Raw genomic sequence first — 115,343 nt, forward strand, 5'->3', positions numbered from 1 at the left:
TGCACATTATTTAGGCTATGATGTTAGAAAATCTGTATCCGAAGGCACTAATCCGTTTTTGTCTTCTTATTTTACGGTTATAAATGGAATTAGTAAAAGAGAAGAAGTCTTTAACGATGATTCTCCTGCAATTATTATGGCGACCTCCGGCATGTTAGAAGGAGGACCATCGGTTGAGTATTTCAAGCAAATTGCTCCTAAGCCTCAAAACAAAATAATTTTTGTATCTTACCAAATAAACGGCACGCTCGGTCGCAGAGTCTTAGATGGGACCATATCTGAAGCTAGCATGATGGACAAGAATGGTAAGGTTAAAGTAATTCCAGTGAGGTGCACAAAACAAAAAATTGACGGTTTTAGTGGTCACAGTGATTTTAATCAGATATTAAACTTTGTTTCAAAAGTGAGACCCAAACGGGTACTAGTTAATCATGGGGAAAAATCTAAATCAGAGAATATTGCAGGTGTGATTTATTCTAGGATGAAGATTAGATCAAGTGTCCCTGATAATAGAGAAATCATAAAGTTAAGATAAATTTCGATAGGTTTTTTCGTGTGTATGATGTTCTTAAAGTTGAACTGATTTGGCCATAAGATACAGATGTATTAATTGTAATATTGTGTTGAGCGGAGAGGGTGCATCGCGACATTATTTAGCAAATCCTAATCATAAACTAGAAAAGTTACCACCACCACCTAAACCAGGCAAGCCAAGTACATAAAAATCTATAAGAGTAATTACTCTCTTATACTCTCTAACGCTGATACAACTTGCCATAAGCTCGTCCTGATATGTGATTGCATTTGAGGATTTTGGGTTACACCATCAAGCATACTAATTGCATTTGCAGCTCGTACTGATATACTTCCTCCTTTCTCATCCTTAAGAATGGCCAAGACCTCTCTTATCATATTTCTGATATTTCTTTGGATATTGACGTTTTTTATTAGAGAATCTAATGTAGATACTGCGTTATTTAATCTCTCTATATTTTCTTTTTGTTTTAATTCTTTCTTTGTAACTGTCAATTGAATCACACAAGTTAAATTTTACTTATTTCATATTAATAGCTTTATTTATCTGATTGTCTAAACCGGACGGGATGAAAAATTTTAATATGAATCTCATCAATAGCTGTATGTTTGAAAATGGGACTAGTCGATGAATAGGACAATCATGATTACAATATTTTGGATTGTAGGCTTTATTGGAGGGATTTCTATTTATTCACTTTTACCATCAATTATGAATTTTTTTAATTCTTTCATACCCAACTTATTTTCTAAGTATTTCTTTGAAGCTTTGATAGCAGGAATAATTGGGTCAGGGTTGAGTACCATAGCTGTACTATATTGGGTTAACAAGTCATCGAAAGAATTCTGATTCAAAATGATCCTCATTAAATATCCGCAAATTAGTTATAACTTGTATAAATGCTAATAGATGTTTTAATTGCTTTTGGGATTTCACTAGTAGCGGGTTTAATCGGTTCAATGGTTGGTATAGGAGGAGGCATAATAAATGCCCCTTATCTTAGTTATCTCAATTATATTCCCTCGCAGATATCATCAACTAGCCTTATCGCAGTTTTCTTTACCAGCATATCCTCTTCATTTCAATATATTAGAAAAGGCCTGACGGACAAAAAAATAGCAGTGATCTTGGCCTTTTCATCTATTCCTGGTACATTCATCGGTGTTTACATCTCAAATTACTTTACTTTAAGTGAGTTTAGATTCTATTTCGCGCTTATTTTAATTGCTACTTCTCTTTATTTATTATTCAGATCAAAAATACTAGGTCAGGAGAAAAGAATACCGTACCTCTCAGATAAGCACCAATACTTGGAACCCAGGAGGTTATCGATCTTGGTTATTTTTTCATTATTGGCTGGCACTTTATCGAGCAGTTTTGGCATAGGAGGTGGTATCATATTTGTGCCTTGTTTAATTATCATTCTGGGGCTTAACATGAAGACAGCTTCAGCTACTTCCCAGTTCGCTCTCATGTTTACATCTCTTGCAGGCTTAACATTATTCGTCATTGAAGGAAAACCTGACTACTTTATGGGATTCATCTTGTCAGTAGGTTCTATAATAGGAGGCACTATTGGTAGTATGCTAACTGGAAGAATGAAATCCACCATGTTGCTCAAAATATTTAGCATTTTATTACTAGTTGTATCACTGAAATTGATATATGATGGTTTAAGTTAGTGCTACAGATAATTTCGATCACAAGGTAAGAGACCTTGTATTCATCTCCTTCATACGGTATGGGTTTGGTCTAAAAATAACAACTAGTCTCTGCATAACCGGTGCATAGGTTTGTCAACTCCGAGTATAGACATTATACATTAACTATGGATACGTGATTTTTTACAATTGTATCAATCAATTAATAAATTGCTATTTTTAATACTAAATGTTTGTTGAATTGATAAATTTAGCTATAATGATATCTGGACGGGGAAGTAATATGAAAGCTATTCTTGAATCTATTAGGGGAGAAGAGGTTCACGGAATTGGTAAAATATTAGTTATTTCCAATAAACAGGATGCTTTGGGATTGAAAATTGCTGAAAAAGAATTTGGTATCAAGACCTCGACTATATTGTCAGACAAAAAAGATGGGTCGTTTGAAAGGAGGCTGGTTAATGAACTAACAAGCAATAACATTGATCCAGATACCGGTCTAATTTGCCTGGCTGGCTTTATGAAAATTTTAAGTCCATCTTTTGTGGATTTATACAAATATAGGATAATGAACGTTCATCCATCACTGCTTCCATCCTTTAAAGGTCTACGTGCACAAAAACAAGCATTGGTGGCTGGAGTAAAGATTTCGGGATGCACTGTTCATTTTGTGGATAATGGTGTGGATAGTGGACCGATAATATTACAATACCCTGTTCCAGTATATGATAACGATGATGAATTGTCATTATCAGAACGCATTCTTGTAAAAGAGCACGAAATCTATGTCAGAGCCATAAAGTTGTTTACTCTAAATCAAATTTCAGTAGTTGAAAACAGGGTTATTCAAATTTAAGGATCATTTAACCCCTTATTTTTTTATCCATATCAAGCATGAACTTGGAAATCTCTTCTTTATTCATATTCAAATATTCCTGACCCCGTTCTCTTAATCTGCTGTTAAACAACCGTAATTCTCTATGCTCTTCAAAAAAGTTATCTAGAATCAGTGTACCGTGCAAAATCGGGTTCAATAATTTATCAATATTTTGCAATAATGACTTTAAGTCACCTCTCTCAGCGGACTCTGAAGATTCATACAAGATTGCACTGATATCTTTCAATTGTTGAGTAGAAAAGAAAACCTCTTTCTTGCCTTCTAGAGGTTTTGTATGTGAGTTTCGCTTCTCAACTCCGATCTTTGATATCAATTCTTTAGTGAGCTCATATTGTTCATCCTTTCCCGTAAACGATGTCTTGACGTTTTTAATCAGTAACCCCTTATTGGCTAGTCTAGTTGTAGCATCTTGAATTTCCTCACGATCCAATCCGGTAATCCATACTATCTTACCCAAATGATCATTTCCCTGTCTGATGGATTCGAGTATTACAACCTCTATAATCCTTTTATAATCTTCCTCCATCCTGGCATTGATAAAGTCTCTGTCCTTTACTGCTTTTTTTGCATTAGCAATATCTAATTCAATGGATTTTTTTAGAGCTTCCATACCTTTCGTTGCCCTTCCATCTAACGTCAGGTAACAGGCAAAATTATACCAAGCCATGGAGTTGTTAGGATTAAAATCGATAGCCTTTTCGCAACATTCTATAGCTTTTTCGTAATTTTTTGATTTGTAATAAACCAAACCCTTCAAGTTCCAAACTTCAGGATTATTGATATCCCTATCTAATACCTGATCAAAAATGCTAATCGCCAGACTATACTGTTTTAAATGGAAATGTGAATAACCCTTCTTTATTAAAGCGTCCACGAAAAAGGGATCTATTCTAAGGGAAAGATCAAAACATCTAATAGCGTCTTCAAATTTTTCTTCAGACATCTTGTTAAGCCCCTTGTTATAAAGATTGACTTTTTTGATGTCATCTTGAGTTATTTTATAACCGCTAGCAGTACGGGAAGAATTTTCGTCCTTCTTTTCTGATAAAAGTTTCCTCCCAAAAATCTTTTCCATTATAATTAATTATACTTATCGAGAATAAATATATTTATTTTTAAAACAAAAAGATGATAACGAAGCCCACGTATCTTAAACTAGAATGTGGGAATGCTTGTATTGGTTACCTTTGCTACGATTCCAGTGAACGCAAAGTTGACTAGCAAGAACCATCCCCAGAGAAATACCTGACCTGGTACTTTACAGGGGCCTTGTTTCAGTTCAGTGTTTGTACTATTCGTAGTTTGAACAGGTGTGTCTGTTTTTACATTATCGGCAGAACAAGTCAAGTACGGTATTTCGATCGGGGATAGTGCCACCGTTTGACCAAATATAGCCGGAAAAACAAATATCCATAGCATAAAAGAAGGTATCATATATAGCATCATAGGTCTCATATTTTGCTGCTGCATCTCCATGCTCATCTTTTGCATTTGAGATTGTTTCTTTTTTAGTTCCTCAATTAACTGCTTATCTTTCTTCCTAATGGCCTCAGTGTATTTTTTTCTCCATTCTCCAGTTTCCTTCATCACAGTTTTCATTTTTTCTATATTGGTTGTCTTTCTTCTCAATAATGCCATTCCTAAATTTAACCCAATGGCGATTATAGCAGCGACAATTGCAGACGTGAACATATCGGGAAAAATTGGATGTTGAGTATAACTGGGAGTCAATCCCGGAATTTGTAATACCAACTTTTCAGACAAATTGAAAAGATCTATCAAACCAAAAGAAAATGATTTTCTGAGAGTTATTAATCTTTTTACTTGCTATTCGGTTACATTCTGTTCAAAGGAGTTATTCCTATTATGTCCATACAGCGCTTAAGAATTTCTAGGCTAGCATTCAATATTAATCCCCTGTACCACGCCAAACCTTGATCTTTTTCCTTTAGGATCGGTGATTTTTCATAAAAATTATTAAACTGTGTAGCAAGCTGGAAAAGATATTTTGAGAGTGCCTTTGGGTCTATATTATTTGCTGCCTGTTTTAGTTCAATATCATATCTACTAATGTGTTTAATCAAATCGATTTCAGCAGTAGAAAAATCCAATATCTCGGACGGGTTTTCAAAGTTAATTTGTTTATTTCGGAGGCTACCCTCGATAATCTTATTTTCAACTCGCTTACCCCGTGCGTACGCATATTGGATGTAGGAAGCAGTATCTCCCTCAAGGCTAAGTGACTCATTGATATCAAAAGTTATCATTTTTCCGAAATCAAATTTTATAAAAAAGTATCTAATTGCTGAGATGGATATCTCTTTGGATATGAATGCTATCTCTTCTGCTGAGATGTCTGGATTTCTGTTTCTCGTTTCTGCCTTTGCCCGTTGTTCAAGAATGTTTAGTGCAGCGTCTGCTTCAATGAAAATACCTTTCCTTCCGGACATGTGTAGTGAATTCTTGTCCTTTGCAGCTATACCTAGACTGTCTAAGGAACTTTGGCTTAAAATGACAGGCTCGTATCCCAGATATCTATATTTTGATGAATCCATTCCTAATTTTCCTAATATCTCGACCAACAAATTTTGAAGCCGCTCTTGTCTAGAATCGATAATTGTTATTACCTTACTTATTCTGCTAAAGTCACTTATTGATGCTTTCCCAGAATCAGAATTGGATTCAAACGGGTCATTCAGGCTTTTCTCAATATTTGTTTTGTATAAAATAGAAGAGTCCCATTGACGGGTATAAAAGACATAATCAAAGGGATTCCGCAAGTAGCCTAATTTCCAAACCGCAAAAGGAATATCCTTGGCGAAATAGGTTAAAGTCGAATCACTACGCACTAACACTTTGTCTCCTTCTTTCGCTGACTTGTACACCCAGCAACCAGCGTTTTTCCCCACTTTTTCATAGTAAATTATTTGTTTATCTCTGAGGATTGAAAAAATATCGTTCCATAGATTCGATTGGACTATTTGTGACTCAAAACATAGTAAATCATAGCGAGATTTCAATTTCCAACATGTTTTAAGTTGGTCTATGAGAACTCTGTCAACTATCGATTTGGTGAATAGTGAGGTCTCTGATTCTGGATTCTCTAATTCTTTCAGGATGATATTTCTTTTAATCTCCAAGTCAGGCCTACTTTTGTAAAGCTCGTTCGTTTTAACGTAAATTTCATTGCCACAGTAATGATCAAATTTTGTTTCTTTCTCTGATAATTTTTGATCATCTAATTTAGTGGAAAATCCAACGTGTTTAAATCCTACAATAATATCGGCTACCTGAACTCCAGAATCGTCAATGTAATTTATCACCTTGACATCTTTTCCTGCTTTTCTAAGTAATCTAAATAAACAATCCCCAATTATGGCATTTCTTAGATGACCTACGTGGAGGGCCTTATTGGGATTTACACTAGTATGTTCTATAAGTATCATTTCATTAGAATTAAAATTGTTATCATTTTCAGTTTCGGATGTTGGACTATTGATAAATTCTTTTAAGAATTCACTCACAAAGAGTTTATTGTCAATCTTAAAATTAATGAATCCTGGTCTTACGAATGAAACTGCCTCTATCAAACGTTTTTTATCTATTAATATTCTACTAGAGGGTAGAATAAAATTCACAACAAACTCCGCTATCTCATTTGGCGACTTTTTTAATTTCTTGGCTAACAAGAAGCAAATGTTTGTAGAAAAATCACCGAAATTCTTTACATGTGGTTCAGTGATTTCAAAATTGACTTCGGATTTGGTTAGGTTATAATAAGATAATACCTCTTCAAGAGATTCGTTTATTTCATTGATAACATTTTCAACAATCATTAAAATCACTAGAATGCTTTTCCTCTGATTATCAGATCAATTGCATTTATCAATCCTTCTCCTTTGGCGCCTCCAACCAGGTGAGTTGCACTATTTTGCACATCCTCCTCGGAATTTTCAAACGTAACGCTATATCTTGATTGTTTAAACATTGGGATATCGGTCCTACTATCGCCTATTGTAACCACGTCATCGACATTAATATCCAGCTTCTTCAATAAGAACGCTAGTCCTAATCCTTTATTGATTTTATTTTCATTGATATGGAATGCATAATTACTATCTATCAATGTCAAATCTAGATCATTTTCTTGAAAGATTTTATTTCCTTCATTTATATCAAACGTTCTCTCAAGGACTATTTCAGTCATTCTTTGAAAAACAGGTTTCTGTCTGACTTCTTTAATTTTTTTGGCTATTAAATTGAATCCCACCAAACATCTTACTTTATCTGCCAATAATGTATGTTCAATAGGCGAAGTAGTAATAACTCCTCCATTTTCACCTATTGCGATAGGAGTTGTTCCACCAAAGACAGACAAAGCATAAGCCTCAAGGGACGATCTGCCTGTTACATAAATTACTTTATAGCCTAATTTAACTAGATATCGAAGTTTAGCCAACGCTTCAAGATTTAGTGCTCCATTTCCGTTAAGAGTTAGGGTTCCATCTATATCAATGGCAAAGAATTTTACGGACTTCAAATGAAATCAAGGTAATAACAACGTTACATAAAAATCTAGATTTAGGGCTCTGTCAACTTATCGTCGCACCCATGTTTCCACGAAGAATGTAAAAAAGCGTCATACGGGCTATCTTATAAATAAATTCAAGTAAAAAAAATAATATGTATTTAGAACAGTATACAGTGTTTTGTTTATTTTGTGGTGAAGAGTTTGAATATAAGACAAGTTTTGCAGTAGAGCATCTAAAAAAGTATCCAACACATATAGGTTTTAGAACAGAGTTAAAAGAGAATTTGTAAGTAAATCGGTTTTATCAATAATTTAATGGCCTATACCAAAAAATCCAAGTAGCTTTTATACAGTCCTTACACACCGCGTTCATGAATCGGAAATCCGTCCAATCAATACTCATTCGTAGACTGAGATTAGGCTCAGTATGTATTAAATCGGGAGATATAAGTTGCAATTTATGACCTCAATGACTGCATCCTAAATTTACGGTAGACATAGAAGCAATCCATTTTTCATATATCTAACCTTTTCTAACAATTACCCATGAGAAGAGACTTGGACTAACTTCTCACAGGTAAGGGATACGTGAAATACCTTAACTATTTCGGTATTATTCTAGAATTTAAGTTTTAATTGAACTAAATTACAATATAAATAGCTATCAAGAAGGAGAACGTATCATAAACTCAGGATTTGGAGGGATTAACTCCAATGATACTGAGGGTGATACAAAGTCCTAGACCAGCACCTAAAAACAAAACACCTTCAAGATTAGCTCGTCCGCTAATTTATCAAGGGGGAAAGTGATTGGCGGTTGACTTATGTCTCCGTTAAATTCTGCGTTAAGCATTGTCCTTCCTTAACCGGAAGGACTATATTATTCTTTTTATTAGTAACGATGCATATTTATTGGGGGAGTAAGTTATTTTTTCCTTAAAATTATATGGTCTTCCCTATCTAAATTAACTATGTTAGTGAAAAACGGGGACAGCATTTGACTTTTGTCCTGTATTGGAGTCTGTCAATTTTTTGAACAACATCTCCAAGTTCACTTACTATTAAATCCAATTTATTTTGCAAATATAGACGATTTGTGTAAAGGTTGGTTATTTCCATTAAGATTTCCGTTCTGAATGGAATATTGACTAATATTTCTTCTAATCCATGCGTTATTAATTCATTATTCCTACCAACTAGGAAATTACCTAGAAGTAAATAACCATTTCCATTACGACTTAAATGATAACGGGAATTAAAATCATTTTGAAGTAATGTTAAATTTTCTGAGAGACTAATTTCTTCTAATCCATTTCTCAGAACTGTGGTAATTCGATCTAGCTGTAAGTTCAAAAAGGTTCTATAATCTTCATTATAATAAAATCCTTGATTGGGAAATATAGAGACTTCTATACCCATTCTCCTAACATCATTTTCAATAAATAATTGTGAATTATTCATAAACTCTAAAACTTTTTGATTATGGGATTCTATCTCTTCTATGAATTTTGGAATATGATTTAACAATTGAGGATTATCTCGTTCTAAATGATATTGCACAAAATCTGTTGGAACAAATCCTATAGTCGGATTTATCCTTATGGTCGATAACCATAAAGGTATTCCGTTACCTTCGGTTGGGATAAAGTTAAAAGATTGGTTTATAGAGAGTAAATCATTTTTTAAAATATTTCTATGTTTTTCAAGTTCATTTTTTCTTTCTTTATTGGCGTCAATAAAAAATGCTTCATTATCTGAATAATTGGCCCTATTAAAGGAAGATATTGAGTATCCATTCTTTGAATTTGGATTAATATAATATTTAAAGGAATAGTTAGTATCCAAAGCTTTTTCTATAAAACATATTATCATATTTAGCTTTGCTGTTCCTTGCCAATGTATTAATTGAAGATTGGAGATAAAAAATCTCCAATGACATAAGATAGTGACTTTTGCCAATGGCTAAAAACAGGATCTATATTTTTGACAGGACTGGGTGTTGTCATAGCCATTCTACAAACATCGAATGATTGTAATTCGTGCAGGTAGATAAAATCCCAGAGCTAACCCTCTGGGATTTGATTATATTATAGGTTAAATATTATTTAAGTCATCTGACGGTTTTTTACAACCCTTGACTGAGCGTCAATATGACGGTAAGTTGACACAGCCAGGTTTAGTAATACATATATTGAATAAACCATGACACATAGTAGAATAGTTTGAGTTTAGAAGTCGTTTTGTTGGAGGATAATAACAATATATTATTAAAAAGACGTGAGATTAAATCGATTATAAAGAATGCTACTGGGTCTATTCCACGGGAGGAAGCCGCAAACCTAATAGCGGGAAAGATTGGTGTAAACAAGAAGAATCTATTGCCTATTTCTTTAAAAAGTGAATACGGTAACCCCGATGTTTTGACTATAATGTATTATTATGATGATTTAGAAGTTGCAAAGAAACAGTTGCCTCGTTACCGAATTCTCAGAACAATGACAAAAGACGAGAGAAAAAAAATAATTGATGAAGAAAAGTCAGTTAAACTGAAAGCTAAACAGGCAGCAGCAGCAGCAGCAAAATCTAAAAAGAAGTAGAACTGCCAACACTAGGTTAAGGGGAGAAATGCAATGAGTAAAGAAAAAAAAACAGAAGTAAGCATATCAAAATTTTATAAAATTACTGACAATAAAGTTGAGAGAGCTAGAAGGGAGTGTCCACGATGTGGTAAAGGTGTTTTCATGGCTGTGCATAAAGATAGATTAACATGTGGAAAATGCAGCTATACTGAATTTCAAAAGGAACAGACAAAAAAATCAAGACAACAATGATGCATTAATTAACTAAATTTTAAAATTTCTTTTTTTATGGAATCCTCCACTATGGTATTAGCCAGAGCAGAAAATGGCAACTTTATGAAATTGTCACCGATCATGATTTTTTGGATAGGTAACTTTTTCTTAATCCATAATAATTCGGTTTTTTTATCCAGCTTTAAATCATTAAATCCGTTTGCAAATTTTTTCTTTACCAATTTCTGAAGATAAGCATCTCCTTTGAACACCTTATTAAGATCAAGAGTTTTTTCATTATCCGTAAATGAATTTTCATAAAGTGTATTGGAAATATTATCTGACGATATGTCTAAATTTATAATATTTTTTAATATATTCAAATAGTGTAAAAACTCATGGGCGAGCACAGCGTGAATAGTCCCTTTCAATCCATACATTATCAATGGAGCAGAAAGTTGGATGACTATTCTTATTCTATTTTCAGAAGTACAAAATGGAATCGTCCTTGCATACAATATGGAATATTGCTGGTACTCGATTTCCGAAGTTGCAACCAGTAGATTAGGTTCTACAAAATAAGATGGGTAATCTATGGAAGTTATCCTCTTGATCCTTTCGACACCTTCTTCGATTACATTCATCCTGTCAATGATGAGATTATGGGTGCTATCGTCCAATTTCTTTTCATTAAAATATTTCTTGATTAAAACTAATGGGTCAAAAACTTTCATCTTGGTTCATTAACTATTTGTTTAAAATAATATCATGAATGTCAAAATATATGCATTCGCATTTTGTCTTGAGAGTGTTAGAGAGACAAGGCTCGATGGGTTCGTTACCCCCTACAAATTGCTTTATAGGTATTCCATTATCCATGTCTAGTGATATTTCAAGGTTGTTCTCTCTTGCATTTATTAACTTTGCATTGTAAATATTTCTAGCAGTTTTTCTGTTCTTGACTCTAAATGTCACCTCACCCTTTAATGTCTTCACGAGATTCTCGAAATGACCAATATTACCAATCTTCTCAGTTAATTTGACAAATATAGTAACAAGTATTCTATATTGGCAATAGTAATCAATTTCCTCCTGTTTAATTTTTCTAAAATACAATTCAACATCCTTCTCAAGGACTTTCATTTCATCTAAGCCTTTGAATTTAGGATTAATCACCTTTACAATGAACGGTCTTCCGCTACCAAGGACCAAGCTATATTTATCTTCGCTACCAGTCCAGGTTATTTTCATGTCTTCTGCATTATATTCTGACCAAACCGATTTTCTAATCGAGTCTTCTATCGATTTCTCATATTTATCTGCCAATTTACAAAAGTTTTGACGATCCTTTCTACTCCAATTTTTATTTTTTTGGGTTATGCCTCTGTCTAATTTTATATATCTTCCAAGAAGATAGAATTCTCTCGCTTTGCAATTTATGCTAAAGCTCAAGTCATTTTCAATAATAACTTCAAATTTCAAAGCTGGATTCAAGTAATCCACAGAATATTTCTTGCTTTTTCTTATTTTCTCTCTAATCAATAAGTTGATTTGGGTTTTTATTCCCAAAGTACCTTTAATTTGGAACATAGAACGAATATAATCCTCATTCTCGTAAAAGAAAAAAGGAAGCCTTGTTCCTATGTCAATAGCAGGAATACCCGTGGTTGATTTAAACATATCAGAGTTCAATATTCTATCAACTATGAATGGTAACGTTACTCGAAAAAAATTCCTACAAATATAACAAACTTTTACGTCTGTTTTTATAACCTTGACAGAAACTCTATATTTCACCAAAGATATCTCATTTTTAGAAAAGTTTCGATCATAACAAAATTTACAGAGGGGTATCTCAAGCTGATTTGAGTTTAACATTTTTTTATTTTTTGAATTTTGATTCTCCATCGTTTTTAGCCAAGCCCAAATCTCCGTAACAATCCTTGCATCTGACGGCCTTTTGCTTGTTTCATCATGGTCTTGGAATTGTTATACTGTTTGATGAGGTCCTTAACATCATGTTCCATTACTCCAGAACCTCTAGCGATTCTCTTTCTTCTTGCCTCATTAATAATATCTGGATTCTTCTTTTCATGAGCAGTAAACGATTGGATAATAAATCTCCACTTCTCCATTTTCTGTTGCAGAACATCAAGATGGTCATCTTTTACAAAGTTAGAGAGCCCTGGCAAATTTTCAATTACATTTCGGAATCCCATTTTTCCCATATTTTCCATTTGGGAATAAAAGTCCTCAATTGTCATTTTGCCACTCATAAGCCTCTTTGCTTGATTTTCATCAGATTGTATTTCTAAATTCCGTGCCATTTCCAGAAGGGCCTTTATATCTCCCATCCCTAATAATCTGCCCACAAAGCTTGTGGGGGAAAATTGCTCCAAGTCGTCAATTCTTTCACCAGTTCCTATAAAAAGGACTTTTGCACCAGTTGCAGATGAAGCAGCTATGGCCCCACCCCCCTTGGCAGTACCATCTAATTTTGTAATAATGATTCCGCTAATTTTTGCATTCTCATGAAAAATTTTTGCCTGGTTATATGCTTGCTGTCCAATTGTGCCATCGATTACAAGAAACACCTGATCGGGAGTGACTATAGAATACATAATACGCATTTCCTCGAGTAACCCTTGTTCCTCTTTGTGCCGCCCTGCCGTATCAATGATTATGATATCTACTGGTTGATCCTTAAAAAAGACTAGTCCATTCTTCACTATTTCTAGTGCATCGTTGTTATCTTCCTCACCATAGACTTGAGCATTGATCTTACTACAATTCATTTTTAGTTGGGTTAATGCACCAGGTCGCCAGGTATCTGCTCCGATCACTCCTATCCTATAACCGTGTTTTGAAAGCCATCTTGCTAACTTGGCGATAACAGTAGTCTTCCCACTACCTTGTATCCCGAGCATCAAAATAGTGTTCTTTTTATCCGAATTGAAATTTATTATATTTTCATCCATTTTTTTCCTGTCGATGTTTTTAATAGTTTCACCGCTATATCCCAGCATTTTTGATAGTTCGCCGTATAGAATGGTTATAATGTGGTCTTTTTTAGACAAGCCCTTTGGAGGAGCTTCTTTTAAAGATCTTTCTTTAAGATTTTTTGTTATTTCTAATACTAATCGGACATTTACATCAGCAGCTAGCAACGCTCGCTGGAGATCCTTACATAATTCATTGATCAATTCTTCATTAATATCTGAAGCTCCAACAATTTTCTTTAAAGCCAATCTTAAATTATCTTTTAAACTATCAAGCATGGTTCTCTACTTTTTTATTAAATCAATGTCTAATATTTCAAACATTCCCCTAATTCCATCCCACGTAATGGTGTGGTCTTTAACGCTAAGTCTTTTCTTATATAGTGGACAATCTAATACTAATGTTTCAGCCTCCCCACCTTCAAACGTGATATTAAATTTATATTTAAGACTTAATTTTTTTAGAATAGAATAACTATCTCTTGTAATTTTCTTTCCAAGCCAACTCTTATCTAATCCTAGTGCCGCTACTCTAGTAATCATTATTTCAAATCCCCGGTCTAGCAACTGTTGGTAATAATAATCATTGTTTATGTTCCACAAAGGTGATATTAGTTGTATGTTTAACTTATTACATATATCCTGAAAGATGTTTAATTGAAATTTACTAGAGATGCATCCGTGTACTAATCCCTCAATGGAAAATTCGTCTACTGCAGATTTAACCAGATGGGTTAATTCCTTAACTTCATAGTCTTTCTCTGCTATATTGCAGTGGTGTTCAATAACAGGGACATCGATTACTTTAGAAACTTTGCCTAATAAATTCGTGGTAGGGTAATGGAATAATAAGCTATTATCGGTACTTGGATGCATAGTCATTATACAGCATAGGTCATGTTTTTGTAAAATACTTTTGAAGATAGCATAGGTGCTATCTTTACCTCCAGAAAATAATCCCCCAATTCTCAATGACTAACCGTATTTTCCTTCGGATATAATCTAATAGTTTTTATAATAGAACACGATTTTTAGTTTTATGCTAATGCTAAATTCTGAAATAATAGCGGGGGTGTCTATATTTCTACTGGGGTTTCTCTTCTTCATAGCTGGACTGTTAAATTCAATTTGGGCAACCATTATCATTGTGGATTACCTTATCATGGCCATCGGCATTGCGACGATAGGAGTAGGGTTTTGGACTGCGATGTATGAGAGGAAGAATAACCTTCGTCATACTGAACATCATCATTAGTACAAAAAGACATTATTCGTCTATATACAAGATTAAATTATTTTTTTGAACTTCCTGAGAGCTTAAACCAATCAAAGACCTCTCGAGTTTGTCATAGTCGGGTAAATCTCCATTTATGTTCCCTGGTAACACGAGAGATAGGTTTATGTTCGAATTTAATACATCATGAAGTTCTTGGTTGGCCGTAGTGACATATGGTCTTAATGCTCCACGAAAAACTTCTGACCTTGCACGGACCTCGCCCCCTATCTTCTTCCCAACCGGTGATTCAGGACCCACGATTACGATGTTTCCTTTAGATCCTTTAAAGAGTGATGGGTCTTCTAATGCCTGGCGCGTAGTCATTGATAATACTGATTCGGTTGTTATGAGGTGAGGGATATTAATGAATTTATTTACTAATATGTCCCATTGTTTGCGATCAAGCGAACTTAATTTATTGTCATAGTCGTAATTACCGGTAAAATGTATTACCGAATCTGTTCTGCCGTATCGTGAATTGATTGTATTGAATATTTTCTTGACCGAAGTCTCATCACCTAAGTCAATAGCGTGGTGGTGAAATCCTTCAAACATTTTGCTCACTTTTGGTGATTGTTCATCATTGGGTGTAAGGACAATCAGTTGCTTTACATTAAAATTGCCAAGCTCATTTGCAATTTTCTTGACAAAGTTCAACAATTTTTCTTCTGTGGAAGTTGTTGTGATTAAAATTGTTTTATTTTCTAGGTTCTTGTCCAGTTCAATATCTATCGTCCTTTGAACAATTGGTTTTACAGGGTAGAAAACCCTATCATTAGGAATGACCTTTCCGTTCAATAATTTGCTAATTTCATCACTTGCCAAAGTATAAACCATCTCAGCCACATCGTCCTGAGACAAGAATTCATTATCCACTATCATTTTCTTGGTATTATTCTGTACCTTTTCAGCGATTTCTTGAATTTTAGCCAATAGTTTCTTTGCCAAGTCTTGAGTCTTGGTAGGATCTAAATCCTTGTATTTTTCAGCTAAGGAAGTTGCTATTTTTTTCGATTCAATTTCGATTGTTTCAGGTTCATCACCAAGATATGGTAGTAAAGCAGCTGATATCTCTTCGATTTGCTTATGGTTCAAACCAGGGAAACCCCCTACTCTTAAAAATTCTGATGCTGCTTTAGGGTATACAGTTTTATATATTCTGTCCGAGTGAACAGGACCTGGATTTGTTGCGACAGCTTTGATACTCTTCTCAACTAGTTCCCATGCAAGACACTCGGACAATCTGTTCTTTGCTCCCTGAGCTGCTGTGTACGGTGTTCTAAACCTGTATGGCCTCTGATCATATTTATTTTCCTCTGTGAAAAAAGTGGAGATGGTAATTATCTTGCCTGTATTGCTCAATACTTCTAATGCTTTGATGCTTGTCCAAAAGGTACCAGTTAGATGAATAGAAACACAATCTTTAAATTCTTGAAAATTTGAATTGGTAAATATCTTAACCGGCCCAGAGACTCCAGCGTTATTGACAACAACATCTATTTGACCAAATTCAGTACTAATTTTATCAAACATAGAATTAATGGCTTCAAAATCGGAAACATCTACACCTGAATAATATGTGACAGATGATTCATATTTCTCGTCTATAATTATTTGTTTTAATAAATTTGATGCATCGACAAGTGGTTCTTCCCTCCTACCTAAAATTATAATATTGTAACCCGATTTAGCAAACTTTCTCGCTACAGCTTGACCAATTCCTGTTCCACTCCCAGTAACAAGTATTGTTTTGGCATCTTTGTTCATTTTTACATTTAATGAGACATAAATCTCTAATATTAATTGTTTATCGGTCAATTCATTATTGAAAGATTTATTTATATAATTTTTGGATAATGCTTCGCACTTGAAGCGTCATAATAAAACTTTATAAAATAAGTTTATTTCAGAGATACTATAGAAATGGGGAATTATGGAATTATTAGAGAATTTATTGTATTGGAGGTAATAATTAGGTGAAGATAAAATTCGGTTTGACTTTTGGTCTAAATGTAGCTAGGTTGGGGCTTGATGAATTGCAGGTAATAACTGCAGCGCAAATAGCAGATAGAACCAATTTTGATTCTGTGTGGGCCATGGATCACACAAATGTGCCTCAATGGAAAAACGCTGTAGTAAATGATGCTTGGTTGATGTTAGCAGCAATTGGGTCGGTGACTAACAACGTGGAGTTAGGGACATGCGTAACAGATGCTATTAGGAGGCACCCTTCAACTATCGCTCTGTCCACGGTGACACTGGATAGGATAACTAGAGGTAGGGGTATATTAGGGATTGGTGCTGGTGAGGCTCAGAATGTAGTTGATTTTGGCATTGAATTTAGTAAACCTGTTTCAAAATTTAAGGAGCAATTAGAAGTAATTGAAAAGCTGTTTGAATCCGATCCAGACAATCTTGTAAATTACCAGGGTAAATATTATAGCCTTGTTGAAGCTTGTTTACAAGCAAAACCTATCAGAAAACCGCGACCTCCGGTATATATCGCTGCCGGGGCCCCAAAAACGCTAGAATTATGTGCTACATATGGCGACGGTTGGATTCCTATAGGATATACTCCAGCCTTGTTTGAACATCATGCAAACGTCATTAAGGATCACGCAAAGAGATTAGGCAGGGATATATCCAATTTTGAGTTTGCCAATGATGTTGATGTTTATTTTGCTGCAGACGGAGAAGCGGCATGGGAAAAGATGAAAAAAGCAGTTAAGGTCAGCCTGTATAAGCCTGAATTATTGAAGGTTCACAACATACAACAGGATTCTGAGTTTGATTTTAGGAGATACTTCACTGAATATGCCATGAACAAACCTGAATTGATGGAACAAATGAAGAAAGCATCTTTACAAATCCCTGATGATGTGGCAAGAACTGCCATAGGAGTTGGTAGTCCAGACGATGTAATTGAGATGTTAGAACGATTTATAAAAGCAGGTACAAATCACTTCATAATTCGTTTTTGGGGTGAAGGGCTTTATCAAAATATAGAGACTTTTGGAAATAAAGTTATTCCATATTTTGCTGAAATGCAAAAATAACTTTTTTATTTCTCAGAAATAAATATCCAATGTTTTTGTTTTCGGTATTCGCTTTGATTTTTTCATGACCATCTTGCTTCCTTTCCTGACCGATTCTGCATCATATCCCATATTGACTAGATTATTGGCAAACTCTTTATCAAATCCATGGACGGTGTATATTTTGCTTGGGTTGCATTTTTTTACAACTTCCAGCAGCTCGTTATGATCGCAATGGTCACTAAAAGGAATCGCATAATCAAGATTCATCATGTGTCTATAATTTTTATTTATTCCCCATCCGCTGAAGCCTATTGTAATTGCGCCATATTTCTCTCTATAATGAAAAATTTTGGGATGCTTGCCGTTAGTCAAGGGATGTATCATTAGCCATGGTCCCTTATCCAATAACCCTAGTTTTGTTGCATCTGACAATGAGATGGAATCTTCTAAAGAAACTCCAAATTGTTTATACATTTGATTGAATTTGAAGATTTCATCATGAACGATTAGCGGCTTCCAAGCTCCAAATAGTGAGGTAAGCACCTGTGCCTTTCCTAATGAATATCCCATTAAGATGACTGGAATTCCTCTGCTGTACATTTCAGATATTAAAGAATTTACCGAATGTGTAATCTGTTCTATTGGAGGGAATATATATTCGGGTTTCCCAAAGGTTGTTTCAATAATCAAAGTTTCGGCTCGTGGGATATCTGGCTTTCTTAAAAAAGCTCTATCCCTCATAGATAAGTCACCAGTATAAAAGATTTCGTTTCCAATCAAGAGACCCTTTGATCCTAGAATATGTCCGGTATCAACCAATTTGCAATCATCCTGAGAACAAATTTCCTTCTCAAAGCGAAAGCCACGAAGGTTTGCAATAGCAACAGTTTCAGGCGAACACATAATCTTATTTCTTAAATTATATTTCTTGATGGCAGTCTTATTCAACATATGATCGATATGTGCATGTGAAATGAAAATGTAATTTTCATCCAATATTTGCCTCGGGTCTAGATATATTTTTCTTTCCCTACTTGATAGTATTATTTGATGTTTTGAGTCCGAGGTGATTTGATATTGCACTATTAGATTATCATAATGAGCTTATTTATTTAATATTGTTTCATATATTTGAGTACATTAAAATTAAATTTATATTGAATCAAAATTAAGAAATTGAATCAATTCAAGGTTATTTACGTTTTACTCGATGGGATAGGAGACCTGCCACATCCGGACTTAAATCATTTGACTCCTCTAGAAGCAGCATATACACCACATCTTGATAGGATTGCTAGAATGGGAGTTTCAGGGCAGGTTGTAAGTGTTGGAGATGGAATTGCTCCTCAATCTGATATAGCGGTTTTTAATATGCTGGGCTACAACTTTGAGGACAGTGATTATTTCGGGAGGGGTGTGGTAGAATGTATAGGTTGTGGGATTGATTTTAAGGAAGGCGATCTAGCACTAAGAGGCAATTTCGCAACTATCGACCCAAATAATAAGAAAATATTGGATAGACGAGCTGGTAGAATCGTGACCGAGGCAGATTCGGCTGCAATTTGTGATCTTATCAGAAAGAATGTTAAGATAGAGGGCATAGAGTTCTCAATAGAGCCAACCATAGGGCATAGAGTTGTCTTGCGATTCAGGATGAAGGATAGAGTATTAGGTGAGAATATTACAAATACAGATCCTGCTTATGATAAGATAAATGGCATTGGTATCGCTTTGGATACATCCAAAGGTGATCTGTACGTGGCAAGATCAAAACCGAAGAATGAAAATTCGAAGTTATCAGCCGATATCATAAATCAGTTCTCTGATCAAGTAACAAAAGTATTAGATAACTGTCCTGTAAATATACAGAGAAAGGAGAAGAATTTGTTGGCGATAAATTGTATCTTATTAAGGGACGCTGGGAATAGATATCCCCATTTACAGAGCATCAATGATAAATATAATTTAAATTTCGCGTCTGTTGTTGATATGCCTGTAGAAATCGGAATTTCACGGATACTCGGGATGAAGTTGTACAATGCTGGTTTGCCAGACGAATATGAATTGAAGGCAGCCGAATTACTAAAGATAGTTGATAAACATGATATTGTATATGTCCATATAAAAGGCCCTGATGAATTCGGCCATGATGGAGATGCCAAGGGTAAAAAAAGAAACATAGATGAAATTGATAAACGCTTCTTTAGAAAAATATTGGAAGGGAACAATACTATCAAAGGTTTAGAAATTAATTTCATAATTTCGGGCGACCACTCGACACCTTGTATTAAAAAGGCTCATACTGATGATCCAATACCTATAATTGTATCTGGCCCCCGCATAAACAAGGATGCTACCTCGAGATTCACAGAATCAAACTCTAAAAAGGGATCACTAGGTAAGATTTATGGGTACCAGGTATTAAATACTGCCCTAAAGCAATTAGAAAAGCGGGAAGGTTGATCCTAAAAGTTATGAGGTGGGTTTGAATCTCAACAACGCTCCAATTTTTCCAAGGCTTTGTATCTGTGCTCCTTCTTCTGTTTTAGAAGAAATTATGTCAAGTTTTGTCCCAGCTAGTGAAGCATATTCCTGCAAATAGTCAATGAAATCCTTTTCAGTTATTGTATAGTCCTGTCCGCTACATTTTGAACAAGGATTAGAAATTATATTTTGTTTTGTGTCAATTAGCTGGTCCCTTTCAACAATTTTCTCATATCTGAAATCACATTTCTTGCAAATTACTTCAAGATACAATAGGTCGATACTGTCGGTTGCAATTATCGAATCAGTTATTCCTGCCTTTAGGTTATTTACAACATCATTTAGACCGTAAATTCCTAAACCCTTTCCTGAAAAAACTTCGCCCATAAATTTTTTCACTATTTTCTTTTCTTCCATTGATCTGAATTCTGACATTATTCCTTGATCATTTACCTTATCTATGATCTCTCTCACACCTTCGTCCCCAGAATAAGAGGTATCGAGCGTAGCAATGATATTATTCTGCAACCTATAGTCAAGATATTCTTCTCTAACAAACGTTTCTTTTGTGGGTCCTGGGCCCCCTACGATAACACCCCTTACGGTGAACTGATCAATAAAAATTTTTTGGGCATAGTCTGCAACACGGTGATAATATTCGTTTAGTTCATTATCTCTGAGGCGCTCAAATCTTCGAGCAGATTGACCTCCTTGACGGTGTTTACCCGAAACTCCAGATGTCAAAGTTTCTATTGTTTCCCATCTATCACCAGTTAAAATTCCTAACCCTGCCTCCTGAGTGTCTATGGATATGATGGCAATGGTACGGTCGTCTTTTAGCATTTCTTTAATATGATCTATCCAAAAATGATCGTCACATCTATACAAATTTATTTGAACCGGTTTCGGAGGGACTACTGTAAATATTTCTATTTTTTCAGTTCCTAAACCCTTTCCGGTGGGAATGGCACCACAAAAAATGACCAGTCCGTTTTCAGGTGGCTCTTTGTATAATTTTAATTGTTCCATTGTTTTATTAAGTGCATCCTGAACATGATTTCTGGTCAAATCCGATTTTATGTTCGATGCGGTTCCGGCTTCATTTCTCAATTGCGCTAGGACATCAAAGATTGGTCTTTTCGGTGGTATGTATACAGTAACTAGTTCAGTACCATGACCGGTTATCCTAGATAGGTCATTTAACATTTTAGTTAGCTTATACTTTTTTACTGAATCCCATTTCTCGTCACTACTTGACTGAGGCACAAATATTGTTTGCTTTTACTTAATTTAATTATTGACAATCTAGGCAAATCTTGTGCTATAGAGAAAGATTCGAATTATCAGAAATCACATTTTGCAATATATTTCGCAATAACGTAATTTTGTCGCATCAGAAGACATATTTTTTAAATTAATTATATCAGAAATGAATGCTTTTACAAAAAAAGAATACATAATACTTATTTAAAACAATTTGGTGAACTTTTTAGGTAGAAGAATTGTCAGAATTAAGAAAAGATTATTATGTTCAAGATAAATTTGTTTTAATACCTAATAATATTGATCAAATTAACAAGAAGCCTGAAATCATTTACAATAAACAGCAATCTATCCCATCTGCTAATTCTCCAGCATGCCCATATTGCCCCGGGTCCACTGGGGATTGCAACAATCTTGTTCTATCTTTTGTCGTGAAGGAGGGCATATTGCAGAGACTTTATGATACAACGGATGAAGAGAATGAAAATTGGTCGATCCGGGTCTTTGAATGTAATAATCCCATCGTAACCGCACACTCAAATCAACAGTATTCTGATAAGCCATTTTACAGAGAGCCAGCATGCGGATATGACTTGATAATTGTTCCAACACCACAGCATGATATTGCTCTCTCAGAATTATCCATTGATCAATGGACAAATTTGTTGTTGGTACTCCAAGACAGGGTGAGATGGTTATATAGCCAGCGAGGTGTGACATACGTTGCTATATATGCCAGTCGTGGAATTTATGGGGGTAGTAAGATAAAACATCCTCATATTCACATCACCACATTTTCATCAATTCCTCCTATTATTGAAAAGGAAGCAAAGACTTTTCACCAATCTATGAACGAAAGCGGGAGCTGTCCCGCATGTAGTATGGTAGAATCGGAAATCAATGGTCCACGACAATTGTTTTCTACCAATAGTTTTATAACCTTAGTTCCTTGGGCACCAACTTATAATTACGAATTTTGGATATGTCCTAGAAAACATTCAACCTTCTTTTCAAAAGCAAGTCAGAAGGAAATAACAGATCTGGCCCTGGTGATTTGTTCATCTCTTAGAGGTATGGATAAAATACTGGGCAAAACCGATTTTAGTATCGCTTTTCATATTTCTCCTGAGAAGAAAAACAGCAGACAGTTACACTGGCATCTGGAGGTATACCCTCTAATTTCTTCCTGGTCGGGATTGGAAAGGGGTTTTGGGATTTACGTTAATATACCAAATCCTGAAGTTTCAGCTAAAATATTGGGGGAGGCATCAAGAAAGGAATTAGCCCGACTGATTGGTGTGAATTAACAGTTAATTGTAACAATATTAAAATATTGTAACTTTTAAAATAGAACACATAGAAATGTTCAAAGCCGGTGAATGGTTGTCAATTGCAGTTTTGGGACTAATTATTTTATTTATTTTCACGTCCATTGCTTTCTTTACTTTCCTGATCGGTCCTGAAGGGACAGGACCAACAACTACCGTTGATCCGTCCACTGCTTATATTCAATTTATTTTTATCTCACTAGCACCGGCGATTGGACTCTCATTTTTTACAAACGTATTATCTGAAGGATCACGATTATCATCGTTACTGATACTAGTATCTGGAATCTGCCTGGTATTTGGAATGATCTATGTAACGACCTTGATACCTATGATAACTGAAATCGAGTTGCCATCCTGGGTGGTCTATGCTCCTTGGGTATTTTCCATTTTTGGTATACTTTTGATAGCAATTGGTTACGTAAATTACAGAAAGCGGACGTTCATGTCTCCTAGAAATAATGAGATCTGATTACTAAAAAATGGCGATATATTAGTAATGGGGTATGATAAACAATCTTCCAGTAAAAGTATTAGAACTAGTAATACAAATATCTTAAGTAGATTTGATAAGCTTAAGCTAGATAAGGAGTTCCTTCCGATTAGAATTAACAACACAAACTTAGAAGCGATTTTTTCCAAGGATAATGATTTTGATAAAGCATTAGCAATTGTAATAGGCACTAAACCAGATTTTTATAAGCAAGCCCCTCTGTTGATAGAATCAATTAGGGAGGGGTTACCTTCATTTATTATTTCTACAGGACAACACTACGATGAATTATTAGGTTATGGGATAAAAGAATTTGACTTGGAAAATTCTATCGTGTGTGATCTTCAGATACGTGGGGATTTGATGGAAAAATCTAGTGACCTAATTATGAAATTTGGGTTCTTTGGTAGGTACTTAAAAAATAGGTTCTCAGGTAATCGAATTTTACCGATTGTTCATGGGGATACCCTAGTGGCAGGAATAGCTACATTGTCTTGGGTGTTTGGACTAGGACAAAAGGTGGGACAAAATGAGGCTGGGCTTAGGTCAATGAGTCCTAGCATAATCAAGGATATAAAGATGAATGTAAATCCAAGCCGATCTGCTGTAGAAAAATTTATTACCGATCAATTATCCTCATCATGGTTTCTAACAAGGGAGGAGCCTTTTCCAGAACAAATTGATACTTGGGTATGTTCTTCAGGAACAAAGTTTTTTTTTGTTCCTACTAAAATAAACAAAGAGCATTTACTCAGAGAAGGATATCCAGAAGAAGATATACATGTAGTCGGGAATTCGGTTGTAGATGCTATTGGTATCAAAAGGATGAATAAGCCTGAGAATAGCATTTTTGAATTGTTTCCCAAATTGGAATCCGGAAACTGGATAAGAATGGATATTCATCGTAGGGAAAATCTGACAAATCATAGGTTTAATGCTATCATAGGTGGATTAACTGATTTGATCAAAAATTCTGAATTTAAAGTGGTTTTGGTCTTATTGAACGCTACCAAGTCTGCGTTAAATAGATTTGATCTTTACCATACGCTTAAAGACCTGCAGAGTGCTTATCCGGAAAAGTTTATGATGACTGATTTATGGAAAGAGTACGGCCATGTTGTAGAATTCTTGGACAGTGGAAAATGTTGGGCCGAGATTACTGACTCTGGATCCTTGCAAGAAGAGTTATTGTATTTCCCAAAAGTCAGCTCCTTTACTGTTAGATTCAATACCGATCGGCCTGAAACGGTCTTTGATGCGAGAGGAAATCTTCTAATTCCTCCAATAAACCGAATGTGGTTGCCAAAAATGATAACTATGATCTATGAAAAAGGTGTGGATTATGGATTCGACTTTAAAAAGAAAAAACAGATCTACGGTAAACCTGGAGAGGTATCCAAGAAAATTGTAAAAATCATGAAAAAGGAATTTGAGAATAAAGAAAGTAATTTTTTTCCCTGGTTACATCAAAGATTCAACTATTGGCATGAGAAGGATGATTTTGACTATCTCTAGTTTAATCAAAAGCAAATAGTTATATAATTATGCATTGAAAATTTTTTGTGGCCTCCGATACGAAGTTCAAGATTAATCTAAAAGAAGGTCTTTTTGAACTTGAAGGAAACGAATCTTTTGTAGACAAACATTTAGAAAAGTTTGAAGAAATTTTCAAGGTTGCTATCAAGGAGGTCATTATTAATAATAAGGATAACCTGCTTAATTATACGACTGCACCCTCTCACTCAACAGTAGACAATACTCCAATCTCACTAGAGAACTTTTCTTCTCAAGAAGCAAGAAATGCCTCTTTGAAAGGTAAGAGCTTTCAAAATTCAGAAATGAATGATATTCAGACAGAATTACCGCTAACAAGCAAGTCTTCCAAGCATTCTATTCCAAAAATTTCTATTAACATCCCTCCACTTCCTGTAGATTTGAAACAAAATGAACAAAAAATTGGCCTTAGAGAATTTTATGCTGAGAAAAAACCAACAAATCACTATGAAAAAACAACTCTGTTCGTATTTTATCTAACCAAATATAATAAGCAGCAGGACGTCAAATTCGGGGAAATACTCTCATGTTATGAAGAAATCAACGAAAAAAAACCAAGTATTATTGACATTGTCAAAAATTCCATAAGATACAAAGGATGGCTTGAGCCTGGTATTGAAAAACTATCAACTCGATTAACAATTTCTGGTGAGAACTTTATCAAATTTGATTTACCAAAAAAATGAGTAAATTCTCAATCAATAGTCATAAGATAACGCTTAACTTGAGATAAATTAAGCTCGCCACCAGTCAAAGCCTACAAATCTAACAGATTTGTCCAATTGATCAACAATTGCCAAAATGAATTGCTTCTTGACCGTAGTCGCAAGCCTGCCTGCAAGCACGATATCGATGCTTGTAATGTGGTCATTTTGTTTCAATACCTTTACGAGAAAGGGTGCATGATCGATGCCGGGTCCATGAATATAAACCGCAAAGTCGCAACCAAATTTTATCCCTGGAGTAACAATATAGCCTTTGTCTCTCAAATTTTCAAATACCACATACTTGACCTCAAAATTTACATATTGTTTCTTACAAATTTTAAGGATCTGCTTTGAATCAACAATTGTGTCCGAATTCCTAAAAATTTTAAGCCGATTTTTATTACTTAAATAATATCCCTCAATTAGATCGAGTACTAACGGAGCATCAAATTCCGAATTTTTAGGTTTAGAAATACCCAAAGGCTTACCATAATATCCATCACCAAACAATGTCTGTGATTCCAGAATATTATGAATGAATATTCTATTTTCGATTAGTTGACCTGTAAACGTAGTTGTCAAATACTTAAAGCTAGTATTGTAAAAGAGTTAGAAGCCTGTTGACATTTATCGACCATCCCTTCGATACCTTCTATAGTATCCTTAAATAAGATCAGATCCTTTTGTGAAGTTATTTGAGCTAACGCTTTAATTGTCACTTCTCTATATTTTTTATCTAGTTCCATTTCTATTCTCTGGACTTCATTTGCTAATTCAATTGTGTTTTCAGGTTTTATTGTAAGTGTTCGTGACATTTCATTAATTTTGAATATAACGTTTATCATTATGTCAACCATGCTTTTTAACTCTAATTCAAAATTTTGTTTAATGATTCTAGGTTCGATGTTTGACAATCTAAAGGAGATCCCACTAATATAACCTGAAATTTCAGCAATAAGAAACGCAGTTCTCAAAAGGTCTTCTCTATATGTCATTAAGCTTCCAATGGCTATTACTTCTTTAGTAATTTGTTTTCTTAAAACCATTATATCGTTTTCAAGAATACTCATCTTATAAGAGGACTCTTTAATTCCGTCTTTGTTATCAAGAAAAACAGCATCCATCATGACTGCTAATTCCCTAGATAAATTCAAAATCATATTTGTCTCTTCTTGTAATACTGCTATTGTTTTCCTTTTTGTCCTAATCTCTAGCTCACCGCTATACATTTATTGGTTACAAAAGCATGTCTGTTCATATAATTCTTTATTATAAAAAATGTGGGGAGTAAATCAACTACTCCAAATCTTCAGTTTAGCTGATAGTTAGTGAAGTTTTCTTTAATTTCAATAAGATCCCTTAAAACAGAACTAGCAGTTTCTACACCTCCAGCTCCTTTTCCTATTATGGTTTGTGCACCGGAATGTTCAGATTGAAAGGTAACAGCATTGAGAGTACCATTTACACATATGGGATCATCTTTGGATATTGGAATGGGCTTCACGAAAAGCTGTTCTTTGTCGCATGCGGCAATTAATTTTAACGATTTTCCTTCTCTTGTTGCCTTAATTATTTCCTCTTGATCTATATTAGTAATTCCTGTTTTGTCAACATCTTTTAATGTTACCTTGTATCCCATTATCCAGTTAGCCATTATTACTAGCTTAGCTGCCGCGTCATCTCCGTCAATATCTAAAATAGGATTAGTTTCAGCATAACCTTTCTCCTTCGCATCTTGAAGTGCTTCACTAAAATGTAATCCAGTAGCCATTTTAGTTAAGATATAATTCGTCGTCCCATTCAGAATCCCTGTAAACGATGTAATTCTATCGCCTTTTAGACAATGCTTTGCAAAATCTAATACCGGGGTGCCTCCACCGACTGTTCCGCTAAACCTTAACATAACGTTATTATATTCAGCTAGTTCAACTAAGGAAGAAAAGGATAAGGCTAATGGTCCTTTATTTACTGTAATAACATTTTTTTTAGTCCTCAATCCTGAAATAATATGGGACAACCCTGGTTCTGCCGTAGTCAGGTTGGTAGGGGTAAGTTCTAACAAGACTTCAGCATCAATATTTTCGATATAGTTATCGGCATTGAATATTGATTCAGAATACTTTGCTACTTCTCCGTATTTTTCTTTAACATTTAAGACTCTTTCCAAATCTAATCCAGTTTGAGAATGAGCAATTCCCTTGCTGTCAATGCAAGCCACAACCCTCGGTTTTATTCCATAATTCTTATATAACAACTTTGAATTAGAAATCAATAATCTCAAAAAACTCTGGCCTACAACCCCCATTCCACACACTATTATTCTCATCAGAATTATCCTTTTATCATTATAATTCGAGAATATAATAAAATTTGTATTAGAAATTGATTCCATTAACTAGGGAAAGATTGACATGAAAATATAATCCGCCCTAATACATTAATAAATGAATTTCAAGGTTCATTAATTATGACGTTATCTGTAGACGGCATTGATAATGAAAGAGAAAAAGGAAACGAAAATAATAACACAATTAACGCAGAAAACAATCACTTTGATGTTGCAATAATCGGTTCTGGACCAGCCGGATATACGGCATCCATCTATACGTCAAGAGCAAAATTAAGGACCATAGTAATCTCAGGAAGTTTACCTGGTGGACAGTTGATGACTACTACGGAGGTTGAAAATTTTCCGGGATTTCCAAGTGGTATAAATGGACCCGAGTTGATGACTTATATGCAACAACAATCAGAGAGATTTGGAACTACCATGCTCATTGACGAGGTCACAAGAGTCGATTTTGGAACTAGACCATTTAGAATTTATACTGGCTCCTCGACTTACACTTCCGATTCCGTATTAATTAGTACAGGCGCTACACCTAGAAAATTAGGAATTAAGAGCGAACAAGAATTTTCTGGAAGGGGCCTATCTTATTGTGCGACCTGTGATGGACCTTTTTTCAAGAATCAAGATATAGTAGTTGTAGGCGGAGGAGATACTGCATTGGAAGAAGCAACATTTTTAACAAAATTTGGTAAAACAGTAAAGGTCATCCATAGACGGGCGGAACTACGTGCAAGTAAAATTCTACAAGAACGTGCCTTTGAGAATCCGAAAATCGAATTCATTTGGAATTCATCGATTATAGATGTCAAAGGTGACAAAAAAGTGTCATCCGTAGTGGTAAAGAACATCGATACCTCTGAAGAAAAAAATTTAGAGGCCGGTGGCATTTTTGTAGCAATAGGACATGAACCAAATACGACTATTTTCAAGGGGCAAGTGGACCTGGATGAAAAGGGATACATAATATTGCAGAATCGCACCAGAACAAATATCGAAGGTGTTTTCGCCGCAGGTGATGTTCATGATTTTAGATATAGACAAGCAATTACTGCTGCAGGCTTTGGTTGTATGGCGGCTCTAGACATTGAAAAATGGTTATCTGAAGCAAGAAGTAAATAGAAAAAACCTTTCTATCTTAATTTTTATACTTAAAAAAATAAAAATTAGTTAGAAATTATCTCTATCTGTTGTTATTGATATACTAGTTTTGGCAAAAAGCTATTATTTTTCAGATAGTTTTCAAATTCATCCTCTGTAAATACTGATTGCTCTTTGTACAAACTTTTAAATTTGCGACCATCGTCAGCGAAGATGCCTACAAATACCTGATCTTTGCCAGTATTTTTGCGCGCCTTATCTAACATACTAGCCAGAACAGAACCAGAAGAGGGACCAACCAGCATGTGCTCATTTGACGCGATTTGTTTTACCATTTGGAATGATTTGTCGTTTGTTGCCGTATACCAGTCGTCCACAACTTCCTCTCGTCTCAGGAAAAGTTCGGGTTTAGCAGATTCTTCAAAGTTTCTTAACCCTTGGAGAAGATGATTTCTTTGTGCTTGAATAGCAACTACATGGATTTCATCGTTCTTTTCTTTTAGGAATTTTCCGGTTCCAGTAACAGTCCCTCCAGTTCCAGCACCTGTAAAAAAATGAGTTATTTTTCCGTTTGTCTGTTCCCATATTTCAGGCCCAGTACTTTGAAAATGAGAGAGATAATTAGCATCATTTTCATACTGATTGGGCATATAATAAATGTCTGGTCTAGGTTTAGAAATTGCATAAGCTAGGGCGATGCTCTGGTCCGTGCCTGCACCCACTCGGGGACACAAATCATCCGATGTCTCATGTAGAGTTGCACCCAGTTTTCTAAGAATTTCTTTGGTTTCTTTACTCACTTTTTCAGGAATTACAATCTCCACTTTGTATCCTAAATAAGATGCAATTCCAGCTAGGGCAATGCCGGTGTTTCCTGATGTAGGTTCAATAATTATACTTTTACCTTTTCTAAGAATCTTTTTTTCCTCTGCATTTTTTATCATCCAATACGCTGCCCTATCTTTTACTGATCCAAACGGATTATACCATTCAAGTTTTGCATATATCTTCACATTCTCAGTGGAAAAGCTTTTCAAATGAACCAATGGTGTATTTCCTATTCTTTCAGTTATATTGTCAGTTGCTGGATAAGTGGTAGAAGTCGTCATGTTACTTTGCCTTTTTAATAGTAAATTCTAAATCATTATTTGATTTGTTTAAAGATAATAATTCATGACCATTTCTGTTAACCCATCTAGAAATGTCTTCTTCAGAATCTGGATCATCAGAAACTACTTTTAATAAATCACCTTTGGTCATACGTTCAATTTCAATTTTAGTTCTAAAAACTGGTTCAGGACAATAAAGGCCCCTTACGTCAATTGTTTTCATACCGGACTTTATGTTCTCGTCAGAATTAGAAGACATAGTCAAATAAAAGCATTTATTCTTAATTAAATGTTTTTGCATAATATACTAGGCATTATTTATTGATTTCAGTTTCTAATAGACTTTAATATCAAATTATGCTCAACCGGGCACTTTATTTTTTTTGCGATGGCTGTTTGCTTAACAGCGCTATTAATCGAGTTGCATTACCTGAAATTGATTTGCGTTTATAAAGTCATATTACGAAGGATGGAAATAAATAGACTATTCCTTTCAATATCTTAATATTATGTATGGACAAGGAGAATGATTTGTGTTATGCTTGTTATATTTGACGTAGAAGGTGTACTACTAAACGCAGAATATCTACCAGTTTTGGCAAGTTTGTTTGGTCCAGAAAAGGAAAAGGAAATTTGGGATATAACTAACAAAGGTATCCGTGGCGAAATTAATTGGGAAGAGGGTTTAAGAGAAAGGGTCCATGCATTAAGAGGTGTAGAATATCATCGAGCCTCCAATATCGCCCAGAATTTGGAGATAATGCCAGGTGCTAGAGAATTGTGTTCCTTTTTAAAAAGTCTTGGTTGGAAGTTAGTGGCCGTTTCTGGAGGGTTTACCATAATAACAGATAGACTATATTCAGAACTAAATATTGATAAAATATTTTCTAATGATCTTATTTTTAAGGACAACAAACTTGTTGACGTTACCATAAAAGTTACATCAGACAAATCTGCTTCAGTTAGATCGTATGTAGAAGAGAATAGATTTTCGAAGGAGGAAATCATAGTAGTGGTAGATGGTGCTAACGATTTAAAATTATTTAATTTATCTTCGTTTACGGTTGGATTTTGTGCAGTTGACGTAATCCGTGACAAGGCAGATATAGTTATTGATAAGAAAGATTTATCATTGCTGATTCCTATAATAAAAGAGAAATTTAAGATAAAGATCAATTCGTAAAGAGAAAAGAATACGTGTATCTTTTTTTTGATTAGCATCATCCCAATAAAGATTAATAAGAATATTGAAGCAAACGATGATCTTACAAAGTTGATTCTTGAATCATTGCGATTGAACAACATCCAGATTCATGATAGTGATATAATCGTAGTTGCCCAAAAAATAGTATCAAAATCTGAAAACCGATTAAGAAATTTGAGGAACATTATTCCCTCTCCAAAAGCGATTCAATTGGCTCAGTTTCACGATAAGGATCCTCGATTGATCGAATTGATCTTAAGTGAAGCCACAAAGATTTTACGAATTACGCAGAAACATTTGATTGTTGAGACTAGGCATGGGTTTGTTTGCGCTAATGCAGGAATTGATCAAAGTAATGTCTCTGAAGATTCGCAACTAGTTCTTTTATTACCTGAGAACCCTGATATTTCCGCGAGAAACATACGAAAATCGATTTACGAAGTTTCGGGGAAAAAAGTATCCGTAATCATAACCGATACCTTTGGCAGACCTTTCAGATTGGGTCAAACTAACATTGCAATCGGAGTAGCCGGAATTAATCCGTTGAAAAGTTACGTGGGGATGGATGACGAATACGGGAAAAAATTGTTGGTAACAGAAATTGCTATAGCAGATGAAATAGCGTCAGCCGCCGAACTTGTAATGGGAAAGACCTTAAAGATTCCAGCGGCTATCGTAAGAGGCCTCAGTTATGAAATGGCATCATTTAGTGACGAGTATAAAATCCGCATAAACGCATTATTGAGAAGTGAACATGACGATTTATTTAGGAACCCCAACAACATACCCCATTACTCTAAATGAATTAATCAAAGATTGCAAAATAATTTATTCCCAATTCTTTTAACTCATCCTAATGGATGATATCATTGAAGGTATATTAAATAAGAATAAAAGAATTATTGCACAATCCATTTCAAAAATCGATGACGAGGATCCATTATCAAAGGAGATATTAAAAAAAATTTATCCAAGAACTGGAAAAGCAATAACAATAGGATTTACAGGTCCTGCTGGTGCAGGCAAGAGTACCCTTATTGGAAAATTAATTTCTTATTTTAAGGATTTTGGTTTCAGGATATCTGTATTGGCTGTAGATCCTACTAGTGCTGTTTCAGGCGGGGCTATTCTTGGTGACAGAGTCCGCATGCCTACTACGATGGATGATGACGACATTTTCATGAGAAGTCTCGGTTCAAGGGGAGCATCTGGAGGAATTTCTAAATCTCTAAGAAATATAATTAGAATTTTAGATGCAGCTGGTTATGATTTAATCATAGTAGAAAGTGTGGGGGCTGGCCAACTAGAAATCGAAATTTCAAATGTCGTAAATTTAACAGTTGTAATATTTAATCCTAATACTGGAGACAATGTACAAGCTGTAAAGGCAGGATTGACCGAGATTGGAGATGTATACATTGTGAATAAGTCAGATATAGAGGGGTCCACTACATTATACCTAACTCTTCTCGATTTGATAGGTGAGTTGCCGAGAAAACCCTTAATTTTTAAAGTGTCAGCTCATTCAGGAGAAGGATTAGAGGATTTGTCAAAAAAATTAATAGATTTGATCAATACAGACGACTGGATCTCAAAAAAGAAAATAAAGGAAAGGGAGGATTTGAAAACCGAACTGAAATTGATGGTAATAGATGAAGTGAGGGAAAAGTCATTGCAGCTGCTGAACTCAAAAAATCTTCAGATAGAAAAATTAGTAGACTCCATGCTCAACAAATCAAAGGATCCTTATTCGGCGGCCGAAGAATTATCTTTATTAATATTTTCTATTAAATGATCTGGTATGAGCGAAGATAATAATTCAATCAAGACTGATTCAAATATTCCAGTAAAAAAATATTATACCTCTGGCGATATCAGGAAAGAAAATGAATCTGACCCAGGTACATATCCATATTTGAGGGGTATCTATCCTACCATGTACACGGAACGCCATTGGACAATGCGACAGTATAGCGGATTCGGTAGTGCTGAAGAGACAAATAACAGGTTTAAGTTCTTGCTAGGTCACGGTCAGACGGGACTATCTTTAGCCTTTGATTTACCTACTCAAACAGGAAGAGATTCTGATGATCCTCAGTCGGAAGGAGAAGTAGGGAGAACAGGAGTGGCAATAAGTTCTATAAATGATATGTTAACCTGTTTTAAAGATATCCCCCTTGATAAAGTAAGCACCTCCATGACAATTAATTCGACTGCTGCAACCCTACTTTCCTTGTACATTACTGTTGCAGAATCACAAGGTGTCTTGCCTTCCCAGATTAGAGGGACTACTCAAAACGACATTCTTAAAGAATATCACTCCAGAAATACATACATTTACCCACCGCGGCCATCACTAAGGCTTATTGGAGATATGATACAATACTGTTCAACTAATGTTCCTCAATTTTATCCAATAAGCATCTCCGGCTATCATATCCGTGAGGCAGGTTCCAATGCAATCCAAGAACTAGCCTTTACTTTTGCCGATGCTATTGAGTACATCAATACTTGTGTAGACAGAGGATTAGACATAGATAATTTTGCTCCTAGGCTTTCTTTTTTCTTTTGCTGTACTATGGAATTTTTAGAGGAGGTTGCTAAATTTAGGGCTGCCAGGGTTATTTATTCGAAGATTATCAAAGAAAGATATCATGCCAAAGATCCCAAATCTTCACACTTAAGATTCCATGTCCAAACTAGTGGTGAATCCTTAACTGCACAACAAGTTGATAATAATATCATCCGAGTTACAACTGAAGCATTGGCTGCGGTTTTGGGAGGCTGCCAATCTTTACATACTAATTCCAGAGATGAGGCACTAGCTTTACCTACTGAAGAGTCTGTTAAAATTGCCCTGCGTACGCAACAGGTTCTGGCCTACGAAACTGGCGTTACAAAAACAGTGGACCCATTAGCGGGATCTTATTATGTAGAATATTTGACTGAGCAAATTATAGAAGGAGTTAATTCATACCTTGACCGAATAGACAAGATGGGTGGGGCATTGGCAGCAATTGAACGAAACTTTTTCCAAGAAGAGATTAGAAAAAATGCATATTCACTTAAGAAAGAAATCGACAGCAATAAAAGAACAATTGTCGGAGTAAACAAGTTTACTGACCAACATAACGTGGAGCCAAAGTTGGCTATAGTTGACCCTCAATTGGAAATAAAGCAAATAGAGAGGTTAAAGGAATTTAAAAGGTCTAGAGATAATATTAAGGTCCAACATCAGATTTCGTCCTTGTTGACTGCTTCCGAAAAACAAGATACGAATTTGATGCCATATTTAATATCTTGTGTTAAAAACAAGGTGACCCTTGGTGAAATAAATAGCACCTTTAAAGAAATATTTGGGACATATGTTCCAAAAATCTCTTTCTAATTATTTATTTGCCATTAATCTTTACTCTCATATAGTTTCATAGATTCTTGATTGTTACTCATTATAGTATTGAATACTCTTCTACCGATTTCAGACTTTTTATCTAATTTTAATTTGGCTTTCTTTCCAATCTGGTTGCTAATCAGTAGGTCATCTTCTAAAAATAGATTGACCTTTTTTCCAATGTGCATTTCATCAACTACTAGGTAAATTCTTGATCCGGATTCGGTGATATTAAATGCTATTTCATTACCAATTAGAGGAACTTTAGCTTCAACATCAATTTTTACTCCTAAAATTTTTTCTATTTCTGAAATAGTTGTTCCTCCTCTTCCAATTATCCTGGGAATCACCTCTTTATTGACTTTAATTCTTATCTTATCAGGGGAGATTATCTGGATTTCAGCTCTGGGGTCAAACTTACCTATAACTTCTCTTATTTTGGATTCTGCTAGTTTATTAATCCTGCTACTTCTTTCTCTATCGGCTTTTTTATCGATATTTTTTAAAGGTATGATTATGTTTTCTTCCCCATACGAGTAAATTTCATATTCCGTCTCCTTTGAAAAGAAGTCTCTAATCTCAACTACAGGTCTAGCAAGATCTTGCTCCACCATTCCGGCAGGGACTTTAACCGTTAAATTCAATTCGTATATTTTTTCAATTTCGCCTCCGTGAATAAATATTACTGTGTCTATTACATGAGGTATCATTCCTAATTCTATCTTGCCAATAAAGCGTTGAATGGCATCCAATGCTTCATTTGCATGTATCACTCCTATCATTCCAATACCGGTAAGTCTCAGGTCTGCAAATAGTTCAAAATCCTTTATCCGCCTCACTTCATCAAAGATGGTAAAGTCTGGTCTTACAAGTAACAAAATGTCGGCAACTCTTTCATAACCGTTTTTAAAAGAACCATACTGGATCACATTCTCTGGAACCTGCAAATCCCTAGGTGACTCTAGGGTCTTGACGAGTTTATTATTTTGTACATAATGTTCGGCGATACTGCTTGCAAATGTGCTTTTTCCAGACCCCGGTCTACCTGCTATTAGAATTCCTTCTGCTTCTTTTGACAATCTATTTATTAAATTTGTATCCAGTTGATAGTCTTGCAAGGTCAATTTCTTGATAGGTCGGACTGCAGTAATTTCTATCTTATTTGACACGGGAGGTTGAGTTATGACAATTCTCAAATTCTTGTACATTATTACATAACATCCGTCAAACGAAATTTCTATATTTGATATTTTTTTATTATTTTCAGTAGAGAATAGGAAATTCATGATTTCATTTAGAGTTTGTTTATCCAGTTTATTCTCCGATATTTTCTCTAACGTAAAATCTCCTGGTGTGCCTTTCTTTGCCAACGGCTCTACTCCTTCTATCAAATGAACGCTCATAGATTTATCGTCAAAGTAATTTTCTATATTAAATGATGCTGAGACTGGAGAGCGAATATGAACACTTGATATTCCAGTAGCGTTGGCAGTTAAATGTTGAATATAATCGGCAGTAAATAGTGTGGCATTTTCTTTTTCAGCTATTTCTGTAATAAGGGCATCAATCCTACCATTTTTGGCTAATTTTATATCTTCTAAATTAGGTTTTTCGCCATAAATTCTCACTAAAATATTATTTTCATTACTTTTTTCTCTAATCTTACTTAGTTCTGCGAGTCCTATGAATCCATGTTCCCTTTGTTTACAAGCCTGCGACTGGAGTTCATCAATCGCAGCGCGAGGAATTATTATCTCAAAACTTTCATCAATATCTTTATTATCAATTTTCTGACTTATATCGCCGTCTATTATAATACTGGTATCTAAAACAATTTTTTTTTTCAAATTAACTATAACCAGATCAATCATCAGATTCTTAAAAAAGGTTACTAGGCGAAAGATTTCTTACATAGCTTATAATAACTAGAATTGCTTCGAACGCTGTCTTAGCAGACTATGATTAAATTATATTAATGAAATTCCATAGTACATCAGTTTAATTGAGTAAATTGGAGTTGAAAAATATAACTAAATCCTTTTCAGTAAATTCATCTTCAGGAGAAAGAAAAAGGGTTTTAGCCATAGATAATGTAAGTTTATCAATCGAAGAAGGACAGTTCGTATGTTTTGTAGGTCCGTCTGGCTGTGGTAAATCTACTTTACTTAATATTATTGCAGGTTTAGATAAGCCAACGGAAGGAAAATTGATTCTTAATGGACAGTCGGTGTTTGAAACTGGGCCTGATCGAATTATGGTCTTTCAAGAGAATGCTTTATTTCCATGGCTGACTGTTATCGATAATGTTGAATTCGGATTAAAAATGGTTGGAGTAGAAAAAGAAAAACGAAACAAAATTGCATTACACTACCTTGAAATGATGGATTTGGGTAAATTCTCAAAATCTTATACTTATCAGCTTTCAGGAGGTATGAAACAGAGGGTGGCTATAGCTCGCGCTTTAGTAATGGACCCTGACGTGCTGCTAATGGATGAACCCTTCGCTGCGCTTGACTCACAGACTCGTGATCTCCTACTGGTCGAACTTCAATTGATATGGGCTAAGACGAGAAAGACAATAATATTTGTAACTCATAATATATCGGAATCAATATGCCTCGGAGACAGGGTTGTGGTATTCACAAAGAGACCCGCTCGCGTTAAGAAGGAGATTCAAGTTGACTATAGAAGACCCAGATTAACCGAAGATTCTAATCTATTTGAGTATAATCGCCTTGTCCTTGATGAATTAAGGAGTGAAATAACACAACACAAAAGATCAATATAATTAAATTTTTGCAAAAGCTATTTTCTTCAAAACCTCTATTCCTTCATCAAAACTGTTAGGGGAGGTAATTAGGATATGATCCGTTTCCTCATAAATTTCCCTTAAGAATCCTAGAAAGTCATCTTGATACTCACTCCAGTCCAAACCTATCATAGCAGCAGCCCTTTCATTCTTGATCGAAGGTACCATAACGCAAGGGATAAGTTGGATTTGATTGGGTTTTATGAGATCTTTTAAATACCTGATCTCTTGGATTGAATTTATTGATTGTGTGATAAACCTGTGGGGCTTTGAATTTACCTTTTTCTGGAATGCTATATGGTTTGAAATCTGGTTTGGTATGGATAAATCAAGATCTATTAAATTATCAAATCCAGTTGAAGTTAAAAGCCTAACTACATCTGTTGGTTTTGAAAGAGATGATTTTGTTTCTGATTCTTCAAATGCAGGTTTGTCGCCTTGGACAAATAAAAGTCCCCTAATTTTCAATATTACAGCATCCGTTACCATCTGTATAATAGAATTCATATTCCTATCTCTTGTCCTAATACTACAACTAATATTCAACTTTGCCTCAGGCATGCTATTCATTATCATCTGAGCTGCATGAATACTTGAAAATCTGGGGACACCTAGGACAGAATCGGTTATATGGACATACTTTGTGAAAGTAGAAATAATTCTCGCCCTGTTCACAAATTTAAGTAGATCCTGACTGAGCAGTGCAATATCGATCCTATAACTATTTAGTATTTTGGGAGGATTTAACTCATAGATTATTTTCATTTTATAGTTTAGTTAAAGGAGAAAGATGACGGTAAAAAAAGGTTTTTTAGACAATAATATTATCATAGTTCGTAGTCTTGATTTCTGAAAAAGAATTCATTGAAATTATCCAGGATAAAAGCAAGACCTTATTTAATTATAAAAATATTAATTTAGGAGTAGATGAATTCAACAGAGTTCACTCAAGCGTATTAGTAATAATCCATTTTAATATTGAATATACCCCAACAGTCATATTCACAAAGAGAAGCTCAAATCTGAGGAATCATGCAGGAGAAATTTCCTTTCCGGGAGGTAGAGTTTCTGACCAAGATGGCTCTATTATAGAAACCGCAATTAGAGAGACTTTTGAAGAAATAGGTCTCCCCATTCAAAAAGAGAAAATTATTGGATGTCTCAGTCCAACAAATACCTATACAACCAAGATTGTCATCTATCCGTTCATCGTGATCCTTAATAAAATACCATTTCCCTTTGAACCTAATGAAGAAGTAGAGAAAGTAATTGAAGTACCCCTCGAAAATCTACGTGATTGTATAGCAGTCGACGAAGAGCATTCGAGCAGAGATAATGAGATGTTTAAATTTTCCGTGAATGGATATTTGATCTGGGGGGCTACCGCCAGGATATTGAAAAATCTGTTAGATTTGATATATCTTTAAAAAAACCTTTAGAGATTTAATCAATTCCACGATCAGTCAATAGACCTAAAAACTTGTTGTTAAATTCTTTTGTTGACAGCTTACCACCTATATCAATTGTCTTGATATTTTTATTGAATAATTCATCCACTGTTTTCTCTATTTTGTCTGATTGGGCCGTCAAATTACTGTCTTGGTATTTCTCACCCAACCATTCAAACATCATCTTAAGGGCAAGAATAAACGATGTGGGATTCGCCACGTTCTTGCCTGCTATATCAAAAGCAGCGCCATGAACCGGTTCAAACATTCCAAAGTCTTTCCCTATATTTGCAGCAGGAGCTAATCCAATGCTTCCGGTGATTTGTGCAGCTTCATCAGAAATAATATCTCCAAATAAATTGGTAGTTAAAATTATATCAAATCGGTTTGGATTTCTAATTAACTCCATAGCGCATGCATCCACATACATTTCCTCGAATTCAATATTGGGATATTGTTTAGCTACTTCTTTTGAAGTATCGATAAAGAGCCTATCGCTCATCCTTAACACATTGGATTTGTGAACTATTGTTACCTTCTTTTCTTTCCTAGAATTTGCAATTTCAAATGCAACTACCGCAATACGTCTGGATGCAGCCCTGCTAATCTTCCTAAGAGATATGACAGTATCATCGTCCGAATAAAATTCCCAACCCAGATATAAATCCTCAGTATTCTCCCTGACAGTAATCAAGTCAACATCGTTTGATATTGCTTGAATATTGGCATAGTTTTTAGATGGTCTTACATTAGCATACAAATCAAAATACCTCCTCAAAACGAGTACAACATCTGCAGCCGATTCTCCAACTGGAGATTTTAAACAGGCCTGAGAGTTTTTAATTCTTTCAAAGGTTTCGTCAGGCAGGGGTTTATTATACTTTAATTTAGCATTGTCACCTGCTTGTACTCTAGAAATATTAAACTTTAGAGATGTTGACTTGTCATGAATACACTCTAAAATATCATACACACAATCTGATAATTCAGGACCTATACCATCGCCATCAAGAAGTGAAATATCGTATGTAGTCATTTACATGTCTCTCAAATTCAATAATATGTTGTCATTTCGCATGCTCTCCACTTTGAATCATCTTTTTTAACATTGTTTTATTTATGGCATCTATCATAGCCTGAACAGACGCCACAACAATATCTTCTCCTGATTTCCTAGCAGAAATGATATTTCCTTCCTTATCCTCTACTTTTACGGATACTTCTGCTAATGCATCGGAGCCTCCAGTTATTGAATCTAGCTTATATTCTCTTATCCTGATGTTAGCAATACCGTGGGCGATAGTTTGTATGGCTTTCAATGCTGAATCGACTGGTCCGACACCAGTCTCCGACGCGATAAAATCTTTGCCATGTATGTTAAGTTTAACAACCGCGGTTGGAATAATATGCAGTCCAGTAACTATGTGAAAATCATTCAATTTAAAACTTTCATCGAATGTCTTGTTCTTTAAGACCTCTGAAGCTATAGATAGCAAATCAGATGTTGTTATAGATTTTCCGCTATCTGCAATTGATTTCTGCTTATCTACAATTTCCTTCAGCTGGATATCTGAAGCTGCAATTCCAAACTCGTCGAGAATTGCTTTGATTCCATGTGCACCAGCATGTTTGCCAGCTTGCATCCACCTCTTTCTACCGACTAATTCAGGGCTTATTGGTTCGTAAGTCAAAGGATTATTGATAATCCCATGTGTATGTATACCTGATTCATGCCCAAAGGCGTTCTCCCCGATTATAGCCTTATTGGGTTGCACTATAATTCCCAATGCACTAGAAACAAACTTTGAAACATCATACAATTGTTCGGTTTTGATATTATGAGGTATCTGATAGAGACATTGACATGCCATTACCAATTCTTCTAATGCCGCGTTTCCTGCTCTCTCACCTAGTCCGTTTATGGTCACATGAGCGCAAGCCGCACCTGCCTGGAATCCGGCTATGGAATTTGCAACAGCCAATCCAAAATCATTATGACAATGTACACTAACAGGTAAGCCCGTCATCTCTGCTACACTTGCAACTAGTTTTGACATATACTGCGGTGTTGAATAGCCCACCGTGTCAGGAATATCAATCCTATCGGCGCCAGCCTCTGCAACTGATTTGAATACCTTATTCAAAAATTCAAAGTCTGATCTAGTAGCATCTTCTGCTGAAAATTCCACAACTAGTCCATGTTTTTTTGCATATTCCACTGCATAAATTGCTTTTTCCAGTACCTGTTCTCTAGTCATCTTTAATTTGTACTGTAAATGTATATCCGATGTTGCAATAAATGTATGAATATACTTTAAATCACTTTTGATTGCAATATCAATGTCATTTTGGGTGGTACGTGCTAAACCACATACTTCGGCTTTTAATCCTTGATTCATTATTTTTTTTATAGCTTGCACTTCGCCTGGTGAGACTACAGGAAAACCAGCCTCAATTGTATCTACTCCCAACTCATCTAACTTCATGGCTATTTCTAATTTTTGATCAGGAGAAACTGTTACTCCAGGTGTTTGCTCACCGTCTCTCAAGGTAGTATCAAAAATTCTGATTTTCTTCTTGTGATCAGAGGTCGTCATTCACAGCTCCCCTTGGTAAAGCAGAAACACCTGTTCTGGCCACTTGGATTATACCATAACTTGAAACAAGATTCTTGAATGCATCTATCTTATCTGGAGTTCCTATTATTTCCACTGTAATAGTTTCATTACTAATGTCCATAATATTACCCCTATATATAGAAGCAAAATTTGCAATTTCTATCCTTGTAGTTGGATCTTTGGCGTTCATCTTGATCAGGGCCAACTCCCTGTATACAGCGTTCTCCTTGTTTAATACATTTATCTGTATAACATCAATTAACTTTTGTAATTGTTTAACTAATTGCTCGAATGTCTTAACGTCAGATACCGTAGTAATGGTCATCCTTGATAAATCAGGTTTTTCGGTTATACCCACAGTAATACTTTCGATATTAAAATTCCGGGACCTAAACAGATTAGTGATTCTAAAAAGGACTCCAGGTTTATTTTCGACAATGACTGAAAGAATATACATTTTGTTTTCGTTGTCATCATCAAAAATGGAGTTTCTATTTTTTTGCATACCCTGTCATGCTCCAATAATCATGTCTTTGAGCCCAGTTCCAGGAGCTACAAACGGGTATACATCTTCGTCCGGATCTATAGGAATGTCGATTACAGTAGCAATATCTGATTTAACGGCAACTTTAAGGGCCTTGTCTAATTCATCCATTGAACTCACCCTATATGCTTGAGCACCATAAGATTCTGCCAATTTGCAGTAGTCAGGACAATTCTTTTGATGTACGCCACTATACCTCCTATTATAAAATGTTCTCTGCCATTGAGCAACCATCCCTAACATTTGATTATTAAGCAAGAACACAATGACCGGTAATTCTTCTAATACTGAAACTGCAAGGGAATTTTCAGTCATATTAAATGAACCATCCCCTGCAATATCCACTACTGGTACATCATTTCTAGCTGCTTTCGCTCCTATTGAGGCTGGAAAACCAAAACCCATTGTACCTAAACCGGTAGAGCTAAAAAATGTGCCAGGAGAAATGACATCAAAGTGCAACGACGCCCACATCTGACACTGTCCGACCTCAGTTGTTACAATTCCGTCTGCAGGTAAAATCTCTCGTAACTTCTTTAATGCTTTTTTAGCTGTAATTTCTCGAGAATAATCCTTGATACTATCCTCATAATAATTAACTAATTCCCTTTTTCTACCTAACCATAATTTGGAAATTTCTTCGTTGGTTTTGAAAGTCTTTGGGATTAACTTTATTAGACTCCTTAATGAGGATTTAACGTCACCAACTACTGCGGCATTCACGGACTTGTTTTTACCAATTTCGGCTGGATCAACATCAAAATGTATAACATTAATATCCTTTCCGAATTCGTCAAATCTCCCTACAGTCCTATCAGAAAACCTAGCTCCTATTGCAAGTATGCAATCTGCCTCTAATACCATTTTATTGGCTTCTGCATGCCCATGCATACCTATCGGACCAAGTGCCAACGGATGATTTTCTGGAAATGCTCCCTTACCTTTGAAAGTGCTTACCACGGGTATGGAAAGTAGTTCGGCTAATGTTTGCAATTCAGAGAATGCACCAGAGAGGATTACTCCTCCACCAGCCATTATGATTGGCTTTTCAGCCTTAAGTATCATTTCACAGGCCTTATTTATCTCCGATAGATCTGCATCCACTATAGGGTTATATCCTCTAACTTTGATATATTCTGGAAATTCCATCTTTGTAACTTGTTGTTGCACATCTTTGGGAATATCTAATAATACTGGACCAGGTCTGCCACTTTCTGCTATGTAAAATGATTTTTTAACCATTTCGGGTATTTCGCTTGAGACTCTTGGCTGAAATGCATATTTAGTACATGGATTAGTAACGCCAATAATGTCTGTCTCCTGAAAAGCGTCTTTGCCGATCATAGGTAGAGCAACTTGACCAGTCACTGCAATAATAGGCGATGAATCTGCATATGCTGTGGCTATACCGGTAACAAGATTTGTTGCACCCGGACCTGATGTTGCGAAACATACTCCTGCCTTCCTCTTGATCCGGGCATAACCATCCGCCATATGCGCTGCGGACTGCTCATGTCGGACCAAAATATGTCTAATTTTGGAATCTACCAAAGCATCGTATATCGGCAAATTTGCTCCGCCAGGTAGGCCGAATATATACTCCACCTTTTCTTTTTCTAACGCGGTCATTAAGGCCGCGGCACCAGACATTTCACTCATGATTAATACAATTCCTATTGATAAAACCTAAAATTATAATAGTAAAAAACCTTTAACAAGAAATATTTTTCTATTTGCGATATCACAATTTGTTGTCTTAATTAATCCCATTCATTATTTATAAACAAAGTTAATTTATAAATTTTTTTTCTGACATCAAAAACATATCCTCGCTTACTGGTTGTATATTTAACATATTAAATTGACGTTGTTTAATTGCCTGATTTGTTTCTAATTTCCTTTGTCATGGGGAGCATGCTTCTATATTGATCATATGCCTCTTTGACCGTTGAATTTTCATGCACAATAGCTCTTACTGCCTTTATCATTGCTACTGGATTATCCGATTGCCAGATATTTCTGCCCATATCCACTCCTGAAGCTCCATCTTTAATTGCATCAAAGGTCAATTGTAGTGCATCCCTCTCTGCCAACTTTTTTCCGCCTGCAATAATAACAGGAACAGGACACCCTTCGACGACTTTATTAAAATCAGGGCAATGATAAGTTTTTACCACATGAGCTCCGAGTTCTGATGCAATTCGACAAGCTAAACCTAAATAACGAGAATCTCTTGCCATTTCTTTACCAACTGCCGTAACTGCCAAAACAGGGATCCCATATTTTTCACCCTCATCAACTAGTTTTGAAAGATTCTTTAAAGTTTGAAATTCATATTTACTCCCAACGAATATAGATAATGCAAGACATGATGCATTTAGTCTAATAGCCTCTTCTATAGAGGTAACTATAGACTCTTTTGAAAGGTCTTCTCCAATTATGCTGGAACCTCCTGACACTCTTAATACAACCGGTGTGTTACTTTCAGGAATTACAGATGTTCTTAGAACACCACGTGTAAGCATTAACGAATCTGCATAATTTAATAATGGACCAATGGTTTCCCTTGGCTTTTCAAGTCTCTCGGTGGGACCTAAAAAATAGCCATGGTCTACCGCCAGCATCACACAACGACCATTACCGGGCTTTATTATTCTAGAAAACCTGTTTTTCATTCCCCAATCCATTTTGAATACTTGTTGTAGTTTATCGAAACGCTATAAATATATTGATATCTATTATTCAGCTGTAATTATGATCTTCATAGCGTCTTTAGCTTGGTGAGCATGCATGAATGCCTCATAAGAATCCGTTAACGGGAACTTGTGAGTAATCAATGGTTCGAAATCTATGATATTGGATTCCATTAGAGAGATGGTTTGATGTATTTCCTTTTCAGATGCTGCATAGCTTGGTAATATCTTTAGTTCTTTTGAATATATTATATTCAAATCTACTCTTACTTCGGTATCTTTAGGAGGTACACCAAAAAGAGAAATTGTACCCCCCTTACGTGTTATTATTAAGGCTTGAATGAATGCGTTAATACTACTAGTGGAAATAATTGAAACATCTGACCCATCTTTTCCAAGAAACGCTAGTGACTTAGTTTTGAATTCACTCTCGGATATATCAGCAATATTTATGGTTTCCACATGTTTATCAATTTTCTTGGCGAAGTCTAGACGAAAACTATTTACATCGACGAGCAATATCTTTGAAGCACCAAAAAACCTTGCCAAGATCATATGCATCAAACCAGTTGGTCCGGCACCAAATATTACAATAGTATCTGCTTTCTTTAAGTTTACCTTATTTAGAGATCGCAGGCAGCATGCAATTGGCTCAATCAACGCAGCCTGATTAAAATTAACATTTTCAGGGAGTCTAATCAGTCCCCCTTTAGATAGATTCCACTGAGGTACAAGTATGTATTCGGAGAGGCCACATGGATCAATATTGCTAGATTGATATTTTTCACACATTGTGAAATCATCGTTATAACAATAATGACATGAATAACACGGTACATGATGATGAATAAACACTCTATCGCCTTTTTTGTAATCCTTAATATCAGCCCCTAATTTAGCAATCTCGCCTGCAGGTTCATGTCCAATTCTTGAAGATTTCATCCCATATTTTCCAAAAACCTTTTCTAGGTCTGATCCGCAAATACCGCATGATCTCATACGAATAAGAACTTCATTATTACCAACCTCAGGTAAATTAAGATCCCTTAATTCTACCCTATTATTTACAACCACTGCTGCCTTCATACACTATTTATGACTAGCAATGTTCAATAAAATTTTATTATTTTGAATATTTTTTTGGCTTCTTTTGAAATATTTTTTTACATCCTTCACAACAGAAATAAATTTTTTTATTATTAAAATCAAGGATCGTTGCTAGATCTTCAGTTAGTTCAATTCCACAAACAGGGTCTACTGGCACATTTAAAAAAAAAATATCTAGGTATTTATTATTTCCTAACAATTATTTCATTATTTATATTTTGGATTTATTTAATCATTAAGTCAATGTTAGTTAACCACATCTTAATTTATAACCTTAAAATTTAATGAAATTGATGTCTTGTCCGATTATTGAGATATTTTGCTACCAATGCGGAAGCAAAATTAAGCATATGATAAATATTAAACCCATAAAGGATATTCTTAGAAATACCATGAATCGATGCTCAACATGTGGCATAGAACTTAACCCTACTGATTTCACGATAGAACTAGCAAAACAATAAAGTGGTCTCACTTTAGTGTATTTAATTGACAACACACAGATAATCTTAAATTCATATCTAATTCTAACTAATATGTGTCATTTCAGAAGAAATTTTACTCGGGTTTTGCTACACCCAAGGGCACAACAGAATATATGGATTACGCTATAAAAAAGGGTGCTAATAAAGATCATTTTAGAAGTATAGAAAATCTAAAACTTTCATCTGTAGGAATGGGTACCTATCTTGGAAACCTCTCTGCACAGGACGATGACGACCTTGAAAAGTCTCTATATTACAGTATAAAAGAAGGTGGCATTAACTTAATTGATACGTCGATCAATTACAGGTCGATGCTGTCTGAGAAATGTATAGGCAGAGCCATAAACAGTTTGATTGAAGAAGAGGTCATTAATAGAGAAAGTATATTTATTTGCACCAAGAGTGGATATGTTACTAATGATGGTGATTATACCAATATAGATGTCGATACTTATTTGACCAGTATGTTTCTCAATAATAATATAATATCTCATTCCGACTTGAGTCCTTCGTATAATATTATGCATCCAGGTTATATTTCTAGATGTATTGATAAGTCGTTATGTAATATGGGAATAAATACTATTGATTTAATATATATTCATAATTCATTCGAAAGTTGGCATGATATAGTAGATAGATCTACATATCATGATATGTTGTCTCGAGTTTTCCAATTGTATGAGGAGCTGAGACAGAGAGGAAAAATTAATTTTTATGGAATGGCTACGTGGAATTGTTTTACCTCAAAAGAAAATAGTAAGGAATATCTGTCATTAAAAGAGGTCGTTGATATAGCCAAAAATGTCGGAGGTAATAACAATGGTTTCAAATTTATCCAACTACCATTTAATATGTATCTTAATCAACCCTACACATTTAGAAATCAATCTACTGAAACTTCCAATAAATTAACTCTCTTAGAAGTGGCCCAAAAATACGGAATACATGTTTTTACCAGTGTTCCTCTCTACCAAGGCAAACTTCTTCAGATAGGACTAGACAAATCTCCTCTAGATAGTCTTCCGACGGTGTCCCTTAAGCTATTACAATTTGCCCGATCGACACCGGGCATTACTGCTCCTTTAGTAGGCCAGAAGAAAAAGAGTCATACAAAAGAGAACGTTCTAATATCTAAATATGCGCCTTTAAATGAAGTTGAATATAATTCAACGATTAAATTATTGAATAAAGCTGGCCAATAAATTGAGATATCAAATTATCTACCTATCTACCTATCTACCTATCTATCTACATATTGATAACAGAAAATGATTTTTAAACTAGATATATGGTTAAGAGCCATTAGGTTCAGGTTTCTAGCCGCCTCAGCAATCGCTGTTACTACTGGACTTGCTCTGACAATATGGTATCAGCCCCAAAACCTTAGCTTGATATATTCTGCCTTAACTTATTTAGGAATTTTATGCCTTCATTCTAGTGTCGATTTGCTAAATGACTATTGGGATTTTAAGAGAGGTATAGATTTGAGGACTAAAAAAACAAAATTTAGTGGCGGCACTGGGGTTTTACCTCAAGCTTTACTAAAACCCAGTCATGTATATGCTGCAGGCATATTATTTCTTATTTTAGGATTGCTGATAGGGGGTATTTTTGTTTACTTTAAGGGGTTTGTTATCGCGATCATTCTGTTATTCGCTGTCCTGTCAATAGCTCTCTATTCAAGTAAACTGGTGAATTGGGGACTTGGGGAACTATTTGTAGGCGCTAAGGGAACTTTAATAGTGGTTGGAACGTTTTATGTACAGAACACAAGTATTACTTTAGAATCAATTGTATTAGGGATCATTATTGGTTTGTTATCTTCATTGGTTTTGTTCATAAATTCAATACCCGACATTGTTCCGGATAGACAAATGGGGCGTAAGACTTTAGCCATTATGTTGGAAAAAAGGAGCAACTTGTTCATTCTCACCTTTACAATTGGAATAATTTTAGCAGTTTATCTCTTGACGCTGTGGTTCTATTCAACTTTGATATATAGTACTTTTTCATTTATTCCTTGTATCTTGCTTATACCTTATGTAGGGCTAATGTTGTTTAGATTCAAAAATTTTCTGTACAATTTTAAACGTCTTAATGATGACTATTACATAAAAATAATGGCAAATACTGTGCTCTTTTCAAGGTTTTATGGGATTGCGCTAATTATAGGTGTCATATTTGCATTTTTACTCCAGACATAGGACAAACGAGTAAATTGATAAAGATTCTATGTTCTGACAAGGACAAATTCCAGTTTATTTCAAATCTCATAAATTCGTCGGACAAGTCATTTCTTTTTAAGCAATTCTTTTATTTTGACAGTATTGATTCAACTCAAGATTTCGCAATGGAATCATTAAAAGGTCCTGATGATTTCTATCCATCAGTAATAATCAGTGATTTTCAGACCGGAGGTAAGGGGAGGAAGGGTCCTAATTGGGCATCTCCTCTGGGGGGAATTTGGATGTCTGTGGCATTAAAGACTGATATGAAAACATGTGAATTATTTCGTATATTAATTATGGTTACTAAATTGCTTTGTGAGACCTTGGAAAGTCATACTAGATTAAAACCAATGGTCAAATGGCCAAATGATATTTTTATTAATGGAAAGAAGGTTGCAGGCGTTTTGATGGATGCCGAAGTCGAGAGTGATACCATAAAACAGGTAATTATTGGAATAGGCGTAAATTCCAACAATGACTTGGACTCTACAAGGCTAGCTATCAGATTTAAAAATACCGAACTTAACGATTATGATATTACAACAATTAAACATGAAAATCAGCATATTGAAATTTCCAATCAAGAGTTTATCCAATATTTCTTAAAACGAATTAGTGATACATTTCCAAAGATAACCTCAAGTGCATTAGCTGAGGAATTAACATTCTATTACAAGGATAAAATAATGGAATCACAGAAACATTTGAAATACAAATTTTCGAGAGAAGGCAATAAGTTTAATGGTGAAATAATAAAAATATACGATGACGGATCGTTGTTGGTGAAAAACTTAGAGTCTTCGCCTACTGATGATTTAATTCGGATTAACTCAGCTTTTGAACTAGGTTAATCATGAGCTGAGGAGATTGTATTGGATTTTGATAAATTAGAATCTGACAATTCATGATCCTATCATTCCGGGCATCTTAATGGGAGATCTGAACCCTTCTTCGATACTAATCCCTTCTCCAGTAAATACGGAAACACTTTTGAGCAAGGCTCCCTGCGGTGGGGATAAAATTATTGTCTGACCGGGGTCAATTCTTAATAAATTTTCAGTCAAATTTTTATTATTATCATATACGATATAAATATCATTTAGAGCCATCTTACCAGTGTTTTTTAAAACTACTCGGGAATTGACCAAGAGAGACTCAGGATCCTTTAATGCGTCTACATCCAGAGCATGATCCTTAAAGGGTACAGAAATCAAAACGTTGTAGAGAACGACCACGGTGACTACGGCAACTAATACAATCAGTATTAGCTCAACTTTCTTGACTTTCAATCCCATAATCCTACCAATTATATTTTATAAAAAAGTATTCTTTTTTGCTTATTAATTGAACTTAAAAATAAATGGTTAATAATTTCTAAGTTAAATAATCACAATATATAAAAATTTAAGTTGATGTTTGCAACAACACAGTAAGTAGTTATTTACCCTTTTACATAGATGGCTTTATTCAAACTATCTCACTATTCTGTCAAAATCTTGTGTCTCCTTTTGCTTATCTAACCATATTAGAATTAGATATAATTTTGGCAATTATATCTAGATTCCTTCACAGTGCAAAATTGATAAGTTTAAATATGATTTAAGTTTATTAAAAGTTACATCGACCAAACCGAAGGGGAACATGCTTAGTGTGCTGATAATATCAGTGCACTAAGCAATTATTATTTATAATCTTGGAAGGAATTTAAAGGACTTTATCATATCATTGGCGGTATTTTCAAAGGTATTATACTTATCTAAGGATGCTTTGTATGTTAAAATATAAATATTCTCATAATTGGAAAATACAATTTGTATCGCCTTACGATTTTGTAATTTACTATCTGTTGCTGTGAAAATTACCTTTACGGCCTTCTTCCCGTCTACAGTCGAAGTTTCAGATGTTTCCAATTTGAAATCTTTATGTTCCTTTTGAATTTGTGATACCAACTGTTTTGATGCAGAATCAGCAGATATGTTCTTTCCTGGCGTGGGGACTACTTTAACAACAAGACCCGCAGGACTGCTAACCGAATCTTTGTCCTTTGGCGCGATGAAAATAATTTCATTGTTCAGCTTCACAGACTTTTCCCAGTTAGACGGATAAGTAACGGTGAAATAAAATTTATTATCTGTATGAGTAAGCATTGATTGACTTTGGCTTTCGTGAAAAAAACCAAAAACAAAGATTCCATTAGTCACTAACTGATTATTTATGTGAAACATAAATACAGCAATAACTATATAAATCAAAATTATTCCCGTGGATTTTTGTATAGATCTCTGCGGAACTGTCATAATATCATACTTTTCAGGTAATTATTAAATATTCTAAAAATTATACAATTGGACTTTACTGAGGAGGTGGCGAAATTTATTTTGACCTTGAAATCGAAACCTCAATTGTAGAGACATTTCTAGGTTTATCATCTTCGGTGCCGGTTAGAACATCTGAACCTAACTTTACTTTCTCTACTCTATAACCTAATGTATTCATTCTCTTCACTATTATTTGAGCCACATCTACTGCCCTAGTGATGCTTTTCCCTCTAGCTTTAATAACAACAGTTGGCTCATTAGCGAGTTGTACCAGAGTTGCAGTCACATACGTCATTAGAGGTTTTTTTCCAATAAAAATTTCATTGCTCTTTCTATTTCCCGATTCGTATTTGCCATGAGACATTAAATATTATGCAAAATTCAATAATATAATAGTATATCAGTTCGTTAGCTCTTCCAAAATTTCAATTATTTTATCTGGATTTAACAGTGCCTTTTCTATAATGTTCTTATCAGTAATCTCATAACAATTGATTAGCTCGTTTTCATCCTTATAAAATAAATAAATTGAGTTATCATATATAATGGGGTATAACTTTTCTAGGATCATAAATTCAGGGTTTAACTTTATCTTATTTTCAAGATCAATTTCTACAGGGTTATTACTCATCTTCGTTCAAAATAAAAAAACAAAACAACAGGATAAATTCATTCTTCCAGCATATCGTTGTACATAGCGAAGAGAAAAATTGATAAGCTACTTATTTACGAACAGCAATTCGCCCACTATCTTTATAACAAAACCAATCCCACCTACAGCACCTATAGCCAACAATACTAGCCTAAGGTGAGTAAAATAGTCATCCTTGCTTGTCTTTTTTGCCAGCTTTAATGTTTGAAAGCATTCTATCGCTCTTCTTTGAACCGTATTGACTATTGATGATAACAATTGATTTCTAAAAGTCTAGAAGTTCCAATATAATTTTAATATTTCTAATTTCTAACGCCAATTTTAGTACATATATTATTTAACCATAATTTTGATTGCTCGTCTGTAACGAATAAACCGGTTCTTTATCTGTTCGTTGCATCTCTACGAAAGTCTCCGTAGCTTGAATGCCTTCTATTTTCCCAATCCTCTCTATTACAACTTTGTGCAGCTCTTCCAAAGTTCTTGTATTTACAGATAGGATTATATCAAAACGGCCTGTCACTTCTATAAGTGACCTTATTTCAGGAATTCTGGTGAGTTCATGATGAATTGGTTCTTTTAATTTTGGATCCCGATTTATACCAACTGTAGCCTTTATATTAATGCCCAATTGAGATTCATTTATTATGACTGTAAATTTTTTTATAAGTTCTCTTTTCAAAAGTCTTTTTATTCTGCTATATAAAACGGAGGAGTTTATGTTTAGTTTCTTACTAAGTTGGGGAATTGAAATACTTGCATCTTTTGTTAATTCTGACAAAATTTTCATATCTAATTCATCGAATCTTTGCAAGATTGACTCTATAGTATGATTATTGGTTACATTAATAAATGTAATTAAATAATTTGCTAGAAATCATAAATATAATTAAAAAATCTAGTGTTTTTTTTTATAATACATTAGTAAATATTATATTATTACGTCCACATCTTTTTGATATGTTTGGGATGTCAAAACTTCGATCTGGAAATTTTGTTTTTGTAGTAAAAAAAGATGAGAGTTCAAATTATGTAATAATAGGCAAAATTATTTCTGATAATGATAAAGTAATAAAAGTTAGGGGCACCTTTATAAAGCCAATTGGCCTGCTTCAAAGAATTAGGTCAGGAAGAGCTCAGGGAAAACCCGTTGAAGCCTTAAACAACCCGGAGCCCAACAATTGTATTTTCTTGATTATTGATAAATTGGATACTGGCGATTTTGAAGATAATGTTGATCCAAAGATAGACAAGGTAATCCCGATAAATGAGAATAGATTTTTTGTTCTCGATGGTTGGGTTAAAGAAAGCTTCTCAGAACTCTTTGGTAATTACTTTAATTCGACCTCGAATGAAGAAAAATCTGAAGCAAGGAGTATCTTGATTAAGAAAATGAATTCCTTAATGTCCCAAGAACTAAAGGAACATGTTTATGCAGTGGCACGGAGTTCACAAATTTTATAAAGTTTTATATTATGGACTTTGCAAATTTTCTTTTATCATGGAATATGTATATGCTGCTTTATTATTACATAAATTAAAGCAAGATGTCAATGAAGCTAATGTAAAAAATGTAATAAAATCAACTGGTGTTGAACCTGATGATGTTAGAGTTAAATCTTTGGTTGCCGCTATGAGTGAAATTAACATTGAGGATGCACTAAAGGCCGCTCCAATAGCCGCTGCTGCTCCAGCAGGCGCTCCAGCAACCCCCGCCGCCTCAGGCTCAGGTGCTGCAGCAAAAGAAGACGAGAAGAAAGACGAGAAGAAGGAAGAAGAAGCATTAGAAGGATTATCTTCTCTTTTCGGCTAAACTTTATCCATTTATTATTTTAAACTAATTAATTATATAATATTACTAACATCACTTTACATCTACCTAATTATTTTAACCATTCTAGGTTAAAACGGTACGCAGACGATTCAAATCATGATGGTACAGCAAATAGAAAAGTTTAACAAAAAAAATCAAAACATAGATGTAACAATAAATAATTTGTTTTGGATACGATTTAAAATTGATAGCTAAAATAATATAAAAAATTAGGGTTATTGATTGGAAGAAAACCCTTTGGATTCAAGCTGGTTTGCCAAATTGGAAGCAATTGCATTGGCCTTTAGTATCACCAATTCAATTGTGTCAGGCGAAGTGTATCCTGATTCGGAGGCCAAGGATAATCCATGCTGTTTTGCTTTCAATAGGATCAATGGCATTGATGCCTTCGTAAAGTATACTGCTTCTACTGCAATAGATAACGCTTCCTGGAAAGATTTTACTAATTCCTGTACGTAATCTGAAACTACAATTTTTAGGTCTTTTTCCTTAAATTCAAGCCCTTCGGAAATTGCATAATTTACTGATACTCCTGCTTCAATAGGTTTTACATCTAATTTGCTTAATAACGCAGCTAACTTTTGGGGGATAACATCGCCAGCTCTTGCTACAACAGTGTCTTTTGAAACCCAGATTGTTCCTTGATCTATTTTGGTTGGTACATTTGATTCTTTGAACTCAGATAAAACCGGGCCTGGATTGATTCCAGTATTGCCAGCAGGAATAACCAACTCGTTTGGGGCAATATCGCCGCCTTTAGCTGCCATGAAAATTTTGTTTTTATCAAAAGTTAAATTCATTTTAAATGGACTAAGGTTTGTAAACATTAGAGCGCATTGACCTTCTAGTTCCTTATTGAGGAATTCTAATCCTTTAACTTCCTTGAAAATTTGTTCAAAAGCTCTTTGAGCAACCTTATTTTTTATCGTTAAAATCTTGATTTCATTTCTAAACTTTTTCCTGATTGCCATAAGTTGAGCTGACCTTACTTTTGTCATCCTCGACAGTGCAATAACATCATAAGATTTGGCTAAGCTTTGTAAGTCTTCATACAATTTTATTTTTCTTTCTGGATACGAGGTTCTTCCTAATTTGTTGATGATGGCTGTTTGACTCATTACGATTATCCCTACCGGTTATTTGCCAAGGGTACTTGCTTTTAATGCTTTACCCATAGTGAATTTTATTATAGCGTTCCTAAAATTCTTGTCTCCTTGCGGAAGTTTCTTTTCAACTGAAGCAATAACCGCATTGGCATTTGCCGCTAGCTGCTCATCGGTCATCGACTCATCACCGATTTTTGTTGACATGTTTAATTGATTTTTGGATCGTATTCTTGTGGATGATCTTAATCTCGTAGCTATGTTTTCTATCGGGGCTCCATAGGGAACAGGTGTGGGCATTTTACCTTTTGGACCCAAAAATTGACCTAGTGATCGACCTACGGATGACATTAAAGTAGCATCTGCTAGGAAAAAATCATAAGAGCGAACCATTTTTCTGGCCTCTCTTCTGTTTGTTCCTATCCTGTCTAAAGTATCAGGTTCCATCACCTGATCTACACCAGCTCTCTTTGCTCGTAATCCCATGTCTCCAGTCGCGAGCATACAAAGTGAAGCACCTTTCTTTGTTGGATTAGGTAGCACTACTATTTCGTTGACACTAAATCCTTTTTTGACATCAATGTCTCTTAATACTAGAGTTATTTCAGCCGATTGAGCAAAATTTCTTTTTGGAGTGGCTTCTCTTGCCTTTTTTACAAGCTCCTTCAATTGATCATTGTTAAACATGAATATATAATGTAGACGCGCAAAGGCCATTTAAAATCGTTTTTACGACAATTGAATCATATGGAGATCCTTTGTCGCTCTCTTTGGAAATTAGATTAGTATTTTTCTACTTTTTCTTATCAAACCGGTACCCAAGCCGATTGCTGTCATTGTTATCTTACTACTACCAATCTTATTATCTAACAGCACCAGTCACGAATAATACTGCTGCTCCTAAGATAATGGAGATACCAAATCAAGTAACAATGATGTTGATAACTCTGTTACATTTAACCAATTTCAAAGTCTCTCATTGATTAATCAACCACCTCGTAGACACAGCATAAAAAAGGTTAGTCAAGCTTATGCAATTGACTATCACAAATTACTTATTTTGTTTATGTAATTGATTAATCTCTTATCAAGAAAATCAAATTGAAAATCAGTTAATGAGCCGCGCCTATACGTATTAAATATATCCCTCCTTAGATTTTCTAATTTGATAATGCTCTCGGTCTTGTCACCTACATCTGCATCCTGTATGGCTTTATTAGTTATCTGAATTAGTTTGTTAAACTTTCTTCTTTGTCCTCCCTTGAAAAACCATCCCAGCAGAACTGAAGACATGCCCGTTACACCTCCTATTAGGAAAATATATTGTTCAGTCGAAAGTGTAGGCCTAAAATTGGCAACAATATCGCCATATTCGCTGGACTTGAATTTTAGAGGGTTATCTGCACTATATGCAAGCCCTGACCATGAATCAAACGTGTATCCTCTTTCCGGTACTGCCGTGCAAGTTGCTTCGTTGTCGGTGGGAATAATAGTAGTATTTTGATTAAGATTTTTTATACCATTACACTCTATGAATCCGGAATTATCAGGACTAGTATCAAATCCAATTCTTACTATGCTTTCATCCTCTCTTCCGTCTATAATTGAAAGTGTATTGGAAGCAGTATTTGTAATATATACTAGATTGGCTATCGGGTCTACGCCAACAAAACTTGCAATAAGAGGGAATTTTATATTGGTTGGAATAGTCTCAGGATAGTCATCCCTTTCTATTATCGAAGAAGGATTTACAACGATCTCTTTTATTTTCTCCAAAGATGTTTCGTTTACCACGCTTACATCATTAGAAGCTATATTACTTACGTATACCTGATCTGAAACTGGGTTTATTTTCACTCCAACTGGAGATTCACCGGTCTGAATAGTTTGGATCACAGTGTCATCTGTACCATTTATGACTGATAGTGAATTTGAAGCGTAATTTGTAACATAAACAATGTTTCTTTCTTCATTAATGTCGATACCTACTGGGGCTTTGCCCACCGGAATGTTCTTAATGAAATTGTAATTATCTTCGTTCATGACGGTGATGGTAGAATTAGCAATGTTGGAAATGTACACCTTGTTTGAAAGTGGGTTAACGTTGATACCGTACGGAGTATTCACACCATCTATCGTCCTGATAACCTCATTGGTTATTCCATCAATCACCGAAATTGAATTTGAATCAATATTTGTAACATATACCCAATTACTTGATTGGTCCACCGCGACTTGAACCGGGGCTTTGCCCACCGTAGTATTATCAATAACTGAATCAGTAGAACCGTCGATGATTGTAACGTCATTAGATCCTCTGTTTGTTACATAAATTCTATTATTAAATTGGTTCATATCTATACTATAAGGAAAAATCCCAGTCTCAATTGTACTTAATAGTTTATCCGTTTTAGCATCAAACACTGAAACTGTATTGGAATACTGATTTGCGACATAGATTTTTTGGGTAATAGGATTGATAGTTATTCCTACTGGATAGCTTCCAGTATCAAATCCAGAGATGAATCTCTTGTCTTCCTCTTGGGCCATCACAAAATTGTTAGTTATCATTCTGTCTAATTCAACATTCATTGCTTCAAACAAATACAGTCTGTCAACAGCAGAAGGAGGATCAAAGTAACTTTGTAAATTGACCAAAATTAAAAAAATAAATGATATGGATATCGGTAAGCAAGACTTCACATAATGACTTTGAGCTTTGCAATTATAATTTTTTGTATCATACCTTATAATATCGTGTAAATAAGGTCAGAAATATTGTTCTAGGCAAATCATACTTAACAATTATATCTTCACTATCCTTATTAAATAAAAAGGGACCTAAAAGACGTGGTACAACTAAAATTCATCAATATATCATTAGCCGTAATCTTATGTTTTAATAGCATGTTTGTTTTTTCAATTAATCCTTTTATGTATGACTTTCCTGCAACGTCATTCGAGGTAGCGGGCCAAAACAATGAAGGCGTCTTTAGTTCCTTAAGTAGGAATTTTGAACAAACCATTGAGGAAATAAACAGTGCAGATGAAAAGAGCACCGCTACTACCCAGAGTGACTCCTCTAATACTGGGGATGAAAAAAGTAACACCGTAGATATCACTGATACAACAGCCGAATCTTCTAGTCTTGACAGTAATAATTCTACGATAACTGACGACTTGGCAAATAGAAATCAGAGTGATTTAAATAATCAAAATTAATTGATAATAGAATTTTTCTCAAAACATTGAAACTCTTGTCCTTGGTAATACTTCAAAGGAGCATAAATTAGTAATATTTAAGGAAAAAACGCATAGAGTAAGGAGTATGATATCTAACCCTCATTTTTCTGTTTAAGTATAAAGTTATTTCACAATTTCGGAAAGATAATAAACACTTTTGGTATATTGCATATACCTTTATTCAACAACGCAAGGACACCCGAATTAATTTATATTTTAAAAATCTTTATTTGCCTTTTTTAAAGAGGTTAATTAATTCTGGGAAGAAACAAAGACATGATAAATTTTATCTTTATTAGGTTTAAATTAATTTGATCATGGTCGATGAGTTAGTAAAAATAAAAGTTTGGATATTCAAAGGTATATGTAAATGGGTAAAGCTATGCTACGAGATCTGCTATTGCCTCGCCACCGGACGTTATATTTGTTATGTTGCTAACTGTACCTGTCTCCCCAATAGGTGAAAGCCCCTTTTGAGCAAGCACTTCGTTTAGTATGGTGGTATCATATATTCCTGAAAGATTTGGTCGATCTTTTCCTTTCTCTATAAATCCTAAATCATAAGCGTCATTTGCACTCTTAAAGAGAGATAATTTTAATGGATCGTAGGTGATATCTATATTAGTGTAGGCCTTATTTAATACGTTTTCTGAAATTTCTTGACCAGTAATTTTCTTCAACTGAGTATTAAATTCTTTTGCTGCTTCCGCTGTATTGTTGTTGATCCAAAGCGTTTCATTCACATGGGCTTCAATAAGCTTCTTTATAATTTCAGGATTGTCTCTAAGATAATCTGTTCTGACTATTAAATTGCCAGTTACGAATTTACCATCAGGCCATAAGGTTCTCTCGTCAAGAAACACCTTGCCGTCTGCCTCTTGAACCAGTCTTGTAGCCCATGGTTCTGGTACCCAAGCACCGTCGATTTCCTTTTTCAAAAATACTGTTAATATATCTGCATTTGCGATGGGTAACACCGTTACGTTTCCACCATTTTCAACAGTGTTAAAACCATTGTCAATCAAGTATTTTCGCAAAGCAACATCTTGCGTGTTACCTAATTGAGGGGATGCAAATTTCTTTCCTCCCAGGTCATTGACAGTTTCAATACCCGAATCATTTCTAACAACAAATGAGGCTCCACCACTAGATGCACCGGAGATTACCCTAAGATCATTGCCGCCTGTAAGTAGATATCCATTAATGGCAGGATTAGGGCCAATATAAGTGGCATCAATTCTATCAGCTAAAAGCGATTCAATCGCAGATGGTCCAGCATTAAATCGAATAGCTTCGACAGTAACATTATCCCCTAGAGTTTTCTGAAAATCATCATTATTTAATCCAATCACGGCTTGTGAGTGAGTGATATTTGGAAAGTAACCTATTCTCAAAGTCTTTTTTTCACTGACCACCGATTGTGCACCTGCAATTGAAATAGGTGCTGATATCAAAACAACTGCAATAATAATCATTGTAAAGCCCAAGATCATTGGTCGTCTTCCACTTACAAAACTTTTTGGTACTTTGAAACTTTTTCTTGCTGACTTGTAAATCATTATTTTGTTTATAATTTACATAACTTATTAGTCATTTTCATTGTGCCATTTTCCTATTTATTACGCAATTTATGCATATATTCTGCGCGTCATCGCTGGTTATATTAACGTGCTTAGCTCTCTTGATTAGTTATTATTTTCATTGTATTAAGAGTATTTCTCAAAAAATGATATTAGCCTACAGACTATTTATTGTCTTATTATAAAGCTTGCATGCACCGTTACGAAAGCTCAACAAATTATAAAGAAATTAATCTGAAAAATATGTAAATACAATATTGTAATGCTGATGGGGAAAAAAGTAAAGATATTTTTTTTGATTTCTTGATTTGGTGATTACGATATATTTTGAAATAAATGATTCCATTCATTAGTAAAGTATTTATTTACTAATAAATAGGAACCGACCATTACTAATTATCGAACGGCATTAAGTCCCTTACTTGCCAGTACTTCATTTAAAAGATCAAGATCATAAATACTTTCCAAGTCAATTTCGCTATCACTCCCTAAGTTAATGTATCCCAAGTCGCTCGCATCCTCCGCAATCTTGTTAAGCGATGCCGAGAGTGGGTCGTAGGTAAATTCTATCCTTGCTAGCGCATCTTTTAGTTGATTCAATGGATAAACTTTACCAGTAATTTTCTTTAAGCCTTCATTGAACGCGACCGTTAATTCGTCGATGTTTTCTTCATCAAGTTTGGTATCATTAGTTTTCGATAATTTTTGGTTTATCCAAAGGGTTTCATCTACATGGACTTCAAGCAACTTTTTTATGATCTCAGGATTGTCTCTAAGATAGTCGGTTCTAACCAAAATATTTGCTGTTACAAATTTACCATCCGGTGGCCAGAGGTCTCTTTCATCGACTAAGATGAATCCATTGCCTTGTTCTTTTAAAATCGCTACTACTGGTTCAGGTACCCATGCTCCATCAATCTCTTTTTTTAGGAACAATGTGATTATATCTGCAGGTTTTGCCGCCACCACTGTTACGTTTCCACCATTTTCAACAGTGTTAAAACCATTGTCAATCAAGTATTTTCGCAAAGCAACATCTTGCGTGTTACCTAATTGAGGGGATGCAAATTTCTTTCCTCCCAGGTCATTGACAGTTTCAATACCCGAATCATTTCTAACAACAAATGAGGCTCCACCACTAGATGCACCAGAGATTATTCGTAAACCTTCTCCCCCAGATACAATGTATCCATTAATAGCAGGATTAGGGCCCACATATGCTACGTCAATTTGACCCGCATATAGTGCTTCGATCGCAGAGGGACCAGCCGTAAATACGTACTCCGATAACGAGATATTACCTAAATTCTCGTCATTGTTTAGTGATTTTTGAAAATCTCCATTTTTTAAACCGATAATGGGTTGTGCATGATTTAGATTCGGAAAATATCCAATTTTTAAAGAATCCGCCTTCGGGTTTTTACTTTGATTTGTAGAAGCCGTTGAACTATTATCCTGACCTAGAAATGAGGCCCAGTTGAAGTTTAAATTAGAAGAAAGAATTACTACAATAATTATGGCAAATGAAATACTCAGTTTCGCTATTGAATTCATACTATTTTTTTGTAAATGGGATGTATTAGTAATTAGAAATAGGCAAAAAATGTATGTTGCACGTAGTTTTTACCAAGATTTAGGGAATTCAGCACAGCAAAGATGTACTCCGATTATCATTAACCCTACAATCTTACTCTATAAGGGCCCAGATGGAGGATTATATCTAAAAAATCAGTCAAGCAGCCGGGGGGGGGGGGGGGGGAAGAGGGGGTTGAAATCATTTATTTTCTATATCCTGTTCTTGTCTTAATCCCCATTTTTCTCTAACTTTATCATCTAGTTTTGCAAAGATTACCTTATCAAATATCATTCCTAGCGCGAAGATAGTAATCATAGATGCTATTATCTGATCCATCAGCTGAAACTCCCTTCCGATTAAAAGGATATGTCCTATACCTATAGATGCGGCCATTAGTATTTCCGCTCCGACCAAAGCGTGCCAAGCAAATGACCACGCTTGTTTTATTCCTATTATTAATGCAGGAGTGGCTGCTGGTATCATCATATATCTAAATAATGAAAAGCCTTTAGCTCCCATGTTTCTTGCAGCCTTTACATAAATAGGAGGTATATTTCTTATTCCACTATATGCAGACATCATGACTGAAAATACTGAACTCATTATAACAACAAATAGTATTCCAATATCATTTAGACCAATAAGCAAGATGGCAAATGGAACCCACGCAACACTGGGAAAAGACTGTAATCCTACTGCAAAAGAACTCATTGTTTTTCCAAAACCAGCAAATCTAACCATTGCAAGTCCTACACAAACCCCAATTACTATTGATGCAGCAAATCCAATCAAGAGCCTGTAAAGCGTGACTCCTATACTTATTAACAAAGTGTTATCTAAAATTAGTTCATAGAACGATTCTACCACCATTAAGGGAGATGGTAGTGATACTTTGGGCCAAATACCACTTAAATACGCTAGTTGCCATATGCCAATAAACACTGCAAGAAATAAAACAGTATTCGCAAATTCATCAAATTTAATTTTCTTTTTTAAGTGAATCTTATTTTTCTTTGAGCTTTTATTGTCCGAGGATGTAAATTCTGATTCTTCGATAGACTGTAATTCCTCTAAATTAATTTTTGCTTTATCCTTATTTTTCCGTTTATTTTCATCGTCATCATCATCGAGGGCCTTATACAAAGAAATCCTGTTTATTATTAGGTCTCCCGTATATCAATTTTCTTTATCAGGACTTTACAATTCTCTCATCTTAAATCCTATAACCGATTTATTATGAAAATCGGCTCCTTAATTATACAAATTGTCACTGGATTCTTGGAAACGTCAGCATTGTTTTTAACAAAAACTTTCACTTTTTCGTGTTCTGCTATTATTAAAAAATTATTTTGAACAAAACCGGATTCAATATTGACTGTCATTATTGAAATTTCCTAAAGCCTCAAAAAAAGGGACTAAATCAAAGTAACATGTAGCATAAGTATCGAGAGCATAAACCGGTAACGATTAAATCAGCATGCATCTTAAGTTTGACCGTATATCCTATAGCTCATATCTATTCGTCCTAGATCAAACTGTATACTTTTTTCTGATGCATTCTAAGCTATTCTTTTCTATTATCAAACCTTGCTCCCTAAATTCTTCGACCGAGGCTTGAACTGTCCAATAAGGAAGATTGGTAACATAAATCAATTAGCTTTGATAATTAAGATAGTTACTCCTAATTAAGTAGTAAAAAAATTTTGGGGCCGGAGTACCTTCAGTTCATTTCTTAACTGGTGTAATGCTAAAGCTTGCCTTAAAGAGGAAACACCTCTCCTCTTAGAATCAATGGATAATACATCATTATGTTTTATTTCACACAATTTTACTGGAAATTAGTATTTAGATATGTAAACTAAAAGACTGATTACTAATACAGGTAGGCGATCACTTCTTAGAAACCAGACTAGGTTCTTTCAATAATTTTATACTGTTTGGATCGAATTTCATCCAAAATGTGATCCTCTGAATGAAATCTTAGATTTGTTGGTCGACTACCAGTCACCATTCGAAATACGCAGATTATAAATTGGGATATTTTGATGGATATGACGGACAGATGGACCAATAGTAGTAATTCAAGAAAAATATGTAATTGTCTTATTTAGAAAGAAACATTTGGATTTGTCATTGGCACGAGTAAATCTAGGCCGGTTATAATGAATTAAGACTGTCTAATGTAAGAATATTTTTTTTTGCCAAGCACAATACTATCGAGATTAACTAATTAATCCCCATGTTCTATCTACATAACTTTTACCTTCTATTTTAGACAACGAATACAAATTCTCAAAGATAGATGATGATAAAAGGCATGATCTTATCAGTAGATTTATTAATTTCAACGATGTTCTGGTCCCTAAATTAATAGGGTAACCGGATTGAGACTTGGTAAATTATATGCTAAATACAAAGATTATATCCTGTTCAATAAAAACATCATAATTTCAGGAATTTTTGCATTCTTTGCGGGGGCAATATTTACTCAATTTTATTCAGAATTAAGTTCAGACAGTCTATCAAACTCAATCGTTACCCTACTTTTCGAATATTGTATTTACATTCCTATTTTTTCATATTTGTTCTATCTAGATAATAAATCAAGATATTACTATCCGGAAACTGGCAAAAAAAATTATGATAGGATTAAGTCAGATATTAAGAAGCTAATTACAGCGTTTGCGATTTCCGAGGCGATTTATTCAGTTTCAAAAGTAGTTTTACATTATCAATTGCTAATACTTGGTTTCATCGAACCATATCAGTCTTCAATGATAGCTTCTATCATTGCATGGATGATTTTTCTGTTGATCATTAATTTAAGTGTAAAAGCAGTCCACCTCTTTAAATCAAAATAGATCAGAGATTCTGAGAACAATAAGCTGAGACCATCTACCTCTATTCTCGCTAATTCTCTGTAATTTTGACAAATTACGGTCTATATAAAGTGACGATTATAAATTAGTCAATTGAATTTGTGACCCAAATCTATGCTAATAGTTATCAATATTACCCCTTCTATATGAGATAATGGCATGAGAATTGGTGCGGGGATAGTGTTTTTTGATGACGCTAAAGGCTTGAAGAGATGCCTACACTCAATTGCATCCGATGTTGATCTAGTTATAACTATAGATGGGAAATTTAAGGAATTTGAAGAGGACTATGACGTCAGCATTGATGGCTCCAGAGAGATTGTAGAGTCGTTTCCTAACACGAGATATTATTGTTATCCCAATATAACTGAAATTGAAAAAAGGAACAAGTATCTAGAGATTGCTGCTCAACTAGGAATTGATTTTTTGATTGTAATAGATTCAGATGAGTATGCAGTAATTGACAAAAAGACACTTAAGAGAAATTTACATTTCATAAAGGCTGCGAAGGAACTGTCTGAATCCTGTAACGAATCCATTCCAGAAGTCTATGGAATAAAGATGTTTGATGAGCAATATGAAAAACAGAACAGAATTATAGAAAGATATAACGAAAGGTTGCTCTACAAACCCGGATATCTTCGATATTCTTCAATACATAGTAATTTAATAGATATTAACAACAGGAATAGGAATTTTACCACGGCAAAATACACTGCTGAAATCGACGGCATTACACTATATAATGATGACCGCCTTAGAAGTTCAAGTTATATTAGTAAAAGCTTAAAATATCAGACTTATCTGTTCAATTCAGAAAGGATCGAACGAAAAAGAATAGTGGGATATGAAACTCTAAGATATAAATAAATAAACTAATCTTTTCTTTCGCAAATGATTTGTTTCTAGATATGTAATCTTATGTGTCCACCGGCACGAGGGAACAAGGATTTGTCTTACTAAGATGGGGGGCTTTTCCGGATTTTTTAACTCATGCATTGAATCTACCTAAAATTAATTGTTTATAGTAGAAGACTCGTGATTTTTTTTAACTTAAACCCAAAATAATTTGGTTTGTTAAGATATAAGATATAATCATAAATTCATCTAAACCTAATTCGCGGTGGTAGCTCACATCCTTTTATAGTTAAATTCATCCTCATGATATTGGATATCATATTTGGAGACAAAGCCGATCCCCCTATTTCCATTGCTCTTTTCCAACTTCGTAGGAACATTAGGATTTAGTATCGTATTGCCTTTCTTAGTATTTCTTGTGGTTGATTTTGGAGGTAATTCTGTAATTTATGGAATACTCTCATCCATATATCCAGCATTTCAGTTGATTGGGGCACCCATATTGGGGCGATGGTCTGACACTTTTGGTCGAAAGAAAGTTCTCTTAATTAGTACTGCTGGTACTTTAATTGGTTGGATCATATTTCTATTTGCCTTGTATATGCCGAAATTTGAACTAATTGATATAGATAATGCTCTTATTGGAGCTTTTACACTTTCCTTGCCCTTGGTAGTGTTATTTGCGGCCCGTGCTATAGACGGAATAACTGGTGGAAATATTTCTGTTGCCAATGCCTATGTTGCAGACTTGTCGGACGACACGACTAGAAGCAAGAATTTTGGAAAGATGGCTATTTCTTCTAACCTGGGATTCATAGTTGGTCCCGCTCTGGCAGGTATTCTAGGAGGAACCATTTATGGGAATATTTTACCAGTACCTTGTTGCTATTTTTGTTTCGTTTATCGCACTTACTGCAATCTGGATATTATTAAAAGAATCAAATAAGCTCTCAAAAGAAATCCCACCAATTCAAAAAAATAGCATTCAGAGGGCGTATTCATATGAATGTAAAGATTGCTTTAATCCTCCAAATCCTGAAAAGCTCAGGTTCAAAGACATTTTCAAATTAAAATATATACCATTATTTATGGTATTGAACTTTTTCATTTTTCTAGGGTTTAATATTTTTTATACATCGTTTCCGATTCACGCAGTATCAAGCCTAAAATGGACCATTACAGAAATGGGTATTTTCTATGCTATCTTAAGTGGACTAATGATACTGGTACAAGGTCCAATTCTAAAAAAGGCATCTCAAATATTTTCAGAAGGTAATCTGATAATTATCGGAAGCTTTGTTTTAGGCGTAAATTTTATACTATTTTTTTCGAACAGCATGATATTAATTTATTTTGCTACGATTCTTTTTGCAGTTGGCAATGGATTGATGTGGCCGTCATTCATGTCTATTCTTTCAAAATTTGCCGGAAATGTTCAACAGGGTGCGGTGCAAGGAGTTGCCAGTAGCATAGGGAGTTTGGCAAGTATTATTGGATTGATCATAGGTGGATTCCTGTATAATACTATAGGTACCCCTACTTTTTTGGTTGCTGCATCAATTATTTTTGTCGTCTTTGTGTTGTCATTTAAAATTTTGAAGATTCAAAGAACATTCAAAGTTAATTAGAATCATAATAAATGGATTTCTAATGATTCAAACACACATTAAATATTAAATTCATATTATCACACCAATTACGATGTTTTTATAGCATAATTTTAGGCGTAAAGAATGACTATATGGATCTAATTTCCGACTCAGTATTCTCCATTTAAAATTGTTTTATCAGTCCAATGGACTTGATTAACGCTCTACTAATAAATGAAAATAAAAGTGCGCAGGGGAAATGAATTCTAATGCACGCTATTCGTAGGCGCACTATTTTATTTAATTAGAACCTATGATATATGAAGATATGAAAAATTATGCCAAACAACTGTCGGGTATCTTTTGCTCTGGGCAGACCTTTGCTATAGCCAGTGAAAGTCATAAACATGGACTATTACCCACTTCCTTAAATCATTTAGATTTCACAGGAACATCTGGTTTGCTAACACCAATTATACACTTCGAGTATTTTAACACATCAAACAACAGTTTGGAGAATGATTCAAATTGAAGAATGATGAGATGTGGCCGACACTTCCAGTTGCTAGTTGGAAGGAAACTTATGAAACGTTACATATGTTGACACAGATCGTCGGCAAGATTCGACTTGCAACAACCCCAATGGAAAATCATTGGTGGAATTCTACTCTATATGTTACCCCAACCGGGTTAACCACATCGGTGATGTACTACAATGATATTCCTTTTAGATCGATTTTGATTTTAACAAACATTTCTTAAGTATTGAGCAAGCCTTTGGATATATTAAGAAAATCCCATTAGAGTCACACTCCATTGCAGATTATTATAGAGATATAATGTCAACTCTTCAATCAATGGGAATATCATTGAGTATCTGGAGTACACCAGTTGAAGTAGAAAATGGAATTCCTTTTGAAAAAGATTATATCCATTCAACATACGACGGCGAAACAGCCAATAAGTTTTGGAGAATACTTACACAGTCCTCTCGATTATTCACAGAATTTCGATCAAGGTTTTTGGGCAAGGTAAGCCCTGTTCATTTTTTTTGGGGAGCTTTTGATTTGGCTGTAACACGTTTTTCAGGACGAACGGCTCCCGCTCACCCTGGCGTTCCTAATTGTCCTCGGCATGTAATGGTAGAAGCATATTCACACGAAGTTAGTAGTTGTGGACTGTGGCCAGGAGGAGGACTGTTTGAAGGACCAATGTACTATTCATACTCATATCCTGAACCTCAAGGATTCAAGGATGCCCACGTAGAGCCTGAAGGCGCTTACTATGAAAAAAACATGGGAGAATTTATTTTGCCATATGAGACTGTTCGCACAAGCAAGTCACCAGATCAAGCGTTGCTTGCCTTTCTTCAGAGTACTTATGAAGCTGCAGCCAGAGAAGCAAAGTGGGAACGTAACATGCTGGAAAGACAATAAGAGTTTCTCTTGCTTATCCGAATTGTAGGGTTTAGAATCCTGATTAATGCTACGTTTATTTGTTCATGTGCATGAAAAAGTTGATCTTAAATATGGCTTATAGCCAGAGACATACCATTCCTGTTATTGATATTAAAGAATTGCCACCTGTAAACACTTCCTAGTTATGAAATATCCAAACACAGACTCATTCTCATTCTAGTAAATTATTTTTCCCATAACTCTTAACAATTGAGGTTACATCGTTTTTAAACCATCTACTACGTATTGAACTGCAATTGCTGCAATCAGAACTGCAAATATCCTAGTAATGATCAGTGAACCACGTCTACCTAGAATACTATATATATTTCCGGTTAGAAAGAACACAACAAAAGTTATTCCCATAACAATTGCAATTGATAATATTGTTACTATCAATCCAGACGTCTGAAAAGATAATATCACAGTAGTAATGGCGCCTGGGCCCGCCAATAAAGGAAATGCTAGTGGAACTACGCCTGATTCGTCGGAAACAGTTCCACCAAATCTCCATCCACCATGGGTTAACAATTCTATTGAGACTACAAAAAGCAATATCCCTCCTGCAATCATAAAGCTAGATATTGTAATCCCAAAGATTGATAAAATTTGCGTCCCTGCAACTGCAAAGATCATTAGTAATACACTTGCTGTAATAACTGTTGTTTTTAATATCCTATCTCGTTCGACTTTTTGCATCTTTTGAGTCATACTTGCAAATAAAGGTATAGTTCCAATCGGGTTGATTACTGCAAAAAGGGATATGGTGGCCCTTAAAAGATCATCTCCAAAAATATTCAAAAATGAAAATAAATTATGTGATGTAATAGAACCTATATCAAATATCATCATCTATATTGGAATTCTATTTGTTATTAAGATTCGCCGGCATAAAAAATCATGATCATGCTTGGTACAACTAAAATAAGATATTACTCCGCTGGAAAATTAAGTTTCCTGAGATTGTGGGATTCTAACACTTAGAAAATAATTACATAGTTCAGAGATTATTAGGCTGTTATTATTAGATCTAACAAAATCTTCACCTAAACCAACCAGGCTATTTTGGCTTGAAGGTCAAGATGGATTGACTGGTGGTCTGGTTATAGGAGTTTCTACAATTAACATTTCCAGTCTGACAATTCAAGATGAAGGATTTGATGATATTCTATTACCATAAGAGGGACAGAAATTATAGATGGGTTCGACAAAGAAGATAACAAGTATATTGTTTAATAGTTTAAAGTTTATTGATAATTCTTTATGAAAATGATGGAGGTATTGGTAATTTATTATACAAATCCTTACAGGTCCAATGACAACTTTGACATAAACTCGATTGACGTTATCAAAGAGGTATGAGGATTAGATGAATATGATCCTGTAAGTTCAAGAAGTTTCTACAGATTACAATGTTGCCAAAAAGAGTCTTGTGATAAGACAAAAATATGTAATTCCATAAACTCTCGCACAAAAGTTTGATAAAGATTATCCTTATTTTTATGTTTCTTATAAGGGTACGAAGATATACAAAAAAGAACAATATCTTTGAATTTGTTAATATTATTTAGAGTCAATCCCATTTAAGTAAACAATATGATAAATATGGCAAATCAAAATGAATATGAAATTAGTTTCTTACATGAATCAAAAAATCAGATATTATGAACCTATTTTTATATACATTACGAAATAAAAAATGGTAAATTATTTTTGATTTAGAAATTATATTGATAAAATTAATGATAACATGTATTCTTTTCAAGTTGCATTCATATGAGCATTCATTGAGGAATCAAAACACTTGTATGCACTTTACTAATTATCTTTCTCGTATTACTAAATAGTGATTCTATCCAAGAATTCAAATGAGATGATGTTAATATAACCAAGTCATAATTTATTTCATTAACTTCATTTACTATTTCATCTACTATGCTGCCTGTCTTAAATTTATATAATACCTTATTTTTACAACCAGCTCGCTCAATATTCTTTATTTTCTCTTTCATTGAATCTATTAAGTCGCCTTGAATATTTTCTACATAATTTTGTTTATCTGCTGCAGAGGAGGTAGAGTTTGGTATTGTTGAAGATGACGATGACGATGACGATGACGGTTGATCATTAGAGATATTTATTGAAGTTTCTTCTAATTGTACTGCATCATTAATTATCTGTAAAATTGTTATCTCTGCACCTGTCAATTTTGATAAATAAATAGCATAATTAATTGCCTTGTTAGATTTATCTTTTCCGTCATGAGTTACAAGGATTTTTCTAAAGGATGGAAGAACAAATTCAGAAATAGACTCTGTCGGATCTGGAAGCACCGTCGGATCTGGAAACATATATGTTATTATTAAAGTGAATTATTTAACAATATCTAAAATTGTTTTTTTATATATTAAAATATATTAAAACAGTCAGCTTCAATTAGAATTTGAAGAAAAGTCAATTGGTAAATAAGGATTCTTTTTCTTATGTTACTATAGATAAAAACACGTTTAGTTGATTCCTGTTCTACTTATTTTTGATAAGTTATACTTCACATTTTAATATGTCTAATTCTATAAAGAATCTAAACCAAGCAAGCAATCTTATTTGTACTCTACCTGCTTTTTAACCAATCATCTATCTTGGACCACAATTGTTCATGTGCTCGAGAACTTATACAAGATCCAATATGACTGGAATCAAAGTCTATAAGGAATTTTTCCAAACTTCCTATTGAATTATTTATTACTTTACTCGACTTAGAATCAACCAGATCATGCCTTTTTGCTATTAAATTTAAGAAAGGTTGTTTATGCTTGTTATGACTACATGTTGTTTATTTCTGGGTATATCTATCTGTGGGGACCCGTGTTGATGCCGGTATACAAAATGCGATTCTAAATCTGATAGGGCAGATTGAATTTAAGGATTATGTCATGTTTCATCGCACTGTCGCAATCTACCAGTCTACCGAACAAATTTTCAAAGTTCACTATTTTTACAATGGACATATCCATATACTTCAAGAGATATATTTTCCTCTTTTGCCATATTAAGAAGGCTTCAAATCCACTATTCCAGGAATATCCCACAGGTCGATTTCATTTACCACTTTAGCGGCTTTCTCTGTTTACCAGCCCTCATTCATACATTTATTATAAAATACAGTCTACATTAGATAGTAGTTGTCGATTTTCTATGGTAATCATAATAAATCAGGGATTTCATATTTGCTCTCCATATCATATGAATAAAATGTTCCTATATTGACATCATTGATCTCATAGTTGGGCGGATGGACGGCAATTGAATTTAGCTTGACTTCATACATACTTCCCATCTTATACATAAAACAAAATTACTTAATTTCAGGAATGCGAAATGGATCGATGAAGCAATCGACTTGGAATTGCAGGTTTATCCATTCCACATTCCTCCATTGGATCGTCCTGAATTGTACACGTGTAGGTACGGTGTACAAAATATATCACTATTACCATTTAATTATAATTTGTGGTGCATTTATCTAAACGCCGCCTATAGTATTACAATAATATCTCCTAAGGGCATCCTAGATAGTGTTGGTCCACTCTATTGCAGAATTACCGATCAAATGTTGCTAATCTAAGTAATAGTATTAAAGTAGTCATTATCTACTCACTTTAACTTCTATCTTAATTTTCCTTATTTGTTTTAATAATATTTTAGAAAGCTCATGACATTTAATTAAACTAACTAACTGTTACTATTACCTTACCCATTTACAGCTCTATTTGAATCGTAGAAAGTTGATGGTGTATCATCCTTTTTACCTCTTTTTAATTTTTTAAAGATATTGGTTAACCACTTAGCTAAATCCATTCTTGTCGATCTAAATTAATAGTATAGTACGCTATTTAAGGAAGATAGCTATTGTTTTGGTGTTAGTAGAGATTAATTGAGATAGTAATACTAGTTGAAATAGTCAAGGGTGATCTTAAAAGGGAGATAACAACTACTATTCAAATACATCATAAGATCTTATTCAGGGTTGAATTATGAATCCGTAGCCTTTTTACTGAATATTGTATGGTAATAAAAACATGAGTATCAAAAATTACTTCTTCTTTTGTCTTATGATTGGGGGATTAATATACCTCTTCCCATTATTCCTTATCTCTAACGGAATATAGGACTGATTATATTTAGCCTATTATATCTCCTATAGAGCTTGAACACTCGCACCAGAGGGGGAAGAGAAGAAGACAATGAGCATTTTTTATATTCTTTGCTTTATTATGTTTCTGCATATGTTTTTATTTATTGTGCCGCTTCGTTTTTTAACATCTGACTTTGTAGTGGTTATGGTATATGTGTTGCTGTTAAGGATTCTGGTGTATTGCACGCTTTCCTAGGTCAATTCAGATAAGCACTAAGAAGAGTTTATCATAATTTAACCCATGATCATATTCATATGTATTCCTCGTTATTGCTTTTGTACTATTAAAGATTATACCAAAAGAATACGTCTTATTTTACCCGCTTACCATCTTTGACTTGGTCTCTTTTTTCTAACCATGACAAGCAATGATAGTCAAGATCAAAAATAAATAAGATTTTCTTCTGTATAATTAAACCTGAATCTTGAGAAACGAAATCCGCCTCAGCCAAATCAAACAGAACAGAAGTGAAGGATGCTAACGAAGGCCGCAACCATATGATAAGCTTCTAGTTTCATGAAAACTGTAGACTAGCAAACTCATTGTTTCACTAGCAGTATGGACAAAAGCATGAGCTTGGAAACCTAAATCCTAATGTTGATGGCGTCAATAGTAGCAGATTGATAACTTTATTAGTTCTCTACTGGGTTTACAATTTCTTTAACTATGATTACTCACGCCCTGAAAATGTCATAGAAATATGTCCCTACAATAAATCTCTCAAATAATTAATAATATACACTTACTTTCGAATAATATCGGATCATAGTATCAACCTTTTAAAATAATAAACTTTGTTATAAGCAATAGAGAAATTTAATATATTTGAATTTGAAACAGGTAACTAAATTAACAGGATTGGAATCTCACCTATCAGGTCACATCATTTTATTATCATAACACTACAACTTGAATATTTTGCTATTTCAAGTGCAGTATACCTAAGATCCATTCCTTGAAGTCTGCTACCATTCCTTTTCCTTTCCCTACTATAATCAAATCAATATCCTTGTTCTTACAATATGTTAATAGTGATTTCTCAGGACGCGTATTTTCATCGATTAACTCTGTTACTACAGATAAGCCTTCTCTTTCAGCTTCCTTCTTTATATCTAACAATCTATGCTCCATTTCTTCTAATCGTTCCTTTATTTGATGATGACTCAATTTATCAGAATTTAACTTTGAATCATAAATATCTGGAATATCAAATACTGTAATTACATGAAATTCCGATTTACAATTCTTTGCGATAGCTATAGCATGGTCTACTATCTTCTTTGATTCATTGATTGTAGAAATTCCTACAAGTATTCTTCTAAAATTCATCTCTAACAATATATACAATCCGTTATAAAAAAAATCTCAGATAAGTCTCCTACATTTAAGTTTGTATATCATGATCGAGCAGTCTTTTATTATAAAATCTTAAACGTTGTATATATTGTGAAGCAGTCCAGGTATTTGAATATGGATATTTCAAACTCCTTATTTGTGGAATTAAGTTAATGGTAGTTCTTTGATTGATTAATATCATTTCAATCTAGCTTAATCCTGTTATAATATGATAGTAAAGATAAAGCGGGCCCGGTGTGCTTCAAGACGATATCAGTCCTTTGAGGTAGATTCTTTTATCTTATATTAATTCTAAATATAGTTGCCCCGGCGTAATATTTTCAACTACTAATACTCGATTTCTTTACATTAAATTTATCTTCAACAAAAACGGGTTCATCAATTCCCCAGCTCCATTTCTTTGTAGGTTTTATTCTTATATATCTAGATTGAGGATGATCCGTACGAGACATGTGACCCCCTTGGATATCAACGGCTAAATCCCGTAAATATACTAAATTTCTGCGTATTAAACCTTGATAACACTTTTTGTAATTTCTCGCAAGGATTTCCGTAAACCTCAAATCTATTTATTTGGGAAATCTCCAAGATCTTTGGAAGTATTGTTTTTGATGCAATTCCATCATTATGGGCAAGAGCAGCTTCAGAATTTGTATACGTCTCATGTACCACACACTTGGTTTCGTCGTCATTAAAATAAAACTGATATTCAAGGGTATGTGGCTCCTTAGCTTCTACAACTTTGCATAATTCCTGTATCAATTTCTTATATTCTTGTAGTTTTTCTTGGCTAACGATATATTCTGCTCTAAAGCGTATATTTTCAGAATCATGCATCTGATTTATTACCCTGTTTATCCTTTAAGGATTTTTGTATCTCATCTTCATTAAATAGAAGATTAAGGTTTAGGAATCACAATCATTTTAACCATGTCAAAAAAACATAATATCCGCCTCTAATTCTAGAGTCAATCCCCGTTGAATGAGACGTTTTACAGCTACCCATGTGGTAGTGGATTTTATATCCTTAGAGTTCAGCGTGTGCTTTACCAATAGATCCCTATACATTTATTTTAGTTGTAATAATTCTTGTTCTAACAATGTCAGACAAACTTACGTTTGCCGTTTTAGTGTCTTTAAATTTTTTGTATTACATACTTTGTTTGTTTACAAGAATTTCCAATGCCTATGTTATTATTATTATTCTCGTCTATCGATGTATTACTAGAGACTAACATAATAGAACCAGCCTTGGCCAACCAAGAGTATCCAACTATTGGTTCCGAAAGCTTAACTGATGAAATGTTTTTTCTTACTCTTTATTTACTGAGTCCTAATAAGGTAGTAAAATTACTACGGGCCTAGTAAATTTAGTAATAGATATATTACGAGTCTAATTTTTCATTTCTCTTTATACTTTAAATAATACTGTTAATAGAATGCAGAAGGAAACAAATATTCCTGAATTTCTCGTTCCTTTTACAGATGCTGAGACCGTGAGCAGGTAAGCAATTAATTTTTTATAGTAATATAGAGTTTAAGAATCAAAATTAATGATCATATAGCAAAATATCTTTGGTTTAGTCTCTTATGATTTGAGCTCATATATATCAAAAGACTGTTCTTTTTTTACTTGTTATAGGCATGAATTTATTACTTTGAATACTAAAACTTTCACAGATGACGGAAGAAATTTCTAGTATACTGGTGTGTATAGACGGTTCAAAAATCTCGATAAAAGCCGCTAGGAAGGCCTTTGACTTGGCAAAAAAATATACATCAGAAATCACTGCAATTTATGTTTCCGTTATACCTGATTCCATTAGCCGTGCTCCACAGTATGCTTGGGATGAATTGTACAAGTATAACATTGAACAGATGAACAATTGGCTAAAGGATATTATCAATGAGGCAAAAGAACATGATATTAATTTCAAAATCAAGATAAAGCAAACAGATACATCTATTGTTGAGGAGATTATTAAAATTGCAGAGATAGAGAACATTGATTTGATTGTTATAGGCAGTACAGGAAAGTCAAGGTTAGAAAGAATAGTAGTAGGTAGTGTCGCACAAGGAGTAGTTTCTAATGCGAAATGCTCTGTTTTACTTGTTAGGTAGGAAAAATTTAATTATGAAAGATTATTGAAATCTGTATTATTTTCTATTTTTGATTTCTCTTGGCCTGAGACAAACATGTCAGTCAATTCTGTTGTAGAATTAAGAGAGTTAGTATTATTCTCTAATGATGAAGTAGTTGAATTTGTATCTGGGAACATCATTGTACCATAAGATGCATTGACAGAAATAAAATAACAAGAGTAGAGAGTAATCAAAATAAAAGTGAAACCTAGAAAATATTTGATATTCATAAAAAAATTATCCATTTATACATCAATCTTCTATAGTTTTTAAAAGTATAAAAATATAAACAAATACCAAACTGGTTTATCTACAATAAAGAATTGAACCGACTATAATTTAGTAGACAAACTAGTAACAGGGATGAATATACTTTAATTTGTCAAATTGATATTATGGATATTACATTGCCAATAAATAAAAATTCTTCTACTTTTGATGATTCAAATATTTAGATAATTTCATTAAAATTCCATATAATTAGCAAAATAATTTTTTCATTGAAGTCATCTAATAAATTTAGACTATAATTTGATTTTGTCAGTTACTATTATTGGCCCTTATCTTGACAAATATTAATCAAATGTATTCGTAATGTGTTCTGTTTTATTGCTCCAACTTTACGAAATGGAATTGTTGTTAATACTAAAATTAGTAATACTATCTGCTAATATACTCATTTTCTTCCTTGTTTCAATAGCTGGTTTAATGTCATTTTGACTTCACCTGTGGCTATAAAGTCAAGAGCTATTTTCCATTTGATATTCTTTAATATTTCTCTCTCTCTATTTCTATTCAACCAATATGAAAATTTATCAAAATAACTAAATTGTTTTTACTCTTTACGCCTTACTGCTATCCGATTCACTGACCTTCTCAGCAGTTATTTCTTCGGTAATTTCTTTTGTTTCAGTTACAGGTTTCTTTTTTACCACTACTTCCTCTTTAACATATGGTATTTTAGTGACTTCAATTTCTTCTCTCTTGACAGGTATCTCTATCTCTTCATTAGATGTAACTGGATTTTGTTCGGTAGATGCTTGTTCCCCTGTAGCTTTCCTTCTTTCAATTGATATTTCTTCATGCGTTACTGGTACCTCTATTGTTTTTGTTTCAGTTATTGGCTCTTTGGTTATGGTGGCAGTGGTTTCCTCAATTCGTTTTGAAACATCTACTCTTTCTCCTATTAGAGGTACTGTAGTTGATTCCTCAGTTTCTATATCATGGGTGGATTGCAATGGATCTTCCATCTTATCTATGGTCGAATCTTCTTCTTGTGAAAGCGTTTCATCTGTGTCTTCTCCTGGATATTTACTGAAGGCTTCATCTTCAGAAACATTAAATCGCAGTACGCTTCCATCGTAACTTTCTGCCTTTTCTTTAGGTATACCGAATGCTACTACATCAATTAATCCTCTTTGAGTTATGACAAATCCATCTGTTACTTCTTGAACCTCACCAAAATCAGCATCATTTAATCCTCTTGCCTCTTTCTTTATAGTGTCATTCCAATCAATATCAGAACTCATAAAACATTCAGTATAACATGCTATAAATAGATAGATGCAAATAGTACTATAAATGGTAATATTATAGACACAAATTTTATATAAAACTTGATATACATGCTTATCATCCTCTTATTCATCAAGATTGTATTAGTCTAAAAGAAGAATTTATTTAATAAAATCAAATTACCAACTAGAGGATGATTAATAAATACGATTTGCCATTATTACTTGTTACACCTTTTTCAATATTTGATATTTTATTATTATTGTGATTTATATGCTCAAACTCTACATAGCTTAGTAAATGATGATCTAGTATGATATAGATTTTTTGTTGAAAAATCAAATCTTATTAGTAATCTTACTCTAAATTAGAATGAGACGTTTAAGAACCTAAAAGTACTATTTACAAATTCTCTTTTATAATTTATGCACATTAGGTTCGTATGATTGAAAATGTCTTATATATTATCATATATTAAATTCCAATGAACAAATTGCCTCCAACCTTACGTTCGTTTAGAGTAAATATAATATGGACAGTATTTCTGACGGTTAGTTTAATATTTTTAACAAATAGCATTCACGGTTTATTTTTATCCTCTATTGTGTCTGGACAGAAGGAATCCGTCACTATCAATAGCACTGATTTAATCAATCAAGGAGAATATCTAAACAACATTGGAAACTATACTGAAGCCTTAGCATATTTTGACAAGGTTTTAGTTATAGAGCCTAATAATACAGAGGCATTACATGGTAAAGGTTTGACCACTGATAATTTTGGTAACCATACAGATGCTGTTGATGTCTATGATAAAATCTTGGCTATTGATCCTAATAATATGGATGCTCTAACTAGTAAAGGTGTAATTTTGTATAATACAGGTAATCATACAGAAGCCATGAAAAATTTCGTAAAGGTGTTAAAATTAAATTTTAGCACGAGTGACCGTTCATTGTTTGATAAGGGTGTGTCTTACTATGGACTAGGAAACTATCAAGATGCAATAGAGTATTTTAAAAAATCACTAGAAGTTGATCCAGATAATACCCTGACATTAAATAATCTGGGTTTTGCTTTGGATATTTCTGGTAACCATACAGAAGCCATAGAATACTTTGATCTTGCTACTTCAATAAATCCTAATAATGCCAACGCCTTTTACGGTAAAGCTTTGGCTGCAGATCATCTGGGTAATCGAACTCAGGCACTTGCACTCATAGATAAGGCTCTTTCTATAAACCATAACAATACCTTCGCATTAACAGGCAAGGCTGACTATTTGTATAAACTCCGAAACTTTACAGGTGCCATATTATATGCTGATAAGGCACTAGATATAGATCCTGTTAATACCAACGCCTTGATTGTAAAAGGATTTGCGCTAGGTGTTTCTGGTAACCATTCAGAAGTCATAGAATACTTTGAACAAGCCCTTAAGAATGATCCAGAAAATATAGATGCATTGTATGGCAAAAGACTCATCCTAAATGAATTGAGTAACCATGCAGAAGTCAAGGAATACCTTGAGAATCAATCTCAATAAATTGTAATCCGTAAGGGTTCACAAAGATAAGATATGAATAAAGCTCCTTTTCTATTCCGTATACTATAACCTATAGTTGTACTTGTTATTTAATTTCTTCATATTGTGAAAATAGATGAAATTCATATAACTTAAGACATCGCTGTTTCATATAAAGCGGGCCCGGTGGGTTTAGTAAGAGATATAATACGAGTCCAAACTTTGAATTTATTATAAATTATAAATCTTCTCTACAATCAAAGAATGTTATGTAGCAGGACAACGATTTTAGATATCTAAAAATATTCCATGTGTGATGGCGATAACCATTCCATTTGAAAACATAAATCGTTAGGAATGGTTTTTACTATAGATAATTTCTTATCTATAATTTTTGGATAATTCCAAGTTAAAAGTAAAACGACTTAAATACTCAAAATTTATGAATTCAATACCTTTTCTATATACAATAACTAGTTTCTTATTGGGTTCGTGTTTTATCTCTAAATCATCAATTTGATTATCTTTTGATATCATCACATCAGGCCTAGAAGCATTTTGACCATATAACGAAAGATATTCTCTACCTGAATTTAGATACAGATTATAGTGAGCACTTTCAAAGGTAAAATAGGTATCTGGTGATTTGTCAATGAATTCTTTGAGTTTTGTTTTCATAATTGCTCAATATGATTACCAAAATATTAAGTATTTTTAATCTAGTAGAATTATCTATCAACCAAGTATGTTGACAAGATAAAAAGTGACAATATAGGGAGTAGAAATTAATATATTCTCACCTTTTATTTATTTTGAATCCTAATAAAGTAGTAAAATTACAAAGATAATCGATTTTCATTAATTATCCAAGTATCAAAATATTGATATCGTTGTTCTCTGTTATAAATATAATGAAATTGTATCTAAAGTTGATGATGGTTTTTCCGGTACTTTTTTTGACAAGTTTTAGTTACGTATTGTTAAGTGATGTTTTTTCTCAAACCCTAAACGATCAAGATACAACTCCCAATTCATGGATAAGTGAACGAGATAACCTAAATGTAACAATGAGTCTCACTCCAAAGGTTCCTACTGTTGATCAACCAACAGAACTTCAATTTGAAATAAGAGAGTTGATTTCAGGAATACCTTATAATAATTTGACCGCAAACGTAACTATAGTGGATTCAGATGGTAGACTCTTTAAATTTGCACAACAACCCGTTTCTGATGGAATCTTTTCTGTGATCTACATATTCCCAGATGATGCTTTAAATACCATTATTGTTCAGATCAAAAGAAATTCAACAGCGTTTGGTGCTGCTGCTTTTGAAGTGGATGTACCACACACAAGCCCAGGCGATTTTTGGTCTCAATTATTCCAACCACGTCCCTTCTGATAGGGAGAGGGCACCTTACATCTATCTATATATCTTCAGTCGGAAATGTTTTAGTTATTAAATTTTGGTATACAAAAAACATTTGTTACTCATATACAGGCCATAATTGTATTATATACTGCATTGTCCTGGTTCAGTCTTGAATTGTCTAATTTTTTTCCATCGTTTGTTTCAGGATATTCGTCTTTTGTATGTGCATTATTAAAAAGATGCTCACATATTGATTGTAAAACGCCTAGTTCATAATATCCTAGAACACCCCCAGGAAAAATTTTTCTAACATTTTCAAGTAGAATTATTTTAGTTAAATATTTTTAGAAATTATTTTATTTATATTTCCATTATCTAAAATATAATCAAAATGTCATTATCAAAAAATAGACGAAACTTGATGGTGCTTTCTCTAATCATGATTTCAATTATTTGTTCTGTCCTTACTTTTCCCGAATTGAATATTTTACAACTTGGTCATTTAGTATCGGCGCAAATAGCAAATTCTAATCCTATCCAAATTATTAGTACTTCCGCATATACAGATGATTTTGGTAATTTCCATATAATAGGCGAGGTAAATAATACTTCAACTCAACCACAAAACAACATTGTAATTACAGCCATACTTTCTGATACAAATAACAATACTGTAGTTGGAAACCACTCTTCTTTTTCCTCTATCGACACTTTAAGAACAGGTGAGTTATCTCCATTTGATATAGTGATACAGGACCCTCAACAAATCTTGGGAAAGTTTAACTTTATGGAATTCATTACCACTTCTCATCCTGCTACAGAAGAAAAACCTGCTAATCTTGTACTAAATGGAAGCAGTTCATTTTTAGATAATGCTGGAAATCCTCATATCACAGGTAGTATTATTAATCAAGGTCAAAGTCCAGAACAGTTCATAAACCTTGTTTCAACGTTTTATGACAATTCTAGTTTAGGAGTTATTGGAACTCAGACCTTTGGCCTAAATGTTGGAAATCTTGCTCATAACCAAATAGCACCATTTGATATCACAATTACAGACAACAAGACCAAGTCACAAGGTGCATTTTATTCTCTAAATGTAGAGTCTAATCAAAGTTCGATGAGTGTTCCCTTTAATACAAAGACATCATTTGCTTCAACTGGGGGATTCGCTACTGGTGGGGGAGACGCTACGACCAATACTTTCTCTGTAAATAATCAATCCCCATTCTCAATTAACAATAATAATGATGATAACGACGATTCCCGATCAGATGACGATGATGACAAAGACGATGATGAAAATGATGGAGACAATCAACGCGGAGAAAGGAAAACAGATGATGAGGGCAATCCATGGTTTGATGATGAAAATTGTAGTGAAGAGTCAGGCTCTTCTGGTGGTAGTTCTTCTGAATGTGAAGAAGCAGAAAGAGAAGAGGAAAGCGAAGCAGAGGACGAAGATTCTTTAGAAAAGGACCAAGGACCGGCCTCCAACTCTGACTCTGATTCTTCCGGTATTAGCACTGATGATAGTAATGATGATATCGAAGAGAGCAACGAAGATGAGGAAACAGAAAACAATTAAGACGAAGGAGTAAGAGGAAGGTAACAGAAGCGACAATAAATAATTCTTTTCATGAAATGTATACGACTAGAGTATTTTAGTAACTTGTGTGAGTGGTATAAAACTAGAGTGTCGTTGAATATCATTGTAACATAGTGAAAATGCCTCATATATTTCCAGTGAATGTGCTTGATATTCAGACTTGGCCGATTAAAATAATATCATAGTCCTATTGATGCAGATTCATTTTGTGGATTACTCACATGATTTCACTAGTTGAATGATTATTTTCCTCAGAAAATACTGTAAAAGTTTTGATCCTCTGTTCAAACTCCAAGTGAATGATAAAAAAGTTTAGCAGGTCCATTGTGTTTATAATGTTAGTGACCGATCACTGATTCCATATTTTACCCATAGCCCTGTTCATTAGCGGACATCATGATAGTATTTAAATACCATCCAATCCAAAAGTTCTAGATATTTGTAACTGATTTATTAGCATATGTCGGTATCTTTCAATAATTTATAATGGACTTTCTAACTTTATGAATTTTATGATACAAAATCTAAAAACTGTAATTTTATTTATCTGTTTTTTGGGTAAATTAAAATTCTTGCATTGCGTTAGTTATTATAACTCCAAAACCAAAGTGACTCATGGTTTCTACAAGAAACTCAATCTTTATTACAGGATTATTTCTTTTCTCTGCGCTACTTTTTTTACAGTCCGTAAGTGGGAGTTCAATTGCATCCGCCCAAATAGATACCAACAATAATAGCACTACTGTTAATAATAATCAATCAACCTTTGTTGCAGAAGATCTATTTAATACGAAAACTATGACCTTGGGAAGTAACGTGAAGCATCTTGTTATACTAGTTCCAAATGAAGGTCACCATGCTGAAGGCGAGGACAATGAAGCACGATTTCTAGATCAGCACTTTGTCCCAGAGAACGCAGTCATAAACACAGGAACCACTGTATCGTGGTTTAATGGCGATGTAGGTCATGAACGAACTATTAACGTTCTAAACACAGATGGAACTTCATTATTTAACACAGGAGAAATTCAAGATAGTCAAATGTCCGCTTCACACACTTTTACCAATCCTGGAACTTACAACTATGAGGCAGAAGGTGACCCAGGTGTAACTATGGAAGGAACAATTACGATTGTCGATAACAGTTCCTCAACAACCACTCCAAGTTTGGGTAATTTCGATACTGTGGGTGTATTCATGGCTCCTACACAGGATATAGATACTTACCTTTCAGAGATTACAAATGCAGGAATTACAGTAGAAAGTACACATGATTTTGAAGATTTGAGGGGTGGACAAAAAGGTACTGGAGATATACAAACCTTGATCATATGGTCTACTTCAGGCAAGGATTTAACCGAAACAATCTCAGCATTAAGTGAGATTTCTTTAGACTTGCCATATAGTTAAGACTACCACAATTTTTTCTTTGATGAAAATTATTCACTAGTACTCACAAATTAGACTATGCTGCTAGTTCTTATTTGGCAGGAACTTATCAGACCATAGTATTTTATATTCTTTGTACCTTAATAATAGATGCATCATTTAGGCTTTGATGTTTATATCCAGGATTGTCTGAAAAAGGCTTCCCGGATGTAATTTTGAGTTTTTCTTGCAGGACTATCTCTTTCTTTGGGATTTCTTTATTGACTTTAATTTTTTCTTTTAAGCAAGTGTGTTAATAAAAAGTTGGTTGAAAAAACATGTTTTACTAATTATAATTGCAATTACTGTTTATTTGGTGTGGACATTTGCCACCTACTTTTTTGAAGGTCGAATAAACCTACTACATAGAGATGATCCACTTGGTCGATTTGAATACTCTGTTATTGTGAACATGATCATAGGAACTGTGATAGCAATATTGGCTATCAAACCATCTATTATAGCGTCAGGTCAATTGTCGTTGAGTCAGATAGGATTTAGATCGGTAAAACATACGGTTGTGCTAGTAACAGTTGCAGGAACGATAGGGTTTCTGTTATTTGTTATTCAAGGTCCTACATCATTAAATACTATTGTAATTTCAAATGTGTTTTCTCAAACATTACCTACATCAATAGCAGAGGTAGTAGTATGCTGGGCGGTCATAGGCGCTAGCATGGAATCATTTTCAAAGAACAAGTTTGGAAAAAAACTTTCAGTTATAGTAGGCATCATCATATCAACAGTGCTCTTTGGTGTTTATCACTTTGCTCATAGTGAGCCTTTCAATCAGGTCCATATGGTTATGATATTAATGTTACCTGGACTACTGACAAGCATCGTTTATTTCGTTGGACGCAATATTTATGCTACTATAGTTTTCCATAATTTCCAGGCTTTATTTGGGGTAATGGCTTCTGTTGAAATAGAACGCATGTTAGAACTACAGTTTCCTGTTATAATGCTTGCAGTGGCCTCAGTTTTGGTATTGATAATTATGGATAGATTCATACTCCGCAAAAAAATCAGAAGCATTTTTGGATAGAAAATGGATAGGTAGACAAAAAAAAGAGAAGTTTCCTCTTCCTATTCAAAGTCGCCTTTCTTATTGTTATTACTACTACGCCATTTTCCTTCTCTACTCTGCTTCATCCCCCAAGAGGCCCAAGTGGCCGCCATTATAGCGATAAATCCTAATAAGATAACAACAACTATGGCAACGTTCTGATAAATAGTGTAATTTTCTGCATAGAAATATAACCAGATAATAATGATTATTATAGAAGCGAAAAAAGCGATGATAGATGCGGTGACCCTCCAGCCCATGCCGTCAGAGATTGAATTGGACATCTTTACTTTCACTCACTTGTATTTTCAAAAATTAATAAGGTTTTCATATTACTGGATCACGGGTTTTTGAGTGTGAAAACAGGGTGTTGAGTTTGCAATGCAAGGAATATTGGAAATAAATGCTATCTAATAAAGACATATGGTCTAATGAGTTTATACCTCTAGATATTTCGGGAAATTGCTATACCGACTTACTAAATTGAGAAACTTATATTATCGCATCTCAAATACTAACGGAATAATATCTAACATTCTCTAGTAAAGTCAAACTTAAATGGCATTATCGATTTTGACGACCGGTGGGTTTAGTAAGAGATATAATACGAGTCCAAATTTCAAACTAAGACAAATCTAACTAAATTATTATCATACTTATAATGGCTAATTAGTAAGAGTAGCATAACTACTACACGACAACATTAGTTCTCTGTTCTGAGCCTGCTTTATATTAGATCCTTTAAGTATCATGATTAATTTTCTTTAGATGCTATTCTTTTTGATAAAATTATGAGAATTGCCTATGTACAAGAAGAAATCGATATAGGAATTGAAAGCGAAGGTAATACTGATATGCATAATAGCGAAGGATCTGAACCTTCTGTCAGCGAAGATACTTCCGAATCAATTTCGTCCTCATCTTCATCTTCATCTTCATCTTCATCTTCATGTATAGATACTATTACAGGATTAGGTAGCTATGTGGATAGCATTATTTTCTCTATCATAGTCGTATCCGTTGCTGTAGCAACTTATTTTATTATGAGATTCTTCATTAATAGATATGCGGATTCATTAAACCTTGATAGAAGGCAATTAGCCGGAGTGAATTCCATAACAAAAATGACCCTTATCGTGATAACGATAATCATATTAATATTCCGTTTTTCTTCTTTAAGCGGTGTAGCAGCAGGAGCAATTAGTGTAGCTGCAGGAACTATTATCGGTTTTTCATCAAGAAACACAATCAGTAATGCTATAGCAGGTATTTTGTTATTGTCTGCTCGTCCATTCAAACTAGGCGATAGGAGTAGAACAACAGAAGATGAAAGCTCTTATTTTACTCGATCTCTGAAGTTTATTCAATTGCAGCCCATGCTTATAAATATAAAGAATAGTTATTGTGATTATTGTAATTTATGCTAATAAGTGAGATAATAACAAGACTTTTGATAATTTCATAGTGAAAGGTTTTAACCATATTTAGCATAAATATTAGATTCGTTCGACCATGTAATTACTAATGTTATGTTATTTACCTGTCTTCAGATAGCAAATAGCACTTACCATATGGAAATCTAATTCTCGTATTGAAGTTAATTAAATCTGTCTAAATCCGTTCATGTTTCTGAGGATGGTTATTATATCGAAATTCGTACGATAAATTTTATAAATTTGGGTATTATTACCTAGCTACACAAACTAATGCAAACAGTAATCCTATTAGCGGGTGGAATATTTTGGATCCTTACTTATATTTTTATAATTTCAAAAGGTTATAAAGATAAAACCTATGGTATGCCACTCTTTGCCTTATGTGCTAATATATCATGGGAGTTCATTTATTCATTCGTCTTACCACATTCTCCTCCTCAACTGTATATCAATTATCTCTGGTTTGTATTAGATGTAGTAATAGTTTTTCAGTTCTTCAAATACTATAAGAATGAGTTTCCTAACATTCAATCATTAAAGCTATATGCTGTTTTCCTAGTCGCTTTATCTTCTGCTTTTAGTATAATATTGTTAGGGGGCACCTTTCTTGGTGATGATGATGGCGTATATGCTGCCTTTGGACAAAACTTACTAATGTCTATGCTATTTGTAGTCATGTTCTTTAAACGAGGAAATACGCTGAGGGGACAATCTATTTTTATAGCTGTATTTAAAATGTTAGGGACAGCCTTAACAAGTATTCATTTTTATCTGTTTGAACCTGTTTCCCAAAGTTCATTTGTGTTACCGTTTTTGTACGTTTCCATTTTCTTATTTGACCTATTCTAGACTGTCTTGATTGTGAAGCAATATAAGAAGGACAATAAATCGCTATTTGCTGCATGACTATCGGCCTGAAGATGAACATATATCAAACGGGCCCGGTGGGTTTAGTAATAGATATATTACATGCCCTATTTGCAGGATTGAATAGACAAATGAAATCAATGATATATGCTTCATTTGTTGAGCAATATTTTATACGTTATATACTGCTTCTCTGACTATCTACTTTGCATATCTCTTCATTAACCATCCTATTAGAATTATATCTAGCGAAATACATTTGCCAAAGTCATGATTCGAAAAGAATTGACTTGTTTTTGATACTAATTTGTAATACTACCTATCTACAAATGCCTGTACTTGTTCTTCGTGAATCGGTAAATTAGCTTCATCGACCTTAATGGAAGTAGTGGGACATACTGTCACACAGGCCATACACCAAATACACGCTTTTTCTCTAATGGGATCTGGTTTGTCAGTATAATCTTTTCTGCCCTCTCTATTTTGGTCATCTCCTGTTCCTTCACTTACCGCATTTACCATTTCTATTGCTGGAACATCCTGTTCTGACCTGTACCATTGATAGACTTGAACAGGACAAGCCTCGATACATGCTCCGTCAGAAATACATGAATCCCAGTCTACCGCTACAAATGTTCCATGGATGCCCAAGGGGACGTATTCTTCTCCTCTTGTTTTGTATGCATCTTGAACTTCCTTATTGGTAGAGGATTCTGCATCTGCTCTTCCTGGTCCCCAAACCAAATGAGTATAATCCCCATCTGAAGTTGAATGTTTTCCTACTACTTTGTGATTTTTTGGAAACTCTGGATCTATTGTCATATCTTTATGTTGTTAACAAAGTTGATAAGAGTTAACCCATATAAGCACATACCAGATAAGGTTTGTCAAATTAACGTCCGATATTTTGGTTGACAGGAGTGGAAAAAATCGTCAGATAATAAAATAATAAAAGAATACAATGACAAAAGGCACCACCAAAATTTCTTAATATTTGAAAAATGGTGCTAAAGATGATGAGAATGAGAATATAGGGAGCACCAGATCTGAGAACGACCATAAGCAGTTTAATTAGATGAGATCTGCATCTAGAGAACACCGAATAGAAAATTACTAGATACGTATATATCAAATATTAATGGAAAGAAGGTTAACAAAATTTAACATTTTCTACCGATAATCCCGAGATACGTCCTGATAAGGGGATTCATTTGTCTCGACAAATGACAAAATGAATTATTCTTAAATATAAACAAGACAATACTATATGATGAACGTTAATACTACAGACGAACAATCGTCGCCCTTATCCAAGTTAACTGTGGAAAAACGGAGCGGAAATTCTGAAAAGTTCGATGAGGAAAAACTTGTAAGAGGGATTAGTAGAGCTGGTACACCATTTTTGATTGCTAAAGATATTTCTAAATCTCTTATGAATAAATTGGCGGAAAACCCTCCCATTGATAATTTCATTTACTCTAGTAAAATTAGAGAATATGTTACAGAGGAACTAAAGCAAAGAAATCAAGGTACAATAGCTGAATCATATTCAGGCTATAGTAAAAATGATGTAACCTCGATTAAGGAAGAACAACTTAAAAATAATAAATACGATTCAAAAGTTTCACAAACAACAAATACTCAATCAAAACAGTTTACAAAAGACAAGGATAACACTTCTGGAAGAGGAACAAAAACAGGACTTCAATAAGGATTAATTATTCCTTCCTACAAGAAAAACCCTTCTTTTGCTTGCTTACCTGTTTATGTGACATTCGCTTGTTTACCAGTGGATGATAATTCCTTTTTATAGGATTTCTTTAACCAGATTGGTGTAATAATTGTTGTAACCGCTACCATGATGATTATAGAAGTATAAATATCTGTAGAAAGCACTCCAGATGTTACTCCTACACCAGCGACTATAAGTCCTACTTCACCTCTTGATACCATTCCTATTCCAACTCTCATTGATTTTGTTTTATCTTTTTTGAGAAATAACATAGATGGTAATCCACATCCTAATAACTTTGTAGAAACCGCTATTGCTATGATTATCCCTGCAATAATTAATACATCCATATTAACACCTCTCAAATCCACTTGAGCACCTATTATTGCAAAAAATAATGGTGCAAAAATAAACTGCAATTTGTGAGCATATTCTTCAAGTTGCTTTATTAGCTTCGTACTAGCAACAGCCATTCCTGCAGCAAATGCGCCCACAATAGGAGAAAGACCGACATAGGCTGCGACACCCGCAATACCAAAGAAAATTGCAGTTGTGATTCCTTCAATACTGCCTCTTGACCTCCATAATTTCTCTCTATGTAATATCCTTGGAATCAGAAAAATAGCGCCAATCAATAGCACAGCAAATAGTCCTAGAATTTTTAGTATCAGTAGTGCTACGTCCAGTATTTGGGGCGAAGTATCCCCTGATTGCACCATTGTAACAACTACCGATAATATTGCAATGGCAAGAATATCGTCTACTATAGCCGCACCCAGGATAAGCCTAGCTTCCTTAGATTGCATCTTTCCGAGTTCGGTAAGGACTTGAATTGAGATTGCTATACTTGTTGCTGTTAATGCTGTAGCAATAAGTAGTATTTCAAAAGAATCAAGTCCATACATGGAAAGAACCAAAAAACCTACTGTAAAGGGTACAATGACTCCCAAAGCACCAATGGTAAACGATGCGGCGCCTCCCCTAAGAAACTCTCTTGGTGTAATTTCCAATCCTGCGATAAAGAGGATAACAATAGCTGCGAGTTCCCCTATATGCTTGACAGTTTCATCAAGAACGACTAGTGGTTGACCGTCAAATAATGGTAAGCCACCCAAAGCATAAGGACCAACGATAATACCGGCTAATAATTCTCCTAATACTACGGGTTGTTTTATCCTTTGAAATAACTCTGCAAATATTTTAGCACTAAATAATAGAATAGAAAGAGATATTATAATATGAATAAAAACTGATTCAGCAGCCATAATCTATACTGTCTATTCTTGAAATTGAATTTAATATAATAGTATAACCATGCAACTAATTATACGGTTAAACGAGTTTTATTATACTTCTATATGTGTAATTCAAAACAGACTTTTAGGGATCTCATCTAAATCATAATAATAACCCAGGATGTTATCAACAGTATGTTCTAACTGAGTATTGCTGTTTATTAAAACAAATATTGTTTTGTCCTCTTCAAATATTTTTAATATTCGTATCTTTTCATACTCCATGACAATCCATTTTAACTTACCTAAGAGGTTATCGTCTTTTTGTATCTGTTCTTCTTGTCCTATAGCAGAGACTTGTGATTTTTCTACATCGATTATTTGATTTGAACCTAAGATATGGACTAAAGAATCGACATATTTTTTATCTATGCTAGCATTTTTGGCTATATACAATTCCTTCATATCAGGCGAATTCATTGAATTTATTGAAAAAACAGCTAAAATATCATCGTCTACTTCTACCAGGTGTCTTATTTTATCATACTTAATACCTCTATTTTTGTCATCTGGGCCGTCTTTCACACTATCTCTATTTCACATAGAGAAATATATCATTTTAATATGATTGATTGAATTACGTTTTAACTCTTCCAGATCAGCATCTTAGAAACCAGTTGCTTAAAGTCAACTCTTTTTCAACATTTGTTATTATGCTAATAATGTAGGAATCAGTCAAAACTACTACCTCTATACTTAAGAATCACTTTTAACTTCTTCAAATAGACGCCAAGGATGCATAAAAAATATTCTATCGGTATATTATTAATTGCGATTTACATAGTCTTTCTTTTTACAATCCCGCCCTTAGTGTTTGAAAAAAGTGTTACTCCTATTTTAGCTGGCATCACAGTAATCATGATTGCAATCTATGTTTTGCTTGGACTAGATATTATTCATAGAACGGTTATTGCAATGTTTGGAGCTATTTTATCTATCATATTGGCTATCGTGCTAGGCTCTATGGTAGCTGAAGATAGTCTACATTTTGTAATAGAGTCTGTTGACTTTAACACTATTGGTCTATTACTTGGAATGATGATAATGGTGGCAATCTTGGGAGAAACGGGTGTATTTCACCAAGTTGGAATAAAACTTGGCAAGATTAGCAAAGGTAATGTTTGGATATTGATGTTGCTACTATGCACTTTTACATCTGTTGCATCAATGTTTGTCGATAATGTTACTACTATATTGCTCATGGTTCCAGTTACACTTTCAATTACTCGAACACTAGGAATTCATCCTATTCCATTCATAATGGCTCAGGTCCTAGTTTCAAATATTGGAGGAGCTGCCACATTAATCGGTGATCCTCCAAATATCTTAATTGGTTCTGCCGCAAGTATAGATTTTAACTCTTTTTTGATATACATGGGACCGACAGTCGCAGTAGTTTTTGGATTTTCTCTGCTATTAATCAAATTGTTTTTCAAAAAAGAACTACAGAGTGAGCAGAATCTAGAACAAAAAGAAGATATTCAAGAGCTGATGCACAGAGATGAAAATGCGATATTGATTCACCATAAGGGATTACTGATAAAATCCTTAATTGTATTAGTGGGAGTTATTATTTTATTTTCCTTGCAAACTATTACTCATTTAGAAGTATCCATCATTGCAATTGGAGGAGCTGCAGTATTGCTTATTATAAGCAGAGTCTCTTTAGAAAAAATCTTGCATGAAGTCGATTGGGCTACTCTATTATTCTTTGTAGGTTTATTTGTTATCGTAGGAGTTGCTGAACATGCTGGGCTGATAACAATACTTGCAAAATTATCAATTGATATAACAGGTGGAGATCCATGGCTTACCTTTGTTATGGTTATTTGGTTGGCAGGTATTGCAAGTGCCTTTGTAGATAACATACCATTTACAACTACAATGATACCTTTGGTTCATTCACTAAATGTAGACCCTACAATCGCAGCTTCATTTGGCGTTGATAGTGGATATCAATTTAGTCCCTTATGGTGGGCTTTAGCCTTGGGTGCTGATTTGGGTGGTAACGGGACACTGATCGGTTCAAGTGCAGGTGTAGTGGCTGCAGGACTAAGTGAAAAGTTTGGACATCAAATATCATTTACAAGATGGATACGAATTGGTTTTCCCTTCATGCTCATAACTTTAGCAATCGGGACCGTAGTTCTCTATGGATTTCTTTTGTTAATACATTAGGGCGAGAATTATTTTAATTCTTTATTTTCAATATGGATGTGAATATCTACACAATAAATTATTTCAAATTCTAATTATGTTTAACAATAAACTAAACATCCAAGGTAAGGAGCAAATAATTAATTGTATTATTAACTAGGAGTGTCATGGAACGTGTACTTATTTGAATAATCTAATAATTATTTTAGTCCGTATGGGTATGTTAAAACTAATATACTCAGGCTCTTTGGATTCATAAGAAGAAAAGTGATAGGTTGAAGATAATATCTCTAAGAATAATGCTTTCATAAAACAAATTTTTTAATATTATCAAACCAAGCAATGGTTAATACTAGAATATAAATTCAAGGAAATAAACAGTTGATGGCTTAAATTGACTTCGGAATGAAATTAGTTACGGATCATGATTAACATATTCAGTTATTAGATCTTTATTAGATCATGTAGCTGAAGTCTAAAGTGCAATAATGATAGAAAATATCATAGTAACCTATGATGGCACAGAAGTTTCGGATAAGTCTCTTGAAATAGCATGTGAAATAGCTGGACCATGTGGTACTTGTATCACATTCTTACATGTTATGGAGCATATCGAAGACCCAGACACCAAGATATTCAAAAACAATAGAGATCTTATTGAAAAAGCAAAATTAATGAATTTAAAGCCGTCAATGGAAAATACATGGTATAAACGAGCACAAGAAAAAATTAAGAAGTTAAGTGAACAAAGCATTCAATCTGACAGCAAATGCTTAACCGGGGATATCGCTGAAAATTATTGGAATACGCTCATGCTAAGAAAGTTGACATGATTGTTATGGGCAGCAGTAACAGACTAAAGGGTATTTCAATAATAAAAGCATTAGGAAGTGTTACTCGAAAGGTTTCGGAATTGGCAGACTGTCCTGTACTTATAATTCATTAAAGAGTTCATCTATTTATTAAATTCATTAGTATGCATTGTAGATTTAAAAATAGATTATCTATTGATTAGAGTTGAGGATACAAAGATAATGGAGTAAATATTTTGATATTCTTATATAAAACGAGTGGTCATTTTGTATTTAATTTATTTTGATTTCTTTCATCAATAAATTATACTGTAATTTTGTCTTAGGGTTTTATTTAGTGCGGTGTGATTGTAATTGTTGTTTTTTCTTCGATATTTTTATAAATAGATAAATTGTTGTAATTGTTTCAAATCTACCTACTATCATATTAATGATAAGAACTAACTTTGATATGGGATCCATCTCTAAGGAAGTTATGCCTGAAGATAATCCCGTTGTAGTCAATGCAGAAACAGAATCAAAAAGTGAATCCAAGAAATTTTCCTTATCCACATTAGAAATAATTATTCCAGTAATAACAGATATGCCGATAAATAAAACTATGACAAATACTGCTTCATCAAATATTTTTTCTTCTTCTTTAATTTTTGTGGCTTTGACTCCATTGTGAGGTACCTTTTGTCATAAGGTGATGCTTTGGCAGATATGGATCCACCACTAATATCCTTGTCCCGTAGTTTATCTAATAAAACACTGTTTCAATCAATTAATAAGAAAACAAAATGAAATAGTGGACATGACTAGTTTGGAATGACCCCTAAATTACGATTTAATGAAAAATTTAATTATCATAGTAAAAGATGTTTAATCATGATGAGATTTATGAATTTTATTTTATTGCTTATTATTATACTAAATGTATTAGTCTTTAGTGTTTACTTTGATACTGAAAACTTATTTGCGGAATTAGGTTAATGGTAATTCTTTGATTGATTAACATCAATCCAATATATCTTATTTGTGTTACAATAAAATAGTAAAGATAAAGCGGTCACGGTAGGTTTTTAATCTTTAGTAGATTGTATCTATTTAGTAAATAACGCAGAAAAGAAAAATAAGAAAATAGAAACAGGAATGCGCTTTGATACATCACTTGAACAGAATTAAATTAAAATAAAACATAATCAGTTCACATTGATTTTAAAAAGTGTGTATCGTACGAACCTAGAGTTTTTAATCCAAATACCGGAACGAGTAAAAAATCATTGAAACTCTTGACTCATTATTTATATCAAATTTTAAAAAACTATTTTGTTGTTTATACTCATGATCAGTTCAATTAAAAATAGATCTTGTACTTGATATATATTACATCTTTTAAGTATCGTGTACCAGTATCTTTAGATGGTATTTTTCTTTGAGCTTGATACGATTGCCCCAACTTCCTGGGCACAGGAGGAAATTGATATTGGAATCGAGAGTGATGGAGGCAGTAATACTGAAGTAATTAGTAGTGATGGAACTGAACACACATCGGGGTCGGCTGGAGACGAAACAACGGAATCGATATCCTCTTCCTCACCCTCACCGTCACCTTCTCAAACCGTAGATGCACTTACAGGGTGGGGTAGTTATGTTGATAGTATTGTTTTTTCCATTATAGTCATCTCTGCTGCTGTAGCTGCTTATTTTATCATTAGGTTTTTCATAAACAAGTCCGCTGATTCTTTAAATCTTGACAGAAGACAATTATCAGGGATTAATTCAATTACTAAAATGGTTCTCATTGTAATAACGGTTATCCTCATCATATTTCATTTTTCTTCACTAAGCGGTGTGGCAGCAGGAGCAATTAGTGTAGCAGCTGGAACAATTATTGGTTTCTCTTCAAGAAATACTATAAGTAATGCTATTGCGGGCATATTACTTTTGTCAGCTCGTCCTTTTAAATTGGGGGATAGGATAAGAACTACGGAGGACGAAAGCCTCATAGGAGATGTTGTGGAAATTTCATTGCTATACACAAAAATTAAGACGATAAGAAATGAGCTTGTAGCCATTCCAAATCAAACACTATTACAAAGACAAATAGTAAATTATAGCGGACTGGATGTCCTTTCGATTACGGTAAATGTATCATTGACTTATAATTACAACAGAAAGTCAATCGAAAAAATATTGATAGACTGTGCTAAATACACTGAAGGAATAGTAACGTCTGATAATTTTCCTAATGAGGTAGCAAAGAATTCTAGATCTTTTAACACTGCAGATAATTTTGTAACAGATCCGTTTGTTTTACTTGTAAAGTTTGGAGATTACGGTGCAGTATATGATCTCAGAGCATTTACAAATAAACCAAGGGAGTTTCTAAAAATTGCTTCTGAGATTAGAAAGCGAATATATGATTCATTCCAGAAGGATGGTATGGACTTAACCGTCCCACAAGCACAAATATCTTTACAAACTGATATAGACCATGACAACAAATTCACAGACAATAACTTAAACAACCTTCGTTAGGTTGAAAAGGAAGAAGAAAACAAAATGTTACAGAATAAAAATTTAAAGTATGATTCATTGAATGATTATATTTCAAGTGACGAAATAGAAACTAAAAAAAGGAATACAAAAATATTATTTACAAACGTGGTGCAGAAATACTTTCAGTAACGCGAATACTGAGAAACAGAATAGAAAACCCTAATGTCTCAAATTCAGAATTTCCTGTTAAAATGGTGAAGCAAATAATTCCGGAAGGCCAGCAAAAAGATTTGCAAAGTATAAAGGAATTCAAAACAAATAGTGTGTATAATTATAAATCATGATTGTATATCTGAATTGTACTTCTGTTGACAAGAATAATAATTTGATATGTTTTTTGTTCCATTTATCATATGGTATATTATATAAATTACAACATCAAACAATTATTCACGTTTATTGCTCTGAATCAGCTCAATACTTGTATTTTTTTAAAATGTAGTCTGCTTAATAAGAAAACAACATCTCTTTAAAACAATATTGCAAAATGTTTATTGCAAAGGTAACGGTAATAAATTATAATGATTTATCTTAAAAATTGAATTTATACAGGAAAAAATGAAAATATAGAGTTTTATTACTTTTCGAGTATTGTTTTTATAGGAAAAACATGAGAAGGAATAATGACGATAACAAAAGTAGCCATATTTCTGTATTGGGATTGATTCTAGGACCTATAATCTTTATCACTTTTATGTTTCTTCCCATAGAAGGTCTTACTTTTGAGGCAAAAGTTGTGTTGGCATTAACCTTATGGATGAGTACCTGGTGGATAACTGAAGCTGTCCCAATTTATGTTACTGCATTGTTACCTCTCATACTATTTCCAATTTTTAACGTTATGTCGTTTGAGAAAATGTCAAACGCCTATGCAGATAGTATTATATTTTTATTTCTAGGAGGATTTATCTTAGCAAAAGCCATAGAAAATGTAAATCTTCACAAACGCTTTGCAATGAATGTATTAAAAATTTTTGGCACTAATCCGCGATATATAATAGGGGCGTTTATGGTTATAGCCGCAATTCTAAGTGGTTGGATAAGTAATACTGCTACTACTATGTTAATGTTGCCGATAGCTTTAGCCATAATTACTCAACTTAAGAATAAAAATGATAAACATAATAAATTTGGAACCTATTTGTTGCTTTCAATGGCATACTCTGCAAGTATAGGTGGTATGGCCACATTGATAGGCACTCCTCCTAATGCGATATTTGCTTCATTGTCTGAATCACTATTGAGCATAGAAGTGAGTTTTGGAAAATGGATGTTAATAGGGTTTCCAACAAGTTTGATAATTTTAGGACTATTATGGATATACGTAATAAAAATAGGAAAAATCAGTAACTCCCCAATAGTTGAAGGAAAAAATACAATTTTAAAAAACTTGTCTGAGCTTGGCAAAATGAGTACAGATGAAAAAATTGTCGCATGCATATTTATCGGAACTGCAATAGCTTGGATAACGAGAGGTTTAATATGGAAAAATCTATTCCCTATGGTGGATGATGCCTCAATAGCACTAATCTCCGCGACGCTATTTTTTATCATCCCTTCGTTTTCTAAAAAGCTCGTCCCATATAGATACACAGAAATATAAAGAAGAAAATTATGACAAGAAAAATCCTGCTTCAAATAAAACTCGACCAGGAAATACTTTTAACAGAAGACTATTAAATTGGAAAACCGCTGTTACCATACCGTGGGGTATTTTATTGCTAATAGGTGGAGGTTTAGCTCTTGCAAATGGATTTACTGAAACTAGACTAGATGAATACATTGCAAAAAACCTGTTATTTCTAGGTGGAATGCCTTATATAATAATAATACTGATAATGCTTGTAATCACAGTTTTTGCAGGAGAAATAATAAGTAATACAGCTACAGCTGCATTATTGTTACCTATATCTGCATCTTTGGCAACTAGTCTTTCAATTGATCCTTTATTATTAATGGTTCCTATAACGGTAGCTACAAGTATTGGATTCATAATGCCTGTTGCCACTCCGCCAAATGCTATAGTGTTTTCAAGTGAATTTGTAACAACTCGAAAAATGGCCAGAGTAGGACTACCACTCGATTTAATTGGGATTGTAGGTGTTACAGTAATGACAGTTATTTTAGTACCATGGATATTTTGACTATAAAGTACATATACTTTTGTTTGAGAACAAAACTTCTGCTACTCCTCAGCTTAATAATATATTTAAAAAAGTTAAGTGATCCGCTGGTTAATATCGATCTTTAGCGAAAGGTTCTGTACTCAGAAATGGGAAAATATTTAATTTGCTTCCAGTAATATAATAAAGTCTGTATTGTTACTAACTATATCTCTAATTTCATAAAAATGCGTAATATGATGGATGGTAGAATCACACATACGGGCTGTATCCCACCGCAATACAGTTAATGGAGGAGGGATTCAGATTCGCCTCTTATTACACTCTTATTACACATAGTGTATTGACAGCAGACTGAGAATGTATGTTGTCAAAAAGCCTGGCAAATAAATAGTTGTAATAATGAAGATAGAAATAAACGTTAACACAATCAGAGAAATGATAGAAGATAAAAGTTATAGCAATTTAATGCTTAGTTGATAAACTTATTAAGAGTAAATATGCAATTTTAACTACCTATGTATGTCATTCAAATATCATAGCGTGTATTTATCCTAGGGAAATAGTAATACGGTTACAGTCATGCGATGAGTGTTTATTAGTGTTTTATTGTAACAATTACTGTAATGATTGACGTCTATTCCATATACCTTCTATTCTATTATTTCAATAACGTTACTGTAGCAGTAAGAACAACTTTCATGTAATGTTAGATACGAAAGCATGAATATGGTCGTCTATTCCATAGCCCTGATACCTTATTACTTCTCAAATAGGACAATAATCTAGGTTGGTAGCTTTCACAATTGTAGATTTACATCTTATGTAGATATATGTTTTCAAAGAACCTGTTCAGCATATGCCCTTGCAGCATAATGGTCAAAGTCCTCTACGCTCATAAGGAAACTAAATCTTTCTACAGAACCAGGCTCATACACTGTAAAGGGACCTGTAACGAACCTACTAGTTTCTCTCATTGTGATATTATCTGCATCATACAAGGTAACATCAACTTTTAAGTTCATCACATTTTCAGTAGAGTTGTTAATTACAGTTCCAGTTACAGAAGTTAACCCTGTTGCACTATCTGTTAAAGACATATTTGATAAAGATAACGCGATGACATCAGATTGAGAATTAGTTACAACTTCACCGGTTTGGCCCATAGTTAAAGAAGAGGATATCGAAAGGAAGAGGGTTGAAAATGATAAAGTAGTAAGTAAAATGATAATTCCAGATCTTTTAGAGTACATCCGAGACATATGTTAGATAGCAAGCGTAGGTTATTAAGGTTCATACCCTTCGGTATATTATGAACTGACGTTTATCAGGATAATCTGTACATTCTTTTAACTTAGAACGAATAAATTTGTCGTAGTCAATAGTAAGGAATACTGATGATGAGCCTCTTCTATCAAACAAACCTTCTTTGTAGCCTTTATTACCCGTTGTGTTATACCATTTAGTTTCTACTATCACTTCAAAAGCTCAAGTATATCGCATAAGCATGTAATCAAAATCTCTGAGGCTAATAAATTAGGAGTGCATATTTTTTCTATCATTAAACCCCAACGTAAATGCTTACACAATTTATATGATGAAAGGGACTATTCTGTTTCTGATTGGTTTTATTGAATATAAGACATAATATTTAAAATTAGCCGCATATTTGAGGAACATGAATTTAAGATTGAAGCTTGTATTGGTAAAATAACATGAAATAGTGGACATATTAATTTATGCTTCCATCTTTAATTCATTGATTATAGTTTTATAAACTACTCTACTCAACCAAATATAACTAGTACACATAAAAAGGGATTGCTTGACAGTCGACGGTCAATATTAAATAGAGAAACAGATTATATGATCGTTACTACCGTGTGAAAGATATCTCAAAAAGCTGAGTATATTGAGGATATTTCGGCTTCAAATCCTATATGCTTATAGTAATAAGCCACGATTTTAAAATAATATAACTACAGGGTTTTAATAATAACCCGTTTGGTACCCTCGAAGAGATAACAAAGCTTCTAACTACTACTGCCGTATAAATATCATGTTAGTCAGACGAGATTATGGTTACAAATAATGAAATAACTACTACAAATAGACCTAATATAATAAATTCAGAAGAGATAGATAAAGGACTACAAAGAAAAATCATGCCAGTCAGCAGGAATATTGACTTAGGATCTGAAACAGGTATTTTTCCATTTAACAAGATATTGGTCACTTATGATGACAGTGAGAAATCCGATAGGGCTATAAAATATGCAATCTATCTATCCAATATTTCAAGAGCTGAAATTGTAATTCTTCAAGTTTTGGGAAATATAGACAAATTAGAGAACTCATCCATAGATGTTTCAAATAGGAAGAAGGAGGACGCCAAAGCAAAATCAACCCTCTCTAATTTAACTAATGAATCAGAAATTAAAGATCAAAATTACTCAATCCATATAGAGGGAGAAATTGTCCAGTCCATGGAAGACAAGATCAAGGAAATTGAAAGCACTGGTTTTAAAAATAAAGTATCCTTTAAGATACGATCAGGATTCGTAGTGGATGAAATAACAAAGGAAACAATAGAATCAAAATATGACCTGCTTATTATATCATCTTCTCATATGGATTCCTGGATAAAATCGTTATTCAGCGAAACAAGAAAGATAATCAGTAATGTGGATCTTCCAGTTTTGTTGTTACATTAATGATCTGATACTCAAAATTACAAATTTAAGAAGAGAAAAATGTATTTGAATCTTTCACTAGCTTATCCACATCCTGATCTGGGTGGAAAATGACAACTACAAATCCAACAAGTTATCGGTACTTGCGTTAATTGACAAATACCTTTTGCTCGAAATTTGGAATATTCTTTTAGTCTTTATAATAGTCAAGTGAGCCTTAGTATATTTCTGCGCTTCGTCAATATGGATTTGAAAATTAGCTCATCGGCTTTGATCGAATTAGAGGGACATACTATCACACAGACCATGCACCACATACAGGCACTTTCTCTGATTGGATCAGGTTTATCGGTATAATCTTTTCGACCTCAAATTAACTATCTAAATTTATCGAATATTATTCATTATTAAGATTAAAATTTGAGAACCTGATCCATTATGTGAAGAAGATGATTGCTTTAAAAACTTATTTATATCAACCGATAATAAACAAATTTTATGAGATCTTCAATCTTGCCACATTACTTTTATAAAATTTTAGTTTTGTGTTTTACATTTGTTCTGGTTATCTCGTTTCAGGCTCCTTACTATTCGTATTCTTCTATAGACAGTTCAAACCTTGACAATTCATCGATGCAAATATCGGAAAATTCAGATAACAATTCCGCTTCATTGAATTCGAATTCATTAGTTAATTCTGCGGCAAACACAACGGATACTTTAACCCCTGATTCCGGCTCAATAAATCTGGATCTCCCTGATTCCATCTTGGATTTGTTAGGATCTGCACCACCTCTGGCTGATCAACAGAATATCACTGAAAATCTAACAAATACGAATAACACCATGGTCATGACAACCAATGAGACTCAATTATCCGGAACTGAAAACATAACGGTGATAGCCAATTTCTCCTCCAAACCTCTGGGACTGGAGACAGATTATGCGATTAGCGAAAAGCCAATTATTTTAGTTGATAATACAACTTTAAACTATGAATATATGAATGACCCAAGCGATGAAATTACAATTTCAGACATGCTATTATCATTGCGGGCTAGCATTAAAATGGACAACATTACCACTTCACTTCCATTACAACTAAGAGTATTCTCAAACCCAACCAATGTGACCGATAATGCTGACGGTTCGAGGACTTATATTAATGACCCAACACCAATTGAAAATTTGGAAATAGGAGGTGTAATATTTTCAGAAACAAGAACCATTGCGACAGTTTACTCAAACGGTACGGGTACTTTTAATTCCACCAATATAGGCTAGTTCTGTTATAATTTTATTCGGTAGATGGAACTGAATACATTCGATTTTTTTTTGTGACCCAGAGTGAATTATCTAAAATAATTGCTAGTGAGTTACAAAATATGTCAAATAAATTTAAGCCTAGATTATCAGACCTTGGAAGAAAACACCGATTAATATTTTCATCTGCTTTCATAACCAATGTAGAGAAAATTTATCAAATACTTCAGACTTGATCATAACATTCTTGTACTAAAATTTGTTCTTGCCCTTAAAACAAATAATGATGCATAAAATCTCCTGTATATTGCCTTTAGTAATATTTTCGGATTGTTTTTTTAACTTTGTTCGAATCTTAGATCTTAATGCTAAATTATTTTCAGCAAAAGTTAACAAGATCAGGGATTAAATAGTATGTTGTCTAAATTATACTACCTTATCTGGACGACGCACTGATCAACAATCTGTGATAATCCAAATAAGGTGTAATAAGGCTACAATCATGTCATAAGTTTACCTGCAGTAGTAAAACAAAAACATGAGAAGGTCTGAGGCATTCTATGAAATAGAGATGCCAAGTTCATCATCATAAGAAACAAGACCTTTATTGAAACCTTATTGCAATTTGAATAAATTGTCTTTGAGTAATGATTCGCAGATAGATCGGAAATTTGATTTTCTAAACGAATCTGGAAAATCGCCGTTACAGAAGTTCTCTATAAGAATTAAATGGGAACATACAACGGAATATTAATTCAGTCGGCTTCGAATTCATAAGGTATATGAAACTGTTAATTAATTAAGTTTTATTTTAAGAAATCAATTAATTCGTTTCTTCATACAATACTAAAGTCATTACTGGTCCAATGGACTTCAGGACGCTATCAGTTCCCTAAAGTAAATTCTGTTAGTTTAATTGATTGATTTAATGTGTTTAGAGAAATTAACATAGACCCAATAAACCAGCTAAGTTTACAAATTTGGGACTTATTTGGCTCTAAATCACTTTTACAAAGTTGTTTCTTTCGGGAATTAGTTCATCATCAATTTTAACAGTCTATGGTCATGCAAGTCCTATTAATTATGTGCCAAAACCAAATGACATAGTTGATTCAGCTGAGGCTTTACCAGATAGAGTGAGCATTACATTTACAGAAGATCCTGAACCAAGGGCCAGTAGTCTTAAAGTCATAAATTCTAATAATGAAAGAATAGATAATAATGACTTGGATGTTTCTGAATTAGACAAATCAGTTTCAATCAGTCTCGATATATCAAAAGTTCTCCATGGAATTTATACCGCCGACTGGTTAGTGTTATCAAAGAGTGATAGTCATATTACCAAAGGAACGTATGTCTTTTCGGTAGCCGAGGATAATACTACTGCTGCTAGTCAGAATCAAACTAATGATGACAAAAAACAGCAACAACCACAGCTACTACAGACAAACAATGTTACTTCCATTTCTTCTAGAATCATTACAACAGATGACAATGTGGTATTAAAATTTGATATTGTACCATTCAAGACAGGTCATAACACCTTTATCATTACTACAAATTATTTGAATGGTACAGCTGTTGAAAATATTAGGAATGTTTTTCTAGAATTTAATAATCCAGATAAGAATTTGGGTCCAATAATCGATACTATGAATAAGACAAATGTAGGAAATTATTCATCTACCCGTGCCTATTTAGGTCAGAGCGGAAACTGGGAAGTAAAAATTACTGTTCAGAGGATAGGTGAATATGACATCAATCAACAATTCAATTTTGGAATAGGCGAGTAGTATACCACATTATATTTCTAAAAAAAAGATTGGGAGTATAGTCTAAGGATTCAAATACATTAGACCAAGTTAATAAAATAGAGAGCCGGCAGATTATTTGTAGCATTAATATAAGAATTTATTTTACAGATTGATTAGTTGAGTCTAGTATCATCATATTCTTTAATCTATTAAAATCGAATCTATATTATAAGACATGTTTCAGCCATTAGTATGTTTTTTCTAGGATTCATCTCAATTAAGGACATAGTATGATAGTTTTTGAAAAATAAAAATAAAAATAAAAAAAGATTATGCTTTTATATTTTTGAAATTAACAAAGATTGTAAAAATGTTTCCCGTCACTTTTCCTTCCGGACGCAAAATTGTACCCGCTTTGATAGTAGTAGATATGCAGAATGGTTTTGTAAGCAAAGGCGGATCCTATGATAAATTAGGAATGAACACATCCAATTATAGAGAAATAATACCAAATATCAAAGAGTTAATTCAATTCTGTAGGAGCAAAGAAATTCCTATTTTTTACACCGAAGCGGTCAGAGAGGATAGCGGTATCGATCTTTTGACGAAGAGTACACAACTTTTTACCTAAGTCAAGACAAGAACGACTCAAGTTTCCGATTTGCATAAGAGGTACATGGGATGGGGTTACGATTGACGAGTTAAAGCCTCAAGACGAAGATCATACTGTTATAAAACGAAGAGATTCTGCTTTTCAAGATACAGAACTCCGGGTTTGGCTTCAGAGTGAAGGCGTTAATCTGCTGATATTTGCAGGAATCGATACGTCAATTTGTGTAGAGACATCACTAAGAGACGGATTCAACTTAGGATATGATGTCACATTGATATCTGACGCTACAGCGTCAGGAAATAAGGAGCATTACAAGACCACCTTAGAAAGAGTATCAGATTACTATGGATTAGTAATGAGTATAGAACGGTTTAAGAAGGCCATGAATGATTTGGATAAAGTAAGAAAACATGAAGTTGATTTGAGCAACATTTCTGATACAACATTAAACGCATTTCTTGAGGAATTTAATTTACTTGATCCTAGAACCTTTGCTCTATCTTCAACTTGAACCTTGAAAGTTTAAAATCATTTATTTATATAAAGTTAAGCAGCTAAAGTCGACGATCCGAGGTCGAGGCAAATGAGTTATGTGGGTTACAAAGACCTTGAGTAGCCCATTTTGATAATTTACAGAAGTATCTATGTTCCTCAAATATTCGTAAAAGTCTTTAATTACTTGTCTGTTGGTTTGATTGGTTACTTTGATATTATGTTTTTGACGGTTGTGATTAACTTAGCATGCAAAAATATACTTTTAACCTCATTCCTTATACAATCAAGGATTATGTGAATCAATGTGATTAATGGACCAGTTTAGTTTAGTAATAGATAGATTACGAGTCCCAAGTTTGCTTACTTTTTTAATTATATATATATTATTACGGAATCCGATAAACAATTTTACATAATACTTTGTTTTTTTAATAATTAGAGAATATTTTAATAGATTTATCTCAACGTTTGGAAGGATTGGGATTATTTGCAATCTTGTTCTTTTGATAGTTTGTCAGCAACTATAAGAGGTTCTGGAAGATATTGATTTGTTTTTGTTATTGATTTAACTACTTCTATCGATGTCGATAAACTGATTCTATGTCCAACACTGATATATGCCACTTTCTTCGAGATTTCATTGGACTTTAATGCATATCCAAGAATTTCACCTTTATGACTTACAAAGTTATCTGCTCGAACATTGCCGCATAACAAACTTTTTGCGACACCAATAGTAGGTAGGTTTGTAGATATGCCAATATGACATGCTAATCCACATCTTCTAGGATGAAATACCCCATGACCATCCACTAGCAAAAGTTGGAATGGTCTTGTTATCAATCTCAATGTTTTAAGTATAGGGGCAGATTCCCTTAGAATAAATAAACCCGGAATATACGGATTTTTTATCTCACTTTTGCTACTGACAGTTTCTATAATTTCAAAAGTTTCTTTACTGATTATTACTGCCGAACAGCATGCAGTTTTTTTTCTATAAGATACGTCTACACCACAAATAGATTTAACTTTGCTATCGAAATCATTACTTGTTATGACTTTTTTTGCAAATGTCTTTTGTAATTTTATTACTTCAGCGTAGGAAGTTTTGTTACTTTTGTTCAATTTTTATGTATTTGTATCATATATGATAACTCTGAGGTAGCAATTTCTTCATAAGAATTCAGAGTGCTTCGAATCCATCAGGTATATGAGAACTGTACTTTTATTTAACATTTGGTAGATCGGATATTTCAATTCAAATGTCCAAAGTAATGATTTTCAACATAATTGTTGATATATAATTCATAAGTATTTCCAGTAGAATTATTAATATAATTCCATTCTATATTTTCAATGTCCATGTTTCTAAATTTTTTCCTAATTTGAGTATCGAGATTTTTATATACTGCCTCTCCTATAATTATTTGATTTGGTTTAGCATAATTTGTCATTTTTGTGACAATATTTATCGTATAACCTAAAATATCTAAGTGTGGCTTCCTTAGAATAGGAACTATATTTTCTCCCTTGATGGGACTTTTTGAATCATCATCATTACTTTTAGTTACACCGTTATAAGCCACCGCCTTTTCTGAGCTAGTTATGCTCTCTGGTCTTAAACCATATTGGACAATTGCGTTTTCTCCTACGTCGATACCTATTCTTATACCCAACTCAGGATAACCATTTAATTCTAAAATAGTATTCATGCCTTGTTGAATAATAGTTACCATCGCATATGCACAGCCAACTGCATTAGTACAAGGAAGATATAAGTCATCTTTTTCCGTAAAAAAGAAAGATAGTATTGCATCGCCGACATACTTAAAGACATATCCCCCATAAGCCTCTATTATCAGCGACATTTCTTGTGTAAATGCCTGTATTATTGGTACTAGTCGTTTAAGGGGTAGATTCATTGAAAGATTTGTAGAGCCTACAAGATCGACATGTAATACTACAAGAGGCACAGATGTTCCGATAAATTTTTCTAAAAGTCTTTGTGTATTTTCTTGGGATACATTGAAGTCTGATTTTACTTTCAATTGATACCACATTCTTTTTTGAGCATCTTTGATTGCAGAACTGATATTAAAAACAGGATCTATTAGTAGCATGCCTAATTTAGGTACTTTGGATGCTTGAAGAACCAAATCTTCTTTTTCTTTGTCAATGACTTGCATCTTCTCTATAGCATCGATAACTTCCTTTATATCTAAATCCAATTGGAATGCAATATTTTCGATAGGAATTCCTGATTCATGTAAAGTTATAATACTCTTGTATAGATGCATATCCAGATTAGTACCTCTGTATAATTAGTTCGAATGGATTTGTGAATAATTCATAAATATTCAATTGAAATTATTTAGATCTTTTATGATATTTATTTATTATTAGACGTTTGGTAAATGAGACCTATATACTCATTAATGTTTCGAAAATTAAAATTCTTCAATCATTAGAAAAATAACAATGCGTATGACTTGGCTTTTGAATGCTGACTCTATTTATATTTAAAATTAAAACGTACTGCTATGGTTGTAACAGGTGGGTTTAATGTTAGATATAATAAGAATCTAAAATTCTAAGTGAACTTGAAGTACCAACTCATAAGTCGCTAGGTTTCTTGATCATTTGTTTAAAAGTCTGATTAGGATAGTATTACATCTACCAAACGACAAAGTAAATTCAAATTATTCATTGTCCGAACTTATTCAAAGGAGCTTGATGACTATCTGAACAAGGCCGTTATGAAATATTTTTTGCACCCAACTATCTCAATTACTTTGAAAGTAAAAGATGAAACTCGTAATAGACTAACAGATAGCGACTATTTGAATAATTAGAAATATTACTAAAAATCTCAAGTAATGATTTGGTAACCATACCCAGGAGGTAATTAATTATTAATTATGCTGATTGCTGCTCAATGTATCATAAATTAATAAAATCAAGACAGCAAATGAGGCTATTCCTGATAGATAATATCGTATTATTAATACTTTTATCATTATGGTACAGCGTGACAATAATAAAGTCATCCAATATACTAGCAGTCACTTTTGGTCTATTACTACTAACTATGATGCCAACGACGCTTAATAATTATTCGACCTCCTCCTCTTCTATAAACTCTGTTTATGCACAAGAAGATCCTGCTACTGCACCATTTGATGCAAATGATTCTATTGATTCTCAAGATATAACTCAACAACAAGACTATGCTAACTTACGCTTACCAAGTCAGGAAGGTTTTGAGGTGAGATTACTTGCCTCCAACTTTAGTGAGCCTCACAACATCATTTATGGTCCAGATAATATTCTGTGGATTACAGAGCGTGCTGCAAAGTCAATTACTTTGGTTGATCCCCTAAATGGTACCATATTAAATAATATAACTGTCCCTGGTGTTCACCAATCCCAAGGTCAAGACGGACTGATGGGGATGGTGCTTGACCCTAACTTTAGCAGTACTGGCCATCTTTATGTAGCGTACACTTATGATGCTAATAATTCAACTGGTGATGAACTTGAACGCCTTACAAAGATAACCAGATTTACTTACGATAATACCACAGGTACAATTAGCGAATCTGTTGATATTATAAGTGGACTAGTGGGAAGCGTAGATCATAACTCCGGACGTCTGGCTTTTGGTCCTGATGGTAAGTTGTACTACACAATAGGAGACCAGGGCAAAAACCAACTATCGCTGTACTGTCTGGATATTGAAGCTCAGACTCTTCCAACTGCAGCAGAAGTAAATAATCAAAATTGGACAGCCTACCAAGGAAAAGTCTTAAGAATGAATACAGATGGATCCATACCTGAAGACAATCCTGTTATAGATGGCATCCAAAGCCATATCTTTACTTATGGACATCGCAACCACCAAGGTTTGACCGTGGGTCCAGATGGTTATCTTTATGCTTCAGAACATGGTCCAAATTCAGATGATGAGGTCAACCGATTGCAAGCGGGAGGAAACTATGGATGGCCTTATATTGCAGGCTATAAAGATGATCAAGCTTATAGATTCGTTAATTGGTCATCTACTGGCGATCAGTGCCAACAACTTAATCCAAGAAATGTAACTGCTGGAATAGAAGCAGGAGTGTCAGCTACCAATGAGAGCGAATCTGATCTTCAGAACTTTGTTCCTCCAGTAGCTACATTTTTTACAGTTGCAAGTGATTATAATTTTACTGATCATAACTGTGGTCAATTAGCTTACATCTGTAATCCTACCATAGCACCATCTAGTTTACGTCTGTATGCCTCGGATACAATTCCTGGATGGAACGGAACCTTGCTTATGCCTACTTTGAAGGGCGGTAAAATTTATCAATTGATCCTTGGCGATAATAGAACAAGCCTAGCACAAGAAGCAGTTGAAATGTTCCAGTCTGAAAATCGTTATAGGGACTTGGCAATTAGTCCTGATGGAAGTACACTATATGTAATAACTGACTCGACTGGACCTGTACAGGCCATAGGAGGAGGAGCAACTACTGAACTTTGGAATCCAGGCTCTCTGCTTGAATTCAAATACGTAGAAAACAGCAATAATATGACAGGCATGCAATAGCGCATATACAATTACAACTGCAGTAACTACCTTCTTTTTTCTGAATACTTATTTTATTTTTTTTGCAAGTTTTAGATACCTGTCTAATAATACTAATAAAAGATTAGGTCTAATACCATAGAAAAAGCCATCACATGGACATTAAAAGTGCAGGTCACAGACAAACCCTTTGATAAGGATTCATCCTAGTAATGGAGAAGGGACCAGCAGAAGGTCATAATAAATGGTATGATTTTGGTAGCATAAAAATTGGTACAGCAATGTATTTGGTTTCTGTAAATGTACCAGAATCTGCTGTTCTAAGTGGAGAAACGCATGAGACATGAGTTGTATTATTGTTAAAACCTGTCAAAGCTTGAATATCATTCAATTTCTCCTAACCGGGCTTGTTTATATTCATGGAATGGATATTAAGTAAGAGAATGCACTATGAGTTCAGAAAAATCTTATCAAGACATCTGGGAATACATCATGTTACGGCCATTGCCCGTGATCCTCAAAAGAATATTGACTTTTAGATAGGTATTTTAGGATCAAGATTAGTAAAGATAACAGTAAATTTTGATGATCCTACAAACTATCATTTGTGTTATGGTGATGAGTTAGGCAGAGCAGGGAGTATTATCACATTTTCCCCGTTGGAGCATGTACAACAAGGATGGAGAGGTATAGGACAGGTTGATACGATATCTTTTTTGATCCCTGAAAATTCAGTTAATTATTGGATCAACAGATTTATAGATAAAGGAATCCTCATAGAGGACCAACAAAACGATTTAACAGTGAGCAAATTATAACATTTGTTGATCATGACGGGTTAAAACTAGAACTGGTGGCCAGTAAAGAAGCAGAAAATAAAAAAATAAATGCGTGGAAGGGTGGCTCAATACCCCTTGATCATGCTATTAGAGGTTTACATTCAATTACTCTTCTTTAGAAGGATTTGAAAAAATACTTTCTCTTTTAACTCAAAAACTAGGATTTGCTAGAATAGTAAATGAAGGTAATAGAGTTCGTTTTCAAATTAATGAAAATGTTGGCCGAGAAAAAGTTCAAACTCCCATTAATTCTACTCCATCAATCGTAGACATAATATGTCTTCCATATAGTCATCGAGGAACAAGGGGTCCAGACAACGTTCATCACGTTGCATAGCGAACAACTACAAACGAAAATCAGGCTCAAATACGTAATCGAATAGTTAATGTTGGATTGGATGTTACGCCAGTCATTGACCGCGTCTACTATAATTTGATTTATTTTCAAGATCCGGGAGATGTTTTATTTGAAATAGCAACCGATACCCCTGGCTTTCTGGTAGATCAAGAATCTGCGGGATTGGGAAATAAACTTGCCTTACCAAAATGGTTGGAACCGAAAAGGATCTACATCCAAAAGACATTGCCTTCACTTAAGACACCTTCTAACGGAAATATTGGCTCTGAAAAGCAATAAAATGATTACTCTACCTATTAACATTCATCGTCAATCTGCATAATAGTTGCAAACCATTTTACAAAGAACTAGCAGTCATAATGAGAAAACAGTTTCGCATTTTATTAATCTTGTATACGAAATTTATCATCATATTCTTTTAAAATATTTAATCGAATCGATTCATCCAAATACAAATGGAACAAGAATACTTGTCATTATGGTTACTAACACTATCGAAATAAGATTCTAATGGAATCCCGGCTCTTGCCATTCTTCCCATCGTAATATGCCCAGTTGAATAAACTATTGCATTTGGAGGAGTACCTAGAGGCATTATGAATCCAAAACTTGTTGCTATAGCTACCGGAGCCATTAACAATATAGGATCCATATCCGTTGAAACTGCAAGTGATGCTGCAATGGGTAACAATAACGCTGCCGTAGCTGTGTTACTTATCATTTCAGCGGGTTCTCTAAATGTGGCATCATCCGGGTTAAAGTTTAAACTCCTGGCTCGTTATCAGAATGACTTCCCCCTAAATATTTTAATCTATTTTCTAAATCTGTTCCCATAGGATAGATTATATCATTATTTGTATACTCATAAAGATACACCTGAAAAGTTTTACAATTGGGACAATATTGATAATATAATCTATGCCATAATTTTGCATCATCATTAAATTCAGGGTTATTATGCCTTAATTGAGGGTGGAAGTGTTCTTTACAACTGTGGCATTGCATAGGTGGTATTAGGTCGTAACATTATTAAACCGTTATGATAATGTGAATTCCATTCCCTCAATTTATTACAATAATATGAATTCATGGCTCTTATGAAAAATTTGGGTAACTTCATTGTAGTTCTACAGAGTTAATCGCAAGTCATATGAGACTTGTACTTGGTAAAACGTGGCCCCCAATCTGGAGACGAATTTAATCATCTCATAGTAGGTGGTACCTATGATGGGTAATATATTGCCGGATTCAATGATTACTTCGCATATCGATATAAAATGCGTTTTGATTCGTATGCTATTTTGGTAATTAACTTCGTCTTTTTAGTATATCCAGATATAAAGTGCATCAAATTCGGTAAAAACAATGTTAAAATATATAATAATAGTATAAAATTCAAATTTTGGGATGTTGAAATAGGAACTCTTATACAAATTGTAATGCATAGTAAACCTGAACGAAAGTGAGCGAAGGTTTCATTAAAGTTGCTGATACTAGAGACATACCACCATCACAAATGAAAGGGGTTCAAGTTAACGATGAAAGTGTATGTATTGCTAATGTTGACGGAAAATATTACGCCATAGGTAGTATTTGTACTCACGAAGGGGGCCCTCTAGCAGATGGTACTCTTGAGGGATATGAAGTCGAATGTCCTTGGCATAATTCTAAATTCGATGTAAGAACAGGAGAAGTAACAAGCCCACCAGCAAACGAACCAGAACCTGCGTATGAAGTACAAATAGAGGGTAACAACATCTTGATAAAGATACGAGGTAAAAGTAAATTACCGCCCATACCTGAGCTAGAATTATTAGAAAAAATTAAAGTGGAGGGAACCGATGTAATGTCATTTAAGTTTAGTAAACAGAATAATCCTATAGAAGAGAGCCAAGCAACACTGCTATCAGACTATACTGCAGGTCAATTTGCCTTTTTTGACATCGGTGGTGTCAATAATGATCCAAAAGGTCCGATCAGGCATTTTACCATTTCATCTTCGCCAACAGAGGATTTTATAATGTTCACAACAAGGATGAGAGATTCTCCATATAAAAAAAGACTTTCAATATTAGAGGATGGGACCAAAGTCAAGGTTAGGGGTCCTGAGGGACAATTTGTGCTACATGATGATCATTCTATACCGGCGGTGTTTCTTTCCGGAGGAATAGGTGTTACTCCTTTTAGAAGTATGATAAAGTATGCTACAGATAAACAACTATCCCTGAAAATAGTAATGTTCGATTCCAATAGAGATCCAGATAACATTCTTTTCAGAAAAGAGTTTGATGAATGGACAAAGTTAAACAAAAATCTGAAGATCATCTATACTGTTAGCGAGGACAAACATGACGAGAATCAATCAAATGTTATGAATGGTTGGAAAGGTGAATATGGAAGAATAAATAAAGCAATGATTTTAAAATACCTAGATAATTCTCTATTAAACAATTCGATATTCTACATTTGCGGTCCTCCAGGCATGTTGAATGCTATGAAATCATTATTACAGGAAGAATTAAAAATTTCTAAAGAAAAGATCAAGGTAGAAGAATTTACGGGTTATTGAAAGCAATGATGACAAAAACATCATGGTCTGATGGAATTATGAAGTTTAAAAATGATTAAATAGTAACGACAGTAATTAACTCCTTACTAGTTCTTTTTTGTACTCTTTTTGTTATAATAGATTATCTTCAAAGATGAGATTGAGATGAAAACAATTTATTATTAGTGTAGATGAGAAATGCCATTAAATCATAACTAAGAGAAATTTACCAATCTATTTCCATAGTTCGTTTCGAATTAAATAGATTTACTTTTATTTATTTGTAGTATATGCGAGAAATATGATTTTGCCAAAAAGATAAAGTAAATTAAATATTCATTGTCTTTCAGCTTGTTTCATTTAGAGGTCTTTTTATTTTTTATAATTTCGTTTGTCTTTTCTTCTCCTTCCTTAATCGCATTCTTGATTGTGTGAGGTGAGAAATCTGCATTTTCGGACATATGAGGATATGGTTCTTCACGTTTTACATAGTAAATTTCTTTAATCTCTGCTCCATGATCTTGTTTGTATATTTTATATTTTTGACGTATTCTCTTGAGCTGTTTTTCATCTATCTGCAATTTGTCAACATTATTTTCTACTATTTGATAAAGTTCTTTAATATAATCTAAATACCTTGATATTACCTTGGACATTTGTACATTATGTTCTGTTTTATCAGAAAACATAATATCTCTAGCCCTGTGATAAACCTCTGGCATATTCTTTGGCAGACTGTCTATGTTCTTTGGATAATTTTCTACAATGTATATTCTTTTATCCCTTTTCGGAGAAGCTGCTATAACCTCTCTTAATGGGGTGTTACTCAGTAGACTACCATCCCATGCAAAGACTCCATCTTTTACTTTTATCCACTGAAAGTTATATACTGGATAGGCCGATGTAGCAAGTATGTGTGTAGCAGTTATTTGCTCTTTATAGCTATCAAATGTTAAAGGGCGTGCGTTTAAAACATTTACGGCTGTCAAAATTAAGCGTGCATTAGAATTTCCTTCTGGTCTTAATTTGTTATAATTAATGTATCTTTCTAAGGTTTTTGCTATAGGCGAATGATCGTATAGAAAGGTCCATTTTTGTGGTGTAAAATATTCTGAATCCTTTAAAGCGTATTCTGGTGCCCACCTGGGAATAAACATTTTACTATTTCCAAAAATGGCAGAACTGTAAAAGGACTTTATTTGTTTTATTTTTACCTCCATTTCCATTCTATCTGAAGAATAGATTTCTTTTATTCCTGCAACCGCTGTAGCTAAAGGTGAGTGAAAGGGATAATAGTCAAACTTGGAAGATATCTGCAATGTTTTCATATACCAGTTCCAAGGAGAAAATGGGGAAAGTTTATCGATATCTATAAAGCCTTCAGATAATTCCAACCAAAAATCCTCTAAGAGCTGATCTGTGTTATTCTCTCTTTTGCTGCCAGCTATTATCGCAGCATTTATGCCACCAATGGAGGTGCCTGCAATCACATCTAGATTGATATTATTTTTCACAAGAGCTTTATAGACACCACAGCCAAAAGCACCCAGAGAACCACCACCTTGAAGAATAAGTACATTTTCAATGGTATCGTCAAACATAGTCAAATATTCTCTCCTTAGACATGTAATTACTTAGTATTACTTTTTTACTTGTCATTCTCGTTCTCACTCTACATGATGGTTGTGAATTAGTTGATCATAAAATCTGACTGATTTTATGTTTACAAATTCAAGCATACCGTACCTAGACAATTCCCTTCCAAAACCACTTTTTTTTAATCCACCAAATGGAACTCTAGGATCTGAAGCTACAACATTGTTAACAGATACCATTCCTGACTCGATAACACTCGAAAGCTTTTCTGCTCTATCTAAATCTTGAGTCCATATACTTGCTCCAAGACCATATTCTGAATCATTTGAAATTCTTATGGCTTCTGCATCATCGTTAGCTATTATAATCGGAGCTACTGGTCCAAACACCTCCTCCTGAGCTATAGACATTTTTGGTTTAATATTCTTGAGAACTGTTGGTCTGTAAAAATAACCTTTATTCCCTACCTGTTTCCCTCCAGTGAGAACTTCAGCACCTTCTTTAATTGAGGTTTTAACCTGAGAATCTATTTTCTCTAGGCTGCGAGCATTTACAAGAGGCCCTATATCAGTATTATCTGATAGTGGATCGCCTACATTAAGCGTTTCAGTTTTTTGAACGAATTTTTCAATGAAATCGTTAGCTATATCTTTAACTACAATAAAACGCTTTGAAGCTATGCAGCTTTGACCACAGTTTATGAAGCGTCCCTTTATAGCACCTAAGGATGCTTTCTCAATATCGGCATCCTGGCACACAATGAAAGGATCACTTCCTCCCAACTCTAGGACCGTTTTCTTCACTTGAGATGTGGCCCTCTGTGCAACTTTTGCACCTATAGGTACACTCCCTGTAAAGGTTACAGCATTAATATCCGAATCAATCAGGGACTCTGCAATCCTAGAATCACCTAATAGTGTTTGAAACACCCCTTTTGGTACCCCTATATTATCGAAAGCATTTTCTATATTGATTCCACATTGCATAGTAGCACTAGATGGCTTTAGTACAATTGTATTACCAACCATTAGTGAAGGTGCCGCAAATCTTAATGCTTGCCAGTAGGGAAAGTTCCACGGCATTATACTGCCGATTACTCCAATGGGCTGAAATTTTATCATTGTTTTCCTAGCATCTGTATTAATAACTTCATCGGTAGAAAGGATCTGTCCATTATCTGCGTAATACTCCATTGCCCAAGCACATTTTTCAACTTCGGATCTAGATTCTTTTATTGCTTTACCCATTTCATTTGTGGCGGTCCTAGCAAGATTTTCTTTATCTTTTCGTAATTCATTAGAGAAAGCATGGAGAAAGTCTATTCTTTTGTTTGAATTTTTTTTCCACTCTTGAAATACACTTTTGGATTTCTTTACTTTGTCGTTTATCTGATCTTTGGTCATATTTTCGTAATGATTGATAACCTCTTCTGTTGCAGGATTTATTGTATCAAATTCCATAATTGAAGCTGCTGCAGAATCTTTCATGGATTTATTACACCTCTTCCTGCAATTTTGCCCTCTTTTAACATCGTCAATGCTTGTGTTGCCTGTTCAAGTTTAAATTGATTTGAAATTAGCGGTTTTATTACTCCTCTTTTAGTCAATGAAACTAATTCTACCAAATCATTTATAGTTCCAGTATATGATCCAATTAACCGGTACGCTCTTGTTGGCATACTTACAAGACCTAATCTCAATTCG

118 protein-coding genes and 1 pseudogene (2 of these 119 only partly in view) are annotated in these 115,343 nt (G+C 34.0%); 55 read left to right on the forward strand and 64 right to left on the reverse strand.

What is annotated here, in order from left to right:
- On the forward strand, window positions 1–535 hold the final stretch of the coding sequence (locus AB0A59_RS06340) for a beta-CASP ribonuclease aCPSF1 (RefSeq protein ID WP_458747233.1). It extends 1,595 nt beyond the left edge of the window; only the last 535 of its 2,130 coding nucleotides appear in the window; the start codon falls outside the window, past its left edge; the stop codon is at window positions 533–535.
- 203 nt (window positions 536–738) lie between these two features.
- On the opposite strand, the gene AB0A59_RS06345 is transcribed toward AB0A59_RS06340, so the two are convergent.
- The gene (locus tag AB0A59_RS06345; protein ID WP_458747234.1) at window positions 739–1,038 is read right to left on the reverse strand and encodes a UPF0147 family protein; all 300 of its coding nucleotides are present in this window, start codon (window positions 1,036–1,038) and stop codon (window positions 739–741) included.
- A 186-nt stretch (window positions 1,039–1,224) separates the two neighbouring features.
- The gene (locus AB0A59_RS06350; RefSeq protein WP_458747235.1) at window positions 1,225–1,389 is read right to left on the reverse strand and encodes a hypothetical protein; all 165 of its coding nucleotides are present in this window, start codon (window positions 1,387–1,389) and stop codon (window positions 1,225–1,227) included.
- A 45-nt stretch (window positions 1,390–1,434) separates the two neighbouring features.
- Between AB0A59_RS06350 and AB0A59_RS06355 the strand changes: the two genes are divergently transcribed.
- Together AB0A59_RS06355 and purN are read left to right on the forward strand one after the other, a co-directional pair.
- Entirely contained in the window at window positions 1,435–2,217 is a 783-nt protein-coding gene (locus tag AB0A59_RS06355) for a sulfite exporter TauE/SafE family protein (protein ID WP_458747236.1), read from the forward strand.
- A gap of 238 nt (window positions 2,218–2,455) precedes the next feature.
- Window positions 2,456–3,052: a phosphoribosylglycinamide formyltransferase gene (purN, locus tag AB0A59_RS06360; RefSeq protein WP_458747572.1), complete on the forward strand. Its 597-nt coding sequence runs from the start codon at window positions 2,456–2,458 to the stop codon at window positions 3,050–3,052.
- A gap of 7 nt (window positions 3,053–3,059) precedes the next feature.
- On the opposite strand, the gene AB0A59_RS06365 is transcribed toward purN, so the two are convergent.
- The 5 genes from AB0A59_RS06365 to AB0A59_RS06385 all read right to left on the reverse strand — a co-directional run bounded on the left by AB0A59_RS06365 (window position 3,060) and on the right by AB0A59_RS06385 (window position 9,497).
- Window positions 3,060–4,169 carry a tetratricopeptide repeat protein gene (locus AB0A59_RS06365; RefSeq protein ID WP_458747237.1) on the reverse strand — a complete coding sequence of 370 codons (1,110 nt, stop codon included), beginning with the start codon at window positions 4,167–4,169 and terminating at the stop codon, window positions 3,060–3,062.
- Between the two features lie 80 nt (window positions 4,170–4,249).
- Entirely contained in the window at window positions 4,250–4,876 is a 627-nt protein-coding gene (locus AB0A59_RS06370; protein WP_458747238.1) for an EMC3/TMCO1 family protein, read from the reverse strand.
- 53 nt (window positions 4,877–4,929) lie between these two features.
- Window positions 4,930–6,930 (reverse strand): arginine--tRNA ligase, encoded by a 2,001-nt coding sequence (locus AB0A59_RS06375; RefSeq protein ID WP_458747239.1) that lies wholly within the window; start codon window positions 6,928–6,930, stop codon window positions 4,930–4,932.
- 8 nt (window positions 6,931–6,938) lie between these two features.
- Complete coding sequence (locus AB0A59_RS06380; RefSeq protein ID WP_458747240.1) at window positions 6,939–7,634, reverse strand: phosphoglycolate phosphatase; 696 nt, start codon at window positions 7,632–7,634, stop codon at window positions 6,939–6,941.
- Between the two features lie 960 nt (window positions 7,635–8,594).
- Window positions 8,595–9,497: a hypothetical protein gene (locus AB0A59_RS06385; protein WP_458747241.1), complete on the reverse strand. Its 903-nt coding sequence runs from the start codon at window positions 9,495–9,497 to the stop codon at window positions 8,595–8,597.
- 350 nt (window positions 9,498–9,847) lie between these two features.
- Here AB0A59_RS06385 and AB0A59_RS06390 point away from each other — a divergent pair, with 350 nt between their 5' ends.
- Both AB0A59_RS06390 and AB0A59_RS06395 read left to right on the forward strand, forming a co-directional pair.
- Complete coding sequence (locus tag AB0A59_RS06390) at window positions 9,848–10,222, forward strand: eS24 family ribosomal protein (RefSeq protein WP_458747242.1); 375 nt, start codon at window positions 9,848–9,850, stop codon at window positions 10,220–10,222.
- 33 nt (window positions 10,223–10,255) lie between these two features.
- Window positions 10,256–10,456, forward strand: coding sequence for a 30S ribosomal protein S27ae (locus AB0A59_RS06395; RefSeq protein ID WP_458747243.1), 201 nt, complete (start codon window positions 10,256–10,258; stop codon window positions 10,454–10,456).
- A gap of 8 nt (window positions 10,457–10,464) precedes the next feature.
- On the opposite strand, the gene AB0A59_RS06400 is transcribed toward AB0A59_RS06395, so the two are convergent.
- The 4 genes from AB0A59_RS06400 to AB0A59_RS06415 all read right to left on the reverse strand — a co-directional run bounded on the left by AB0A59_RS06400 (window position 10,465) and on the right by AB0A59_RS06415 (window position 14,388).
- Entirely contained in the window at window positions 10,465–11,151 is a 687-nt protein-coding gene (locus tag AB0A59_RS06400) for a hypothetical protein (RefSeq protein WP_458747244.1), read from the reverse strand.
- 13 nt (window positions 11,152–11,164) lie between these two features.
- Entirely contained in the window at window positions 11,165–12,097 is a 933-nt protein-coding gene (locus AB0A59_RS06405) for a tRNA pseudouridine(55) synthase (protein ID WP_458747245.1), read from the reverse strand.
- A 233-nt stretch (window positions 12,098–12,330) separates the two neighbouring features.
- Window positions 12,331–13,695 carry a signal recognition particle receptor subunit alpha gene (locus AB0A59_RS06410; RefSeq protein WP_458747246.1) on the reverse strand — a complete coding sequence of 455 codons (1,365 nt, stop codon included), beginning with the start codon at window positions 13,693–13,695 and terminating at the stop codon, window positions 12,331–12,333.
- A gap of 6 nt (window positions 13,696–13,701) precedes the next feature.
- Entirely contained in the window at window positions 13,702–14,388 is a 687-nt protein-coding gene (locus AB0A59_RS06415; protein WP_458747247.1) for a diphthine--ammonia ligase, read from the reverse strand.
- Between the two features lie 67 nt (window positions 14,389–14,455).
- On the opposite strand from AB0A59_RS06415, the gene AB0A59_RS06420 reads away from it, so the two are divergent.
- Window positions 14,456–14,671 (forward strand): hypothetical protein, encoded by a 216-nt coding sequence (locus AB0A59_RS06420; RefSeq protein ID WP_458747248.1) that lies wholly within the window; start codon window positions 14,456–14,458, stop codon window positions 14,669–14,671.
- Between the two features lie 12 nt (window positions 14,672–14,683).
- Here the strand turns inward: AB0A59_RS06420 and AB0A59_RS06425 are convergent, their stop codons facing one another.
- The gene (locus AB0A59_RS06425) at window positions 14,684–16,510 is read right to left on the reverse strand and encodes an SDR family NAD(P)-dependent oxidoreductase (RefSeq protein ID WP_458747249.1); all 1,827 of its coding nucleotides are present in this window, start codon (window positions 16,508–16,510) and stop codon (window positions 14,684–14,686) included.
- Between the two features lie 158 nt (window positions 16,511–16,668).
- Between AB0A59_RS06425 and AB0A59_RS06430 the strand changes: the two genes are divergently transcribed.
- A complete protein-coding gene (locus AB0A59_RS06430) occupies window positions 16,669–17,748 on the forward strand; it encodes an LLM class flavin-dependent oxidoreductase (RefSeq protein WP_458747250.1) in 1,080 nt (359 codons plus the stop codon).
- Window positions 17,749–17,760: 12 nt separating this feature from the next.
- Here the strand turns inward: AB0A59_RS06430 and AB0A59_RS06435 are convergent, their stop codons facing one another.
- Window positions 17,761–18,726, reverse strand: a complete 966-nt coding sequence (locus tag AB0A59_RS06435) for an MBL fold metallo-hydrolase RNA specificity domain-containing protein (RefSeq protein ID WP_458747251.1) — start codon at window positions 18,724–18,726, stop codon at window positions 17,761–17,763.
- A gap of 180 nt (window positions 18,727–18,906) precedes the next feature.
- Here AB0A59_RS06435 and AB0A59_RS06440 point away from each other — a divergent pair, with 180 nt between their 5' ends.
- Window positions 18,907–20,193 carry an alkaline phosphatase family protein gene (locus tag AB0A59_RS06440; RefSeq protein WP_458747252.1) on the forward strand — a complete coding sequence of 429 codons (1,287 nt, stop codon included), beginning with the start codon at window positions 18,907–18,909 and terminating at the stop codon, window positions 20,191–20,193.
- A 9-nt stretch (window positions 20,194–20,202) separates the two neighbouring features.
- On the opposite strand, the gene prf1 is transcribed toward AB0A59_RS06440, so the two are convergent.
- Window positions 20,203–21,480 (reverse strand): peptide chain release factor aRF-1, encoded by a 1,278-nt coding sequence (prf1, locus tag AB0A59_RS06445; protein WP_458747253.1) that lies wholly within the window; start codon window positions 21,478–21,480, stop codon window positions 20,203–20,205.
- A 236-nt stretch (window positions 21,481–21,716) separates the two neighbouring features.
- Between prf1 and AB0A59_RS06450 the strand changes: the two genes are divergently transcribed.
- From AB0A59_RS06450 to AB0A59_RS06465, 4 genes are all read left to right on the forward strand, one after another.
- A complete protein-coding gene (locus tag AB0A59_RS06450; protein ID WP_458747254.1) occupies window positions 21,717–22,784 on the forward strand; it encodes a galactose-1-phosphate uridylyltransferase in 1,068 nt (355 codons plus the stop codon).
- Window positions 22,785–22,860: 76 nt separating this feature from the next.
- The gene (locus AB0A59_RS06455; protein ID WP_458747255.1) at window positions 22,861–23,277 is read left to right on the forward strand and encodes a hypothetical protein; all 417 of its coding nucleotides are present in this window, start codon (window positions 22,861–22,863) and stop codon (window positions 23,275–23,277) included.
- A 27-nt stretch (window positions 23,278–23,304) separates the two neighbouring features.
- Window positions 23,305–24,813, forward strand: coding sequence for a UDP-N-acetylglucosamine 2-epimerase (locus AB0A59_RS06460; protein WP_458747256.1), 1,509 nt, complete (start codon window positions 23,305–23,307; stop codon window positions 24,811–24,813).
- Window positions 24,814–24,860: 47 nt separating this feature from the next.
- Entirely contained in the window at window positions 24,861–25,538 is a 678-nt protein-coding gene (locus AB0A59_RS06465) for a hypothetical protein (protein WP_458747257.1), read from the forward strand.
- Window positions 25,539–25,586: 48 nt separating this feature from the next.
- Here the strand turns inward: AB0A59_RS06465 and endA are convergent, their stop codons facing one another.
- From endA to AB0A59_RS06480, 3 genes are all read right to left on the reverse strand, one after another.
- Window positions 25,587–26,141: a tRNA-intron lyase gene (endA, locus tag AB0A59_RS06470; protein ID WP_458747258.1), complete on the reverse strand. Its 555-nt coding sequence runs from the start codon at window positions 26,139–26,141 to the stop codon at window positions 25,587–25,589.
- Window positions 26,138–26,788 carry a DUF47 domain-containing protein gene (locus AB0A59_RS06475; RefSeq protein WP_458747259.1) on the reverse strand — a complete coding sequence of 217 codons (651 nt, stop codon included), beginning with the start codon at window positions 26,786–26,788 and terminating at the stop codon, window positions 26,138–26,140. The genes endA and AB0A59_RS06475 overlap by 4 nt, the downstream gene beginning before the upstream one ends.
- Window positions 26,789–26,868: 80 nt before the next feature.
- Window positions 26,869–27,885, reverse strand: a complete 1,017-nt coding sequence (locus tag AB0A59_RS06480; RefSeq protein WP_458747260.1) for a homoserine dehydrogenase — start codon at window positions 27,883–27,885, stop codon at window positions 26,869–26,871.
- Window positions 27,886–28,026: 141 nt separating this feature from the next.
- On the opposite strand from AB0A59_RS06480, the gene trxB reads away from it, so the two are divergent.
- A complete protein-coding gene (gene trxB / locus AB0A59_RS06485; protein ID WP_458747261.1) occupies window positions 28,027–29,028 on the forward strand; it encodes a thioredoxin-disulfide reductase in 1,002 nt (333 codons plus the stop codon).
- A 71-nt stretch (window positions 29,029–29,099) separates the two neighbouring features.
- Here the strand turns inward: trxB and AB0A59_RS06490 are convergent, their stop codons facing one another.
- Together AB0A59_RS06490 and AB0A59_RS06495 are read right to left on the reverse strand one after the other, a co-directional pair.
- Entirely contained in the window at window positions 29,100–30,116 is a 1,017-nt protein-coding gene (locus tag AB0A59_RS06490) for a PLP-dependent cysteine synthase family protein (protein ID WP_458747262.1), read from the reverse strand.
- A 1-nt stretch (window position 30,117) separates the two neighbouring features.
- Entirely contained in the window at window positions 30,118–30,375 is a 258-nt protein-coding gene (locus AB0A59_RS06495; protein ID WP_458747263.1) for a sulfurtransferase TusA family protein, read from the reverse strand.
- A gap of 279 nt (window positions 30,376–30,654) precedes the next feature.
- Between AB0A59_RS06495 and serB the strand changes: the two genes are divergently transcribed.
- Genes serB through AB0A59_RS06515 form a run of 4 tightly spaced genes read left to right on the forward strand, consistent with a single transcriptional unit; the run spans window position 30,655 to window position 34,708 of the window.
- Window positions 30,655–31,299: a phosphoserine phosphatase SerB gene (gene serB / locus AB0A59_RS06500; protein ID WP_458747264.1), complete on the forward strand. Its 645-nt coding sequence runs from the start codon at window positions 30,655–30,657 to the stop codon at window positions 31,297–31,299.
- A gap of 27 nt (window positions 31,300–31,326) precedes the next feature.
- On the forward strand, window positions 31,327–32,124 hold the full coding sequence (cofE, locus tag AB0A59_RS06505; protein WP_458747265.1) for a coenzyme F420-0:L-glutamate ligase: 798 nt from the start codon (window positions 31,327–31,329) through the stop codon (window positions 32,122–32,124).
- A gap of 52 nt (window positions 32,125–32,176) precedes the next feature.
- Complete coding sequence (gene meaB / locus AB0A59_RS06510; RefSeq protein WP_458747266.1) at window positions 32,177–33,115, forward strand: methylmalonyl Co-A mutase-associated GTPase MeaB; 939 nt, start codon at window positions 32,177–32,179, stop codon at window positions 33,113–33,115.
- Between the two features lie 6 nt (window positions 33,116–33,121).
- A complete protein-coding gene (locus AB0A59_RS06515; RefSeq protein WP_458747267.1) occupies window positions 33,122–34,708 on the forward strand; it encodes an acyl-CoA mutase large subunit family protein in 1,587 nt (528 codons plus the stop codon).
- A gap of 14 nt (window positions 34,709–34,722) precedes the next feature.
- Here the strand turns inward: AB0A59_RS06515 and AB0A59_RS06520 are convergent, their stop codons facing one another.
- Entirely contained in the window at window positions 34,723–36,558 is a 1,836-nt protein-coding gene (locus AB0A59_RS06520) for an ATPase, T2SS/T4P/T4SS family (protein WP_458747268.1), read from the reverse strand.
- A gap of 155 nt (window positions 36,559–36,713) precedes the next feature.
- Here AB0A59_RS06520 and AB0A59_RS06525 point away from each other — a divergent pair, with 155 nt between their 5' ends.
- The gene (locus tag AB0A59_RS06525) at window positions 36,714–37,499 is read left to right on the forward strand and encodes an ABC transporter ATP-binding protein (protein ID WP_458747269.1); all 786 of its coding nucleotides are present in this window, start codon (window positions 36,714–36,716) and stop codon (window positions 37,497–37,499) included.
- Here AB0A59_RS06525 and AB0A59_RS06530 read toward each other — a convergent pair whose 3' ends face one another.
- The gene (locus tag AB0A59_RS06530; RefSeq protein ID WP_458747270.1) at window positions 37,500–38,285 is read right to left on the reverse strand and encodes a methylenetetrahydrofolate reductase; all 786 of its coding nucleotides are present in this window, start codon (window positions 38,283–38,285) and stop codon (window positions 37,500–37,502) included.
- Window positions 38,286–38,362: 77 nt separating this feature from the next.
- Here AB0A59_RS06530 and AB0A59_RS06535 point away from each other — a divergent pair, with 77 nt between their 5' ends.
- Entirely contained in the window at window positions 38,363–38,947 is a 585-nt protein-coding gene (locus AB0A59_RS06535; RefSeq protein WP_458747271.1) for an NUDIX hydrolase, read from the forward strand.
- 16 nt (window positions 38,948–38,963) lie between these two features.
- Here the strand turns inward: AB0A59_RS06535 and AB0A59_RS06540 are convergent, their stop codons facing one another.
- The 7 genes from AB0A59_RS06540 to AB0A59_RS06570 all read right to left on the reverse strand — a co-directional run bounded on the left by AB0A59_RS06540 (window position 38,964) and on the right by AB0A59_RS06570 (window position 46,087).
- Window positions 38,964–40,004 (reverse strand): isocitrate/isopropylmalate dehydrogenase family protein, encoded by a 1,041-nt coding sequence (locus tag AB0A59_RS06540; protein WP_458747272.1) that lies wholly within the window; start codon window positions 40,002–40,004, stop codon window positions 38,964–38,966.
- Between the two features lie 31 nt (window positions 40,005–40,035).
- On the reverse strand, window positions 40,036–41,565 hold the full coding sequence (locus AB0A59_RS06545) for a 2-isopropylmalate synthase (RefSeq protein WP_458747273.1): 1,530 nt from the start codon (window positions 41,563–41,565) through the stop codon (window positions 40,036–40,038).
- Window positions 41,552–42,091 carry an acetolactate synthase small subunit gene (ilvN, locus tag AB0A59_RS06550; RefSeq protein WP_458747274.1) on the reverse strand — a complete coding sequence of 180 codons (540 nt, stop codon included), beginning with the start codon at window positions 42,089–42,091 and terminating at the stop codon, window positions 41,552–41,554. Before ilvN ends, AB0A59_RS06545 begins: the two co-directional genes overlap by 14 nt.
- A 6-nt stretch (window positions 42,092–42,097) precedes the next feature.
- Window positions 42,098–43,789, reverse strand: a complete 1,692-nt coding sequence (gene ilvB / locus AB0A59_RS06555; protein ID WP_458747275.1) for a biosynthetic-type acetolactate synthase large subunit — start codon at window positions 43,787–43,789, stop codon at window positions 42,098–42,100.
- 212 nt (window positions 43,790–44,001) lie between these two features.
- A complete protein-coding gene (gene lsrF / locus AB0A59_RS06560; protein ID WP_458747276.1) occupies window positions 44,002–44,805 on the reverse strand; it encodes a 3-hydroxy-5-phosphonooxypentane-2,4-dione thiolase in 804 nt (267 codons plus the stop codon).
- Window positions 44,806–44,868: 63 nt separating this feature from the next.
- Window positions 44,869–45,909, reverse strand: coding sequence for a zinc-dependent dehydrogenase (locus tag AB0A59_RS06565; RefSeq protein ID WP_458747277.1), 1,041 nt, complete (start codon window positions 45,907–45,909; stop codon window positions 44,869–44,871).
- A 37-nt stretch (window positions 45,910–45,946) separates the two neighbouring features.
- Entirely contained in the window at window positions 45,947–46,087 is a 141-nt protein-coding gene (locus AB0A59_RS06570) for a YHS domain-containing protein (RefSeq protein ID WP_458747573.1), read from the reverse strand.
- A gap of 381 nt (window positions 46,088–46,468) precedes the next feature.
- Here AB0A59_RS06570 and AB0A59_RS06575 point away from each other — a divergent pair, with 381 nt between their 5' ends.
- From AB0A59_RS06575 to AB0A59_RS06585, 3 genes are all read left to right on the forward strand, one after another.
- Window positions 46,469–47,620 carry an aldo/keto reductase gene (locus AB0A59_RS06575; protein WP_458747278.1) on the forward strand — a complete coding sequence of 384 codons (1,152 nt, stop codon included), beginning with the start codon at window positions 46,469–46,471 and terminating at the stop codon, window positions 47,618–47,620.
- A gap of 66 nt (window positions 47,621–47,686) precedes the next feature.
- Window positions 47,687–48,622: a UbiA family prenyltransferase gene (locus AB0A59_RS06580; protein WP_458747279.1), complete on the forward strand. Its 936-nt coding sequence runs from the start codon at window positions 47,687–47,689 to the stop codon at window positions 48,620–48,622.
- A gap of 14 nt (window positions 48,623–48,636) precedes the next feature.
- Window positions 48,637–49,497, forward strand: a complete 861-nt coding sequence (locus AB0A59_RS06585) for a biotin--[acetyl-CoA-carboxylase] ligase (RefSeq protein ID WP_458747280.1) — start codon at window positions 48,637–48,639, stop codon at window positions 49,495–49,497.
- A 51-nt stretch (window positions 49,498–49,548) separates the two neighbouring features.
- Here AB0A59_RS06585 and AB0A59_RS06590 read toward each other — a convergent pair whose 3' ends face one another.
- From AB0A59_RS06590 to AB0A59_RS06615, 6 genes are all read right to left on the reverse strand, one after another.
- Window positions 49,549–49,935 carry a hypothetical protein gene (locus tag AB0A59_RS06590; RefSeq protein WP_458747281.1) on the reverse strand — a complete coding sequence of 129 codons (387 nt, stop codon included), beginning with the start codon at window positions 49,933–49,935 and terminating at the stop codon, window positions 49,549–49,551.
- A gap of 396 nt (window positions 49,936–50,331) precedes the next feature.
- Window positions 50,332–50,943, reverse strand: a complete 612-nt coding sequence (locus AB0A59_RS06595) for a PsbP-related protein (protein WP_458747282.1) — start codon at window positions 50,941–50,943, stop codon at window positions 50,332–50,334.
- Window positions 50,944–51,019: 76 nt separating this feature from the next.
- Complete coding sequence (locus AB0A59_RS06600; RefSeq protein ID WP_458747283.1) at window positions 51,020–51,328, reverse strand: DNA-binding protein; 309 nt, start codon at window positions 51,326–51,328, stop codon at window positions 51,020–51,022.
- Window positions 51,329–51,364: 36 nt separating this feature from the next.
- Window positions 51,365–51,595, reverse strand: a complete 231-nt coding sequence (locus tag AB0A59_RS06605; RefSeq protein ID WP_458747284.1) for a hypothetical protein — start codon at window positions 51,593–51,595, stop codon at window positions 51,365–51,367.
- Between the two features lie 87 nt (window positions 51,596–51,682).
- Window positions 51,683–51,874 (reverse strand): SecE/sec61-gamma family protein translocase subunit, encoded by a 192-nt coding sequence (locus AB0A59_RS06610; protein WP_458747285.1) that lies wholly within the window; start codon window positions 51,872–51,874, stop codon window positions 51,683–51,685.
- 79 nt (window positions 51,875–51,953) lie between these two features.
- Window positions 51,954–52,406, reverse strand: a complete 453-nt coding sequence (locus tag AB0A59_RS06615; RefSeq protein ID WP_458747286.1) for an Lrp/AsnC family transcriptional regulator — start codon at window positions 52,404–52,406, stop codon at window positions 51,954–51,956.
- Between the two features lie 170 nt (window positions 52,407–52,576).
- On the opposite strand from AB0A59_RS06615, the gene AB0A59_RS06620 reads away from it, so the two are divergent.
- Together AB0A59_RS06620 and rpl12p are read left to right on the forward strand one after the other, a co-directional pair.
- Entirely contained in the window at window positions 52,577–53,080 is a 504-nt protein-coding gene (locus AB0A59_RS06620; RefSeq protein WP_458747287.1) for a hypothetical protein, read from the forward strand.
- Between the two features lie 37 nt (window positions 53,081–53,117).
- On the forward strand, window positions 53,118–53,429 hold the full coding sequence (rpl12p, locus tag AB0A59_RS06625) for a 50S ribosomal protein P1 (RefSeq protein ID WP_458747288.1): 312 nt from the start codon (window positions 53,118–53,120) through the stop codon (window positions 53,427–53,429).
- 236 nt (window positions 53,430–53,665) lie between these two features.
- Here rpl12p and rplJ read toward each other — a convergent pair whose 3' ends face one another.
- The 3 genes from rplJ to AB0A59_RS06640 all read right to left on the reverse strand — a co-directional run bounded on the left by rplJ (window position 53,666) and on the right by AB0A59_RS06640 (window position 57,211).
- Window positions 53,666–54,568 carry a 50S ribosomal protein L10 gene (rplJ, locus tag AB0A59_RS06630; RefSeq protein ID WP_458747289.1) on the reverse strand — a complete coding sequence of 301 codons (903 nt, stop codon included), beginning with the start codon at window positions 54,566–54,568 and terminating at the stop codon, window positions 53,666–53,668.
- 18 nt (window positions 54,569–54,586) lie between these two features.
- Window positions 54,587–55,240, reverse strand: a complete 654-nt coding sequence (locus tag AB0A59_RS06635) for a 50S ribosomal protein L1 (protein ID WP_458747290.1) — start codon at window positions 55,238–55,240, stop codon at window positions 54,587–54,589.
- A gap of 357 nt (window positions 55,241–55,597) precedes the next feature.
- Window positions 55,598–57,211, reverse strand: a complete 1,614-nt coding sequence (locus AB0A59_RS06640) for a YVTN family beta-propeller repeat protein (protein WP_458747291.1) — start codon at window positions 57,209–57,211, stop codon at window positions 55,598–55,600.
- A gap of 276 nt (window positions 57,212–57,487) precedes the next feature.
- On the opposite strand from AB0A59_RS06640, the gene AB0A59_RS06645 reads away from it, so the two are divergent.
- On the forward strand, window positions 57,488–57,775 hold the full coding sequence (locus AB0A59_RS06645; RefSeq protein ID WP_458747292.1) for a hypothetical protein: 288 nt from the start codon (window positions 57,488–57,490) through the stop codon (window positions 57,773–57,775).
- Between the two features lie 401 nt (window positions 57,776–58,176).
- On the opposite strand, the gene AB0A59_RS06650 is transcribed toward AB0A59_RS06645, so the two are convergent.
- The 4 genes from AB0A59_RS06650 to AB0A59_RS06665 all read right to left on the reverse strand — a co-directional run bounded on the left by AB0A59_RS06650 (window position 58,177) and on the right by AB0A59_RS06665 (window position 62,334).
- On the reverse strand, window positions 58,177–59,355 hold the full coding sequence (locus AB0A59_RS06650) for an ABC transporter substrate-binding protein (protein ID WP_458747293.1): 1,179 nt from the start codon (window positions 59,353–59,355) through the stop codon (window positions 58,177–58,179).
- Window positions 59,356–59,772: 417 nt separating this feature from the next.
- Window positions 59,773–60,930, reverse strand: a complete 1,158-nt coding sequence (locus tag AB0A59_RS06655) for an ABC transporter substrate-binding protein (protein ID WP_458747294.1) — start codon at window positions 60,928–60,930, stop codon at window positions 59,773–59,775.
- A gap of 220 nt (window positions 60,931–61,150) precedes the next feature.
- Complete coding sequence (locus AB0A59_RS06660) at window positions 61,151–62,095, reverse strand: ABC transporter permease (protein ID WP_458747295.1); 945 nt, start codon at window positions 62,093–62,095, stop codon at window positions 61,151–61,153.
- 77 nt (window positions 62,096–62,172) lie between these two features.
- Window positions 62,173–62,334 carry a hypothetical protein gene (locus AB0A59_RS06665; protein ID WP_458747296.1) on the reverse strand — a complete coding sequence of 54 codons (162 nt, stop codon included), beginning with the start codon at window positions 62,332–62,334 and terminating at the stop codon, window positions 62,173–62,175.
- 1,656 nt (window positions 62,335–63,990) lie between these two features.
- Between AB0A59_RS06665 and AB0A59_RS06670 the strand changes: the two genes are divergently transcribed.
- The 5 genes and pseudogenes from AB0A59_RS06670 (at window position 63,991) to AB0A59_RS06690 (ending at window position 67,714) form a co-directional block, all read left to right on the forward strand.
- The gene (locus tag AB0A59_RS06670) at window positions 63,991–64,701 is read left to right on the forward strand and encodes a glycosyltransferase family 2 protein (protein WP_458747297.1); all 711 of its coding nucleotides are present in this window, start codon (window positions 63,991–63,993) and stop codon (window positions 64,699–64,701) included.
- A gap of 310 nt (window positions 64,702–65,011) precedes the next feature.
- Entirely contained in the window at window positions 65,012–65,635 is a 624-nt protein-coding gene (locus AB0A59_RS06675; protein WP_458747298.1) for an MFS transporter, read from the forward strand.
- Window positions 65,547–66,317 carry an MFS transporter gene (locus tag AB0A59_RS06680; RefSeq protein ID WP_458747299.1) on the forward strand — a complete coding sequence of 257 codons (771 nt, stop codon included), beginning with the start codon at window positions 65,547–65,549 and terminating at the stop codon, window positions 66,315–66,317. Before AB0A59_RS06675 ends, AB0A59_RS06680 begins: the two co-directional genes overlap by 89 nt.
- Before the next feature lie 289 nt (window positions 66,318–66,606).
- Window positions 66,607–66,810: a hypothetical protein gene (locus tag AB0A59_RS06685; RefSeq protein ID WP_458747300.1), complete on the forward strand. Its 204-nt coding sequence runs from the start codon at window positions 66,607–66,609 to the stop codon at window positions 66,808–66,810.
- Window positions 66,811–66,821: 11 nt separating this feature from the next.
- Window positions 66,822–67,714 (forward strand): annotated as a pseudogene (locus AB0A59_RS06690) (DUF5996 family protein).
- 237 nt (window positions 67,715–67,951) lie between these two features.
- Here the strand turns inward: AB0A59_RS06690 and AB0A59_RS06695 are convergent.
- The 6 genes from AB0A59_RS06695 to AB0A59_RS06720 all read right to left on the reverse strand — a co-directional run bounded on the left by AB0A59_RS06695 (window position 67,952) and on the right by AB0A59_RS06720 (window position 74,124).
- Complete coding sequence (locus tag AB0A59_RS06695) at window positions 67,952–68,587, reverse strand: MarC family protein (RefSeq protein WP_458747301.1); 636 nt, start codon at window positions 68,585–68,587, stop codon at window positions 67,952–67,954.
- A gap of 932 nt (window positions 68,588–69,519) precedes the next feature.
- Window positions 69,520–70,086 (reverse strand): universal stress protein, encoded by a 567-nt coding sequence (locus AB0A59_RS06700; RefSeq protein WP_458747302.1) that lies wholly within the window; start codon window positions 70,084–70,086, stop codon window positions 69,520–69,522.
- Window positions 70,087–72,241: 2,155 nt separating this feature from the next.
- Entirely contained in the window at window positions 72,242–72,424 is a 183-nt protein-coding gene (locus AB0A59_RS06705) for a hypothetical protein (protein WP_458747303.1), read from the reverse strand.
- A gap of 428 nt (window positions 72,425–72,852) precedes the next feature.
- Complete coding sequence (locus AB0A59_RS06710) at window positions 72,853–73,260, reverse strand: universal stress protein (RefSeq protein ID WP_458747304.1); 408 nt, start codon at window positions 73,258–73,260, stop codon at window positions 72,853–72,855.
- A gap of 347 nt (window positions 73,261–73,607) precedes the next feature.
- Window positions 73,608–73,739 carry a hypothetical protein gene (locus AB0A59_RS06715; RefSeq protein ID WP_458747305.1) on the reverse strand — a complete coding sequence of 44 codons (132 nt, stop codon included), beginning with the start codon at window positions 73,737–73,739 and terminating at the stop codon, window positions 73,608–73,610.
- 16 nt (window positions 73,740–73,755) lie between these two features.
- Window positions 73,756–74,124 (reverse strand): putative quinol monooxygenase, encoded by a 369-nt coding sequence (locus tag AB0A59_RS06720; protein WP_458747306.1) that lies wholly within the window; start codon window positions 74,122–74,124, stop codon window positions 73,756–73,758.
- Window positions 74,125–74,967: 843 nt separating this feature from the next.
- Between AB0A59_RS06720 and AB0A59_RS06725 the strand changes: the two genes are divergently transcribed.
- Complete coding sequence (locus AB0A59_RS06725; RefSeq protein ID WP_458747307.1) at window positions 74,968–75,408, forward strand: universal stress protein; 441 nt, start codon at window positions 74,968–74,970, stop codon at window positions 75,406–75,408.
- Window positions 75,409–75,419: 11 nt separating this feature from the next.
- On the opposite strand, the gene AB0A59_RS06730 is transcribed toward AB0A59_RS06725, so the two are convergent.
- The 3 genes from AB0A59_RS06730 to AB0A59_RS06740 all read right to left on the reverse strand — a co-directional run bounded on the left by AB0A59_RS06730 (window position 75,420) and on the right by AB0A59_RS06740 (window position 76,958).
- Window positions 75,420–75,674 carry a hypothetical protein gene (locus AB0A59_RS06730; RefSeq protein ID WP_458747308.1) on the reverse strand — a complete coding sequence of 85 codons (255 nt, stop codon included), beginning with the start codon at window positions 75,672–75,674 and terminating at the stop codon, window positions 75,420–75,422.
- 431 nt (window positions 75,675–76,105) lie between these two features.
- Complete coding sequence (locus tag AB0A59_RS06735; RefSeq protein ID WP_458747309.1) at window positions 76,106–76,228, reverse strand: hypothetical protein; 123 nt, start codon at window positions 76,226–76,228, stop codon at window positions 76,106–76,108.
- Between the two features lie 43 nt (window positions 76,229–76,271).
- Window positions 76,272–76,958: a YsnF/AvaK domain-containing protein gene (locus AB0A59_RS06740; protein ID WP_458747310.1), complete on the reverse strand. Its 687-nt coding sequence runs from the start codon at window positions 76,956–76,958 to the stop codon at window positions 76,272–76,274.
- 470 nt (window positions 76,959–77,428) lie between these two features.
- Here AB0A59_RS06740 and AB0A59_RS06745 point away from each other — a divergent pair, with 470 nt between their 5' ends.
- Window positions 77,429–78,490 (forward strand): tetratricopeptide repeat protein, encoded by a 1,062-nt coding sequence (locus AB0A59_RS06745; RefSeq protein ID WP_458747311.1) that lies wholly within the window; start codon window positions 77,429–77,431, stop codon window positions 78,488–78,490.
- 360 nt (window positions 78,491–78,850) lie between these two features.
- On the opposite strand, the gene AB0A59_RS06750 is transcribed toward AB0A59_RS06745, so the two are convergent.
- The gene (locus AB0A59_RS06750; protein ID WP_458747312.1) at window positions 78,851–79,147 is read right to left on the reverse strand and encodes a hypothetical protein; all 297 of its coding nucleotides are present in this window, start codon (window positions 79,145–79,147) and stop codon (window positions 78,851–78,853) included.
- Window positions 79,148–79,380: 233 nt separating this feature from the next.
- Between AB0A59_RS06750 and AB0A59_RS06755 the strand changes: the two genes are divergently transcribed.
- From AB0A59_RS06755 to AB0A59_RS06770, 4 genes are all read left to right on the forward strand, one after another.
- Window positions 79,381–79,869 (forward strand): hypothetical protein, encoded by a 489-nt coding sequence (locus tag AB0A59_RS06755; RefSeq protein ID WP_458747313.1) that lies wholly within the window; start codon window positions 79,381–79,383, stop codon window positions 79,867–79,869.
- A gap of 361 nt (window positions 79,870–80,230) precedes the next feature.
- Window positions 80,231–81,427 carry a hypothetical protein gene (locus AB0A59_RS06760; protein WP_458747314.1) on the forward strand — a complete coding sequence of 399 codons (1,197 nt, stop codon included), beginning with the start codon at window positions 80,231–80,233 and terminating at the stop codon, window positions 81,425–81,427.
- 636 nt (window positions 81,428–82,063) lie between these two features.
- Window positions 82,064–82,858, forward strand: a complete 795-nt coding sequence (locus tag AB0A59_RS06765) for a cupredoxin domain-containing protein (protein WP_458747315.1) — start codon at window positions 82,064–82,066, stop codon at window positions 82,856–82,858.
- 286 nt (window positions 82,859–83,144) lie between these two features.
- Window positions 83,145–83,921 carry a CPBP family intramembrane glutamic endopeptidase gene (locus AB0A59_RS06770; protein ID WP_458747316.1) on the forward strand — a complete coding sequence of 259 codons (777 nt, stop codon included), beginning with the start codon at window positions 83,145–83,147 and terminating at the stop codon, window positions 83,919–83,921.
- Window positions 83,922–83,962: 41 nt separating this feature from the next.
- On the opposite strand, the gene AB0A59_RS06775 is transcribed toward AB0A59_RS06770, so the two are convergent.
- The gene (locus AB0A59_RS06775) at window positions 83,963–84,226 is read right to left on the reverse strand and encodes a hypothetical protein (protein ID WP_458747317.1); all 264 of its coding nucleotides are present in this window, start codon (window positions 84,224–84,226) and stop codon (window positions 83,963–83,965) included.
- Window positions 84,227–84,733: 507 nt separating this feature from the next.
- Here AB0A59_RS06775 and AB0A59_RS06780 point away from each other — a divergent pair.
- Window positions 84,734–85,369, forward strand: a complete 636-nt coding sequence (locus AB0A59_RS06780; RefSeq protein ID WP_458747318.1) for a hypothetical protein — start codon at window positions 84,734–84,736, stop codon at window positions 85,367–85,369.
- 279 nt (window positions 85,370–85,648) lie between these two features.
- Window positions 85,649–86,227, forward strand: a complete 579-nt coding sequence (locus tag AB0A59_RS06785; protein ID WP_458747319.1) for a transmembrane-type terpene cyclase — start codon at window positions 85,649–85,651, stop codon at window positions 86,225–86,227.
- Window positions 86,228–86,560: 333 nt separating this feature from the next.
- Here AB0A59_RS06785 and AB0A59_RS06790 read toward each other — a convergent pair whose 3' ends face one another.
- Entirely contained in the window at window positions 86,561–87,067 is a 507-nt protein-coding gene (locus tag AB0A59_RS06790; protein WP_458747320.1) for a 4Fe-4S dicluster domain-containing protein, read from the reverse strand.
- A 445-nt stretch (window positions 87,068–87,512) separates the two neighbouring features.
- Here AB0A59_RS06790 and AB0A59_RS06795 point away from each other — a divergent pair, with 445 nt between their 5' ends.
- Complete coding sequence (locus tag AB0A59_RS06795) at window positions 87,513–87,956, forward strand: ATP cone domain-containing protein (RefSeq protein WP_458747321.1); 444 nt, start codon at window positions 87,513–87,515, stop codon at window positions 87,954–87,956.
- Window positions 87,957–88,009: 53 nt separating this feature from the next.
- On the opposite strand, the gene AB0A59_RS06800 is transcribed toward AB0A59_RS06795, so the two are convergent.
- Window positions 88,010–89,242 carry a cation:proton antiporter gene (locus tag AB0A59_RS06800; protein ID WP_458747322.1) on the reverse strand — a complete coding sequence of 411 codons (1,233 nt, stop codon included), beginning with the start codon at window positions 89,240–89,242 and terminating at the stop codon, window positions 88,010–88,012.
- A 102-nt stretch (window positions 89,243–89,344) separates the two neighbouring features.
- On the reverse strand, window positions 89,345–89,797 hold the full coding sequence (locus AB0A59_RS06805; protein WP_458747323.1) for a hypothetical protein: 453 nt from the start codon (window positions 89,795–89,797) through the stop codon (window positions 89,345–89,347).
- Between the two features lie 210 nt (window positions 89,798–90,007).
- Here AB0A59_RS06805 and AB0A59_RS06810 point away from each other — a divergent pair, with 210 nt between their 5' ends.
- The 3 genes from AB0A59_RS06810 (at window position 90,008) to AB0A59_RS06820 (ending at window position 92,375) form a co-directional block, all read left to right on the forward strand.
- Window positions 90,008–91,450: an ArsB/NhaD family transporter gene (locus AB0A59_RS06810; protein ID WP_458747324.1), complete on the forward strand. Its 1,443-nt coding sequence runs from the start codon at window positions 90,008–90,010 to the stop codon at window positions 91,448–91,450.
- A gap of 467 nt (window positions 91,451–91,917) precedes the next feature.
- Window positions 91,918–92,262 carry a universal stress protein gene (locus AB0A59_RS06815; protein ID WP_458747325.1) on the forward strand — a complete coding sequence of 115 codons (345 nt, stop codon included), beginning with the start codon at window positions 91,918–91,920 and terminating at the stop codon, window positions 92,260–92,262.
- Between the two features lie 5 nt (window positions 92,263–92,267).
- Complete coding sequence (locus tag AB0A59_RS06820) at window positions 92,268–92,375, forward strand: hypothetical protein (RefSeq protein WP_458747326.1); 108 nt, start codon at window positions 92,268–92,270, stop codon at window positions 92,373–92,375.
- A gap of 196 nt (window positions 92,376–92,571) precedes the next feature.
- On the opposite strand, the gene AB0A59_RS06825 is transcribed toward AB0A59_RS06820, so the two are convergent.
- A complete protein-coding gene (locus AB0A59_RS06825) occupies window positions 92,572–92,886 on the reverse strand; it encodes a potassium transporter TrkG (protein ID WP_458747574.1) in 315 nt (104 codons plus the stop codon).
- 759 nt (window positions 92,887–93,645) lie between these two features.
- Here AB0A59_RS06825 and AB0A59_RS06830 point away from each other — a divergent pair.
- From AB0A59_RS06830 to AB0A59_RS06840, 3 genes are all read left to right on the forward strand, one after another.
- Window positions 93,646–94,764 (forward strand): mechanosensitive ion channel family protein, encoded by a 1,119-nt coding sequence (locus AB0A59_RS06830; protein WP_458747327.1) that lies wholly within the window; start codon window positions 93,646–93,648, stop codon window positions 94,762–94,764.
- A gap of 631 nt (window positions 94,765–95,395) precedes the next feature.
- Window positions 95,396–96,388: an SLC13 family permease gene (locus AB0A59_RS06835; RefSeq protein ID WP_458747328.1), complete on the forward strand. Its 993-nt coding sequence runs from the start codon at window positions 95,396–95,398 to the stop codon at window positions 96,386–96,388.
- The gene (locus AB0A59_RS06840) at window positions 96,369–96,929 is read left to right on the forward strand and encodes an SLC13 family permease (RefSeq protein WP_458747575.1); all 561 of its coding nucleotides are present in this window, start codon (window positions 96,369–96,371) and stop codon (window positions 96,927–96,929) included. The genes AB0A59_RS06835 and AB0A59_RS06840 overlap by 20 nt, the downstream gene beginning before the upstream one ends.
- A gap of 818 nt (window positions 96,930–97,747) precedes the next feature.
- Here the strand turns inward: AB0A59_RS06840 and AB0A59_RS06845 are convergent.
- Window positions 97,748–98,170 (reverse strand): FxLYD domain-containing protein, encoded by a 423-nt coding sequence (locus AB0A59_RS06845; protein ID WP_458747329.1) that lies wholly within the window; start codon window positions 98,168–98,170, stop codon window positions 97,748–97,750.
- A gap of 31 nt (window positions 98,171–98,201) precedes the next feature.
- Complete coding sequence (locus tag AB0A59_RS06850) at window positions 98,202–98,387, reverse strand: hypothetical protein (protein WP_458747330.1); 186 nt, start codon at window positions 98,385–98,387, stop codon at window positions 98,202–98,204.
- A gap of 599 nt (window positions 98,388–98,986) precedes the next feature.
- On the opposite strand from AB0A59_RS06850, the gene AB0A59_RS06855 reads away from it, so the two are divergent.
- From AB0A59_RS06855 to AB0A59_RS06875, 5 genes are all read left to right on the forward strand, one after another.
- Window positions 98,987–99,622 carry a universal stress protein gene (locus AB0A59_RS06855; protein WP_458747331.1) on the forward strand — a complete coding sequence of 212 codons (636 nt, stop codon included), beginning with the start codon at window positions 98,987–98,989 and terminating at the stop codon, window positions 99,620–99,622.
- A gap of 477 nt (window positions 99,623–100,099) precedes the next feature.
- Window positions 100,100–100,885 carry a hypothetical protein gene (locus AB0A59_RS06860; protein WP_458747332.1) on the forward strand — a complete coding sequence of 262 codons (786 nt, stop codon included), beginning with the start codon at window positions 100,100–100,102 and terminating at the stop codon, window positions 100,883–100,885.
- 995 nt (window positions 100,886–101,880) lie between these two features.
- Window positions 101,881–102,657: a copper resistance CopC family protein gene (locus tag AB0A59_RS06865; RefSeq protein WP_458747333.1), complete on the forward strand. Its 777-nt coding sequence runs from the start codon at window positions 101,881–101,883 to the stop codon at window positions 102,655–102,657.
- Window positions 102,658–102,964: 307 nt separating this feature from the next.
- Window positions 102,965–103,249: an isochorismatase family protein gene (locus AB0A59_RS06870; RefSeq protein ID WP_458747334.1), complete on the forward strand. Its 285-nt coding sequence runs from the start codon at window positions 102,965–102,967 to the stop codon at window positions 103,247–103,249.
- 61 nt (window positions 103,250–103,310) lie between these two features.
- Complete coding sequence (locus AB0A59_RS06875) at window positions 103,311–103,742, forward strand: cysteine hydrolase family protein (RefSeq protein WP_458747576.1); 432 nt, start codon at window positions 103,311–103,313, stop codon at window positions 103,740–103,742.
- Between the two features lie 467 nt (window positions 103,743–104,209).
- On the opposite strand, the gene AB0A59_RS06880 is transcribed toward AB0A59_RS06875, so the two are convergent.
- Together AB0A59_RS06880 and AB0A59_RS06885 are read right to left on the reverse strand one after the other, a co-directional pair.
- Entirely contained in the window at window positions 104,210–104,851 is a 642-nt protein-coding gene (locus AB0A59_RS06880) for an endonuclease V (protein WP_458747335.1), read from the reverse strand.
- Between the two features lie 128 nt (window positions 104,852–104,979).
- The gene (locus AB0A59_RS06885; RefSeq protein WP_458747336.1) at window positions 104,980–106,023 is read right to left on the reverse strand and encodes an adenylate/guanylate cyclase domain-containing protein; all 1,044 of its coding nucleotides are present in this window, start codon (window positions 106,021–106,023) and stop codon (window positions 104,980–104,982) included.
- Window positions 106,024–106,754: 731 nt separating this feature from the next.
- On the opposite strand from AB0A59_RS06885, the gene AB0A59_RS06890 reads away from it, so the two are divergent.
- From AB0A59_RS06890 to AB0A59_RS06905, 4 genes are all read left to right on the forward strand, one after another.
- Window positions 106,755–108,320, forward strand: coding sequence for a glucose/sorbosone family PQQ-dependent dehydrogenase (locus AB0A59_RS06890; protein ID WP_458747337.1), 1,566 nt, complete (start codon window positions 106,755–106,757; stop codon window positions 108,318–108,320).
- A gap of 191 nt (window positions 108,321–108,511) precedes the next feature.
- Window positions 108,512–108,646 (forward strand): hypothetical protein, encoded by a 135-nt coding sequence (locus AB0A59_RS06895; protein WP_458747338.1) that lies wholly within the window; start codon window positions 108,512–108,514, stop codon window positions 108,644–108,646.
- A 258-nt stretch (window positions 108,647–108,904) separates the two neighbouring features.
- A complete protein-coding gene (locus tag AB0A59_RS06900) occupies window positions 108,905–109,117 on the forward strand; it encodes a VOC family protein (protein ID WP_458747339.1) in 213 nt (70 codons plus the stop codon).
- Between the two features lie 415 nt (window positions 109,118–109,532).
- On the forward strand, window positions 109,533–109,775 hold the full coding sequence (locus AB0A59_RS06905) for a VOC family protein (protein ID WP_458747340.1): 243 nt from the start codon (window positions 109,533–109,535) through the stop codon (window positions 109,773–109,775).
- Window positions 109,776–109,923: 148 nt separating this feature from the next.
- Here the strand turns inward: AB0A59_RS06905 and AB0A59_RS06910 are convergent, their stop codons facing one another.
- On the reverse strand, window positions 109,924–110,217 hold the full coding sequence (locus AB0A59_RS06910) for an SLC13 family permease (protein WP_458747341.1): 294 nt from the start codon (window positions 110,215–110,217) through the stop codon (window positions 109,924–109,926).
- Window positions 110,218–110,958: 741 nt separating this feature from the next.
- On the opposite strand from AB0A59_RS06910, the gene AB0A59_RS06915 reads away from it, so the two are divergent.
- Window positions 110,959–112,065, forward strand: a complete 1,107-nt coding sequence (locus AB0A59_RS06915) for a Rieske 2Fe-2S domain-containing protein (RefSeq protein ID WP_458747342.1) — start codon at window positions 110,959–110,961, stop codon at window positions 112,063–112,065.
- 335 nt (window positions 112,066–112,400) lie between these two features.
- Here the strand turns inward: AB0A59_RS06915 and AB0A59_RS06920 are convergent, their stop codons facing one another.
- The 3 genes from AB0A59_RS06920 to AB0A59_RS06930 form a co-directional block, all read right to left on the reverse strand.
- Window positions 112,401–113,645, reverse strand: coding sequence for a patatin-like phospholipase family protein (locus AB0A59_RS06920; RefSeq protein ID WP_458747343.1), 1,245 nt, complete (start codon window positions 113,643–113,645; stop codon window positions 112,401–112,403).
- Between the two features lie 66 nt (window positions 113,646–113,711).
- Window positions 113,712–115,127: an NAD-dependent succinate-semialdehyde dehydrogenase gene (locus tag AB0A59_RS06925; RefSeq protein ID WP_458747344.1), complete on the reverse strand. Its 1,416-nt coding sequence runs from the start codon at window positions 115,125–115,127 to the stop codon at window positions 113,712–113,714.
- Window positions 115,124–115,343: the 3' end of an alcohol dehydrogenase gene (locus AB0A59_RS06930; protein WP_458747345.1), read on the reverse strand. Its footprint extends 836 nt past the window's final position; the window shows 220 of its 1,056 coding nt (coding positions 837–1,056); the start codon falls outside the window, past its right edge; the stop codon is at window positions 115,124–115,126. Before AB0A59_RS06930 ends, AB0A59_RS06925 begins: the two co-directional genes overlap by 4 nt.

Source organism: Candidatus Nitrosocosmicus sp. T (genome assembly GCF_054408485.1).

Bases quoted from the DNA above. Each gene is read 5' to 3' on its own strand.
- AB0A59_RS06565 (WP_458747277.1), bottom strand. From the start codon at position 45,909: ATGAAGGCAGCAGTGGTTGTAAATAATAGGGTAGAATTAAGGGATCTT.
- AB0A59_RS06530 (WP_458747270.1), bottom strand. From the start codon at position 38,285: ATGAAAATAATCTATGAGTTAAATCCTCCCAAAATACTAAATAGTTAT.
- AB0A59_RS06600 (WP_458747283.1), bottom strand. From the start codon at position 51,328: ATGTCTCATGGCAAATACGAATCGGGAAATAGAAAGAGCAATGAAATT.
- AB0A59_RS06795 (WP_458747321.1), top strand. From the start codon at position 87,513: ATGATGAACGTTAATACTACAGACGAACAATCGTCGCCCTTATCCAAG.
- AB0A59_RS06515 (WP_458747267.1), top strand. From the start codon at position 33,122: ATGAGCGAAGATAATAATTCAATCAAGACTGATTCAAATATTCCAGTA.
- AB0A59_RS06895 (WP_458747338.1), top strand. From the start codon at position 108,512: ATGGAGAAGGGACCAGCAGAAGGTCATAATAAATGGTATGATTTTGGT.
- AB0A59_RS06605 (WP_458747284.1), bottom strand. From the start codon at position 51,595: ATGAGTAATAACCCTGTAGAAATTGATCTTGAAAATAAGATAAAGTTA.
- AB0A59_RS06685 (WP_458747300.1), top strand. From the start codon at position 66,607: ATGAAAAATTATGCCAAACAACTGTCGGGTATCTTTTGCTCTGGGCAG.
- AB0A59_RS06885 (WP_458747336.1), bottom strand. From the start codon at position 106,023: ATGCATCTATACAAGAGTATTATAACTTTACATGAATCAGGAATTCCT.
- AB0A59_RS06695 (WP_458747301.1), bottom strand. From the start codon at position 68,587: ATGATGATATTTGATATAGGTTCTATTACATCACATAATTTATTTTCA.
- AB0A59_RS06755 (WP_458747313.1), top strand. From the start codon at position 79,381: ATGAAATTGTATCTAAAGTTGATGATGGTTTTTCCGGTACTTTTTTTG.
- AB0A59_RS06730 (WP_458747308.1), bottom strand. From the start codon at position 75,674: ATGGATAATTTTTTTATGAATATCAAATATTTTCTAGGTTTCACTTTT.
- AB0A59_RS06490 (WP_458747262.1), bottom strand. From the start codon at position 30,116: ATGACGACTTCTACCACTTATCCAGCAACTGACAATATAACTGAAAGA.
- AB0A59_RS06775 (WP_458747317.1), bottom strand. From the start codon at position 84,226: ATGTCCAATTCAATCTCTGACGGCATGGGCTGGAGGGTCACCGCATCT.
- AB0A59_RS06815 (WP_458747325.1), top strand. From the start codon at position 91,918: ATGATAGAAAATATCATAGTAACCTATGATGGCACAGAAGTTTCGGAT.
- AB0A59_RS06830 (WP_458747327.1), top strand. From the start codon at position 93,646: ATGGTATTTTTCTTTGAGCTTGATACGATTGCCCCAACTTCCTGGGCA.
- AB0A59_RS06925 (WP_458747344.1), bottom strand. From the start codon at position 115,127: ATGAAAGATTCTGCAGCAGCTTCAATTATGGAATTTGATACAATAAAT.
- AB0A59_RS06400 (WP_458747244.1), bottom strand. From the start codon at position 11,151: ATGAAAGTTTTTGACCCATTAGTTTTAATCAAGAAATATTTTAATGAA.
- lsrF (WP_458747276.1), bottom strand. From the start codon at position 44,805: ATGAAAAACAGGTTTTCTAGAATAATAAAGCCCGGTAATGGTCGTTGT.
- purN (WP_458747572.1), top strand. From the start codon at position 2,456: ATGATATCTGGACGGGGAAGTAATATGAAAGCTATTCTTGAATCTATT.
- AB0A59_RS06810 (WP_458747324.1), top strand. From the start codon at position 90,008: ATGCATAAAAAATATTCTATCGGTATATTATTAATTGCGATTTACATA.
- AB0A59_RS06745 (WP_458747311.1), top strand. From the start codon at position 77,429: ATGAACAAATTGCCTCCAACCTTACGTTCGTTTAGAGTAAATATAATA.
- AB0A59_RS06835 (WP_458747328.1), top strand. From the start codon at position 95,396: ATGAGAAGGAATAATGACGATAACAAAAGTAGCCATATTTCTGTATTG.
- AB0A59_RS06765 (WP_458747315.1), top strand. From the start codon at position 82,064: ATGGTTTCTACAAGAAACTCAATCTTTATTACAGGATTATTTCTTTTC.
- AB0A59_RS06655 (WP_458747294.1), bottom strand. From the start codon at position 60,930: ATGAATTCAATAGCGAAACTGAGTATTTCATTTGCCATAATTATTGTA.
- AB0A59_RS06680 (WP_458747299.1), top strand. From the start codon at position 65,547: ATGGGAATATTTTACCAGTACCTTGTTGCTATTTTTGTTTCGTTTATC.
- AB0A59_RS06420 (WP_458747248.1), top strand. From the start codon at position 14,456: ATGCTAATGCTAAATTCTGAAATAATAGCGGGGGTGTCTATATTTCTA.
- AB0A59_RS06650 (WP_458747293.1), bottom strand. From the start codon at position 59,355: ATGATTTACAAGTCAGCAAGAAAAAGTTTCAAAGTACCAAAAAGTTTT.
- rpl12p (WP_458747288.1), top strand. From the start codon at position 53,118: ATGGAATATGTATATGCTGCTTTATTATTACATAAATTAAAGCAAGAT.
- AB0A59_RS06855 (WP_458747331.1), top strand. From the start codon at position 98,987: ATGGTTACAAATAATGAAATAACTACTACAAATAGACCTAATATAATA.
- AB0A59_RS06385 (WP_458747241.1), bottom strand. From the start codon at position 9,497: ATGATAATATGTTTTATAGAAAAAGCTTTGGATACTAACTATTCCTTT.
- AB0A59_RS06475 (WP_458747259.1), bottom strand. From the start codon at position 26,788: ATGTATAGCGGTGAGCTAGAGATTAGGACAAAAAGGAAAACAATAGCA.
- AB0A59_RS06920 (WP_458747343.1), bottom strand. From the start codon at position 113,645: ATGTTTGACGATACCATTGAAAATGTACTTATTCTTCAAGGTGGTGGT.
- AB0A59_RS06820 (WP_458747326.1), top strand. From the start codon at position 92,268: ATGGGCAGCAGTAACAGACTAAAGGGTATTTCAATAATAAAAGCATTA.
- AB0A59_RS06495 (WP_458747263.1), bottom strand. From the start codon at position 30,375: ATGTCTTCTAATTCTGACGAGAACATAAAGTCCGGTATGAAAACAATT.
- AB0A59_RS06800 (WP_458747322.1), bottom strand. From the start codon at position 89,242: ATGGCTGCTGAATCAGTTTTTATTCATATTATAATATCTCTTTCTATT.
- AB0A59_RS06620 (WP_458747287.1), top strand. From the start codon at position 52,577: ATGTTTGGGATGTCAAAACTTCGATCTGGAAATTTTGTTTTTGTAGTA.
- ilvN (WP_458747274.1), bottom strand. From the start codon at position 42,091: ATGCAAAAAAATAGAAACTCCATTTTTGATGATGACAACGAAAACAAA.
- AB0A59_RS06545 (WP_458747273.1), bottom strand. From the start codon at position 41,565: ATGACGACCTCTGATCACAAGAAGAAAATCAGAATTTTTGATACTACC.
- AB0A59_RS06480 (WP_458747260.1), bottom strand. From the start codon at position 27,885: ATGAGAATAATAGTGTGTGGAATGGGGGTTGTAGGCCAGAGTTTTTTG.
- AB0A59_RS06845 (WP_458747329.1), bottom strand. From the start codon at position 98,170: ATGTCTCGGATGTACTCTAAAAGATCTGGAATTATCATTTTACTTACT.
- AB0A59_RS06860 (WP_458747332.1), top strand. From the start codon at position 100,100: ATGAGATCTTCAATCTTGCCACATTACTTTTATAAAATTTTAGTTTTG.
- AB0A59_RS06665 (WP_458747296.1), bottom strand. From the start codon at position 62,334: ATGACAGTCAATATTGAATCCGGTTTTGTTCAAAATAATTTTTTAATA.
- AB0A59_RS06760 (WP_458747314.1), top strand. From the start codon at position 80,231: ATGTCATTATCAAAAAATAGACGAAACTTGATGGTGCTTTCTCTAATC.
- AB0A59_RS06715 (WP_458747305.1), bottom strand. From the start codon at position 73,739: ATGTCTCGTACGGATCATCCTCAATCTAGATATATAAGAATAAAACCT.
- AB0A59_RS06365 (WP_458747237.1), bottom strand. From the start codon at position 4,169: ATGGAAAAGATTTTTGGGAGGAAACTTTTATCAGAAAAGAAGGACGAA.
- AB0A59_RS06540 (WP_458747272.1), bottom strand. From the start codon at position 40,004: ATGACTACATACGATATTTCACTTCTTGATGGCGATGGTATAGGTCCT.
- AB0A59_RS06355 (WP_458747236.1), top strand. From the start codon at position 1,435: ATGCTAATAGATGTTTTAATTGCTTTTGGGATTTCACTAGTAGCGGGT.
- AB0A59_RS06785 (WP_458747319.1), top strand. From the start codon at position 85,649: ATGCAAACAGTAATCCTATTAGCGGGTGGAATATTTTGGATCCTTACT.
- AB0A59_RS06635 (WP_458747290.1), bottom strand. From the start codon at position 55,240: ATGTTTAACAATGATCAATTGAAGGAGCTTGTAAAAAAGGCAAGAGAA.
- serB (WP_458747264.1), top strand. From the start codon at position 30,655: ATGCTTGTTATATTTGACGTAGAAGGTGTACTACTAAACGCAGAATAT.
- meaB (WP_458747266.1), top strand. From the start codon at position 32,177: ATGGATGATATCATTGAAGGTATATTAAATAAGAATAAAAGAATTATT.
- AB0A59_RS06395 (WP_458747243.1), top strand. From the start codon at position 10,256: ATGAGTAAAGAAAAAAAAACAGAAGTAAGCATATCAAAATTTTATAAA.
- rplJ (WP_458747289.1), bottom strand. From the start codon at position 54,568: ATGAGTCAAACAGCCATCATCAACAAATTAGGAAGAACCTCGTATCCA.
- AB0A59_RS06710 (WP_458747304.1), bottom strand. From the start codon at position 73,260: ATGAATTTTAGAAGAATACTTGTAGGAATTTCTACAATCAATGAATCA.
- AB0A59_RS06740 (WP_458747310.1), bottom strand. From the start codon at position 76,958: ATGAGTTCTGATATTGATTGGAATGACACTATAAAGAAAGAGGCAAGA.
- AB0A59_RS06460 (WP_458747256.1), top strand. From the start codon at position 23,305: ATGGGGTATGATAAACAATCTTCCAGTAAAAGTATTAGAACTAGTAAT.
- AB0A59_RS06405 (WP_458747245.1), bottom strand. From the start codon at position 12,097: ATGTTTAAATCAACCACGGGTATTCCTGCTATTGACATAGGAACAAGG.
- AB0A59_RS06410 (WP_458747246.1), bottom strand. From the start codon at position 13,695: ATGCTTGATAGTTTAAAAGATAATTTAAGATTGGCTTTAAAGAAAATT.
- AB0A59_RS06375 (WP_458747239.1), bottom strand. From the start codon at position 6,930: ATGATTGTTGAAAATGTTATCAATGAAATAAACGAATCTCTTGAAGAG.
- ilvB (WP_458747275.1), bottom strand. From the start codon at position 43,789: ATGAGTGAAATGTCTGGTGCCGCGGCCTTAATGACCGCGTTAGAAAAA.
- AB0A59_RS06750 (WP_458747312.1), bottom strand. From the start codon at position 79,147: ATGAAAACAAAACTCAAAGAATTCATTGACAAATCACCAGATACCTAT.
- AB0A59_RS06790 (WP_458747320.1), bottom strand. From the start codon at position 87,067: ATGACAATAGATCCAGAGTTTCCAAAAAATCACAAAGTAGTAGGAAAA.
- AB0A59_RS06615 (WP_458747286.1), bottom strand. From the start codon at position 52,406: ATGAAAATTTTGTCAGAATTAACAAAAGATGCAAGTATTTCAATTCCC.
- trxB (WP_458747261.1), top strand. From the start codon at position 28,027: ATGACGTTATCTGTAGACGGCATTGATAATGAAAGAGAAAAAGGAAAC.
- AB0A59_RS06670 (WP_458747297.1), top strand. From the start codon at position 63,991: ATGAGAATTGGTGCGGGGATAGTGTTTTTTGATGACGCTAAAGGCTTG.
- AB0A59_RS06645 (WP_458747292.1), top strand. From the start codon at position 57,488: ATGTATGACTTTCCTGCAACGTCATTCGAGGTAGCGGGCCAAAACAAT.
- AB0A59_RS06910 (WP_458747341.1), bottom strand. From the start codon at position 110,217: ATGATAAGTAACACAGCTACGGCAGCGTTATTGTTACCCATTGCAGCA.
- AB0A59_RS06580 (WP_458747279.1), top strand. From the start codon at position 47,687: ATGATTTTTAAACTAGATATATGGTTAAGAGCCATTAGGTTCAGGTTT.
- AB0A59_RS06700 (WP_458747302.1), bottom strand. From the start codon at position 70,086: ATGTTTCCAGATCCGACGGTGCTTCCAGATCCGACAGAGTCTATTTCT.
- AB0A59_RS06595 (WP_458747282.1), bottom strand. From the start codon at position 50,943: ATGACAGTTCCGCAGAGATCTATACAAAAATCCACGGGAATAATTTTG.
- AB0A59_RS06780 (WP_458747318.1), top strand. From the start codon at position 84,734: ATGAGAATTGCCTATGTACAAGAAGAAATCGATATAGGAATTGAAAGC.
- AB0A59_RS06720 (WP_458747306.1), bottom strand. From the start codon at position 74,124: ATGCATGATTCTGAAAATATACGCTTTAGAGCAGAATATATCGTTAGC.
- AB0A59_RS06725 (WP_458747307.1), top strand. From the start codon at position 74,968: ATGACGGAAGAAATTTCTAGTATACTGGTGTGTATAGACGGTTCAAAA.